Origin of the sequence: Roseibium sp. TrichSKD4, from assembly GCF_000148725.1 — a bacterium.
Taxonomy (GTDB): Bacteria; Pseudomonadota; Alphaproteobacteria; order Rhizobiales; family Stappiaceae; genus Roseibium.
Genome location: NZ_GL476314.1, coordinates 57,375 through 170,149 on the forward strand (window position 1 = coordinate 57,375; position 112,775 = coordinate 170,149).

Here is a 112,775-nt window from a genome sequence, read left to right on the forward strand (position 1 = left end):
AGTGTCAGCTTCTGCCTCAGCAACTTCGGTTGATACCGCTGTTTCGGCAAGCCAACATAAGCCTGTAAATGCCCCGGCTGCTTCTAGGGTCAGTGTGACGCCAATTGCGGAGGAGCCGATTGTTGATCTGCTTAACGTGACCACGGAAGATGGAGCTGCTGAAGCCGAACCGCTTGTGACCGCAGCCGCAAAAAAGAGTGGCGAGCCTGCTCAGCCTGTGGTGCAGCTTGCTCAAGCGGCACAGAATAAGCCCATTCCGGTCAAACAAGGTGGTGGCCTGCAGGCTCCATTGGCTGATGATGCGCCTCCAGTAAGCCTTGCCGATCTGGATGCCGCTGTGGAAGAGGTGCAGCCATCTGCTGCCAGCACAAAGAAAACGCCTGCGGCTTCCCCTGCCGGAGCTGGCAGCGAAGCGCCTCAGCAGGCTCCAGCATCGCCTAAGCCTAAGATTTTGGCCGCCGCTGCAGCACGCTCTGCAGTGAGCCCGGGTGAAGTTGAGTTCGATGCTGAATTTGATCCGGAAGCCGCCCTGCGCCTGACAGGCACAACGGGTGAAAGCACATCAACGGTGCGGCTTGAGAATGTTGTGCGCCCCAATCAGACGCTTTCCAGCCATGTGGCCATGCAAGTGGCCGGAGAAATGGCGCGGAATATTCAAAACGGCCAGACGAAATTCCAGATGCGATTTGATCCGCCTGAATTGGGCCGTGTGGACGTGAAGATGAAGGTGTCTTCCGACGGTAGTGTGCAGGCGCACCTGATTGTCGAGCGGCCGGAAACGCTGGACATGTTCATGCGCGATCAGCGTGGATTGGAGCGGGCGCTTGAGGCTGCAGGTCTGACAGCGGATTCTGAGAACATGAAATTCTCCCTGAAAGATCAGGGGAACTCAGGGTCTCAGTTTGCTGACGGACAGCAAGATGGTGATCAGCACAACGGGGCTTCCGGCAAGGGTGAAGCCGATCAGCTTCATGATCACGACGAATTTGGACCAGCGGTGCCGCTCAACTTGGCGGCAGCCAATGGCGGCCTTGATGTTCGTATTTAACAGAGATTTGGACGCGCCTGATCTAGCGGGCTGCAATCGGGATAAAAGAGTATGACACAAGTAACTGGTGCAACATCTGCGGCCTCGTCTGGAACAACATCCGCTTCACAGTCCCTCAGTTCCAACTATGAGCTGTTTTTGTCTCTGCTGACCACGCAAATTCAATATCAGGATCCACTGGATCCGTTGGACTCAGCTGAGTACACAAAACAGCTGGTGCAGTACTCTTCTGTCGAGCAGGCCATTCAGAGCAACCAACACCTTGCCAAAATGGTTGAGGCCATGCAGGCGGGGCAGGCGTCTTCATATGTGAACTATATTGGGTCTGACATTACCGCTTCAGGGGGTACGGCTACTTTGTCCAATGGCAAGGCCAGCTGGAGTTTCGGCGCGGCTAAGGATGCAACTGGCTCCATCGATATCAAGGACAGTGCTGGCAACACGGTCTATAGCAAGGAAGTCAGTGTTTCCGCAGGATCAAATTCCTTCGATTGGGATGGCAGAAACAACTCTGGCGGAACTGCGCCCGACGGGGCCTACACGATTTCCTTCAATTTGAAGGACGGAAGCGGAAGCAAGGTCAATCCGTCCGCCGAGATCAAGGGTGTGGTTGATGGCCTTGATTTATCGACGGATACTCCGGTTCTGAAGATTGGTGATCTGACGGTTCCAGTCTCTGCTGTGCGCACTGTGAAGGCCGTTTCGTCCTAATTTTGCAAGAAAATTCAAAAAATTTTCGAGAACCTGCCAGAATTTTCAAGGGCAGGTTCTCTCTTGGCGTGCCAAATTGCACGTATTGAGTTGCAATCTGCAATAAATAGCTGATGAAGTTAAAATTTGACCCATTTTTATTAATCGTTGCCGGTCTTTGCCTTAGCTAAGGTAAATAAATACAATTTATGCCAATGTTTATAGTTAATGAATTGTATTTGTTGGCTTAGTCAAATTTTAAGTTGCTGTACCTACACTCAGATTTACCTTGGTCATGGTTAGTGTGAGAGTACAATGACCGAACAAATTCGTTCGCGTGTAAAATACGTCATCGGGCCGGATGGAAGTCCGCTCACTATCGCAGATTTGCCGCCCACTTCTACGAAGCGTTGGGTGATCCGCCGAAAGGCGGAGGTTGTTGCAGCCGTTCGGGGTGGCTTATTGTCCCTTGAAGAAGCCTGCAGCCGCTATACGCTTACAGTGGAAGAGTTCCTTTCCTGGCAAAGCTCAATCGAGAAACATGGTCTGGCAGGGCTGAGAGCCACTCGGGTTCAGCAGTACCGCAACTGATCATTTCTTGATCCAAGAATTAAAGACTGGGGAGGCTGGCTGCGCGCCGGCCTTTTTCGGTTTCGGCATGTTTCACGAGGTGTGATGAAACATGTTTCGCTGTAAAGGTTAACGAGGTGGGCAAATTTTCCCCACCCGAATTGCAAATTGCATAAACAAGATCGGCGGAAATCCGCCAACATCCAGTTCTGACCTCATATTCGTTAACGCCTTGTTAACCTTCTGAGCGGCAAATTTTGCCCAGTGGTTAATGCGCCGAAGGTGTTCGCACCCTCTCGAGCGAAATTTTTGGCTAACGAAAGTCGGGCGGAACTTCGTGAACGGGCTCATCGAATTTATAAAAACACTTGGACCAACACGCGTCGCAGCCATGGGTGCAGTTGCCGCGATGCTGGTGGGGATTTTCGCGTTTATCATTCTTCGCGTTACAGCCCCGCAGATGACAACGCTCTATTCGGATCTCACACTTGAAGATTCCGGGGCAATTGTGTCCCGCCTTGAGGGAATGGGTGTTCCGTATGAACTCGGTCGCAACGGTGCGACGGTTATGGTTCCTCGGGAGCGGGTGGCGCGGCTGCGGATGCAGTTGGCTGAAGACGGCCTGCCGACCGGTGGCTCTATCGGTTATGAAATCTTCGACCGGTCTGACACGCTTGGGGCCACCAGCTTTGTTCAGAATATCAACCATCTTCGTGCTCTCGAAGGTGAGTTGGCACGCTCCATTGCAGCGATTGATCGTATTCAGTCCGCTCGAGTTCATCTTGTCATTCCAGAGCGGCAGTTGTTTCAGCGCGACCAGCGTGCACCGACGGGTTCAATTGTCCTGAATGTGCGAGGCACTCTTGGTCAGGGCGAAATCCGCGCGGTGCAACATTTGGTGGCAACGGCTGTTGAAGGTCTACGCCCGGAAAGTGTGTCTGTTGTCGATGAAACCGGTCGGTTGCTCGCATCCGGCGCGGAAAGCGATGAAGAAGGGATTATCGGGAATTCTCTTCAGGAACGGGTGTTCGCCATTGAATCCCGTCTGAAAGGGCAGGTGGAAGAAATCCTCAGTTCCGTTGTTGGTCCGGGTCGCTCACGAGTTCGCGTTGCTGCGGATGTCGATTTTAACCGCACAACGGAAACGATTGAGACGTTTGATCCAGAGGGCCAAGTCGTTCGCTCCACTCAGACCAAGGAAGAAGCCTCTAGCAGCACTGAGCGGACAAATGAGGTCACCGTTGGCAACGAACTGCCAAACGGGGGTGACAACAATGGCGGTGAAGGCTCAAACGAGGAAACAACGGCGACCGAAGAAATCGTGAACTACGAAATCTCACGTTCGACCAAAACGGAAATCGTTGAAGCTGGCCGCGTACAGCGTCTCTCGGTTGCCGTGCTGGTTGACGGAACCTATGGGCCAAACGCGGATGGCGAGGTGGTTTATACACCACGCACCCAGGAGACGCTGGATCGGATTGCGCTCTTGGTTCGCTCAGCAGTCGGGTTTGATGAAGGTCGTGGTGACATTGTTGAGGTGGTCAATCTGCAATTTGCGGCGCCACCTCAAGGTGATCTAACCGAAGAGCCGGGTCTGTTTGAGTTCACCAAAGAAGATATCATGCGTTTTGCAGAGCTCGGCGTGCTTCTTCTGATCTCCTTGCTTCTGCTCCTATTCGTGGTGCGCCCGCTGTTGCGCCGGATTGTGACACCGGAAGAGCCGCAACCTCAGGAGCTGTTGATTGGTCCTGATGGTCAGCTGATTGCTGAAAGTGAAGTGCCGAGCGAAGATGCTGAGGAAGACGACGAGATGCGGATCGAATGGCTTGAGGAAGCCAAGGCTGCGGGCGCTGCCCAAGCCACGTCTATCAGCAAGGTCGGCGAGATGATTGAAGAGCACCCAACCGAAGCTGTAACCATTGTTCGCGGTTGGCTGGATGAGGCGGCATAATGGCTGAAAGTGTGCTTCAAAATCAACTGACGGTTAGTTCGGATCAGGAAGAGCGTGAACTCAAAGGCTCTGAACGGGCTGCGGTTCTTCTGCTTGCGCTTGGCGAGGTTCATGGCAAGGCGATTTGGAATCAACTGGATGAGATCGAAATTCGGCAAATTTCGGCAGCCATGGCTAACCTTGGACCTGTTACGCCGAAGATGCTGGAAGATCTGTTCAAGGACTTCGTTAAACGGATCGCTTCTAAAGGTGCATTGACCGGAAACGTGGATGCGACTGAACGGTTGCTTACGAACTTCCTGCCCGGTGATCGGGTTTCGATCATCATGGAGGAAATTCGTGGCCCGGCTGGCCGGAACATGTGGGAGAAGCTTTCCAATGTGCAGGAGAATGTTCTCGCAAACTATTTGAAGAACGAATATCCGCAGACCGTTGCGGTGGTTCTGTCCAAGATCAAGTCGGATCACGCGGCCCGTGTTCTTGGTATCTTGCCGGAAGAGCTTGCACTGGAAGTTGTTGGTAGAATGCTGCGCATGGATGCGGTTCAGAAGGAAGTTCTGGAGAAGGTGGAGCAGACCCTTCGGGTTGAGTTCATGTCCAACCTCACGAACACCTCGCGCCGTGACAGCCATGAAATGATGGCGGATATCTTCAACAACTTCGACCGGCAGACCGAAGCACGGTTCCTGGCTGCGCTGGAAGAAGACAACCGCGAAGCTGCTGACCGCATCAAGACGTTGATGTTCACATTCGACGATCTGATGAAGCTGGATGCAGCAAGCTGTCAGACCCTTTTGCGGAACGTGGAAAAGGACAAGCTGGCCATCGCCCTCAAAGGGTCGACGGATACAGCGCGCGAATACTTCCTCGGCAACATGTCATCGCGGGCGGCCAAATTGCTGGAGGACGATATGGAAGCGCTTGGTCCTGTGCGGTTACGTGACGTTGATGATGCCCAAACCGGTATGGTGAATATGGCCAAGGATCTGGCGGCCAAGGGTGAAATCATGATTTCCAAGTCGAACGGTGACGACGAGATCATTTATTGATGGAGCTGGAGGGAAACCTCCAAACACACATGGGCACTATGGTTAGTCCTTCAAAATTTTTGTTCAATGTTGATTTCACCGCGCCCCCGGAGCCAGAGGTGGAAGCGCCGCCCGAGCCTGTTGTGCCGATGATGCCGGTGTCTGAGCATGAACAGCTTCTCAAAAAAGCCCGAGAACAGGCCTTTGAAGAAGGCCGCGTTGCGGCTTTGAAAGAGCACCAAAGTGCGCAAGACACGTTGTTGACGGAAGAGGTTGGGCGCTTGATCGGCGCGGTCGAGGGTGTGCTCGCTCAGCTTGATGAAGCACAGACCGAGCAGGAAAGAGACGCCGTCAGTCTGGCGTTCATGGTGGCGCGGAGACTTTGTGCCCATCTGGTTGCGCGCCAGCCAATGACAGAAATGTTGGCACTGATTACCGAATGCCTCGGACCGCTGCGACGCTCTCCTCATGTTGTTGTGCGAGTTAATGAGAGGGACGTTGAGGCGCTGAAAAAGCGTGTTGACCCGATCATGAATGAAAAAGGCTTCGAAGGACGGCTTGTCATTTTGGGAGAACCCGACATTGGTCGTGGAGATTGCCACATTGAATGGGCGGATGGTGGTATCATTCGAGACCGAAAAGCCATTGAGAAAGAAATTGACGGGAGCATCAAATCCTACCTTCAGGCGCGCGCCGATGAACGCAAGGCTGCGCGGGCAGGATCTGGCTCTGACACTCAGAAGGATCAGGCATCATGAGTGATGAACAAGGTGGCGGTATTCCGCTTGATGAACTGGAAGTTCCCGCTGCCCCGTCAGAAGAAGATGGTGCAACAGGAGCCACTCAGGGTGCAGGTGATCTTGAAGCTGTATTCGATGTTCCAGTTCGCATTTCTGCGGTGTTGGGCTCATCCAAGATGCATGTCTCGGATCTGTTGAAACTGGCCTCGGGCACCGTACTGGAGCTGGACCGAAAGGTTGGGGAAGCAATTGATATTTACGTCAATGACCGCCTCGTGGCGCGCGGTGAGGTCGTTCTGGTGGAAGACAAACTCGGTGTGACCATGACCGAGATCATCAAGACCGACCGTTAAGGGGGGGAACTGGAATGCGGCTTTTGATCGTTGGCACGCTTGGCGGCCAACTCAGTACAGCTTCCAAAATTGCCATGCAGCGAGGGGCGCAAGTCACTCATGCTGATACCATTGAAGGAGCATTGCAAGTGCTCCGGTCGGGTCGGGGTGCAGACCTGTTGATGGTGGATGTGGGCCTCGATATCGCAGGCCTTCTCGATAAACTTCAAACTGAACGTGTTCATGTGCCGCTGGTGGCGTGTGGTGTGGAAACGGATGCTCAAGCTGCCGTTTCCGCCATTCGTGCCGGTGCGAAAGAATACATTCCCCTTCCGCCCGACCCTGAACTGATCGCCGCTGTCTTGTCCGCCGTCGCCGAAGAGCGCGGCGATATGATTTATCGCGATGACGCGATGGCGGCAGTTGTGAAACTGGCAGAGCAGGTAGCCCCGTCCGAAGCGTCCGTTTTGATCACCGGGCAATCTGGAACGGGTAAGGAAATCATTGCCCGTCACGTCCACAAGTGCTCCAACCGTGCGTCAAAGCCGTTTATCTCCATCAACTGCGCCGCCATTCCCGAGCATCTTCTGGAATCGGAACTATTTGGTCACGAAAAGGGAGCGTTTACGGGTGCTGTTGCTCGCCGTATTGGCAAATTCGAAGAGGCAGATGGCGGAACTCTGCTGCTAGACGAAATTTCCGAAATGGATGTGCGCTTGCAAGCCAAGCTACTGCGCGCCATTCAGGAGAAGGTCATTGACCGGGTTGGCGGAAACCGCCCTGTTCCAGTTAATATCAGGATCCTGGCAACCTCGAACCGTGATCTTGCAGAGAGTGTTCGCAACGGCAGCTTTCGGGAGGACTTGCTGTTCCGACTGAATGTTGTGAACCTGAAGCTCCTGCCGCTACGGTCCCGCCCGGCGGATATCATGGCGTTGGCGACGTTCTTTGTAGACCATTATTCAAAGGCAAATGGCGTTCCTCCACGCGAGATTTCAGCTGAGGCCCAACAGGCGCTGAAATCAAATGTGTGGCAGGGCAATGTGCGCGAGCTGGAAAACACTATGCATCGTGCGGTGTTGCTGGCTTCGGGAACGGAAATCACCGTTGATGCGATCCGGTTGCCGGATGGGTCTCCAATCAGTGTTGATCGCGGGCCCGCCGCACAAGCCGCACAGGCGGCGGAAGCTGTGTCGCGAACCTTTGTTGGCAGAACGGTTGCGGATGTTGAGCGCGACCTCATTCTGGACACGCTCGATCACTGCCTTGGTAATCGTACCCATGCTGCGAAAATTCTGGGTATCTCAATCCGGACGCTGCGCAACAAACTGAATCAATATACTGATGATGGGGTGAGTGTACCTGGACCCGGTGAAATGCGGTCTGCGTAAACACGGTAAAAAAGGCGCGTCATGACAGACACCTCGGCAAATGAGGGAAAAGCGGTTCAACCGACCAGCGGACAAAGTACTCCTGCTGCGTCTGGTGGTGCTTCCTTGCCGAGTTTTCAGGATATTTTGGACACGTTGAGGCGGGGTGATGTTGGTCTTGCGACCGGCATCATGGTCATTCTGACGCTCTTGATCCTGCCAATGCCGCCGATCATGCTCGACATGTTTCTGGCGCTCTCAATTGTGTTTTCAGTTCTCGTCTTGATGACGTCTCTGTTTATCCAAAAACCTCTGGAATTCTCCTCGTTTCCGACTGTCCTTTTGATTGCGACAATGTTGCGGCTCGGTTTGAACATCGCGTCGACGCGATTGATCCTGTCAAATGGGCACGAAGGCACGGCCGCTGCGGGAAACGTCATTCAGTCCTTCGGAAATCTCGTCATGGGCGGGAATTTCGTGATCGGGATCATTGTCTTCGCGATCCTCGTGATCGTGAACTTTATCGTTATAACAAAGGGTTCAGGCCGGATTGCCGAAGTTGCTGCGCGTTTCACCCTTGATGCGATGCCTGGCAAGCAAATGGCAATTGATGCTGACCTCAGCGCAGGCCTGATTGATGAAAACGAGGCACGCACCCGTCGGAAGAACCTTGAGGATGAAAGTTCCTTCTTTGGTGCGATGGATGGTGCGTCAAAGTTTGTGCGCGGCGATGCCATCGCCGGCCTGTTGATCACCTTCATCAACATTCTTGGCGGCATATTTATTGGCGTCGCCCAGATGGAGCTGAGCTTTGGTGAAGCAGCAAACAACTACACGCTGTTGACCATCGGTGATGGGCTTGTTTCGCAGATCCCGGCTTTGATCGTGTCGACAGCTGCTGGTCTGTTGGTCTCCAAGGCAGGAGTGCAAGGGTCTGCTGATAAGGCACTCGCGTCCCAGTTTACCGGCTATCCCAAGGCACTTGGAATGTCGTCGGCCGTCATGGTGACGCTTGCGCTTTTGCCGGGGATGCCAGCTATCCCGTTTCTCGGCCTTGCAGCCGTTTCCGGCTATCTCGCATATTCTGTCGGGGCGAAGAAGAAGCAAGTGGAAGTGGAAGCTGCGCAGGAAAAAGCCGTCGCAGAGGCTCCAAAACCTCCGCCCGAGCCGCCGATCACCGACGCGCTCAAGATGGACGAGCTTCGTATCGAACTTGGCTATGCCTTGTTGCCGCTGATTAATGGCAAGGATAACTCTGGCGGCGATATCCTGACCGAGCAAATCAAGGCGCTTCGCCGTCAGATTGCCAGTGACCTTGGTGTGATCATGCCGCCGGTGCGGATTCTGGACAACATTCAGCTTGGCGCGAATGACTACGTCATCAAGGTCAAGGAAGTTGAAGGCGGTCGCGGCAGTCTTTATCCAAACCACTTCATGGTCATGGATCCATCAGGCGGTCAGGTGAACCTGCCGGGTACACAGACCACGGAACCGACATTTGGTCTCCCGGCGACATGGGTGGAAGCGGTCTATCGCGAAGATGCTTCGTTAAGAGGCTACACGGTCGTTGATCCGGCGACGGTCTTGGCAACGCATTTGACTGAGACAATCAAGGCGAATGTGTCCGAACTTCTCACCTATGGCGATGTTCAAAAACTGCTGAAAGAGCTGCAAGGCGAACAGGCTAAACTGGTGGACGACATCATCCCGTCGCAAATCACCGTATCCGGTATTCAACGTGTGCTGCAGGCGTTGCTCAACGAGCGCATTTCTGTTCGCGATCTGGGCACCATTTTGGAAGGTGTGTCCGAGGCTGTTGGCATGACACGCAATACGGACATGATTGCAGAGCACGTGCGCAGTCGTCTCGGTCGTCAGATTTGCGCGTCCAACTTGGCACCCGGCGGTTATCTGCCGCTGATTTCTCTGTCTCCCCAATGGGAGCAGGCTTTCATGGAATCGATCGTCGGGGAGGGCGAAGACCGACAGCTTGCGATGCCGCCTTCGAAGCTGCAGGAGTTTGTCGTCAAAGTTCGCGATGCTTTTGAAGAGGCTGCCCAGCAGGGGGAAGTTCCTGTTCTGCTGACGTCCCGGCAAACCCGCCCCTTCGTCCGGTCAATTGTTGAGCGGTTCCGTGCACATACGACCGTTATGAGTCAGAGCGAGGTTCATCCTCGGGTCAAGCTCAAGACCATCGGCGCAGTCTAAATTTCAACTTTGAAATGGTTCTTAGACCAGAATGTTGACACGGGCCATAATAGCTGTGGTGCTGGCGTAAACGCCTTGCGCGTCGGCAGTTGGGCGGGCCTGAAAGATGCGGTTTGAATTTGTGAAGACAGTCTGCGAGACTGCTTGCCGGAGCTGTTGGCCTTCCTGGATCGCACGGCGTCGCTTGGCCGACCACGCCTTATTGTAGTCGGCGAACGTGAGGCGCTCGTCGCGCTGACGGTAGTTCCCCTTCACTGCCATATAGCAACTGTCAAATATTATGGTTAATGGCGGGTTAAGTTCTCTGCAAATTGCAACTGCTTGCCAATGCTTTGGGGCGCTGGTATCGACCATCCCAGTTCAAAGGAGGTTTTATGTCAGCTGTTTCTCTCGACCTGAATGGGTACACCGATATTCCAAACGACAAGATTGCCTTTGTGGTTACCTTTCTGGAAATGTTGGCAAAACCAAGTGAGACGAGGGTGTGTGAAGCGCCAAAAGGTGTCTCATTGGAACGCTGGGAAACACCGTCTCCTGCCGACTATATCCGCCTTTTTCGTCAAATTGGCGATGATTGGCTTTGGTTCGGGCGGTTGGTGCTCGGCGAAGACAAGCTTGCGAATGTCCTTAAAGAGGAGACCCGTGAAATCTATTGTCCGGTGAAGGATGGTAAGCGGCTTGGATTGCTCGAGATTGACTTTGCGGACCCTAAAAATCCGGAACTTGCCTATTTCGGCCTAGTGCCGGAGGCAATTGGAAGCGGGATGGGACGCTGGCTCATTCAACAAGGTATTGATTTTGTGTGGCGGCGTCCAGAAACGCAACGGTTTTGGCTGCATACCTGCACCGGGGACAGTCCGCAGGCCCTCGGCTTTTATCAAAGCAATGGTTTTCGGCCATACAAGCGTTCCGTTGAGGTGGCGGATGACCCCCGTCATCTCGGTGTATTGGAAGATGTACTTGGCCCTCATTTGCCGAAGCTCGCCTGATCGGCTTAGCGCGGGAGAGATGCAGCTGTCGTAATGGCGATAGCCGTTCATTCAACTGCAAGGGTTGCCCACCTAAAGGCCGCATTCTTGAAATATCGTAAATTTTCGTTAACCATTCTCTGAGGATTGGCAGTGGATGACAGCGATATGCTGCTGTGCTGCGATTATCCGGGCATTTAGAATTGGTTAAACTAAATTAAATTTAGCCTTCAACGGAGTCGGGCCCCAAATGTCGGAAGCGCAAGATAATGTCGTTCCTCATACCCGTGTACGGTCCCTGAGAGATGCGATCCGCAAAGTCCAGCTTGGAGAGGCAGAGCGTTCGGATGTTGTTGTGGAGTTGCAGGAAACAGAACGTGCACGTCTGGAAATGCTTGCTGATGAACTGAAGGATGTCTTCAAGGAGATCCCGGAGGATGATGACCAGTTCACTCTGCAGGTTGTTTCTGGATCCACACCACGGTTTTGGGTGGATATGACCAGTCATGTGGTGGTTGGTGGTGATCGTCAGACTTATCGTTTCCTGAAAGACACCCGTCTCGGCCGTGTCGTTGTTCTGGAAACATCTGTTCTGGATGATATGGCGGATTGTGTGACCGAATACATCGCTGAACGAATTCTTGAACGCGAGAAGGCGATTGAGGGTGACTGGTTCAACAATCGTCTGCGGCAGGCCGCGCATGAACAATCCGTTGCCAAGGTTCAGCAATCGTCAAATTGGCCGGGGATCATTTCCGGTTTCCTGTTTGGGGCTGCAGTTGGCATGATCGGGTTGATCGCATTCGCGTGGTTTGCCAATCCGGTCTGACTCATTCAGCGCCAACTCAGCTTTTATAAAATCCGGACAAATCTCGTGACCGGATTTTTTCTATTTGAGAGTCCGAACCTGTAAACCCGCGTTCGGTCATTTGAACGTTCCAGTTTCTGGCTGATCCATCAATTTCAAAAATATTATAACGCGCTGCCGGTTTTTTGCCGCCGGGGGCACTGGTTGCGGAGGGAACCCCAATCACTGGAACCGGACCGTTTGGTCCTTCGATTTCTTTAAAGCTATCGATGTGTGTGTGCCCATGAAGCACAAGTTCCGCGCCAACACGTTTGATCATTGCGCGAACGCGTGAGGCGTCAGACAGACGCTTGTGCCAGTTGGTGGCTTTGGGGAAGGGCGGATGATGGATCATGACAACGCGAAAGAGGCCTTCGTCGCCAAGTTCCTTTAACGTATCGCGCAAGGCGCGGCTTTGCTTGCTACCCACCCGGCCAGTTGCAAACCATGGGCCTGTTGCCCGCGCAGTTGAAACGCCGACGAGCGCAATGTTTTTTCGACGGCGAACGAAGGGGAAGCTGGCTTCATCTGGGTGGTCAGCAGCTAATCCATTGTCCGCGCTCATATATGGGAGCCATGCGTCGCGGGCCTTCTTCAAGGCTCCGGGAACATAAGCGTCGTGATTGCCCGGAACGACGGTGACATGTTCCGGTGACCCAACACCTTCAAGCCACGTTCTGGCGCCAATGATTTCAAGGGGAAGTGCGATATTGACCAAATCCCCGGTGATCGCGACATGATCCGGGGTCTGGTCTTGCATGTCGGCAACCAGTTGTTCGAGATGGTTGCCGCCCATGTTTTTCGAGCGGTGCTGCCACCAATTCAAATATCCGAGGATACGCTTTGAAAAAAGCTGTATCAGTTTTGGATTGGGCAGTGGGCCAAGATGAGGATCAGAAAGATGTGCCAACTTCAACATGATGCGCGCATCATGTGTGTCCGCGGTGATCCGTCAAGCAAAATAGCACGCTGTGGGCCAGTCACATGTTGACGACCCATCAACCGAACAGATCGTTAGATCAGTTTGTTGGGAACGTGGTCAGAGCTGCGGAAACGCGCGGATTGGTCAGGTCAACAGCCGGCTTCCAAGTGTAGTTGTTCGGACGACGACGGTTTGAAAAAAGGGCCTTAAGCATCGGTTTGCTCACTAAAGTAGCCAAAAAGGCTGGTTGATTGTTGACGCTTATGTAGGTCTGGATGCTCAAAAAGAGTAGGTGCTATTTTGGTAAGTCAGGCCTGCGTTTCTTGCATGGGTAAGTAAAGTAAGTAGTATTTAGTAAGTTGTTAATGTGGGTTTACGATGATTTCACTTCTGTCTCATTTTCCGAAATATTTGGTCCGAATTCTCATCGAAACCACAGGACTCTTTCGTCGGGGCATGACGATAGGTGCCCGCGTCATTGTTTTGAATGACAAGGGGCAGGTGCTTCTCGTCCGCCACAGCTATCTGAAGGGCTGGTATTTGCCCGGTGGGGGCATTGATCCGGGTGAAACAGCAGGAGAGGCGGCAGCTCGAGAAGTGCTCGAAGAAGCGGGTGTCCGGGCAACTGAACCGCCAGAACTGTTGGGGCTGTTTTTAAATAAGCGCGGGATGGGCCGTGATCACGTGGCCCTTTATGTTCTCAGAGATTGGGAGCCGACAGATGTGTATTTGCTTCCAAATCGCGAAATCCTCGAGGCTGACTTTTTTGATCATGGTCAGTTGCCGGAAGATGTAACAGACGCAACACGCGCGCGGCTGGACGAATTTTCAAAAGGAAAGCTTCCGACCAGCTCTTATTGGTAGAGCTGGCGGGGAAAACGGTTATGCCGCTGCTGGCAGGCGGCCACGATCATGAGGATGATCCAGATCGAGCTGCGGGCCGACAGGGACAACGCGTGTTGGATTAATGGATTCATGCGAGCCGTAATAATGTTCTTTGATGGTCGCCATTTCGACCGACTCGGCGACCCCCGGTATCTGGTAGAGCTCTCGCAGATAGTTGGAGAGGTTGGGATAATCGTTGATCCGCCGGATGTTGCATTTGAAATGTCCGACATAAACGGCATCGAACCGCACGAGCGTTGTAAAGAGCCGCCAATCAGCTTCGGTCAAGCGCTCGCCTACTAGATACCGCTGATCCTCAAGCCGCTTTTCCAGCTGATCGAGAGTGGAAAACAGCTCGGTTACTGCTTCCTCATAGGCTGATTGCGTCGTTGCAAACCCGGCTTTGTAGACCCCGTTGTTCACCGAATGGTAGATGGTTTCGTTGATCTCATCGATCTGAGGCAGAAGCGCATCCGGGCTCAGGTCCAACGTGGACCCGGTCAACTTATCAAAGGCGCTGTTGAACATGCGGATGATTTCAGCAGATTCGTTGCTGACGATTGTCTCTGTCTTCTTGTCCCACAGGATCGGTACGGTGGCGCGGCCGGTATAAGAAGGATCCGCTTTCACATAAAGATGCCAAGCAAAGTTTGCCCCGTTTACGGGGTCCGGCTCTTTGAAGCTCCAACCGTTTTCCAGCATCAGCGGCTCAACTGCGGTCACCGGGATAATGTCTTCCAGACCTTTCAGCTTCCGGTAGATCAGCGTGCGATGCGCCCAAGGGCAGGCGTAGGACACATAAAGGTGGTAGCGGTCACGCTCGGCTTTGAAGCCGTCATTGCCGCTTGGGCCGGCTTCACCTGTTTTTGTGATCCAGTTTCTGAAGGCGGCGTCCTTGCGAACGAACTTTCCCCCGGTGGACTTTGTGTCATACCATTGATCTGTCCAGACCCCGTCGACCAACAACCCCATGATCCTGCTCCTTTGACCGTATTCCTTGGAGATGTGTATATCAGGCTTACCATTTCAACGGACTGGAAAGACTGTTCATGCAAGGTGAACAGTGCCTTGTGCGGCATGAATGAATTTTGGGACTGGACCGGATTAAAAACGCGTGCTAATCGACTGCGCATTCTGGCCATCAGGATTGGCTTAGTTGAGAGAACTCATGGCATTTGGTCTTACATTGCGACGACGAACCATCCGACGAGATAGCACTCGTCCGATCCGTCGCGGCTGACCACTTCCCAAAAATCAGGAAACAGGGACATTGGCAGGCGCGTTATGAATGATTCACGCCTGGAAGATCCAATGAAGCCGGAAAACTGGTTTATTCGCCTCGAAGTCCCACACGACACCCTTGAAATCGACGCACTTCAAGAAGCTGCCTTCGGGCCGGGCCGTTTTGCGCGGACTGCATTTCGCATTCGCGAAGGTGTTGCGCATAGGCCAGATCTGAGCTTTGTCGGTCTTTCTGGGGCGACACTTGCCGGTTCGGTTCGCTTGACAAACATCCGGATTGGACAGACATCGGCGCTTCTTCTGGGGCCGTTGACTGTCGCACCGGAGTTCAAAAGCCGGGGGCTTGGCAAAGCCTTGATGCGGACGGCTCTTGATGCAGCTGCGGCCGCGGGAGAGACTGCAGTGCTCCTTGTTGGGGATGCAGCCTATTACAAGCCTTTCGGGTTTCAGAATGTACCCATTGGATCAATCATGCTTCCCGGCCCCGTCGATCCTGCGCGTGTGCTGATTGCACCGCTAAACGGCGCAGATAGTCCCAAAGGTATCGTTCAAAAGCCGCGAGTTGACTAGGGTCCTGACCCTAGCGTCCTTCGCGATACCAGGTCGCTGTTATTGCGCCCAGTAGCAAGGCAAGGCCGAGTAATCCAAGGAACAGCGGATACCGATCAACTCCGTTCAAAACCGTGGCGTTGCTTGCCTTAAAGCCGATCCAGCCATTTCCGGAGAAGTTCGTAGCGTTTTGAAGGGCGACGGTGCGTGGAATGGCAAGCGAACTATCGGCTATTTGCAGGCGCTTTGTGGACCCGCTTGTGGCTTTGTTAAGCGGAGCCAGATTGTCACCGGTTGAAAGGACGTCGGTATATTCTTTCGGGTTTTGTGGACCGGCGTGAACCAGGCCGGTCATTGATCCGTCCGTTATGGAGAAAAGCCCGGTTTCAGTGACGGGCATCGCGCCGCGCCATAGCCCCGGATCGGCTTCGGTCATCGTCAAGGTTGAGGTTTCACCTGTAGGGGAGGTGACGGTCACATCACGAATGCTCTCAGCAAGCGTTTGGCGTTCGACAATGAGTTCCGGCCCGCGCATGGCAACGCGCAAGGCTTCTTCTTCCAAATCCGGTTCCTGCATCAACCAATGGCCCAACCGCCGCAGCAGAGGGACATGTGGACCTCCGCCCTCATAGCCGCGGGCCCACAGCCATACATGGTCTGACAACAGCAGAGCGACCCGTCCTTCATCCACCCTGTTTAGAACGAGGAGGGGGGTATCTTGTGGGCCGGACATCAGATGTTTCCAGCATCCACTTCCGTATTGACTGCTCTGAACCAACGGCTCCAGGCCGGTGGCGTTTGGCTTGCTCCGGGCAAACCACGGGTCACCGGGTGCCGCTCACCCAGTTTTGCAGCGTCGCATGGAAAGGTTCTTCCAAATTGCGCCAGTTGGCGGGCAGAAGATTGGAGCAGAGTGTGCGGTATAGCTGCCGCCTTCTGCATAGTCCGGTCCGCTGGCCAAAAGCACTGCCCCGCCATTGCGCACGTAGCGCGCAATGTTGTCGAAATAGAGCATTGGCAACACGCCGCGCCGGACATACCGGTCAAAGATAATCAGATCGAATTCGTCAATCTTGACGGAGAATAGTTCGCGGGTTGGAAACGCGATCAAGGACAGCTCATTGATTGGCGTGCCGTCCTGTTTTTCCGGGGGGCGCAGGATCGTGAAATGAACCAGATCAACCGAAGCATCGGACTTGAGGAGGTTTCGCCAGGTTCGTTCGCCTGCATGGGGCGAGCCAGAGACCAAAAGCACTCTCAGGTTTTCGCGAATCCCATCGATGGTGACAACAACACGATTGTTGAGTTCGGTGAGTTCTCCATCAAGCGGAGCGGCTTCAAATTCAAAGATGTTGTTGCCGCCATGGGTGATCTCTATCGGTATGTCGATGGTGCTTCCAACAGTGGCTGAACGTTCGCTGATGATGTTGCCATCCTGTTTGATCGACAGCCGCACACGAGAAGGGCCGCCCGTGCCTGCCCCTTGATCTTCAATGCGAACCGAAACAAGTTGCTCTGAGCCGACAAGCCCGAAACGGGGCGCCTTGTGAAGCACAAGACGGCGGTCTTTTTCATCTGCCGAACCAGTTATCAGGCTGTGAACAGGCGCGCTGAAGCCAAGGCTCGCGGCTTTTTCGGGAATATCGTGAACCTGCCCATCTGTGATGAGAACCGCGCCGCCGACACGTTCCGGCGGCACATCGGAAAGACCGTTTGCGAGCGTTTGGAACAGCTGCGTGCCGTCCCCGCTGCCGTTGTTTCTGGCTTCCAGAACACGAACATCAAACCCGTCCAGCGCGTTCAGACGGCTTTTCAGTTCACCTGCGGCTGTTTCTGTGGTGGCAAGCCTGTCATCCAGTTTTTGGCTCTGACTTTTGTCGACAACAACGGCTACCACGCTGGAGAGTGGACTACGGTCTTCGTGCTCTATGGCGGGGTTGGCAAGCGCCAGGACAACCAAGACAAGCGTTAAACCTCTGAGCACCCATCCGCGCATGCTCAACAGGCCCAGCAATCCCGTGGCGACAATGGCAAGAAGAATGGCAGCCGAAAGCGCCCAAACAGGGATAAGAGGTGAGAAGGAGATTGACCAGATCATGGATGTCTCCTCATTGTCCAAGCCGTTCCAGCAGCGCAGGAATATGCACCTGATCCGCCTTGTAGTTGCCGGTAAAGCTGTACATCACGATGTTGACCCCAGCCCGGAAGGCGTAATCTCGCTGATTGGGATCGTTGGGAACTGTCGGGAACATGAATGAACCCGATGCGTCGATGGCCCATGCGGCGGCAAAATCATTGCCGGTAATCAGAACCGGAGAGACTCCGTCTCCCGCTCGAACAGGGCGACCGCTGCCTGTTGTTGCGTCGCCGCTACCTTCGACCCACAACGGGCTGGTGGCGTATCGTCCCGGAAAGCTATCCAACAGATAAAAGGCTTTTGTCAGCACATGATCCTGTGGAACCGGTTCCAGAGGCGGGATGTCGAGATCATCCAGGATTTCTCGCAGCTTTAATGTGGCCGGTGTTGTTGAGAACCCGGTAGTGCCTACGGTGATGTGGTCACGCGTATCAAACAGGATTGTTCCACCGTTGCGCATGAAAGTGTCAATTCGCGACATGGTGCGCGCATCAGGGACTTCAAGCGACGGATCAAGTGGCCAGTAGAGAAGGGAGTAAAACGCCAGTTCATCATTGGCAATGTCCACACCAATGGCGTCGCCCGGTTCCAACGCAGTGCGCTCTGACAAAAATTGGGTCAATCCATTGAGGCCTGCCAGACTTGTTTGATCAATCTCGGCAATTCCGGTTTTCACAAAGGCAAGCCGTGTTTGCAGGGTCGATTGCAAGGCCTGATAATCATCTGCTATCGTCTCTTGCGCTAAGGCTTTGTCTGCCATCGGCAGGAGAAGGGTTGCCAGGATAACAACGCTCGCAAGGCTTGAACCCCGCACTTTGAGCCGACTGACAGCTCCGCCCATTGCTAAAACGGCAATTACGTCCAGCATCAACAAGATGAAGGCGAGGGAGAACAGAATGGCGCGCAGATCAACAGGATCAGCGGTTGGATACTCTCTGACATCCACATTGTCTCCGAACGTATCGGTGTTGAGCGCCGCAAGCGTGTCGTCCGGTTTCAAAAGGTTCAAGGCGCGGAAGCCGTCTTCTGTTCCATAAAGACCCGGCGGTGTGGTGCGACTTGCAGCTGAGTCAGCGAAGTCTCGCGCTGCAATCGGAGGAACGTCCGCAGGCGGTGAGGTAAAGTTGCCATATCCATCCAGCAAGCGAAGCGGCGGCAATGTGCCTTGCTCTGTGCCGTCTTCGGTGTTTGTCACAGATACAGCGTTGGAAATGGCCAACATGCGGCGCAGCATTTCCAGAAATGTTCCAGACAGTGGCAAGTTTGACCAGGAGGTATCGGCTGTCACATGGAAAAGCACGATGGTTCCTCGGCCAAAGGGCGTTGCGGTCACCAGCGGTGTACCGTCTTCCAGCATTGCCCAAGTCTTGGACGGAAGTTCGGCCGTTGGTTCAGCCAAAACCTGACGGCTGACAATAACATCCTTGGGAATTGGCAGTCCCGCAAAGGGAGAGTTGTCAGAAAACTCGGTAAGGCGTTGAGGTTGCTTCCACGACAAGCTGCCTCCCAACGAGCGGTCCCCGGAGCGCAAGGTCACGGGTGTCAGGCGGTCCGTGCCGCCTGCTGTTCTCGGGCCTGCAAAACGAACGAGAGTTCCGCCGTCGCGCACCCAGCCCTCAATCGTCTCTAGCGAAAGATCAGGAAGCCGACCGATATCGGCAAGGACCAGAACGGAAATACCGTTGTCCAGCAATTCAGGGACCGCAGTGTCCAAATCGCCTGATTTTGGCTTGCGCAGGTCGGAAAATGGGTTGAGCGCCCGCTCAAGATAAAACAGAGGGGAGAGGAGTGGTTGGGCCAGATCGCCGGATTGTCCAGAAATAATGCCGACCACTCGGCGGCGCCAGCTGTCATCAATCAGCTGGACCGATGCTGCGCTCGATGTGCCCTTGATTTCGAGACGGGCAATTTCGTTCCGCAGTTCGCTTGGAATGGTGAAGCGGGCCTCTGTCTCCAGGGCGTTGTTTTCAAATGATACGGTTGCCTCGCCGAGTGAAAGCCCTTTGATGTCGAGTGCCTGAACAGTGGCGGAGGAAACCGTGTCTTCCGGGTGGCGGGCGACTATAATACTCAAGGCTTCTGACGTGTTTTCCGGGGCCTTGAGCGCTTTGTGCGGGGTCAGTCCGGAATAGACTGTCAAAGGGGCATCGCTGATAATTTTGGCAAGATCGGCCGAGAAAGCACCGGGGGAGGTGCCTTCCGAATTATCGGAAAGGCAAATAACGGCTACGGGGGCGGTCTCATTCGCAGCTTTGCGAAGTCCAATCACTAACTCTGATCGATTGGGAGCATAGGGGCGCGGTTTGATGGCGCGAAGACGTTCCAGGGCGGTAACAGCTGCTTCTGGAGCCAGGTTTTGGGACGGGCCATCAGCTGTCGCAGCGAACAAGACCGGTCGACCCTCACTTTGGGCCGCTTCCAGTATTTGTTCTGCAGTGCGAACTTGATCGTCCCAGTGTTTCGATGATTGCCAGCCATTGTCCATCAGCAGCCAGAAGACATCGTCTCCAGATTGAACTGTTTCCATGGGGCGCCAGATTGGGCTGGAAAGGGCAAGGATTAAGCACGCGGCAAGCAGAAGGCGCAAAAGGGTCAGCCACCAAGGACTTTTTTGCGGTGTTTCTTCGTGCTGCTCAATGTCCAAAAGGAGGCGGGTCGGCGGAAACGCAACTTCCCGCGGGCGCGGCGGTGTCAGCCGCAGCAGCCACCAGATCACGGGCAACAAAAACAATGCGGCAAGAACCCATGGGGCACCAAAGGCAAGTGGGAGGCCTGAAAACATCAATACTCCTCCCCGGTTGCGAGGGCTTCTGCTGAGCCAGAAAGGGCACTGTGCAGGACCAGCAGCGGTTCAGCGGCGGAGCGGTCTGTGTGATGCACCGTGTAGGTCCATCCGGCGCGTCGGGCGATGTCTCTGACGGTAGCCCGATGGGTCTCCAGGTTCTGGTGATAGGATTCGCGCCATTTTTCTGCGCGGCCAGTCGTCAATTTCAGTCCGCTTTCAGGATCGAGAAATTCAACGCGCCCGTCGAAAGGGAAGGTTTCCTCAATGGGGTCGAGCACCTGCACCAAATGGCCTCTGGCTCCTGTGCCCGCCACGTGATGAACCCAAGCTTCAATTTTGTCGACCGGATCCAGAAGATCCGAGATCAGGACAACATCCGAAAACCGCTGAATTCCGGTTGTGTCGGGAAGAGCGGCAGGTTTGCCGAGGTGGGCGAGGGCACTGGCGAGCCATTCAGCAGCTTTTCTATCTGAAAATGCTCGGGTTACCCCTGTCAGGCCAATGCGTTCTCCCGTATCAGCCAACATATCCGCCAGCGCCAGCATCAAGACAATGGAACGGTCCCGCTTGGAGGTGGTCGACAATCGGGACTGGAATGCCATGGAACTGGAAAGGTCAGCCCATAGCCAAACTGTGTGAGCTGCTTCCCATTCCCGTTCGCGGACATAAAGATGATCATCGCGTGCTGAACGCCGCCAGTCGATGCGTTTGGCCGGTTCTCCCATGACGAACGGTCTGAACTGCCAAAAGCTCTCACCGGGGCCGGCTCTGCGCCGACCGTGCCAGCCTGCGATAACAGAGTTTGCGACATGGCTGGCCTCAATCAGAAGGTCCGGCAAGGCTTCGGCAACCGAGCAGGCCTCGCCGATCATGTTGGGCCAGTTGGCCTGATCTCCGATGTCCTTCTGGACCTGTGCCATGGTACCGCGTCTCCCTTTGTGCTTGCGTCAGGCGATCCGGGCTTTCACACGGGAGATGACATTTCGAACGGTGTGACCATCCGCACGGGCGGCGAACGTCAAAGCCATGCGGTGCTGCAGGACGGGTTCTGCTAATGCAAGGACGTCATCTACAGAGGGTGCAAGGCGCCCATCAACAAGAGCTCTGGCGCGTACCGTCAGCATCAAGGCCTGGCTTGCGCGTGGCCCCGGCCCCCAAGCGATCAGTTTGGTTATGTCGTCCCGATCCTGATTTTCCTGCGGGCGGGCAACGCGGACCAGCTGCAATATCGCGTTGACCACGCTCTCGCCTACCGGCATTTGGCGCACAAGCTGCTGGTATTCCGCCAGTTCCGCCGCTTCCATGGCGACCTGAGGTTCTGCCTGATTGGCCCCTGTTGTTTCCAGAAGGATTTTCCGTTCGGCGTCAAGGTCAGGATAATGCACATCAATCTGCATCAGGAACCGGTCCAGCTGGGCTTCTGGAAGCGGATAGGTGCCTTCCTGTTCAAGCGGGTTCTGTGTTGCCAAAACATGGAAGGGGCGGGGAAGATTATGGGCCTGACCAGCGACCGTCACATGGTATTCCTGCATCGCTTGCAAGAGAGCGGACTGTGTGCGTGGACTGGCTCGGTTGATTTCATCAGCCATCAACAGTTGCGAGAAAATCGGACCCTGAATGAAGCGGAAAGACCGGCTGCCATCTTGTCCCTGTTCCATCACTTCAGCGCCAAGAATGTCAGAGGGCATAAGGTCTGGCGTGAACTGAATGCGCCGGGCATCCAGACCAAGGACGGTTCCAAGCGTTTCGACCAGTTTGGTTTTGGCAAGACCCGGAACCCCGACCAATAAACCGTGGCCACCTGCAAGGATTGTGACCAAGGTCTGTTCAACAACCGTTTCCTGACCGAAAATGATCTGCGCGATATCGGCTTTCGCCTGGGTCACACGGGCGACTGCCTTTTCAGCCCTTTCGGCAATGGCAGCTTCATCAAGGTTCCCTGAAGGGGATGGGGTCACTACGCTCATGTGGCACCTCTTTCGTGGGTCTGGACCGGGTCTCTTCCTCTGCTCTCATGTTCCACGCAGACAAAGCTGCCGGACCGACTCTCCCATGGATTTACCGAGTTTGGCATCATCTCATTCACTAGATAAGTCGCAAATTATTGCGAGACAGGGGCAATTGGCGTTTTGCAGACAGGAAATCCTGACTTTGTCGTCATTGACATGGGCTGGCAAGCGGCCCAAATCGAAATGATGAAATTGTGAAGAGTGATCGGCTTGGGTAGGGCAATGGCAGAAACGGAAACTGGACTGAACGACATTCCGCTTGGGCTGGCTGCCCTGATGGAACGTGCTGGTTCTCCTAGAAAATCCTTGCCTCCGGTTGAAAAATGGAACCCGCCCTATTGTGGTGAATTGGACATCCGGATCTCAGCTGATGGAACCTGGAGCTATAATGGCAGCCCGATCAGGCGAGAGCCTTTGGTCCGGCTTTTTGCGTCGGTGCTGCGCCGTGATGAAGATGATCGTCACTATCTGGTGACACCTGTGGAAAGGATCGGAATTTTCGTGGAGGACGCGCCCTTTGTGGCCGTTGAGATGGACATTCAAGGTGAAAACCTGTCGCAAGAGCTGACACTGCGCTCCAATATGGGGGATGTGTTTGCGATCGGTGAAGACAATCCGCTCTGGTTTCAGGTCGAGCCGGAAACGTTGGGACTGAAACCCTACGCCCGGGTGCGGGGCCGCCTAGACGCCCTGTTTGCGCGGCCACTTCTCTATCAATTGGCTGATGTGTTCGAGGAGCATCCAGACGACAACCAGCGGATGGGTGTTTGGAGCGGTGGAAAGTTCTTTGATCTGCCGCAGAACGCTTTATCTAATGAAGATGACAATTGAACCCTGCTGGGCAAAACCAACGCATGACTTCAACTTATCCAAATCCGGAGACTGCTGCACTGGATGCTGAATTTATGAGCCTTCGGGAGCGGCTAGCCGAAAGGGCGCCGCTTTTTGGCGGTCGGGACACTGGAGACCATGTTTTGAACCCCGACATGGGGCCTTATGCCAAGGCAAAGGGAGCGCCCAAAGATGCTGCGGTTCTTATCCCGATCATTCGTGACATGGATGGTGCAGCTGTCCTTTTGACGCAGCGGACGGCGCACCTGTCGGCGCATGCCGGTCAGATTGCTTTTCCAGGTGGTAAGATCGACCCGGAAGATGGAACGCCGGAAAGGGCCGCATTGCGCGAGGCGGAAGAGGAGATCGGGCTTGCTTCTAATGAAGTTCAACTGATCGGCAATCTTGCGCCCTATCTAACAGGGTCCGGATACAAGATCATCCCGGTGGTTGCCGAACTGGAGACGCGTCCTAGATTAAAGGCAAACCCGAATGAGGTGGCGGATATCTTTGAAGTGCCTCTGTCCTTCCTTATGAATCCGGCCAATCATGAAACCCATAGTCGGGTTTGGCAGGGCTATCGGCGGTACTTTTATGCTATGCCGTATCAAGAGCGCTATATATGGGGTGTGACTGCCGGAATCATCCGATCCCTCTATGACACGGTTTATGCCTGATGCTTCGCGTTGTTCTTTCGCATTTTGTTTTGTTTTTGCTGCCCTTTCTTGGCTACGCGCTGTGGCTGTTTTTGAACAAGAAGGCGCAGACTTCCGAGAATTGGCGGAACGGTCCGTTGGCATGGCTGGCGTTGTCTGGTGTCGTGCTTGTGGTTGTAAGCCTTATAACGCTTGCATCCTTCAAACAGGCGCCGGATGGGGCGGAGTATCGTCCTTCCAGGTTGGAGAACGGTGTTTTCATCCCAGGTGGATATGAATGATTGATGGCTGACACGCCCGCCCAAATAGATCTCTCCGGGCAAGACTGGTTACACGCTAACGGTCTGCAGCGACTTTTCGATGCGTTGGAAAAAGCGGGTGCTGAAGCGCGGGCTGTTGGCGGTGCTGTGCGAAACAGCTTGGTGTCAGTGCCTGTAGTTGACGTTGATATTGCAACAACAGCGCGCCCAGAAGATGTTATCGCAGCTGTCAATGCCGCCGGTCTCAAACCAATTCCCACTGGCGTTGATCATGGAACGGTGACTGTTTTGAGCGAGGGTGAAGCCTATGAGGTGACGACCCTGCGGCGGGATGTTGAAACCTTCGGACGACAGGCCAAGGTCGTGTTTGGTTCTGATTGGATCGAGGATGCTAAGCGTCGTGATTTCACCCTGAATGCCATTTACGCTGATCGTGCCGGAACCTTGTTCGACCCGCTTGGCGGCGTTCCAGATTGTTTGGCCGGGCGTGTTCGCTTTATTGGAAATCCAGAGGGGCGCATACGGGAAGATTATCTGCGTATCCTCCGATTTTTCCGCATTCATGCCACATATGGAAAAGGGAAGCTTGATCCGGAAGGTCTTGCGGCTTGTGCGAGGCTGCAAGAAGGATTGCAAACGCTCTCGTCCGAACGCATTGGCGCGGAGATGAAGCGACTGCTGCCAGCTTCTGGTGGCTCGAGCGTCGTTCCCGAGATGGCGCAAAAGGGCATTTTGCATCAAGTCTTGCTGCAGGATGCAGATACCGATGTTTATTGCAGGCTGCATGGATATGCTGCCATCCGTAATACACCAATTCCCTTCACAACCTATCTGGTGGCGCTGATTGGCCTTTCGGAAAGCACACTTCGCAAAGTGGCCGAGCGTTTGCGTCTTTCAAATCGTGAACTGGACCATATGCTTAGCGTTGCGAAAGCCGCTGAGACACAAAGCACCTCCAATCCTCCTATTGATCCCCGTCTTCAGCTGTATCATTTCGGCGCGGTGGCCAGCCTGCAAGCTGCCTTTCTTTCCTTTTCTGCCCATGAGCATGTGTCGTCCGCTGATGGTTTGTCCGACTGCCAAGAAGCTTTTTTGTCTGCACTGGAGAATGAGGAGCTGCCGGTTTTTCCAATACAGGGAAAGGACCTAATTTCCGCTGGTATGGCTCCGGGACCAGAGATCGGAGCAGCACTCAAAAAGCTGGAAAACATCTGGATTGCGGGTGGTTTGAAGCAGGGGCGTAGCGAGCTTCTGAAGTTAGCGGTCACAACTTGAATTAAACTCTGAGTTTTGTGTGATTGCGAGTGCAATTATAAAGTAACCTAAAGGAAGTTGTTACTTTTTTGCTCTCTAATGTCCCGGCATACGTATTTTGTGTTCGGGGCCATATAAAAATGTTGATTCTTTTGATTACAGGTGGCGGTTTTAACAATGCCGATTATTTCAAGAACCTTTCTCGCTTTTTTTCATGCAAGCATATCGAAATGTCTAAGGTCAGTTCATCTGATATTTCCGAAGCTGAACTGTCGGTCGTTGATCTGAAAGGCTCTTCTCCTACTTCCCTCAAGCACCTTCGCGCTGTCACTTCTGCCGACAAGGGTGCCAAAATTGTTTGCCCACTGACCAAGGGTGATCGGTGGGAAATGGTTCAGAGTGGCACGCTTGGTCAAGTGAAGCACTTCGATCGCGCGAAAGGCTTCAAGGCGCTGGTCCTCACGATACGTGAGTTCATTGGCAAACCCGATTGTGATCTGGAGCGATTGCAAAACTCCAGCAAAGAGGTTCAGCAGGCCTTTCATAAGTCAACAGCGCTGTTGGATGATCTCCCTTTTGCGGCAACTGAAGATGGCGCAATTTCAGTTGCCTTGATGAAGCAATCTGCTTCTGCTTTGACCGGTGTCATGCAGGAAGAGGGGATTAGCGCGTGGCTTGGGGCCGTTGAATGTCACCACAGCCATACGTTTCGCCACTCTCTCTATGTTGCTGGTCTGGTGACTTCCTTTGCTCAACATCTGGGATGGAGCTCAGAACATCAGACTATGATTGCTGCAGGTGGTTTGCTGCACGACATCGGCAAGACCAAAATTCCGTTGGCCATTCTCGATAAACCAGGCGCTCTGACCGACGAAGAATTTGACACAATCAAAAAGCACCGGCTCTTTGGTGAAGAAATTCTGCAACGTGCCAACAATATCCCGAATGAGATCAAACGTATGGCCGTTTGTCACCATGAGTATATTGATGGCAGCGGTTATCCCTATGGACTTTCTGGAGATCAGCTGGGACCAACCGTCCGTGTTATGACGATCTGTGATATTTTCGCGGCGATGACCGAGGAGCGATCTTACAAAAGCCCGATGTCTCCACGTGTCGCTTTCGCAAATCTCATTGATATGGGCGGAAAACTGGACCAGTCTCTGGTGAAGAAATTCAAAGACATCGTGATGGATCTGCACTCAAGCCAACCGAACCGGAGTGCTGCTGTAAAACGCTCGCCATTAAAACAAGCTAAGGCAAGCTGAAGATTTCATCACCCGAATAGCGGATCGGGTTTTCTATCAAATTGAATAAGGCTGTTTAGCGGTTTGTTAGCTATTAGCGTGCCGCCGATCGATTTTTATTCGAGTTTTATATTTTTTCTCAGCACCAATAAACAACTTGGTCATCTTTATGTACTGTTCTTGTAAATAATGCATAGGTAGTTTTAAGGGCAGTAACTTATGAAGGCCGCACTCATATCGGACGGCGACTTGTCGCAGAGCGCATTATTCGCGCGACTGCCGGTAATTGTGTCTTGCGAACACGTTGGAATGCAGCTTCTGTCCCCAGATCGCTTTGAAAATGCAACCTTGCTTATTGTTGATTTATCTGGAGCTAGCCGAGAAGGACTGGAAAACCTCAGAACACAGCTGATTAATCTGCGTCATTTGAGATTGCTGTTCATCGTGACCCCGTCGGATCGATGGGAAACGGTTCAAGCTCACTCGTTCGGAAATATTGAGGTTTTTGATCGCAGGCTCGGTTTCAAGGCGCTGGCACAGGTGATTCAGGAGCATCACCGCAAAACGCTGAATGCGTCTATGTCAGTGCAGGTACCTCACGCAACGCGTAAGGCGGTGCTGAAAGGATCGGGTGCTCTAAATGAAATGATGCATGCCTGTCTCTTTTCAGAGCGCATGCCGGTCAAGGTCATTAGATCTGCCAGTTCATCCGTTGTTGAGGCTCTGGAAGCTGACGGGCTCAAAAACTGGATCAAGGCTGTTGAGCAGCATCACAGTGCAACCTACCACCATTCGCTACATGTTGCTGGGTTGGTCGTGGCGTTTTGTGAGCAATTGGGGTGGCAGGAAGCGGCGCGAGAGGCCATGGCCGCCGGAGCGCTGATACATGACATCGGCAAGACGCGAATCCCTCTTGCTATTCTGGACAAGCCCGGAAAGTTGACTGAGTGCGAGTTTGATCTGATCAAAAAACACCCGATTTTCGGCCGGGACATCCTGAATGGCCGACCGGAAATCCCGCCGCAATTGGCGGCGATGGCCGTGCACCATCACGAATATCTGGATGGAAGCGGATATCCTGACGGATTGACCGAGAAAGACCTGAATGAACAGGTCCGTGTGATGACAATCTGCGATATCTTTGCTGCGATGACCGAAGAGCGGGCCTATAAAAAAGCATTTCCGTTGCGAGTTGCTTTGGCTGAATTGGAGAAAATGGGCCGAAAACTCGACCAATCTCTGGTTCTCAAGTTTAGAAGTGTCGTCGTTGACACCGATCTCGGGCGTATCAAGAAAAAGCCCGCCCAGGAAAAGGTCCTGACGGGCCGACACCACAATTGAAAGCGGGCTGATTGAGCCGGACTAAAATGGCCTTACTCAAGGCCATTTACGACCGGTGGCATGGAAGACAAATGGAGGCCACATTGCCACCAGTCTTCAGGCCGAAAATTGTGCCGCGGTCATAGAGCAGATTGTATTCCACATATCGGCCCCGGCGGATCAGTTGCTCTTCGCGTTCCGCGTCTGACCACGGTTTTTCGAAGTTTGCCCGAACAAGCTCCGGATAAATTTTCAGGAATGCACGCCCAACGTCTTGCGTGAATGCAAAGTCCGCATCCCAGCTTCCGCTGTTCAAATAGTCATAGAAAATTCCGCCAATGCCGCGCGCCTCATCACGGTGCTTGAGGTAGAAGTACTCGTCGCACCACTTTTTGTAGGCCGGGTAGTCAGCAACGTCATGCGGCGAGCAAGCGTCTTCCATGGCTTTATGGAAAGCGACAGTGTCCGGGTCCGTTTGGGTCCGCCGGGCATCCAAAACCGGCGTCAGGTCTGCCCCCCCGCCAAACCACTGGCGGGTTGTCACGACCATGCGGGTGTTCATGTGAACGGCAGGCACATGCGGATTGTGCATGTGAGCGATCAAGCTAATGCCGGATGCCCAAAACCGAGGGTCTTCGTTGGCTCCAGGAATTTGCCCCCGGAACTCCGGTGAAAACTCGCCATGGACGGTTGAGATGTGAACGCCGACCTTTTCAAAGACACGCCCGTGCATCAGCGACATGACACCACCGCCACCTTTCGCGCCTGTGCTGTCAGTCCGCTCCCAAGGTGTGCGAACAAAGCGGCCAGCCTCGCGGTCACTCATCGGCCCGCTTCGGTCGGTTATTTCATCCTCAAGCTTTTCAAAGCTGGCACAAATCTGGTTGCGCAGGTCCTCGAACCAGGCTGCAGCGGTCTTTTTCTTGTCTTCGATTTGGTCCGGGATCGGGCCGCCGCGTTGTTCCGGGGAGGGAGCGCTCATGTAGGATCTCTTGCTGGTCTTAATCGTGGTACAGGTTTTTTGAATGCAGCTACTTAGCATTTGCTGCGGTTACAGGAAACGCATCGGTTTGACGCAAGGCTTCACCAAGAACCATTCCGGCAGAAATGGCAACGTTGATAGAGCGCAGACCTTCCGCCATGGGGATGGTCAATCGTGCGTCAACGCCTTCGTGAACGGTTTCTGGAACGCCCGATGATTCACGACCCAGGAGGAGTATGTCGCTGTCTTTAAATATGAAATTCGTGTAACTGTCGCTGCTTTTTGTTGTCAGTAACAGTAGGCGTCGGTTCTCTGATTGGCGCCAATTATCAAAAGTATCGAAATTTAGATGGCGGATCAGGCGGGCTCTTTCCAGATAATCCATGCCCGCCCGCTTCAGGGCACTATTAGAGATTGGAAACCCTGCGGGCTCAATAAGATGAACGTCTACGCCGAGGCAGGCTGCCATTCTCACCATGGTTCCGGTGTTTTGCGGAATGTCGGGTTGGTAAAGCGCAAGATGAGGCATGGCGGTTTTGTTCGTGGGCCTTTGGTCGATTATGGGCGCGAGTGTCTGATTTGCTCACGTATCATGCCGCCTAGCGCTTGTCATAGGGAAGGGTGCGCTTTCAGAATCGGGTCTGCAGCCTTAACGTAAAGTGCAGACGAGCAGTCATTCTTCAATCAGGAACCTTTACTTGAAAATTGTATTTGAGTTTTTTGAGCGCTGGATTGATCCGTTTCGTCAGGTGGAAGACCCTAATCCACCGCGTGGCGGATTTGCCTTTCTCTGGTATTTCGCGCGTCAGGCGCGCTGGCCATTTGCTGTCATGCTCGTTCTTGGAACGCTGACGGCTTTTATCGAGACGACGATATTTTCCTTTATCGGCCAGATCGTTGACCTGCTTGAGACTTCTGATCGATCAACGTTCTTTCAGGACCACGCAGGCACGTTGTTGTTCATGGTCTTTTTCGTGGTGGTGGCGCGGGCGGTTATCAACGGCCTGACAGCTTTGGTTGAGGAACAGGCCGTCGTGCCGGGCTTTTTCAATCTGGTCAGGTGGCAATCCCATTCGCGGGTGATGCGCCAGAGCCTCTCCTATTTTCATGACGATTTTGCCGGCCGCATCTCCCAAAAGGTTTGGCAATCCGGGCAGTCTGCCGGTGATTTCATGGTCACCCTTCTGCAGGTGACCTGGTTCATCATTGTTTACGCTTCCACGTCTTTCGTTCTGCTGTTTCAGCTCGATTGGCGGCTGGGAGCTCTGATTGCTGTCTGGCTACTGTGTTTCAGCGCAGTGGCCTATTTGTTTGTTCCAAAGGTTCGTGGGCGTGCAAAAGAAGTCGCACATGCGGGATCAAGCGTGAATGGCCGCCTCGTCGACACATATTCAAACATCTCGACTGTGAAACTTTTTGGGTCAGCAGAGACGGAAAACGCCGGAGTTCGGGTCAATTATGACGTGTTCCTGCAACGTTTGAAGCAGTTTACACGAACGCTGACCACCATCCGCATTGTCATGTCGATCCTTGGCGGAACCATGATGGTGCTGATTGCTGCAACGGCGCTTCATCTGTGGCAAGGGGAGACCATCACAACCGGTGCTGTGGCCTTCAGCCTTGGCCTTGTGGTGCGTATGAACCTCCTGTTGAACCGGATGATGGGCCAACTCAATAATCTGTTCCGCAGCATGGGGACGCTGCAGGACAGCATGGAATTGATCGTTAAACCGATCACTCTTGAAGATACATCTGATGCCAAGGAGTTGAAGGTCTTTGATGGTGAAATTTGTTTTCAGGATATCCGGTTTCACTACGGCAAAAATGAAGGGGTGATCGAACACCTCAATCTTGCGATTAAACCCGGCGAACGTGTCGGCATCGTTGGGCCGTCTGGAGCGGGCAAGACGACACTGCTCAGCCTGCTACTTCGGTTCTATGATCCGGAGGCTGGACGCGTCCTGATTGATGGGGCTGACATTTCGTCGGTGACACAAGAGTCGCTCCGTCATCACATTGGTATGGTGACGCAGGACACATCCCTTCTGCACCGCTCCATACGCGACAACATCTTGTACGGGCGACCGGAAGCCAGCGAATATGAATTGTATGCAGCGGCAGAAAAAGCTCATGCGCTGGATTTTATTCAGGGGCTGAAAGATCAAAAGGGCCGTGTGGGGTTTGATGCCCATGTTGGCGAACGCGGGGTGAAACTGTCCGGCGGGCAGCGTCAACGGATTGCGATTGCGCGGGTTCTATTGAAGGATGCCCCGATACTGGTTCTGGATGAGGCCACTGCGGCACTCGATTCTGATGTTGAAGCGGCCATCCAGCAGAATCTCGGCACGCTCATGCAGGGAAAAACGGTGATAGCAGTGGCCCATCGCTTGTCCACGATCGCATCGCTTGATCGACTGGTGATTCTCGATCAGGGTGCCATCGTGCAAAGCGGGACGCACAAACATCTTTTGGAGGAAAAGCAGGGGCTCTATGCCCAGTTATGGGCCCGGCAATCAGGTGGGTTTCTCAAAGGTTAGCGAGCAAGCTCAATTGCATTTGATCCACGGCCAACAGGAGGTCGTAAACATGCTGTAACTCCTGAGGATCTCATGCTGCAATATATCGTCTCCTACCTTGCGACAGCGTTTGTCTTTTTGGCAATTGATTATGTTTGGCTGACGCAGGTTGCCACGCGGTTTTATTTTGACCGGATTGGCCACCTCCTGATGGACAAGCCCAACATGGCTGCTGCGGCCGCCTTTTACCTGATCTATGTGGTTGGGATTGTGATTTTCGCAGTCATGCCGGCTTTGAAATCGGGAAGCATCGCAACCGCCTTGGTATTCGGCGCACTCTTTGGGTTCTTCACCTATGCAACCTATGATGTGACGAATTATGCCACCTTGAAGGGGTGGCCTTTGATCGTTGTTATCGTCGATGTTGCCTGGGGTACGGTCCTGTCTGCTGTGTCAGCAAGTTTGGGCTTTGTCCTTACCCGAATGGTGCTTGGAACGTCGTAGCGCCAGTGGATGTGCGTATCGCTCCAGGGAGTTGACAGCTCTAACTATATGAAAATCATAGTCGAAATTACGTAGATATAAATACGGCTTACACTTAATTTACTTCGCTCCGCTAAACACGGCTGAGGTTTGAGATTGTCTGCATCCCATGGATTGCAGACAATCATGTCGGAGCGAGTACAGTGACATTAAGCATCAGTGGCCGGTTTGTGGTCATGGTCGCAACAGCCGCGTTGATTATGATGGGCGGCACAGCATTTGCGTTTTACACCTTTCGCGAAGCATTGATTTACAACCTTGGATCGCCTGATTTGGCTGATCAGTTTGTAAGCACCAATCTGGTTCAAAACATTGATGGTTTGATCCTCAACGGGGCACTCAATGTTGCGGTGGTTGTTGCTCCGATCGGTTTTCTCTTTCTGGTGCTGGCCGTCTATCTCGCATTTGGTTTGGCGCGTCCTTTGAAACGGCTTCAGGGTGGTTTGGATCAATTGTCCGATGGCCAACTCGACGTTGACATCGATGGTGCTGACCGGACGGATGAAATTGGCTCAATTGCACGGTCGGTTACTGAGTTTCGATCCAAGCTGGTCGAGAAAGCCGAACTGGATGCCGCTGAGCGCGCACGCCAGCAAAGCCATGTGGATGAGGAACGCAAGGCCCTCATGGCCGATATTGCCGCTGATTTTGAACGGTCCGTGATTGGGGTGGCCAATGCCTTAATTGAAGCTGGTCAGTCCGTTGGTCTTCATTCTGATCAGTTGCAGGTGGTGGTCGACAGCTCGGTTCAGGCCGTTGAACATGTTCAAACTGCGTCTGGCCGTGCCAGCTCGTCGGTGCAGTCGGTCACCTCTTCTGCAGGACAGCTCGCCGATTCTATTAGCAAGATCAGTCTCGACGTTGATCAGGCAGCTGACATTGCCGGTGCTGCAGTGCAAGAAGCGCGCAAAACCGACGAGGTGGTCGGCAGGTTGAGCGAAACAGGCCGTGCCATCGGCGAAATTGTTGAGCTGATCAGTCAAATCGCCAGCCAGACCAATTTGCTTGCATTAAATGCCACAATTGAGGCTGCGCGCGCAGGAGAGGCAGGCAAGGGCTTTGCTGTTGTTGCTAACGAAGTAAAGGTGCTTGCCGAGCAAACGACCAAGGCAACTGAGGATATTTCGGCCCAAGTGGCTTCTGTTCAAGAGGTTGCCGAACAGTCTGAAACAGCTATCAGCAACATTGCGGCAACGATTGATAGGATCAGTGAGATCTCTGGCGCGATTCGGTCTGCCGTTGAAGTTCAGGCGCAAGCGACCCACGAGATTGATGGCAGTGCCAATGATGCGTTTGATAGTTCTTCTGAGGTAGAAGAAAACATCACCCGCTTGGCTGGTGCCATGGAGGAAAGCCGTGCAGCCTCTGCAGGAATGAAGTCCGCTTCCAACGATCTTGGAAATCTGTCTGAAGATCTGCAATCGCAGGTCCGCCAGTTCCTCCAGAGCATTCGGGCTGCCTGACCAGCAGTCTGGAGGGCTCTAATGTTGCTGTGAAAGCTCACTGTTGCGGAATTGCAACTCTTGGTCGTGCAGTTCGCCAATTCTCAAAATAGCGCTTTAAAAGCCCAAACAGCTCGCGTATGAATTTCTCACGGCTCGCCTGGGCCGTTACGCAGACATTGAGTTTGATGCCAAACGAAAAGGAGGGCGTTACATGACTGTATCTATCAGCACTCACGCGCTGCTTTGCCCTTTCTGGTATCGCATTGCTGTGCTTGGCGCGTCCTAAGCGCCACTTTTTCAAAAATCTCCAAACTATCTGACGTCTGGCGATAAGCCGCGCTGACTTTCACGCGTGCTGCGGTCCTTCAGGGTCGTCTTGCCGACGTCTTCATATCTATTTCCTTCGGAGAAGACAGATGTCTGCCCGTTATCCATATGATCCGTTTGCGCTCCCTGAGCGTCCGGATGTCTATTTGCCACCTGCTTTGCCGCAGAGTGGGCAAAATACGTTTGGCTTCATGAAGCTTGCTAAACTCGCTCTGGCGTTCTTGTTGTCCGTTGGACTGCTTGCCTTGATCATGTTTGTTCCGGTTCTATTGAATGAAATAGGCCGTGTTGACGCCGTGCTTTTGGCGGGTGAATTGCTGCCAGCCTATTCTTTCGCTGGGCGATTGACAGACCTGTTCTTTGGGACGTTCATCGTCGCAACAGCAATCTTGAGCTTCCTTGGAGCTGTTGCGCTTTCCGCTGGACGGGACAGTGATCCCTTTCCGCAGCCGCTTGACCGCAGTCTGAAAAACGACGCGAAGCTTGAGAGCGAGGGCGGCTTACCAGCTGCAAAGGTGAAACATGTATAAGTTGTTTGAAAACCTTATCGACCCCTTCGAGGACACATCGCTTGATGTTCCTCCGAAGGGGTTCTGGGCCTTTTGTTGGTTCTATACCAAACCCGTTTGGCCGATTTTGGCGGCGGTTTCCGTGGTCGCAGCCCTCGTGGCTGTCCTGGAAGTGATGATCTTCACGTTTCTAGGTGACATGGTGACCTGGTTGTCAGAGCAGAATGCAGAAACATTTTTCTCTGACAACGCCTGGCAGTTGGCCTGGATGGGACTTGTCGTTCTTGTGCTTCTGCCGTTTGTGAGCTTCCTGTTCGAGGTGCTTTTCCATCAAGGCCTCATGGGAACATATCCCATGTCGATCAGGTGGCGGGTGCACCGATATCTGCTGCGTCAGTCGGTCTCCTTCTATCAAAACGACTTTGCTGGCTGGATCGCGAACAAGTTGATGCAGACTGCGCTTGGCGTGCGGGAAGTCGTCACGAGGATCGCTGATATTCTCGTATATGTGTCGGTCTATTTCACCGCTGGCCTGTTCGTGGTGGCAGAAGCGAGCCTTGTGTTTGCCATTCCCTTTGTGCTCTGGCTGGCTTGCTACCTGATCGTCATGCGGATCTTCATCCCGCGCTTGAAGGATGTCTCGCGAGATCAGGCGGACGCGCGCTCATTCATGACGGGGCACGTGGTCGATGCCTATACCAATATCTCGACAGTGAAGCTGTTCTCCCACGCTGAGCGCGAGGAGGAATACGCAAAAACATCCATGATGTCGTTCCTCAAGACCGTTTTTGCGCAGATGCGTTTGGTCACGGGCATGTACATCACGCTGACAACCATCAACAGCTTGCTGTTGGCCGGTGTTGGCGGGTTGGCGCTTGTTCTATGGCAGCGCAGTGAGGTGACAACGGGTGAGATTGCTGTTGCCATTGCACTTGTTCTTAGAATCCAGGGCATGTCCCAGTGGATTTTGTGGGAAATGTCCGGCCTTTTTGAAAATGTGGGCACGGTGCAGGATGGTATTGCCACCATATCGCGTGAGCGGGATGTGGTAGACGCTCCTGATGCGAAACCTCTTTCGGTCCAGAAAGGTGAGATCCGGTTCGATGCAATCCGGTTCCACTACGGCAAGGATGCCGGGGTCATTGAAAACCTGGATTTGACCATTCAGCCCGGCGAAAAAATTGGGCTTATTGGACGGTCCGGGGCGGGTAAATCCACGTTGATGAACTTGCTCTTGCGCTTCTACGATCTGGAGGGCGGCAGGGTTCTGATCGATGGTCAGGATATTGCGCTTACTCGCCAAGACGATCTGCGGTCCCAGATTGGAGTGGTTACGCAGGACACGTCGTTGCTGCACAGGTCCATTTTTGAGAACGTTGCTTATGGTCAGCCTGCTGCAACAGAAGCCGAAGTGACGTCTGCCCTGCAGAAAGCGCATGCTTGGGACTTTGTTCAAGGTCTGAGCGATCAGGCGGGTCGCACCGGACTGGAAGCCCATGTTGGAGAACAAGGTGTGAAGCTCTCTGGTGGTCAGCGTCAACGGATTGCGATTGCACGGGTGTTGCTCAAAAACGCGCCTATTCTTGTTTTGGATGAAGCAACGTCCGCGCTCGATTCTGAAATTGAGCTGGCAATTCAGGACAGTCTATTCGACCTTATGGAAGGAAAGACCGTGATAGCGATTGCTCACCGGCTGTCGACAATTGCGGCGATGGATCGGCTCATCGTCATAGACAAAGGCCGAATCATTGAAGAGGGAACGCATCAGCAACTGCTCGATCAAAATGGCCTCTACGCACAACTTTGGTCGCATCAATCTGGCGGGTTCCTGACGCCGGAAGTTGCCGCCTGACAAACGATTTACCAGCCGCAATATTTAGGTGGCGGGTCATTTTTCACACTTGAGTCAGCAAAAACCGGAAATAACCTGCGACATATGCGTATTGGTCCTTTGGTTGCGCTGGACAAGTCGCGCGAAGGGTGCAAAAAGACACTCGCTTCAAGCTGGTGCGTGCACATGCCGCATCTGGCTGCCGTTGAGACCCGCTCTGAACCGCCTATCCTAGTTTTCAATAAGAAAACCGGATCGCGCGGTCTCAAGCGGGCTTTCGGTACAGGTTGAACAGGTTTCGAGAGGACGCGACCTTGGCACATACGGATCAGGCGGAACCGACCCGCCGCGATTTCCTCTATATTGCGACTGGCGCTATGGGCGCCGTCGGAGTGGGCTCAGTAGCATGGCCCTTTATTGATCAAATGAACCCGGATGCATCGGCGCTTGCGCTGGCTTCTATCGAGGTCGATGTTTCGGCTGTCGAGGAAGGTCAGTCGATCACGGTGCAATGGCGTGGTAAACCGGTCTTTATTCGCTATCGTACGGCTGAAGAAATTGATGCCGCGAACAGCGTTGAAATTGAAGACCTTCCGGACCCGCTGGCTCGAAATGCAAATCTGGCAGCCGATGCACCGGCCACAGACGTCAACCGTGGCGCTGAAGGCAAGGAGCAATGGATTGTTCAGGTCGGCATTTGTACGCACCTAGGGTGTGTGCCTCTTGGCGATGCTGGCGAGTTCAACGGCTGGTTCTGCCCATGTCACGGTTCTCACTACGACACAGCCGGTCGTATCCGCAAAGGCCCAGCACCTGAAAACCTGCTGATCCCGCCATTTGCGTTTGTCGACGATTCAACAATCAAGATCGGCTGACGGCCAGGATTTGAGGAGAAACCCATGGCTGGACATTCTGAATATGTTCCGCAAAGCGCTGGTGCGAAGTGGCTTGAAAGTCGCTTGCCGGTTATTTCGCTTGTCCGCGGTTCGTTTGTAGACTTCCCGACGCCGAAGAACCTGAACTACTGGTGGACATTCGGCGGTATCTTGTTCTTCGTGCTGATCTCGCAGATCATCACCGGTATTGTTCTGGTGATGCACTACACGCCGAGCACCGCTGCTGCATTCGACAGCGTTGAGCACATCATGCGTGATGTGAACTTCGGTTGGCTCCTGCGCTATCTGCACTCTAACGGCGCATCGATGTTCTTTATCGCCGTTTACATCCACATTTTCCGTGGTCTCTACTACGGATCATACAAGGCTCCGCGCGAGATTTCCTGGATCCTCGGTGTCATTATCTTCCTCTTGATGATGGCCACCGCGTTCATGGGATACGTTCTGCCTTGGGGTCAGATGTCCTTCTGGGGTGCTACGGTTATCACCAACCTGTTTGGCGCATTGCCGCTGGTCGGTGAGACAATCGTAACTTGGCTGTGGGGCGGTTTTGCGGTTGATAATCCAACCCTGAACCGGTTCTTCTCTCTGCACTATCTTCTGCCGTTCATGATCTTTGGCGTTGTGCTGCTGCACGTTTGGGCATTCCACACGACAGGCAACAACAACCCGACAGGTGTACAGCCGAAGACCAAGCAGGACACGCTGCCGTTCCATCCGTACTACACGGTCAAGGATCTGTTCGCGATCGTCATCTTCATGATCTTCTTCGCGTGGTTCGTCTTCTATTCGCCGAACTACATGGGGCATGCGGATAACTACATCGAGGCAAACCCGCTGGTTACGCCTGCGCACATCGTTCCGGAATGGTACTTCCTGCCGTTCTACGCGATCCTTCGCGCAGTGCCGGACAAGCTGGGCGGTGTTCTCCTGATGTTTGGTGCGATTGCGGTTCTGTTCATCCTTCCGTGGCTGGACACATCCAAGGTTCGCTCCGGTGCTTACCGTCCGCTGTTCAAGCAGTTCTTCTGGATCTTCGCGATCAACGCAGTTGCTCTTGGTTACCTCGGTGCCATGCCAGCTGAAGGTTGGTACGTGATCTTCTCCCAGATCTGCACAGCCTATTACTTCGCGCACTTCCTGATAATCCTGCCGCTGCTGGGCTTCCTTGAGAAACCCGCACCGTTACCGGCCTCCATTTCCGAGGCGGTTCTCAAGGGTGGTTCCGGAACGCCGGCCGGTGCTGTATCTGCACCGGAAACCAAGTAACGCGAGCCGATCAGGAGTTTTGAGAAAAATGAGCACCATGATCAAAATGGTTCGTGCACTCACCGCTGCAGCTGTCATCGCAGTTGCAGCCCCGGCTCTCGCGGCCGGCGGCCACAAGCCGAATATCGAGCAGTACGAATGGTCCTTCGCAGGTCCATTCGGCACCTACGACTGGGCACAACTGCAGCGTGGCTTCAAGGTCTATCAGGAAGTCTGTCAGGCCTGTCACGGAATGCGTTTGATTGCCTTCCGGAATCTGATGGAAGAAGGTGGCCCAAGCTTCACTGAAGATCAGGCCAAAGCGATCGCTGCGGACTACATCATCGTTGATGGTCCGGATGATTACGGCGACATGTTTGAGCGTCCGGCGATCCTCGCCGACCGCTTCCCGTCTCCGTTCCCGAACGAGCAAGCTGCGCGTGCCGCCAATAATGGTGCGTATCCACCGGACTTTTCGCTCATCGCGAAGGCCCGTGCTGCGCACCGTGGTTTCCCGTGGTTCGTGTTCGACATCTTCACGCAATACGCGGAACTGGGTCCAGATTACATCACGTCACTTCTGACTGGCTATGTTGAGCCACCAGAGGGCAAGGAAGTCCCGGAAGGTCAGTACTACAACGATGCGTTCCTGGCTGGTGAGTTCATCTCCATGGCTCCGCCGCTCTCTGATGAGCTGGTCGAGTACACAGACGGAACTCCGATGACGACTGAGCAGTATGCGAAGGACTTGTCAGCGTTCTTCATGTGGGCAGCTGAGCCGCATATGGAAGCACGTAAGCAGATGGGCTTCCGCGTGATGCTCTTTCTGGTGATCTTCGCCGGTTTGCTCTACTTCACCAAGCAGGCAATCTGGCGCGACGTGAAACACTAAGTTTCAGTCCCGCAAGTTATCTAAGGCCGCCGATGAATTTCGGCGGCCTTTTTCGTATGGACGACCAAATCGGTGCCGGAGGTAAAAGCGGTTTGACAGCGTGAGAGATTCGCCTCCATATCTGTGCCGAGTTTTTTGGCGAGGGGCGGATATGACCAAGACAGTTCTCGGTGTAGTGGGCGGATCGGGCATTTACGATTTGCCAGGTTTGGAACAGTCTGAGTGGGTCAGCGTTGAGAGCCCTTGGGGCGAGCCATCAGATCAGGTTCGCATTGGCCGTATTGACGGCGTGAAGGTTGTTTTTCTTCCCCGCCACGGCCGCGGCCATGTGTATTCACCGACCGATATCAACTACCGCGCCAATATCGATGTGTTGAAGCGATGTGGTGTTACCGATCTCGTTTCTGTCTCCGCATGTGGTTCACTTAAAGAAGATTTGGCACCGGGCACGTTTGTACTGGTCGATCAATTCATTGATCGGACTTTCGCCCGCGAAAAGAGCTTCTTTGGTGCTGGTTGTGTTGCGCATGTTTCCATGGCGTTTCCGGTCAGCCCTAAACTGGTGGATACTGTTGAAGCGGCGGCCCGGTCTGAAAACCTGTCCTATCGTCGAGGTGGAACCTATCTCGCCATGGAAGGTCCACAGTTCTCGTCCCTTGCGGAAAGCCATCTTTATCGCGGGTGGGGCTGCGATGTGATCGGCATGACCAATATGCCGGAAGCGAAGCTCGCCCGCGAAGCCGAGATTTGCTACGCCACCGTTGCCATGATCACTGACTATGACAGCTGGCACCCGGATCACGGCGAGGTGGATATTCAATCCATCATTCAAGTCTTGAAAGACAATGCCTCCAACGCGCAGCGCCTTGTCGCGCGCATTGCTCGCGATATTCCGCGAGAGCATGAAGACTGCCCGGTTGGCTCAGACAAGGCCCTTGAATACGCGCTTATGACGGCCCCAGAAGTTCGAGACTCCGAACTGTTTGCCAAACTGGACGCGGTGGCTAGGCGGGTCTTGAAACGCAACTGACCGGCACTGGCAAAACAACTGCCCCTTTGTCTTTTCCTTTGTTATAACCGGCTTCGGCTTGATTTTGCTTCAAGTCTCCGCCCCGCTTGACCAACGCGAGAGAGCTTATGTCAGACCAAACGGTTCAAGACGAACTCATTGCTTCCATCCGCACCATCAAGGATTATCCGAAAGAAGGCATTCTGTTTCGAGATATCACCACATTGCTCGGCAATGCCCGTGCATTCCGGCGTGCGGTAGATGCACTCGTGCAGCCCTGGGCAGGGTCAAAAGTGGATCAGGTTGCCGGTATCGAGGCGCGCGGGTTCATTTTGGGCGGTGCTGTTGCGCACCAACTCTCTGCCGGTTTTGCGCCCATTCGCAAGAAGTGTAAGCTGCCTCATGAGACCGTTCGGATTGCCTATTCTCTTGAGTATGGCATCGATGAAATGGAAATGCACAAGGACGCCATCAGACCGGGTGAGAAGGTCATCGTGGTGGATGATTTGATTGCGACTGGTGGCACCGCAGAAGCTGCCTGCAAATTGTTGAAATCTATCGGCGCTGACATTGTTGCTGCGTGTTTTATCGTAGATCTTCCGGATCTCGGCGGGCGCAAGAAAATTGAAGATCTTGGCGTTCCGGTCCGCACTCTTGTGGAGTTTCCCGGTCACTGACGGTGCGCTGAGATGACTTTGCCAGAAACACAGCCGGTGTTTGATGAGAGCTTTCGGGAGTGCTTTGAAAAGCTGCTTCAGTGGCGTCGGGATGTACGCCATTTTAAAACTGATCCAGTCCCGGAAGATGTTCTGAACCGCGTTTTGTCGCTGGCGGATATGGCACCTTCTGTCGGAAACAGCCAGCCTTGGCGCATTGTTCAGGTAGAAGGCCTTGAACGCAGATCTGCAGTCATGGAAGCGCACACAGCGGCAAATCGTGCCGCGCGCGAAAGCTATGGCGAAACAGAGCAAGGCAAAGCGTATCGCAGCTTGAAACTGGCGGGGCTTCGCGAAGCTCCCGTTCATCTTGCGGTGTTTGTTGACCCGAACCCGGAACAGGGCCACGGGCTTGGCCGTGCGACCATGCCAGAGACGCTGGCCTATTCTGCAGTCGGCATGATCCAGACGCTCTGGCTTGCAGCGCGGATCGAGGGGATCGGTCTTGGGTGGGTCTCCATTCTGGATCCCATAAGGACAAGTTGTATTCTTGATGTTAACCCAAGCTGGAGTTTTATTGCCTATCTTTGTCTTGGATACCCGGAAAAGAACTATGATGCTCCAGAGCTTGAGCGAAAAAGATGGCAGGCAAGGACGCCACTTTCCGACCGGATTTTGAAGCGGTGAGGACACGCGCATGACTATTATCGTTCGATCGACGCAGGATGAGGATCATGATGTGATCCATGACCTGCTGGTGAACAGGTGGACCAGCCCGGAAATGCTGCTGGATGGCGATCTGATTGATGCGTCTCAGCTGCCGGGGTTTGTTGCCTTTGAAGGAGACGAGCTTGTCGGCCTGGTGACCTTGATCATTCGCGACGATGAATGGGAAATCCTGACCCTTGATAGCGTCAATCGCTGGGGTGGCACCGGCTCCAAGCTCCTTGAGGCCGTCATCAATGATGCGCGGACCAAGGGCGTGAATCGTGTGACAGTGCGCACCTCCAATGACAATCTGGATGCGTTTCGCTTCTATCAGCGACGGGGCTTTCGAATGGAGCGTGTCCAACCCGGTGTGATCGATGAAGAGCGCGCCAAAAATCCCGAAATTCCGCTCCGTGGTGATTACGGTATCGAAATTCACGACGAGGTCTTGTTTGGTCGTGAGCTATAGGGTCAGCACCCTTCGGACACTGAACCTAAGCGTTTGCTATTTGAGGGCGGCGCTCAAGAAACACCTTGCTTTTGAATGAGAACACCAGATCGCCTTGCTGGTTAGTACCAAAATTGTCAGCGAAGATAAGACCCCACGCCGGGCGCTTTGACGAATTTCTGGTTGCCGCCACGACAGAATAGTAGCTGATTGTGTCGCCAGCATAGACCGGTTTCATCCATTTCAAGTCTTCAAAGCCGGGTGAGGGGCCATAGCGGGCAGGTTGTCGCCCTTCTTGAAGGGCTTCAGCGTGAAGCCGTGTATGGGTGGTCACAAGCAATTTCATGTAAACGGATGCTGTGTGCCATCCAGATGCGCAGAGCTTGCCAAAATGGGTCTTGAATGCCGCTTCTTCGCTTAAGTGAAAGGGTTGAGGATCGTATTTCGAGGCGAAACGAATGATCTCTTCCTTGGTGAACTGGTGGGAGCCAAGGTCCAACCTGTCCCCAATCGCGTAGTCTTCCAGAAATTTGCTCATGACACCGCACCCCGTTTTTTGAAAAGGATGGGGTTTTCCTGAATCATGACCAAGGCGCCGTCCTGCTTGGTGACCTTAATCTTCAGAGAAACAAGACCAAGATCGGGTTTGGATTTGAGTTCTCGCGCCTGTGTAACCTTGGCAGTCGCCTTCAAAATATCTCCAGGATAGACAGGGGCCTTCCAGCCAAGATCTTCTATTCCGGGAGACCCCTGACAGGTGCTGTTGTTCAAGAGGTTCTTGGCAAGAAGTGCCATCGTCATCGATGCTGTGTGCCAGCCGGACGCAGCCAAGCCTCCCAACATGGAAGCCTGTGCCGCCTTTTCATCCAGATGAAAGGGTTGCGGATCGAACTCTTGGGCGAATTCGATGATTTCATCCTTTGTGACTTCCTTCTGGCCGAGGTCAAACTCTTCACCAGCTGAAAAATCTTCGAAGTGGAGTTTTTCTGACATTCCATTTGGATAGCGCAAGTCAGCTTGTGTGACGAGCGCAAACTTACGGTGTCGCGGCTTCACTTCCGCAAGATTTATCAATGGCGGCCTGTTAGGATCTTTTTGTCGGTGCTGACATTCCAAACAGTTGAAAATCAGAGTGAAATCAGATCATGCCTGCACCAGATCCGAGCTACATGAAACGCTTTTCGCGTGTTATCGATTATATTAGCGACAATCTGGATGGTCCGCTTGACTTGAACACACTGGCGGATGTCGCTGCCCTGTCTCCCTGGCACTGGCACCGGATTTGGCAATCAACCTTTGGGGAATCTGTTGTGGCCACAGTCCGCCGGATGCGCCTCTTTCGCGCGGCGGCTGATTTGGGACGGACAGATCTTTCGCTGGACAAGATTGCAATCCGGGCCGGGTACAGCAGTCAGGCGGCCTTCAACCGGAGTTTCAAGCAAGCTTTCCAACAAACCCCTGCAGCCTATCGGGAACGAAGTGGCCACAGGGTGTTCAAGGATTTGGACCCTATGGCTGCTCTGACAGTGAATGATGGAGGTACTGCCATGTACAGCGTTGAAATTCGTTCAATTCCTTCAGAGACCTTGGGAGGTATTCGCCACAAAGGGCCATATATGGGAATTTCCAAGAAGTTTGAGCAACTGGTCGGCTACTTGGCAGTCAATCGCCTCTTCAGCAAATGTGGGGCAATGAACGGGCTCTATTGCTCCGATCCGACGTCTGTTCCCGAAAACGAATTGGATTCAATTGCCGGCATCGTCGTAGAGGAGGATTTTCCTTTCGATGACATGGTCGAGCGGTTTGAGACGCGCGGGGGTGATTATGCGGTTCTCACGCATAAGGGACCCTATTCTGAATTGGCGTCTGCCTATCAGTGGCTTTATGGGGCCTGGATTACATCATCTGGCCGTGAGCCTGATGATGCCCCGGCGATGGAAATCTATCTCAACAATCCGCGGGAAACACCGCCGAGTGACCTGTTGACGGAAATCTGCATGCCGCTGAAATAGGTGTCAGGGCTTCTGGCCGCTCTGATTTTATCAAAGCGGCCAGTAGATCAGGATAGCCGGCAGGGCGACAGCCATGACCAATAGTTCCAAGGGCAAGCCCATTCGCCAATAGTCTCCAAACTTGTATCCACCCGGCCCCATGATGATCGTATTGTTCTTGTGCCCAATGGGGGTCAGGAAGGCACAGGATGCGGAGACGGCAACCCCCATCAAAAATGCATCCGGGTTCACATTCAATGTGTTGGCGATCTGAACTCCAATGGGCGCTGCAATCAAACATGTGGCCACATTGTTGAGAAAATCAGACAGCGTCATCGTCACCACCATCAGCAGCGCAAGGGTGACCCACGCCGGGGCGGTTTGGGTAACCGTTACGATGCTATCGGCGATGAGCTGCGCATTTCCTGACGCCTCGAAGGCCTGTCCCAGGGGAATGAGCGACCCTAGAAGAACAATCACCTTCCATTCAACCGCTTCATAGACCTCAGAGCCGCTGACGAGCCCGCTGGCCGCATAAAGGATCGTGCAGGCTGCAAGGGCGACGGGTAGATAAACCAGGCCTGCAACAGCTGCCAGAATGGCGAGCGCAAATCCGGCAATTGCCAATCTGGCTTTGTTACGCTGCATGACGTCTGTCTGCTTGCCTTCAAGCGGGAGAACACCCAGCCAGCTCGTTGCAGTGGCAATGCGCTCGCGTGATCCCAAGAGCAGCAGCACGTCGCCGGGTTCGATCTCCATATGGCGAACCCGTTTGTGAACATGGCGTCCCTGTCGGGAGACGCCAAGCAATGTTACGCCATGACCATAAAGGAGGCTGAGACTGAATGCGCTGCGCCCCACAATGCGGGCCCCGTCCGGTACAATGGCCTCGCGAAGGGCCAAACCGCCGCCAGTGATCCCCGCCTTGTGCTTTTCGGACCCTGCAAATTCCAGCTTGGCCGCCCCCATGAAGGCCTCAATGGCTTTGGGGTCACCTTCGACAACCAGATAATCATCCTTGTTGATAGGTTCGCGTCCTGCAAAACCTCGAATGCGCCGCCCATGGCGGATCAGACCAACGATGTTGATGTCCTTGTCATCAGCCAGCGGATAAAGATCGCCAACGGTCATTCCCTCTTCACCGATGGAGGCTTCAGCTATCTTCAATTCAGCAACATAGAGGCTTTCGACGGGATCTTCGTCTTTGCTGCCCGCCTGAAAGCGTTTGGGCAGGAGCCGCCAGCCAACAAAGGCCACAAAAAGAATGCCAACGGTGGCGACCGACAGTCCGACCCAGGCAAAGTCAAACATCTGGAACGGCTCACCCAAGGCGTCCTGCCGGTATTGGGCAATCACGATGTTGGGTGGTGTCCCGATCAGCGTGATCATGCCGCCGAGGATCGTGGCAAAGGAGAGCGGCATGAGGGACAGGCCAACCGAGCGGCTGGCTTTCTTTGCGGCTTCAATGTCCAGCGGCATGAGCAATGCCAATGCAGCCACATTGTTGATGATGGCAGACAGGCCAGCGCCTGCGACTGAGAAGATGCCGATATGGCCCGGCAAACTGCGATCTGCAGAAATCAGCTTGCTTGCAAGGAGTTCAATCGCGCCGGAGTTCATCAGGCCGCGCGACACGATCAGTACCAGCGCAATGATAACTACGGCTGGGTGACCAAAGCCGGTGAAGACATTATCCGTTGGAACCAGCCCGGCAATTGTCCCGACAATGAGCGCTGCAAAAGCCACAAGATCATACCGAACTCGCCCCCAAATCAGCAAAGCGAACACAACGCCAAACAAGGCAAACAGGGCGGATTGCTCAAAGGTCACAGGCGCATTTCTCCAGACGGACGACCAGAATCAATGATGAGGGGTACCGTAGGAGAGATTACAGAATTTTTGGGAACAAATTCGGGAAGGTTGAATCATTATATCCGATACCGGAATACTGAAATCATTTTCCTGCTGTTTATATTGGAATTTCTCAATTTATTTTCCTTCCAGACGAACGAAACCCATTTTCCTCTGGAGACGAAAACAATGAAAGCAATGGTGCTTAGATCATACGGCGATGCAGCTGAATTTGAAGCAACCGAAATGCCAATGCCGGAAGCAAAAGCTGGCCAGATTTTGGTGAAAGTCGCTGCTTCAAGTGTGAACACCGTAGACACAATGATCCGTAATATGGGGAAGGACCTGCCGCTTTCGCCAGAACTTCCTGCCATACTTGGAATGGATTTTGCCGGAACCGTTGAGGCCGTTGGGGAAGGGGTTACGGGTTTTGCGTTAGGTGACGAGGTTTATGGTTGCGCAGGAGGCTTAGCCGATCTGCAAGGCTCACTGGCAGAATTCATGGCTGCTGATGCGAAGCTTGTAGCCCACAAACCCAAATCCCTTACCATGCGCGAAGCTGCAAGCCTTCCCCTTGTTGGTATTACCGCGTTCGAAGGTTTGAAGCGAGCAGGCGTAAAACAGGGGCAAAAGGTGCTCGTGCATGGCGGTACTGGCGGAGTGGGCCATTTGGCCGTTCAGCTCGCCAGGCAATTTGGCGCAGATGTTTACACCACAGTGTCGGGAGCACAGCAGGCGGAGGTTGTTGCTGGTTATGGAGCGACAGCAATAAACTACACGCAGGAAAGTGTGACAGACTACGTTTCGCAGCACACAGGTGGAGCTGGTTTCGACGTGGTTTACGATACCGTAGGCGGCGCCAACATGACGAACTCATTTGAAGCTGCTGCTTTAAATGGTCATGTCAGCACGACGGTTTCCTTGCTTGAACTGGATCTGACACCAGCGCACTTCAAAGGCCTTTCGATCCATGTCGTCTTTATGCTGATCCCGATGTTGTATGATCACAAACGAGAAATACACGGCCAAATCCTGGCAGAGATTGCTGCGATCGTGGATGCGGGCGGGTTAAAGTCCCTACTGGATGAGAAACAGTTCACTATTGATAGTGTTGGCGAAGCCTATGCAAGGCTTGGAAGCGGTCAGGCGATGGGCAAGGTTGTCGTAGAAAACTAGAACCGGTTTTCTGCCGCATGGACTTGCGGGACGCCGAGATTACAACGCGCGAAGCGGTTGTTTGCTTTGCGAGGGTGCTATTGGGTTAAGGTCAAATGACCTTAACCCTGAGCGGTGGTAACCCGTCGATTTCGCCAACCATCACATCACCTTTTTGCACTGGTCCCACACCAGCTGGTGTGCCGGACAGGATAACGTCGCCAGCGGCCAGTTCGAAATATTCGGAGAGCGTGGAAATGATCTCCGGAACCTTCCAGATCATCTGGTTCAGATCGCCATTTTGTGACCCGGTGCCGTTGACCATAAGGCTGATCTTGCCTGCCGAAAAAGAACCGGTTTCCGTTGCCGGGACGATTTCTCCAATCGGTGCAGATTTCTCAAACGCCTTGGCGACTTCCCACGGGCGGCCTGCTTTTTTGGCATCAGCCTGAAGATCGCGGCGGGTCATGTCCAGACTGACGGCATAACCGAAGACGTGATCAAGCGCGGTCTCTACCGAAATGTTCGTGCCGCCGGATTTCAGCGCGACGGCCAATTCGATCTCGTGATGAACGTCCGAACTCTGGGGCGGGTAGGGGAACTCGCCAGAAGGGGTCAGGTTGTTCGGGTTCTTTTGAAAAAAGAACGGTGGCTCCTTGTCCGGGTCGTGTCCCATTTCAATGGCGTGGGCTGCGTAGTTCCGGCCAATGCAGTAGACACGTCGAACTGGAAAAACATCATCTGTATCTTTTACCGGCAGAGTGACTTGGAGAGGTGCGGGAAAAACTGTGTTCACAACTAAACTCCGCTGAATATGAGTATGTGAAAGTGAAAAGACCGGCTGTTCAGCCGGTCTCTCAAATGTCAGGTGTTGAATTTGAAGAGCATCACATCGCCGTCTTTGACGATGTATTCCTTGCCTTCATCACGGGCCTTGCCAGCTTCCTTGGCCGCGGTTTCTCCGCCAAGGCCGACATAATCGTCATACCCAATGGTCTGGGCGCGAATGAAACCGCGTTCAAAGTCAGTGTGAATGACGCCAGCTGCGCCCGGTGCCTTCGTGCCTTCGGTAATCGTCCAGGCGCGGGTTTCCTTTGGACCCGCGGTGAAATAGGTGATTAGCCCAAGGAGATCGTAGCCAGCGCGGATCAGACGGTCGAGGCCCGGTTCTTCAAGGCCGATTGTATCGAGGAAGTCTTTTTGCTCTTCTGCATCGAGCTGCGAGATTTCCGCTTCAATGGCAGCTGAAATCACAACCGCTCCAGCGCCTTCCTCGGCAGCTTTCGCCTGAACCTTTGCGGACAGGGCATTGCCCTCAGAAGCAGACTCTTCTTCAACGTTGCAAACGTAAAGGACCGGTTTGGAGGACAAGAGGTTCAATCCGTCGAGCATTTTTTGCTCTTCAGCGTCTGCCACCTCCAACATCCGTGCCAGCTTGCCATCTTGAAGCAATTCAAGCGCACCTTCCATGATGGGAAGAACCGCTTTTGCTTCCTTGTCGCCCGTAGTTGCTTTCTTCTTGAGTGGCGCGATGCGGCGCTCAAGGCTTTCCATGTCGGCGACCATCAGTTCAGTCTCAACCGTATCGGCGTCGGCAATCGGGTCAACCTTGCCTTCAACGTGCGTGATGTCGCCATCTTCAAAGCAGCGCAGCACGTGGACAATGGCGTCGACTTCTCGAATATTGGCCAGAAACTGGTTGCCGAGGCCCTCGCCCTTAGAAGCACCGCGGACCAGACCGGCAATATCCACGAAGGTGATGCGGGTCGGGATGATCTCTTTGGAACCGGCGATCCCGGCGATCGCATTCAGCCGGGTGTCTGGTACGGCAACTTCCCCGGTGTTCGGCTCAATTGTGCAGAACGGGTAGTTGGCGGCTTGCGCCGCCGCCGTCTTGGTGAGCGCGTTGAAGAGCGTGGACTTACCGACATTCGGCAGGCCAACAATGCCGCACTGAAATCCCATGTGTGGTCGCTTTCGGGTCTGATCTCTTGATGTGTTGCCGCTATGTGCCGGATGGGCGCGGTCAGGTCAAGAGAGCAGGTGCGGTGAGGGCGCATTCGCGCGCTGTTTTGGCCGATTGAATGAAGCAGGCAGCAACACCACCTGCTCGAACGTGTGAGACTGCTGTCGTTTATTGCAGGCCTGCAAGGTCCAGAAACCCTTGCGGGCACCCTTTTGAGACAGGACTGGCTGCACGCATCAGGTCGCCCAAATCAGCGGTCGGAGAGATGGTACCTTTCAGGTGAACCCAAAGTTCTCCAATCAGCACTCGGCCCTGATCTGAGGTGCACTTGACTTGAACAGCTTCTCCGGCCCCCACCCCTAACGCCTCATCGAAGCGTGAGCGGATGTCATCGGCTGTAACGGTCTGTCCTATGTGGTCCTGCAAGAACCGTCCGACAGTCGATGAATTGACGGCATCCGTGATCAAAAGCGTATCGGCATAGTATTCTTCCGCGCCGCCTTCGCCGCGATAACAGGTGCCGTGTTTGATCCATTCGTGCCGGTCCAGATGACTTTGGGTGCCAGGCATGGCAACGTTGAGTGCATTGCGAAGGTCATCGGAAAGGTCCACCTCTGGCAAGTCACCCCACGTTTCCGGTTTGTCTATCTGTTTGATGCTGTTTGGGACGCCGCAGTAAAAATTCCCGTTGGGCTGAGGCCACAAGCCATGCACGGAGAGCTGCCGGGTCGCATGAACAAGATTTCCCGCATTAAGGGCTTCGCACTCATCCTTGTTGGGACGAATTTCGCAAAATGACGGTTGCCAGCTTAGCGTCATCAAATTTTCGGTCGATTCTGCGCCCGGAGATGGCTGAACGGGGTTTGAGCCGGGGGGCACCGGGGCGGTTTCTGTCTCGGCTGCTACAACATGGACACCACAAGATGTATGCACCCATCTGGCATTTGTGACTGGAGCACCGTCGATACGGATTTGAAAATAGTCGCCGCCCGGTTTGTTGATTGCGATCATGTCATAGGCGCGGCGGATGGATGTCGTTATGCCGCCGGGATTGGTGAAGCGGTTCTTGGATTGATAGGCCTCGCATTCTTGCTCAGCGATAAAATACCCTTCCAGCTTTTCTGCCGCCCACGTTGGGGCAGGGGCAAACAGCAAAGCAGATGCAATGGCAGCAGGGCCAAAGGAAAAACGAAACATCAGGCAATTCCTCAAATTGAAAAAACAACGTGGGAAGAATTGCTGGATGATGTGTCGAAAGTATGAAGCCTAGGCTGTGTGAACGAACGCAAGAGATTAGGCGTTCTTATCACTACTGCAATCCAGCGCGATCCAGAATGCCGCCATTGCAGCTTTTGCGCGCTGGTCGTGCCGCTTGAATCAAGTCTGCAATCGGTGTGTCTCTGGAAATTGTGCCATAAAGCCGGACCCAGATTTCGGTGATGAGTTTGCGCTGACCGTCGCGCGCGCATTTGATTTCGACCCGTTTGCCAGCGCCTTTGCCGAAAGCTGCATCGAAGGCTGCGCGGATGTCGTTGGCGCTTACTTTGTGACCGACATTGTCCCGGAAAAAGCGGCCTACCCGCGATGAATTGATTTCATCGAGCAGATAAAGCGAGTCGTCAAAATATTCTTCGGCTCCGCCACCGGCCTTATAACAGGAACCGTGTTTGAGCCATTCGTGTTTGTGCAGATGGCTTTGATAGCCCGGCATAGCTGCTTCTAGTGCGCGTTCGGTGCGTCGGGTGAGCTTTGGGTCAGGCAAGCGCCGCCAATTTGACGGTGTATCTTGGACCTTGAGAGACTGGGAGATGCCGCAGTACTCATTCGCCCGGGGTTGGGGCCACAACCCATGCAATGTGAGCTCGCGGGCTGCCTGTTTGAGGCGTCCCTTGTTGAGTTGCCGACATTCATTGATGTGCGGTAGGTCTTCGCAAAATGAAGACTGCCAGTTGAGTGCCAGAACGTTGTTTTTTGATTCTAGGCTCTTGGATGTGGCCTTGGGTTTTTCCGAGGAGGGCTTGGGTGTTGCAGATTTAGCTGCAGTCCCCGTTAGTTGGCCGCATGCCAGTGCCACCCAGCGTTGACTGCTTTTCGGTGCGTTCGGAATCTTGATTAGCAGTTTGTCGCCACCAACCCGGTTCAGGCCAAGCGTCTCATAGCTGCGGCCTCTTTCGAGCATGATGTTGCCCGGGTTAGTCTTCTTCTTTGTCGAAAGCAGAGCAGGGCAGGATTTCGAGGCTGTAAAGGCTCCCGCCACCGGCTCAAGGGCGAGGCTTGTCTGTGGAAAGAGCACTAAAGCAGCAATCGCGGAGAGCAACAGATATGTTGAAGACGGAATAAGGGTCGTCATGGCCCACCTTACGCAACGTATAAATTCGCCGCTTTCTTAGCAGGGCTGGGATTGGTTTTCAGCTAGGGTCAGGACCCATTAATTTGATTGGAATGGGGTGACAAAAAGCCATGAGCTGCAAGGAAAAGCGCGACGAGCGGACTTCTTGTCCGGTTGAGCGGTTTGACGCAGCAGGTCGAAGCTGTTTTTACGTCCCTGCGGGATAGGGTGAATTTGGCCGGCAACGTCGTTGCAAATCTTTGAAAACCGGACGGTTTCCTTCAGCCTTGCGCCTCGTATCCGAACAAATTCATCCCTACCATTCCATCCAAATTAATGGGTCCTGACCCTAGAAAAAAAGATTACTCGCTCTTGTCGCCGAAGAGCTTCTTCAGCATGTCAGCCATGGGGCCGGTTTTGGGAAGGTTCGGTGAGTTCTGCTGGCGTGCCTGGTGAATGTGGCTTATTTGCTTTGGCTTGTTGGGAACCGAACCTTTTGACGGGCGCTGAGCTTTTTCCGGTTGGAGTGCTAAGGTCAGTTTGTTGGCGAATTGACTGTCCTGGCCGGCTGCAAGCATGTCTGCATTGTCCGCGATTTCGCGCAAGAGAGGTTCCAGCCAATCGCTGTCCGCCTTGGCGAAATCGCCTAAAACATAGTTCGAGACCAGTTTTTTGTCGCCAGGGTGTCCTATGCCAAGACGTAGACGGCGATAGTCTTGCCCGATATGGGCAGAGATGGAGCGCAATCCATTGTGGCCGCCGTGCCCTCCGCCAGCCTTCATGCGAAACTTGGCAGGTGGAAGATCCAACTCGTCATAGATGACAGCAATATCCTCCGGCTCGATCTTGTAAAACCGCATGGCTTCGCCAACCGCCCGACCGGATTCGTTCATATAGGTCGACGGTTTCATCAAGAGAGCTTTTTCGCTGCCCAGTCGGCCTTCGGAAACTTCTGCCTGAAAGCGCGCCCGCCAAGGCGCAAAAGATGAATGAACCCGGTGGATTTCGTTCACTGCCATAAAACCGATGTTGTGTCGGTTGCCTGCGTAATTAGAACCCGGGTTTCCAAGTCCGACAATCAGTTTCATGATGTGTCTCGAAGGCTGTTTTTGTTGCACATGATCAGAGCGAAAAGGCTCTCAAAACGAAAAAGCAGCCAAAGTGGCTGCTTGGGGTGCGAGAGGCGACCGCGCCTCCCGCCAAATCTTACAGAACCAAGCTTATTCGCTTGCTTCCTCTTCACTGCCTTCGCCTTCAGCGTCGTCTTCTTGAACACCGCCGCCAGGAGCAGCGAGTGTTGCAACTGTGAAGTCACGATCGGTGATGGTTGGCTGTGCGCCTTCCGGCAGATCCGTTGCAGAGATATGCAGCGTGTCACCAATGTCGACTTTCGCCAAGTCGAAGACCAGTGTTTCCGGAATTGCGTTTGCAGGAACCTGCAGCTCGACAGTGTGACGGACAACGTTCAGCATGCCGCCTTTTTTCAGGCCTGGGCAGGTTTCTTCGTTGATGAAGGTCACCGGAATGTCGACGGTCAGGGTTGTGTTCTTGGAAACACGCAGGAAGTCAACGTGCAGAACATCATCACGAACCGGATGCAGCTGGTAATCCTTTGCGATCACCTGATGCTTTTCGCCATCAATGTCGATGGTTCCGATGTGTGTCAGGAAGCCGCCCTTGTGCAGGGTGAGGGTGGTTTCTTTCACCGGAATGGTGATCGGCTGTGCGGGTTTCTTATCGCCGTAGATCACGGCTGGAAGAAGGCCTTCGCGACGCAGTGCCCGAGCGGCCCCCTTGCCCACGCGGTCCCGTGCCGACGCCTTCAGCTCATAGCTGGTAGCCATGGCAAAACTCCTATAGATGTTTTGGAACAGGCTGGCGAAGCTTGGAGTGGATTGCTCGACTTCGGTATCAGCCCATCGACGCCTCCTCCAGGGGTGCAGGCGCTGCGCGCGTATAACGGATATCCTGCCCTGACGCAAGCTAGTCGCTGTGTATTTGGCAAATAACTGCCGATTAGCCTTTCAAACGCCGACTTGTATCTTCTTTGAAGTTTGCGTTTGTCTTCTTTTCAAACGCTTGGCGCCAAACGCCGGCGAGCTCGGGCAGAGCTGCCAGTTGCGCGGCGATCTCAGGATCAAGGCGCGGATTGAAACGGGCTGCTATAACTTCGTGTAGCGGCCAGTTTGGGCATGGGCGGTCGGTTAGGTCGAGTTGGTCGCCTGTTTCTGCCACACCTTCTTCAAGGACACGGAAATACCATCCTGTCTTCAGGGTTTTCTGAAATGACGGGGCCATAGTTTGGATGCCGGTATGCAAGTTCAGCTTCCAGCAAGGTTGGCGTCCATGGGAAATCTGAATCAGGGCTGTTCCACACCGAAAAATATCCCCGAGATGGGTGTTCTTTTCGTTCAGGGCTTTTGCGCTGATGTTTTCGCCGAACTTGCCGGGGGCAAAGTCAAAATCAGTATCCGGATAGGTGTCGCGCCAGTGTTGATAGTGATCTGCGCAATAAAAATGCAGCGCTTTGTCTGGCCCGCCGTGGACCGACAGGTCCGCTTGTTGGTCTGAAGCAAAGCCATTTGTGGTGATGGAAATCGGGCCTGTGACAGCGGATTTGCGGATGGCAGACGGTGCGCGGTCCGGCCACCGGTCTTCTGGTTGTCCTGAATAAAGGCCAGCAATGCTTGAGGATAAGTCCACCATAAAAATCTCGCTAATGATGCTGCAATAACAAAAAGGGCGATCCGTGAAACCCGGATCGCCCTTAAATAATGATCAATCGCCGAGCCTGATTACAAGAACAGGCTGGAGACCGATTTTTCAAGAGCAGTCCGGTTGATAGCTTCCCCAATCAGCGGTGCGATCGAGATCGCACGGATGTTTGGAGCTGCGGTCACCGCTGCTGTCGGTTCAATCGAATTCGTGATCACCAGTTCCTTGAGCTTGGAAGAGGTCACCCGCGCAACCGCGCCGCCTGAGAGAACACCATGCGTGATGTAGGCTGTAACTGACTTTGCCCCTTTCGCCAGCAGTGCTTCGGCAGCGTTGCAAAGTGTTCCGCCACTGTCGACAATGTCGTCAACGAGAATGCAGTCGAAGCCGTTCACATCACCGATGATGTTCATGACTTCCGATTCTCCAGGCTTGTCGCGACGCTTGTCGACGATGGAGAGCGGGGCTTCGATCCGTTTCGCCAAAGCGCGGGCGCGAACAACACCACCGACGTCCGGAGAAACGACCATAACGTTATCAGTTGCGTAGCGCTCCTTGATGTCACGGGTCATGACAGGCGCTGCAAACAGGTTGTCCGTCGGAATGTCGAAGAAGCCCTGAATCTGACCGGCATGAAGGTCCATGGTCAGGATGCGGTCGGCACCGGCTTCGGTAATCAGATTGGCAACCAGTTTTGCGGAAATTGGAGTACGTCCTGAGGCACGGCGGTCTTGCCGAGCATACCCGAAATAGGGAAGAACAGCGGTAATCCGACGTGCGGAAGATCTGCGCAATGCATCAATGATGATGAGCAGTTCCATTAGGTGGTCGTTGGCTGGATAGCTGGTCGGTTGGACGACAAAAACGTCTTCACCGCGAACGTTTTCCTGAATCTCCACAAAGATTTCCTGATCCGCAAACCGACGGACCTGACACTTGGCCAGGGGTGCATCAAGATATTTGGAGATTTCCTCAGCGAGGGCTCTGTTCGAATTGCCCGCGACGATTTTCATAAGCCGCAAGTCCTTTTGGCGCGACACCGGATGTTTTGTGCACTGGGTGCATAAAAAATATCCGGTCAGGGTCGAATACAAGGGGCTCCAACAGTCACGCTAAGCAGACTGTCGGTAGCGGCGGCGTTGTAACAACAGGGCTGGAAAAGAACAACAGCGCGCGGGCTGGGAATGCAAAGAATCTTAATTTTCTTCGCAAGCCTGCATGTTGCCGTCTAAGATATCAGGCCTTCTTCAACCAGGCGTCGATTTCTACTGTCGTCCGGCGGGCAATCCGCTGAAGGGTAGCAGCATCAACAACAGACCATGGATCGCCGGACACACCGCCAATGGTTTCAAGTCCTTGAAGGCGCTTCACGCGGCGACCATTGGCATCCACAATATCGAATACATAGAAAACGGTTGTGGAGGATGTGTCGCCTGTCGCAGAGAGGTAGCCGTTCACCCGATAGGTTGCCTTGGCATTCAAGCGGCGAACGAGATTAAGTCCCACGCTTCCAGCCGCGTTGCCAATTTCAGACGAAAGCTCATCGGCCTTGTTAGCCGGCATTCCCGTAAATGGTTCGAAGGCGAACGTTACTGATTCTGGTGCAACAACAGGAGCTGGGCTCAATGCAGGTTGAGTTGTTTGTGTGATGCCAGCCGGTGGGCGCGGATCGGATTGGCATGCCGATGCAACCAGACCCAGAACAACGGCTGTCAGAATTTTCAGCAGAGGGAGGGACTGGGGTAGAGGAGAAGAAGCCATGAAGGTCTCGCGAAAGGAAGTTGTCTTTTTGCTTTCCTGCCGAACCGGCAAATCAGTTGGCCTACATCTAGCCCGCCTTTATCGGAAGGTCGAGAGGGTGTCTCGTCAAGGCCTCAGGCGCGCCCTCGGTTACAAGATAGGTTTGACCGATAGACATGGCTGTTTCATTGACCGAATCCATTAAGATCATGTGAAGAAACAGAACCATGTTTTTTGCAATCTCGGTCGGATTGTTCTTGTAGGCCATAGGCCTGTCCACCCATGTGGGCGCAAAACGCGCACCCAATGAGTAACCACAAGCATTTAGCCGGTGGGGCATCATACCTCGTTCATCCAAGGTCCGTGCGTGAGCTTCAAAAAGGTCGCCCATGGTGTTGCCGGGGCGCAGGACGGTTTCGACCTCTGATAGGGCAGCGCGGCAAGCGTCATACATTTCATGATGGCGCGGTGTTGGAGTGCCGACCACAATTGTCCGCATGGTGGCGCAGTGATAGTGACGATAAACGCCAGCCCATTCCAGCGTGATCTGGTCGTTCGTCTGAAGCGTTCGGCGGCTGCTTTGATAGCGGCACAACAGGGCGTCTTGTCCAGAGCCGATGACAAATTCATTGGCGGGATAGTCGCCACCGCCTTCCAACACTGCGGACTGCATAGCGGCCAGAATGGTGTCCTCCTTTGCGCCCGGGCGTATTTCTTCCCAACCGGCCTCATAGGCTTGGTCAGCGAGTTCTGCTGCTTTGCGGATGACGACCAGTTCTTCGTCGCTCTTGATGGCGCGCAGAAGCGGAATGATACGTGACGCGTCGGACAAATCAGCAAAGCTGTTCAGCTCCTGCTGAATTTCCAGCGCAATGTTGCCGGTCATCCCGTGGGTTTCGTATTCGACCCCAATTCGTGCTCCAAGAAGGTCGAGGTCAAATAACAAATCCTTGAGTTGCCCGATCGGGCTGGATTCCCCCCAGACGATCCAGGCGCGAATGTCAGTCAGATTGGAGGTCCGCATCGCCTGACGATGGTCGGCAGGCCTTGTCAGCAGTACCTTCGATCCGTCGGATTTGACGACAAGGCATTGAACGAAGCTGTAGCCAAAGGTGTCATACCCTGTGAGCCAGTACATGCTTTCCTGAGCAAACAGGAGCATGGCATCCAGCTTCTCCTCCTGCATGCGTTTCAAGAGGCTGGCCGACCGATTGTCGAATTCTTGCTGGGTAAAATACAGGGCCATGGTTAGTCACCTGAAAGCATGATGGCAGAAATTTGCCGCCCGTAGTCGGGCTCTTTGCGGTGTGTTGTGCGGCGGTAGGAGAAGAACTGCTCTTCATCCGCATAGGTGCAAAGCGCCAGTGCATGCACGTCGCCAATATCTGCCTGTTTCAGCCTGTCGATAATGAAAGCTGGAAGATCGAACATGTGATGATCTGTGGTTCTGGACGCAATAAAATAGTGCTTCCAGTCGCGGTCTTGCTCTGAAAAGCGATCATAGAATTCCGGGCCGACTTCATAAGCAGACTGTGAAATGGTCGGGCCGAGAACGGCCGATATGTTTTCGCGCCGTGCTCCCAAGGCCTCCATGGCAGCGACTGTGTTTTCCAGAACGCCGCCAATTGCGCCTTTCCATCCGGCATGAGCCGCACCGACCACGCCAGCTTGGCTATCTGCAAAGAGGACAGGTCCACAATCTGCGGTCAAAACACCAATTGCCAGACCGGGTTGATTGGTTACCAGAGCATCGCCGTTCTTATCGGCACCCTCAGCGAAGGGGGCGGAGAGGGAGATCACGTTTGGCGAGTGGATCTGGTAAGGCGTTGCGAGCCAGTCCGCCTCGGCACCAAGCGCGCTGGCGGCTCTTTTGCGATTTTCCAGAACGCTATCACGGTTATCCTTTGACCCAAGGCCAACATTCAGGCCTTCATAAATGCCTGATGACACTCCGCCTTTACGGGTGAAAAAGCCATGCGTCAGTCCAGGGGAAACGAGAGCGCTGGATGTGATCATGAGTCTTTCCGGAGGTTGGTGCAAAGTTTAGATAGGGTGCCACAGCAGATCGAATGGGGGCAAGGCTAATGGCTTGTGGGTGATCGCCAAAACCTTGAACAAGTCACCCATCTGGTCCGGGGCTGCAAGGCGTTCCACCGCGTCCCGAATGCACTCCTGCGTTTTCGGGTCTTTGCCATATCCCAATGCACCAGCTCTTTCGAGCAAACCAAGCTTGACAAGGAAGTCGCCTTGGGTCAGCGGGGCGTGGACGTGTGCGCCAGCTTGGGCTGCAGAGCGCGCGAGTGCTTCAAAATTCACGTGAGCGGTGATGTCAGCTGCACCGGGGTGTGCAAACACATCGTCATATGCGTGTTTGTAAAGTGCCTGAAGTGTGTCTCCGAGCGCCGATTTGGTGTACCCGTAGTCAATGAAGAGTGCCAAACCGCCAAATCGCGTTATTCGCTCTGCAATCTGCGAAGCGATTGCGTTTGCAGCAGGTTGGGTTTCCAACACCGCATCGCGGTGAGCGTGAGCGGCATAAGCGGGCAGCGCTGATTGCTCCAGCTGGGCAACACCGATACCGAACGAGAGGTTACCCTCATCATTGAGGCCCACCATCCGTTCGCTCCAGCCTAATTCGGTTTTGATGAACTGACGTATTGGCAAAGCGTCGAAGAACTCGTTTGCGATCACGATGAGTGGGCCATCTGGAACCTCAGAGAACATGTCCCGAAAGGTGGGAGCCAGTGGCGCGTGCTTGAGTGTGTCTGCTTGTTTTTCTCTGAGGCGAGGGCTCATTTCGACGAGGTTTAGTTGCGCGTTCTCCATAAAACCTGGTTGAAGCGCGGCCATGCGAAGGAAATCCGCCATCAAGGTGCCACCCCCCGGCCCCAGCTCGACAAGCTGAAATGGCTCGCCAAGCTGCAGAATATCGCTGGCCTGTAGGCAAAAGGCACCTAAAAGTTCGCCAAACATCTGGCTGACTTCAGGGGCTGTGGTGAAATCTCCCATCTCACCAAAGGGCTCCTTCGTGGTGTAGTAGCCGTGATCCGGGTCAGCAAGGCACGCGGACATGTAGTCTACGACAGACAGTGGCCCTGTGGCCACAATCCGCTTCTTCAGCTTGGCGAGGAGCGGTGTCGTCATGCCGCGGCTTTTGCACGTTTTGCAGACCAGACCATGACCGCAAGGCCTATCAGCATCATCGGCAATGACAGCAGGATTCCCATGGTGAGAAAATTACCAAAATAGCCGATATGAGCGTCTGGGACGCGGTATAGCTCTGCAATCGACCTTCCCAGACCATACCCGAAGGCAAACGCGCTGCGATAAAACCGGGTTTCTTTAACAGCTCAAACCGATGGCTCAGAAGCCGAATAACCAGAAAGAGCGAAACACCCTCTAGCGCTGCTTCATAGAGCTGGCTTGGATGGCGCGGTTCCGGTCCGGCGCCTGGAATCACGAATGCCCACGGTACATCGGTTGTCCGTCCCCATAGTTCAGCGTTGATGAAGTTTGCTATGCGTCCGAAGAAAAGGCCGATGGGGGCAGCGCACCCGGCCAAATCAAACAATGTCCAGATGGAAATCCCGCGAGTGTAGGCAAATAGACCCATGGCAATCACGGTTCCCAGAAAACCTCCGTGGAACGACATGCCACCGGTCCACACGGCCAGGATTTCGCCGGGATTGGCCAGAAAATGAACGGGGTTATAAAAGAGAACATAACCGAGGCGACCGCCAACGATGATGCCGAGTGTACCCCACAAAACAAAGTCGTCGAGGTCTTGCTCGCTTGGGCGTTTTCCTTCGCCCCATAACCGATCATTCAGCACAAGAAGACGCATATAACGCCATGCAAGCAGGATGCCGGCGATATAGGCGAGCGCGTACCAGCGAATGGCGACGGGGCCGATTTCCACCAGAACGGGATCAATGGCCGGAAACGGGAGGGCAAGTAGAGGGGTCAAGATCAAGTCCCAGATCAAAATGCCAGTGAGGCAGGTGCCTGAAAGGCGGGAGCGTTGCCAGACGCTTGCCCAAGTCAGCGTCTGTCGTCAAGGGTTGGCGCGATTATGCGGTTGGCAAAGTCGACCGTGTCTTGAACTTGTTGCCAAAGCCACATAGGTGTCTATCAGACTTTTCGGCGTTTGAAGGAGTGTTCCATGACGCAAGGCCCAAACCGGTTTCTGGATGATTTTGCTAAACTCATGACTGATGCTGCCGGTGTGGCGCAAGGTGCCCGCCGTGAAGTGGAAACTGCGTTTCGCGCGCAAGCCGAGCGGTTCCTCTCCGACATGGATTTGGTTTCACGGGAAGAGCATGAAGTGGTCAAGGAAATGGCTGTTCGCGCTCTTGATCGTGTAGAAGAACTGGAAGCCCGACTCGCGGAACTTGAGAAAAAGTCTGATTGATCAGGCAAATCACGGAATTTTGCCGTGGTTTTGAACAGGTGGTTGGTTTTCGCGGTAACCTGCGGAGATCATTATCGTTTTTTGACTTTTTGCTAAGCGCCGTCCACAGTTTTCCGAGTACCTCAATCCACTGATTGGTATCGCATAATTCTGTCATGCTCTTATACTCTTGTGTAACGGGGATTCGTTCGGAGCACCGAAGAAGTCGCGTTCAGTTAAAGGTCGCTCCACCACCTTGGAACCCGCCCGAGGGCCGTGATCGGACGCTGACCGGCATGGCTTTCCGGCTCGAAAGGGAGACGGCCATGAGCCTTATCGAACTTGAATTCGAGCGACCTGATAATCCCGTCGATGCAATCGAGACAGTTGCCGCCTTGAACGACTGGACCTTTGAACGGTCAGGCGATGACGAGATCACGATTTCCATTGCGGGAAGCTGGTGCGACTATCACGTTTCCTTTTCGTGGATGGAGGAAGTCGAAGCCCTTCATCTTGCCGTGGCCTTTGACCTCAAGGTGCTTGAACCGCGGAAAAATGAAATTGTCCGTCTCCTTGCATTGGTCAACGAACAGCTCTGGATGGGCCACTTTGACCTCTGGCATACGGAAGGTGTTGTGATGTTCCGCCAGTCTCTGTTGCTGGCTGCGGGCGCTGAGGCAAATTCCGGCCAAATTGAAGGCATGCTGACCAACGCTCTGGAGAATTGTGAACGCTACTATCAGGCCTTCCAGTTTGTTATCTGGGCTGGTAAGTCTGCGGACGAAGCCGTCGAGATATCCTTGTTTGAAACTGCTGGAGAAGCATGACTTTCTCAAATGAACGCCCCTTCCTACTTGTTGGGGCTGGAAAAATGGGCGGCGCAATGCTGTCCGGTTGGATGGCTGAGGGAGTGGATCCCTCGGCCATTATCGTGAGTGATCCGGGGCCGCCGGATGAAGTGCGCGAGGTGCTGACAAAGCATGGCATAAAGCTGGTTGATCGACCGCCAGAGGATGTTCAGCCGGGTCTGGTGATGATCGCAGTGAAGCCGCAGCTGATGGATGTGGTCTTGCCGGGACTTAAGTCTGTTGTTGCATCTGATACGCTTGTTTTGTCAGTGGCAGCTGGAACTCCGGTTTCCGTGTTTGAAAACGCATTTGGCCGTGTTCCCCTCGTTCGGGCGATGCCAAACACACCAGCCATGGTCAAACGAGGTATAACAGCCGCTTTCCCAACGGCAGCGGTATCCGAAGCGCAAAAAGAAACGGTTACTCAGCTTCTTTCTTCCATCGGCCAGGTGGTTTGGCTGGAGAGTGAAGAGCAGGTAGATTTTGTGACCGGGGTAAGTGGGTCTGGTCCGGCCTATGTTTTCTGGATGGCGGAATGCTTGGCCAAAGCCGGTGAAGACGTGGGATTGCCAGCAGGCATGGCGCGTCAATTGGCTATTGCGACGGTAACAGGCGCCGGTGAGCTGATGCATCAGTCAGACATTGATCCTTCCACCTTGCGTCAGAATGTGACGTCTCCCAACGGGACGACGGCTGCAGCCCTTAATGTCTTGATGGCTGACGATGGATTGGAACCTCTGGTGACAGCGGCTGTGCAGGCGGCCGTGAAAAGGGCTGGTGAATTGGCGGGTAAATAACCATCTGTTGCCGTCATTTGGTCGCAGTTCCTTCTCTTTTCGCCCATATGCTCCTATGTTTACTGGGAATATCCGGAGACAGATATGGCGACCATTAAAACTCAGCAGAAGATCCTTGATACATTTCTGACGCTTCTGGCAGAGCACAGCTATTCTGACGTGAAGCCCATCATGTTGGCGAAAGCTGCGGGTGTGAAGATGTCGGTTCTGCGGGAATGCTATCCTTCCAAGCGCGCCTTGATTGAGGCCTTTGCGATGCGGATTGACCGAGCGGTGCTGGACGAACAGGCTGACGATATGGATGATCAGCCTGCGCGGGACCGGCTGTTTGATGTTCTCATGACGCGGATTGACCATCTCCAGCCTCACAAAGAGGCTCTGAGGTCTCTCATGAAAGCGGTGCGCCGTGATCCGGGGCTCGCTTTGGAACTCAACCCAGTTGCTGTGCGATCGCAGGTCTGGATGCTGGAAGCTGCCGGAATTGACGCGTCAGGACTTCGCGGTCGAATTATCGCGCAGGGCGTTGCCGTTGCGTTTGCCCGCGTCCTTGATGTTTGGATGGACGAAGAAGACGAGGGCATGCCGCGCACCATGTCAGCTCTAGATCAGGAGCTGGATCGCGGTGAGGGAGCAGTTCGGATGCTGGACCGTGCTGGCAAACTTACCTCAATGTTGTCCTCAGCTGGTGGAATGCTGAAACGCAAACGCAAGACATCCTCTCAGGACTGGGAGGATGATGAGTGGTCTAGTCCCTCGGACAAAGACCCGGAAACGGACCCGAACGCCACAACCGTCCACTGACCTCCTTGCAACTCATTTGAAAGTGGCCCAGTTTGCTTGGCTCGATAAATGAGTAGGGTGATGGTGTGAGTGATCAAATTTCCTTCGATGATTTTTTGAAAGTCGATGTTCGCGTGGGGCAAATTGTGGAGGCTGAGGAGTTTCCCGAAGCGCGTAAACCCGCCTTTAAGATGAAAATCGATTTCGGTCCTGAGATCGGTATTAAAAAGACTTCTGCCCAAATCACAAAAAATTATACGCTTGAGGACCTTGTTGGAAAACGGGTTATGGCTGTGGTCAATTTTCCGCCACGCCAGATCGGGCCAGTTATGTCTGAGGTTCTAACGCTCGGTGTCCCTGATGAGGAGGGTGAAGTTGTTCTGATTTCCCCGGACAAATCGGTTCCGATTGGCGGGCGACTTTACTAAAAATACCTCAGGTTGGAACGCGAACGCGTGCTCTTAGACCTCCCAGTGGACTGTCTTCCAAATAGATGTCTCCGCCGTGGGAGCGGGCGATATCGCGAGCAATTGCCAACCCAAGGCCGCTGCCTGATACGTTCTGATTTCTGGATTGATCCAGCCGTTGGAAAGCGCGCAGCGCTGTCTCGCGTTCCCCCGTCGGGATGCCAGGACCGTTGTCATCCACGATGACGGTCAACCAGCCCCCGTCATGTTCACCGGTGACCTCAATCTGGGTCGCGAACTTCGCTGCATTGGTCACAAGGTTGGCGATGCAGCGCTTGAAGGCTATGCGACGCAGATTAACGATTGGATCGCCGGAGTAGGTTGCTTTCACATTGTGGCCAGTGATTTCCGCTTCTTCTTCAATTTCTTCCAGCAACAGGGCAGCGTCGGTTTCTTCTGCGACTTCATCGGCATCGCCGCGCGCAAATGAGAGATAATCTTCAAGCATATGGGTCATCTCATCCACATCCTTGCGCATGGCATCGCTCTCCGGCGTGTCGCCAAAAAGCGCGAGCTGCAAACGAAATCGGGTCAATATGGTTCTGAGATCGTGACTGACACCTGCCAGCATTGTGGTGCGTTGTTCCATTTGCCGTTCGATCCGGCGGCGCATTTCAATGAAGGCATGTGCTGCCTTCCGCACTTCGCGGGCGCCGCTGGCGCTGAACCCTTCGACCGGGCGTCCAAGGCCGAAACTTTCTGCAGCTGCTGCAAGGCGCACAATTGGCCGGATTTGGTTGCGCAAGAACAGCATCGCAATGATGATCAGAACCATTGATGTGGAGAACATCCAGACCAAGAAAATATGCGAGTTTGAGGCAAATGTCTGGCTGCGACGGGCAAAGACCCGCAAGACTGCGTTTTCAAGCTGGATCCTGATTTCAACGTATCGCGACTGACCAACCGTATCGATCCAGAACGGCTTGCCGATTTGCTGACTGATGGCTTGGCTGAGGCCTTGGTCAATCACGTCGAAATAAGGTTTTGGCGCTGGCGGTGGGAGTGGTTCAGGTGGCATCAGGCTCATGGACAGACCCAAAGCCTTTGAACTCATGGTTTCAATCAGCTGATTGTCTTCGTCTTGCGGAAAATTCTCAAGAACAAAGACGATCGCCGCGATATCACGAACCACGGCGTCCGACATCCGCTGAGACACCAGTTCATAGTGTCGTTCCATGAACACGATTACCAAGACGGACTGCAAAAGCAGGATCGGAACGACAATGATCAAAAGGGCCCGCGTGTAGAGACCCTTTGGCATGTATCGATAGATAAACCGTGTGGTTTTCCGATAAGCCCACACCAAAGGCCTCACAGGAAACGATGTGGTTACTCGGTCGGTGAGGGCGGACCAACTGATCATTCGCTCTCTGTGCTTGCTTTCATCTGTCCGTTGTTCAGTCACAGGCTAGCCTGTAGCCTATGCCCCGAACGGTTTGTAGATATACCGGATTACCGGGGTCATCTTCGATTTTACGGCGGAGGCGATTGATCTGCACATCCACGGTCCGTTCTCCCAATCCACTGTCATCGCCAACAATCTTATGGCGGGGAACGGTGGCTCCTGGTTGTTCGGCGAATATGGAGAGGATTTGTTTTTCTCGGTCTGTCAGGCGAATGGGGGCATCGCCATTTTTTAATTCTCCGCGTCCCGGGTTGAAGACGAACGGTCCAAATTTGATCTCTGTTGCAACATGGGTGACCCGCGGCCCGCCGCGCCGCAAAATCGCGGAAAGCCGAAGTAAAAGTTCTTTTGGTTCAAAAGGCTTGGCCAGATAATCATCTGCTCCGACTTCCAAACCAGCGATCCGGTCTGACGCGTCCGATCGAGCGGTCAGCATCAGGATTGGAACATCCGAGTGATCGCGCAGCCAACTTGCCAAATCCAGCCCGGTCTCGCCGGGCATCATGACATCGAGGATCAAGAGGTCAAAAGACAAGCCGCTCAAGCACGTTCTTGCTTCCTGTGCATTTGCAGCGGTTGTCACACGGTAACCGTTCTCTGCGAGCAATCGTCCCAGGAGGTCGCGGATACGCTGGTCGTCATCCACGAGCAGAAGGTGGCTGGCATTATCGTCTGGCAAATGTGCGTTCATGGGGCGCTGGATGTCTTGTCTGAACTGGTTCCGGTTTCGTCGTGGCGAACGTTGATCAGATTGGCAACTTCGCTGCGTGCTTCTGGATCAATCATTTGAAACAAAAACTGTTTCACCGCGTCAGTTGAGTCATTTGGCAAGTCATTTATGGCGCGATCAAGGCGTTCCGTCTGCAAGAGCGCCAGACGTCGGGCCAAATCGTGTCCCTTGCTTGTTGTATGCAACAGGCGCTGGCGCCGGTCGACGGCTCCAGGGCGTTGTTCAATGAAGTCCTCATCCACCAACTGCTTCAAAACGCGGCCAAGACTTTGCTTTGTGATTTTCAGGATGCCAAGCAAGTCCGTGACCATGATGCCGGGATGCCGATCCACAAAGTGAAGAACGCGGTGGTGGGCGCGCCCGAAACCATATTGTGCCAGCACGTCATCCGGATCGGATGTGAACTCCCGATAGGCAAAGAACAAGAGCTCGATGAGGTCGTATGGAACAGGTCCGGACACGCCTTTTGGTGGTGTGCTGCCACCAGCCTCCGTGCTCGCATGTTTGTGAGCAGGTTGAGAAACGAAATTTATGTCAGCCATATTGACTTATTTCTGATCGATTGTTACTGATAAGGCGTCTTGAGCGAAATGATCGGTCTTCTTGGTCTGTTTTTGCGCATTTGCGTTGCCGCGAATCCTTTCTGGCCCATTCGTTCAGACAAGATACCGGGACTTGTCTCACCGTGCAAAGCGCGGACGCGGGTTGGTGGCTTGGCTGCCGACGGTGATGCTTGCTTCCGACATGAAACAACAATTCGTTCCGCAAAGAACGGGCAGGAGAGATTTCGATGAGCGGCTTGCCTTTTGACCAGCTTGAGGGTGAGATTTGGTACGATGGCGCTTATGTGCCTTGGGCAGAGGCCAAGCTCCATGTGCTTAGTCATGGCTTGCATTACGGCAGCAGCGTGTTTGAAGGTGAGCGCGCCTATGGCGGGCAGATTTTTAAGTCCGAAGAGCACACGCAGCGCCTTTTGGCCTCCGCTCGGGAAGTCGGCTTTGATATTCCCTGGAGCGAAGAGCAAATCAACACGGCCAAGGAAGACCTGCTGAAGCGGATGAACCTTGTTGACGCTTATATTCGTCCCGTTGCTTGGCGCGGCAGCGAGATGATGGGTATTTCGGCTCAGAAAAACACCATTCATCTGGCGATCGCGGCATGGGAGTGGCCAAGCTACTTCGATCCGGAGCAACGCTTAAAGGGCCTGCGTCTGGATATGGCACAATATCGCCGCCCAGACCCGGCAACTGCACCGTTTAAGGCGAAAGCAGCGGGCCTTTACATGATCTGCACGATCTCCAAACACGAGGCTGAGCGCAAAGGTTATGCCGATGCAATGATGCTGGACTATCGGGGGCAGGTTGCCGAGGCGACGGGCGCAAATGTGTTCTTCATCAAGGATGGGCAGATCCATACGCCGAAGCCGGATTGTTTCCTCGATGGCATTACGCGTCGAACCGTCATTGATCTTGCCAAAGCGCGCGGTCTTGAGGTCATTGAACGCGCAATTATGCCGGAGGAGCTGGAAGATTTTGAACAGTGCTTCCTGACAGGTACGGCCGCCGAGGTGACACCTGTCGCAGAAATCGGTCCGTATTCGTTTGAAGTTGGCGGGATCACCAAATCCCTTATGGCTGATTATGACGCGGCGGTTCGTCCGCAAAGCACAGCACCGGCGGCTGCTGTCGCTTAAGAGGCATACGTGCGGTAAATGATTGAAAAGGCGGGCTTTGACCCGCCTTTTTTTGTTTGCGTTACTGTGCTTTCGGGGTGTCGTGATGCGGCTGGAACAGCTTTCCGCGCTCTGCAAAGAGGATGGCGAGGAATCCACCAGCGCCATAAAGCGTATAAGCGAGGGCGAGTGGAACAGTCGTTCCATCAAACATTTGCCCCATGGTGAACCCCAGAATGGCTCCGCCAAGTGTTGTGGCGAAACCGATCACCGAGGACGCAGTTCCGGCAATGTCCCCCAAGGGCTCCATCGCCATGGCGTTGAAATTCGGACCAATGAAGCCGAAGCTTGCCATGATACCGGCGCTTAGCAGAACAGTTGACCACAGCATTTCAAGACCTAATAGAGCGAGCAGAAGCATCACACCGCCAAGCAGAGTGAACGCAATTGTTGCGATTTGCGAGAGCTGCCGCATGCCCAGTTTTTCAACAAGCCGGGAGTTTGTAAAAGACGCAATGGCCATGGAGACGGCGGCGCAGGCAAAGACCACCGGGAACCAGGCGCCGAGGTCGAAAATGTCGACAAAAATCTGCTGTGACATGGAGATGAAGGCAAATAAGCCGCCGAACACAAAGCTCAAGGCGATCATGTAGCCAAGGCTCGTGCGGGTCGTGACAACCGTCTTGTAGGCGTTGAGGATTGCGCGAACCTCAAGCGCTTGACGATTGTCGGGCGAGAGCGTTTCCGGCAAACGCGCATAGCACCAGAAAAACAGCACCAGCCCGGCAATCAGGAGTGTGGAGAAAATCCAGTGCCAGTCTGCGAACAGCAAAATGACCTGACCAATGGACGGGGCAACAATCGGCACGGCCATGAAGATCATCATGACCAGTGACATGACTTTGCCCATCTGGCGTCCGGAATAACTGTCGCGGACAAGTGAAACGGCGACCACGCGTGTTGCTGCGCAGCCAATGCCTTGAACCAAGCGGGCAAGCAGCAGATGGTCCAGCGTGTTCGCCATCAACGACCCTATACTGGCAAGGGAATACAAGAACAGGCCGCCGAGGAGCACTTTTCTACGTCCGAAGGCGTCAGAGACAGGACCAAAGAAGAGCTGGGCGACGCCGAACCCGATCATATAGGCAATCAAAACCTGCTGGCGGTCGTTTTCGTTGACGATGTTGAACGCCTCACCGATTTCCGGCAGCGAAGGCAACATGATGTCCATCGCCAGCGCGTTGAGCGCCATCAGTGCGGCGACAACGACCACAAATTCTACAAACAGCATTCCAGGATGCGGTTGCTTTTTGGGGCTTTCAGAAGGTGTCAAACCGTCTTGCGGGGCATTCGGCTGTGAAGCCGACCCCGTCTTTTCGGACGCATCAGCGCTCACGAAGGATGTCCTTTCAAAAAAACGATATCAGACCGTCATGACCGACGGCCGCAAATTAATTGTATAAGGGGCTCGCTCAAAGAAAAAAGCGAACGTGTCAGGCTTGTTCCCAACGTGTCAGAGCCTGTTCGTCCAAGTCTTTGGCATCGACCCAGCCGTTATCCTGCCCAGACTTCAAGTGCTCTTTTTTCCAGAATGGCGCACGGGTCTTGAGAAAGTCCATCAGAAAGTTGGCAGCATCAAATGCCGCTTGCCGATGGGGCGAGGCCGCAATGACCAATACGATATTTTCGCCCGGTGCGATCTTTCCAAAGCGGTGAATGACTGTCAGGCCCGTGATTGGCCAGCGTTCTGCTGCCCTTTCTGCAATTCGGGAAATCTCCGCTTCTGCCATGCCGGGATAATGTTCCAGCTCCAGCGCCGACAGCTGCCCGCCTTCATCTCGGCACAGGCCGGTGAAGGTGACAACAGCACCGATATCGAACCGGCCTGCAGTTAGTTTTGCTGTTTCTTCTGTTAGATCGAAATTTTCGGCTTGGACGCGGACGCTGGGTGTGATCGTCATGATCACCCTCCGGTCATGGGCGGGAAAAAGGCAATTTCCTGAGCCTCGGCGATTGGTGTGTCGGCGTCAACGTGTTCCTGATTAATCGCAGCGCGAATGGTATCGGCTTCAGCGAAGGCCGCGGCGTGATTATCGTCAATCGTGGCAAGATAGGCGGTCAAGTCGCCAACGGTTTGAATGCTGTCTGGAAGTACGAGCTGTTCCTCGTCAACGCCGACTTTTTCTCGAACCCATGCGAAATACCGAATAATCACAGCTTACCACTCGTATGTAAGGGGCATCCCATTGAATTGGAGGTTATTCCTCGATCAAATGACCTATGCCCGCCCGGAAGTAATCGTATCCTGTATATAGTGTCAGGACCGCTGCAATCCACAAGGCGGTCAAACCTGCTAGTGTGGTGCCCGGAATTACCGCATCTCCAGCGGGGCCCGCCACGAGAAGCGCGACCGCGATCAGCTGAACTGTGGTTTTCCATTTTGCCAGTTGTGTGACCGGGACGCTGACCTGAAGCCCTGCCAGAAACTCACGCAAACCTGAAACGAGAATTTCGCGGCAAAGGATAATGTTTGCGGCTACCAGCGACCATCCACCAATTGTTCCATCTGCAGCCAGCATGAGAAGACAAACAGAAACCAGAAGCTTGTCGGCGATTGGGTCCAACATGCGTCCAAGCGCGGATTGCTGTTGCCAAGCCCTTGCAAGATAGCCATCCAGAAAGTCCGTAATTGCCGCTATCACAAACAGGACAACAGCGACCCAACGGGCCGTGTGACCTTCGAAGTAAAAGCACGCGGCAACGGCGGGAACCGCCGCGATGCGCCCATAGGTCAGGAGGTTCGGCAGGCTCAGCGCTACGTTTCTTTTCATTTATTCCAATATTTCAGTTGGATGCTGGTCAAGCCACGCGTCTATTTCCACAAACACCTGCGAGAACAGATGTTCACCTTTGTCAGGTCTTTCTAACGCGGCACGGCGATCAAGTGAAGATCGAATCGCCTTGCTGGTCGATCATCACCTTGGCCTTTCTGACCATATGGCTTGCGGCCTCATCTTCAGTGGGCATTGTATCTGCGCGCAGGAAGGCATGAACCTTGCGCTCCTCACTAACCGATTTCTCAATGCGACCAGCCACTTGCCATTGTCCACCCGCCGGTTTTGGTTCGGCGATGATCTCGAACCCTTCGTAAGTTTCCGGTGGGCGGCTGGATGACTTCTTGCCGCCGGCTTCTCCGGAACCGAACAGGCCTTTCAATAGTTTGCCGATCATTTTGCCATCTCTTTTTCTCGCATTCCTGTTTTGGCAGCCGTTGATGCGGCACCTGCTTCCGGCCGCAACTGGCGTTTGCTCCAGTGATGCCGACACAGGGAAACATATGTGTCATTTCCGCCAATGACTACCTGATCACCTTCTTCGGCAAATTGTCCACGGGCATCCAGCCGGGCGACCATCGTGGCTTTTCGTCCACACCAGCAGATCGTCTTGATTTCCTTTAGATTGTCCGCGATTGCAAGCAAAGCCGCGCTGCCGGGAAACAAGTTGCCCTGAAAGTCGGTTCTCAGGCCAAAGCACATGACCGGGATTTTCAACTCATCGGCGACCCGGGCCAGCTGCCACGCTTGGTCCTTGGTCAGAAACTGTGCTTCGTCGACGAAAACAGCATGGATTGGCTTGCAGTTGATCGTGTTCTGCGTGTGCTGAAAAAGGTCATCGCGGGAGGAAAAGATGTCAGCGCCCGAAGCGAGACCTATGCGGGAGGCAATGCGGCCCTTGCCGGCCCGGTCATCAATGGCGGCGATTAACAAAAGGGTGTTCATGCCGCGTTCTACATAGTTGTAGGAGGCTTGCAGGAGCACTGTCGACTTGCCGGCATTCATGGATGAGTAATTGAAGTAGAGCTTGGCCATTTCGCTATTGTCTTTTTTCAGGCGTCAGAATCGCAAATTCAGCGCCATTGTCTTTAACCGGGCCGCTTCGCTCAATGGCGCAAAGCCTATTCCACGATTCTTTGCAGCTCGACTTCGAGCGGCAAGTGGTCTGTGCCGACATCCGGGCCCAATGAAACATCGGTGAACTGAAAATCATCGGAGACAGCCACGTGATCCACGATGGCGCCTAAAATCCAGTGCAGGCGATAATCATAGAAGAAGCGTGTTGTCTGGGGGATGCCGTTGGGAAATGCCGTGTTAAGCCCGGTCTCGTCCAAAAGGGTGAAAAAATGCCAGGACCAAGGTGATGTGTTCCAGTCACCCATAATGATAACCGGACTATCCGAGGCCTGTTGCCGCCGTCGGACGGCATCCGTCAGGAGATCAAGGTAGTTTTGGCGTTCCTGCCACCGGGTAGGGGAACGGGGGCTGTTCGGGTGAACGGCAAAGAGTTGGATTGGTCCCTGTGGTGTTTCAATATCCACGATAACGATCTCGCGGTATCCGGTCAGGTTTCTGACGTCGGACGCAGGGACTTCGATGTATTCCACATTGGTGATCGGGAATTTCGAGAAAATGGATGTTTGGCCAAGCTCGCCGCGAACCAGATGCTCAGGATAGGGTCCAAGCCCTGCAATCTCCGTCAAACCGTCTAGAGCCAATAACCTGTCCTGCTGCCACCAGAATGTTTCCTGGAACAGCAGAATGTCTGCGTTCTGAGCCACCAGATAGTCAGTCAGGGTTTTGTCGTTCAGATAAAGCCGTTCCAGATTGATAGAGATCAGTTTCAAGTCTGGCGTTTCAGCGCTGTTTGGATCCTCCGATAGCGCCATGGTTCTAACGGTTGTCATTAGCGTGAGCAGCACAAGCCCGCCGGCAAGTGTAAGCGTCACGCCTTTAAAGAGACGACCTTTCATCCATCTGGAAAAGATCAGAATACATCCCCAGATCACGCCGCAGAGTGCGCCAAATCCGAGTTGCCGGAGGAAAAACGACATATTGTCGCTAAACCAGTAATCCGGGGCAGCATAGGTGCTGAGGCCCAGCGCACAAAAGGTGAGGGCTCCGAGGAGCGGGGCCCAACCGAAGATCAAGTGTCTCTTCCGCACTCTCTTCAAGTCCCTTATTGCGCGGTGGGGATTGAGGTTCAGGACAGCCGAACTTTTGCGAGCGGCCCGAGCGCTCCACTCAGTTCAGCAAGATGTTCTTGGTGATCCCTTCCAAAACCGATCTTGTCTGCTGTGTTTTGACCAACAGGTTCATGCTCTGCCATTTCACGCTCGATATAGGCAGCATCATGGGCAAGGCCGACATGGGTCAAGAGCTTGCCAATTTCTTCTTCCCGATTGTTGATCAGAGCTTCATAGGACACATGATGAACGGAAACTGGAAGTGTCTGCGACCAGTGATCCATCATGTCTCCATAGGTGCGGTAATGATGACCAAGGCTTTTCTGGTCGATGTTGTAGTGATGGCCGTGCGGCAGTTTCGCCGTGTAAGTCGATGCACAGGCATCCAGCGGTGATCGGAAGGCGTGAATGAAGCTGGCATTCGGGTACAAGAGAGCCAGCAGCCACAGGTGCTGATAGTTGAAGGCATTCACATCAACAATGTGTTTGGCCTTGCGGTCGACGCCTTCCAGAACCTTCAGGTATCCGCTGCCGATTTTCTTGAAATCTTTGCCGCCCATATTGACGGCTGCGCGGAAATAGTTGGGTGAAATGTCTTCGCCCTCTGACAAGCGCATGCCCAATACGCCGAAATAACCGATCTCGCCACCGGTCTTCACATTGGGGTGACGGACCAGAATTGCCTCGATTTCCTGAGTGCCGGAAGACGGCATCCCAACAACAAAGATTGGGCGGTTGCTGGAAGAACTCACCTCACGCCGTTTTGCAAAGTAGTCTTGACCTGCCAATCGCGGTGTTGGGTGTTGTATTGGCGATTAAGCGCTGCTCGGTCGTTGTCGTGATGTGCAAAGGCTGACGCCCAATCACCGCGTTTTTCGGCAAGGTGAGCTGCGGCGCGGGACAGGTTATACCAGTGCTCTTCGTCCGGTTCGCGATCACGATCTTTCAGCAGGTTTTCGATCGTTGTGCCGATCTGCTCTTGGTTCTGCCATCCCTCAACTGATGCGGCTTCAACCAAGGCATCCGGGTTTTGACTGTCTCTTTCGAGCGCCTCGGAAAGCATACTATCGGCTTTTGCGGTGTCGCCCAGTTTGCGATGATGCCGACTGAGAATCGCAAGCAGGCTGACATTTTCAGGCGCATAGGTCAGCGCGGTTTCATAGGACTGGATTGCCAGATCGTGTTTTTCCTGCTCGGCATAAACCTCTCCGAGCGCAATGTGGCTCTGGGAAGATTTTGGTGCCAGCGCTGTTGCCTTGCTAGCCATCTTGTAGGCGGCAGTCTTGTCGCCTAGGCGCAGCAGAACGCTGGAAAATGTCGAGTAGACAAAGGGTTGTTCGGTCGCGACCCGCGTGGATGCATCCAGAAGAGCCAGTGCCGAAATCAGATCGTTTTTTTGAATGGCAACAACTGCCAGAGCATAGTTCACCCGCGCATTGGCCGGGTTCATGGCGCGTAATTGCACCAAAATGGCTTCAGCTTGGTCGAAGTTCTTTTGCTCAATAAGTGAAATGGCGTCGTCAAGAGTAGGGGCGCTCATCGGGAACCTTTGCTTTCAAATCCGAGCGCCTGTCCTATCAGCTTCTAGCCCTCATGAAAATAATTATAGACAAGTTTGGCAACGGCTTCGGAAATGCCCGGAACGGCTGTCAAGTCTTCCAGTCCCGCTTTAGAAACGGCTTTGGCTGTGCCGAAGTGGCGCAGCAGCGCACGTTTTCGGGTGGGACCAATGCCCGCGATTTCATCCAGTGGGTTTTTGGAAATATCCTTCTTCCGCCGCGCCCGATGTGAGCCGATGGCAAACCGGTGCGCTTCATCGCGTAAACGTTGGACGAAGTAGAGAACCGGGTCGCGCTCTGGCAGCATGAAGGAGGGGCGGCCGGTGATGAAGAATTTCTCTCGCCCTGCATCGCGGTCCGGCCCCTTGGCAATTCCGACCAGCGGTACATCGGTGACACCCAGTTCTTCCAATGTTTCGCGCGCAGCGGTCAGCTGACCCTGTCCTCCATCAATCAAAACTAGATCGGGCCATGCTGGAACATCCGTGTTTGGGGTTTCTTCTGCGTCTGAGGCTTGATCTGTATCCGGTTCCGGAAGCGGATCAGGTTTTGCTTCGCGCTCGTGTTCTTTCAAAAGCCTGGAAAAGCGCCGGGTCAGCACCTCACGCATCATCCCGTAGTCATCACCGGGTGTCAGGTCTTCGGACTTGATGTTGAATTTGCGATAATGCGCTTTTGCCAGTCCTTCCGGTCCGGCCACGATCATTCCGCCGACTGCGTTTGTGCCCATGATGTGGGAGTTGTCGTACACTTCGATCCGGCGCGGCGTGGTTTCCAGATCAAATGCTTCGGCCACACCCTTGAGCAACTTGGTCTGGCTGGATGTTTCCGCAAGGCGGCGTCCCAATGCCTCTTTTGCATTTCGTGAGGCATAATCGACGAGCTCTTTTTTCTCGCCGCGTTTTGGAACGGCAATGTCGACCTTTCGCCCCATCCGTTCGCTCAAGGCTTCGGCAAGCAAAGTTAGCTCTTCAACCGAGTGAGACAGCAGGATCTGCTTTGGTGCAGGCTTGTCATCATAAAACTGGGCAAGAAAACTCTCCAGAATGCTCTCTGTATCCATGGATTTGTCGGCTTTTGGAAAATAAGCCCGGTTGCCCCAGTTCTGGCCGGTGCGAAAGAAGAACACCTGAACGCAGCTTTGCCCGCCTTCTTGATAGATCGCGAACACATCAGCTTCATCCACGGTTTGCGGATTGATGCCCTGATGCGCCTGAACGTGGGAGAGGGCTGCCAGACGATCTCTGCAAATGGCGGCACGCTCAAAGTCCAGCGTTTCGGACGCCTGTTCCATCTGTCTGGCTAGATCTTCTTTCACCGCTTGGCTGCGGCCGGACAAAAAAGCCTTGGCTTCGGCGACGAGTGCCTCATACCCTTCCGTGCTGATCTGCCCCGTGCAGGGTCCGGCGCAGCGCTTGATTTGGTACTGTAGGCAGGGCCGGCTTCGGTTCTCATAGTAGCTGTCAGAGCAGTTTCGGATCAAAAACGCCTTTTGCAGCGCATTGATTGTTCGATCGACCGCACCTGCAGATGCAAATGGACCGAAATAATCGCCTTTGCGTTTGCGCGCACCCCGATGCTTGACGATAGCCGCTGCTTCATGGTCACCGCTTATGAGGATGTAAGGAAAAGATTTGTCATCGCGCAAAAGCACATTGAAGCGTGGCCGCAACCGTTTGATCAGATTTGCCTCGAGCAGAAGCGCCTCAGGCTCGGTCTGCGTGACCACAAACTCCATGGAGGCCGTCGAGAGGATCATCCGCATGATGCGGTTCGACTGGCCTTGCAAGCGCGTGTAGCTGGTCACCCGCTTTTTAAGGTTTCGCGCCTTGCCAACGTAAAGCACCTCGCCGTTTTCATCAAACATGCGATAAACGCCGGGGCTATTCGGTAGACGTTTGACCTGATCGGCAATGACGTCAACACCCTTGCGAATGGAGCCTGCGTCCGGGGTGTCGCTTGTTTCAGTGGTCTTGGAATTTGTTGTCGCGTCGGAGGTGCTCATAGCCGCAATTTAGGTTTCTGAACCCAAAAGGGAAAGACACGCAATCGCATCTTCCCCCGGCTTTAAGCGGACAGTTGAGGTGGCTTATTCTCCAACATCCAAAACGTCAGGTGTTTCCCACGCAAGGTGCTGGCCACCGTCGAGCGCGATCATCTGGCCCGTCACGGAGCGTGTGTTCCAGAAATACAGTACCGTTTGGCCAAAGTCGCGGGCATCTGGACCGCGCTTGAGCAGCACAGACCGGCTTTGCTGGGAAAATTCTTCTTCGCTTTGCCGAGTTGCCTTGAAGCTCGGTCCCGGCCCAATGCCATTGACGCGAATACGCGGCGCGAGCGCCTGGGCCAACGTTTGCGTCGCCCGCCAAAGGGCTGTCTTGGATAAACTGTAGGACAAAGCCTGAGGCGTGGGTTTCCAAACGCGCTGATCAATAATGTTGACAATCAGCCCCTCCTGATCGGAGGGAAGGTGAGCCGCCATCGCGTCAGCGAGGAATACCGGGGTGCGCACATGGATCGCATAGTGAGCATCGAATTTGGTGACCTCGAGTTCCCCAATTGCGTCATCTTCATAAATTGACGCGTTATTGACGAGAACCTGCGGTGCGCCAAATGCTGCACTTGCCTTCTGGTAAAGACCAGAAACCTGATCGGAATTGGTGAGGTCCGCTTCTACGAGCGCCACATGCCCCTCAAACGTTTCCGCGTCTGAAACAAGAGCTTTCGCCCGGTCGCTGGCTTCGTTTGTCGTGTGAGCGACAACGTTCCATCCCGCCTGCGCCAACTCCAAGACCATTTCGCGACCGATGCGGCTTGTCCCACCGGTGATCAGAGCAGTTGGTTTTTCAATTGCCATTCAATTTTCCGCCTATTTTTCGTTTGTCAGACTACGCCGGAAAACGCTTTCTGGATCAATGACCTCAAGCAGAAGTGATGCTGAACATGTAGACGACATAAATGTAGGCGCAGTACGCGGCTGTGAGCGCAAATCCGCTTATTTTTCCTAGTGTTACGCGGAACGCTGCCAAGCCGAGTAGAATAAGCGCACACGCCATCATTACCCAGATGTCCAGTTTCAAGATTTCCGCCGGGACTTCAACCGGGACAATCGCTGTCGTGATGCCGATGATGGCTAGCAGATTGAAGATGTTTGAGCCGATTACGTTGCCGATGGCGACGGCGCCTTGTTGACGGATCGCTGCCATGACAGTTGTGGCAAGTTCAGGAAGGGATGTGCCCAGCGCGATCACTGTCAATGCGATCACTGCATCGCTGACCCCCCAGCTTTCCGCTACAGCTGTTGCGCCTTCAATGGTGAAATGAGCCCCAAGCGGCAGGCCAACCAGACCCAGGGCGATGTAAACAAGGGCTATACCCATGGCGTCCGGAACACCTTCAACATCTTCCAGAAGGCCGTCATCCTCGGCAATCTCAGCGGCTTTGGCTTTTTGTTCCTTGCGGTGCTTGAGGGCAGCGATTGCCGAGGCACCCAGGAATACCGCCAGTAAGCCCAAGAGAATCAGGGCTGCCGGTAAGCTCAGCGGAGACATGAAAAAGCAAAGCGCAATAAAGACGGCAGAGACGGCCACCATGAATATGGCTGTGCGGGTCGCCCCGTCTTCACCGCAAGCTGTCGCTGCGATCAGAGCCGGCAAGCCAAGCACAAGCAGTACATTGGCAATGTTGGAGCCGACCACATTGCCGATCGCTATGCCGCCAGAGCCTTCAAGTGCAGCGCCGAGCGAGATGACGAGTTCAGGGGCTGAGGTGCCGAACGCGACGATTGTCAGACCGATAACAAGGTTGGGGATCCCAAGCTTTTGGGCGACGCCCACTGACCCTCTGACGAGTATATCCCCGGCGACAATAAGGACAACGAGACCTCCAACGAGGCTGAGATATTCAAAAAGCATTAGTGTGTCCGATTGGGGTCAGCGTGATGGGCCGTGCAAAGCGTGTTTTAGCGATACATGGGATCGCTGGCCTTATACGCAATAGTTTGTCTCGCGAAAAGGTTCTGACAGCGGGATCTCCTCAATCTTCCTTGCTTGGCATGCCTTAACGACATCTTAATCCTGTCATTAAAATGCCTGCATGTGACACCGAATAATCAAATTCTCTCACTCACTTTGCCACAAATGCACACCATATCTCCGGGCGGGGGAGTGTGGGGATGCCCTTGATGGCCATCCGCACAAGTTTCAAATGCCGTTTGGAGTATAAAGTCATGAAACGACTTGCCTGTGCAGCCATCGCCGCAACTGTTTCGGTTGCTGGTTTGGCCCCATCTTACGCCGCCGATCTTCCGCAAGCAGCACCAACTTACGACACCACATATGAACCGGCGCCATCTGGCAGATTTGACTGGTCTGGTGCCTATGCTGGTGGCAGCCTTGGTTGGGTATGGAGCGGATTTGATACGACATCCTCACCAACCGGGTCCTTCGACCATGACACCAATGGATTTTCGGGTGGTGTTCATGGTGGTTATAATTTCGCGATAACTCCCAACATTGTTGCTGGTGTCGAGCTCGATTTCCAGATGACGGATTTGTATGAGAATACAGTCCGAAATGGCGTCAACGTGAAGACCAGTTCTGCCTGGAACTCGTCCGCAAGAGCTCGTCTTGGCTATGCGATGGATCGCTTTTTGGTTTACGGAACCGCCGGACTTGCCATTGCTGATCTGTCGATCAACGCAAATGGCGCTTCTGAAGATACCACTGCGCTGGGCTGGACAGCCGGTGCCGGTGTTGAGGGGGCGATCAGCAACAACCTGACTGCTCGTGTAGAGTATCTTTATCAGGACTTTGGCCGCGAAAGTTTCACGCTTGGCGGGTCAAAGTATCGGGCTGATCTGGACACATCCACGGTTCGTTTCGGGTTGAGCTACAAATTCTGATGAGATGATTGACGAATGCAGCCCGGCTTTCAAAGCCGGGCTTTTGCTGTTGGGAGAGCAATTCGGCCACAATTTTAGTGGTAAACTAAGCAAAGTGTTCTATTTCTCAGCAAGGTTCAGCAGCGGCATGTGCTCGCTGGTGTTCGGGCAACTGGCCCAGGAGGACGCGATATATGAAGTTCCTGATGCGCGGCATTGTGGGGCTAGTCTTGATTGCTGTGATGCTGGGGTCGGTTGGCTTTGGAGCCTATCGGCTTTTCAATGCGATGACCGCAGAACAAACGGCTCGTGGTCGTGCTCCGGTTGAACGCAGCTATTCCGTCAATGTATCGCTCCTTGAGCCGCAGACCGTCCAACCGGTGACGACAGCGTATGGCGAGATCGAAAGCTGGCGAACGCTTCAATTGCGTGCCAGTTCTGATGGGCGAATAGTCAATATCGCAAAGAAGTTTCGGGATGGTGCTGCAGTGGCAGCTGGAGATCTGCTGGTTCGGATTGATCCGGCTGATGCGGAGTTTGCGGTTCTGGATTCTGAAGCTGCCTTGTCAGATGCGCAGGCGCAAAAAGCCGAGGCCGAAGAGGCCGTCGTTGTGGCTGAGCAGGAGCTGGTGGCTGCCCGGCGTCAGTTGGAATTGCGCAAACAGGCGCTGGAACGACAGAAACAGCTGAAGAAAAAGGGCTATTCGACTGCGGTTCAGGTTGAAGCCGAGCAACTGTCTGTGGCCGCACTGGAGCAGGCACTCAACAATCGGCTTCAGTCTGTCATCACGGCCCGCAAACGTATTGAGCGCATGGACCTCTCGGTCGAGCGTGCGCAAATTGCTGTCAAGAACGCACAGCGGGTTCTCGCCGAAACCTCTATAGAAGCGCCGTTTGATGGGTATTTGGACCAGGTGGATGCGGTCCTTGGTCGCCGGGTGAACCCGAGCGATACACTGGGCGTTTTGATTGATCCCGAGGCCTTGGAAGCGCGGTTTTTCCTCTCTACCCAGCAGTTTTCGAGATTTTTGGACGATGCGGGCAAGCTGGTTGATGCTGACGTTACGGTTGAACTTGAGCTTGGAGATCGCACCATTGAGATCAAAGGCCAATTGGACCGCGTTGCAGCTGTTGTTGGTGAGGGAGAAGCCGGGCGCGCTGTCTTTGCGTCGCTGGATGTCAGTCAGGATGCTGTTTTGCGCCCTGGCGACTTCGTAACCGTCCGCCTGCGGGAACGGCCTTTGTCAAATGTTGCCGAGATTCCGGCGACTGCGGCAACAGAAGACGGACGTATCTTGATCGTCGATAGCAACAATCGATTGGCAGAAGTCTCGGTTCGCATTCTTCGGCGGATGAAAGATACGCTTGTTGTTGACGAGGTGCCGTTTGGCAGCAGTTATGTCCGCGAGCGCCTGCCGCATCTCGGACCCGGACTCAAGGTTGAACCGCGCGGTGCGCCGGGTGCAGCAACCGAGCCTGCAAAGAACGACGACAATCTTGTGTCTCTTGAGCCATCCCGGCGCGCAGAACTGCAGAAACTGGTCGAAGCCAGTGGCATGCCAGAAGATAGAAAGGCGCGTCTGCAGGCAGCTCTCAAGCAGCCTCGTGTACCCAAGGACCTGATTGAACGCCTTGAACAACGGCAAGATCGGAGAGGTTAGGAATGCGCTCCCCCGGCGGTCCTCGTTTTGCTTCCTTCCTTGATTACATGGTCCGCCATCGGACAGCGGCTAATCTTCTGCTGGCCGTTATGCTGTTGGCGGGCATTGCTGCAAGCACTCAAATTCGGACGCAGTATTTCCCTGATTTTGTGATTGAGCGTGTGAGCGTCAACGTCTCTTGGCCGGGAGCGGGGCCAGAGGATATGGACCGCGCGGTCACGGAAGTTCTGGGCGCACGCCTTTTTGCCATCAATGGAGTGGAAGAGGCGAGTGCGGTGGCGCGTGAAGGACGGGCATCCATTGATCTTGAGTTCGAAGATGGCTGGGACATGGGGCAGGCGACCGATGAGGTGAAAGCTGCCGTTGATCAGGTGCGCTCATCGCTGCCGGAAGGGATTGAAGAACCAACGGTTACGCGAACGGTCTATCGGGATCGTGTCACAAATATCGTTTTGTTCGGACCGGTTTCCATTGATCAGCTTTCCCAGTTTGCGGAAGACCTGCAAAGTCGCCTGTTTCAGCAGGGCATTACAAGGGTCAGCATTCAGGGCACAGCTGATCCGGTTCTGCGTGTGAATGTCGAAGAAGCAGACCTCATTCGCCACGATATCTCTTTGCGCGAGATTGCAGATGCGCTGCAAGGGGATATTGACACAGTCCCTGCGGGTGATGTGACCGGAGGTGGCGCGCGTCTTCGCACCGGCGTAACGCGCCGCAGTGAGGCAGACCTTTCCGATGTTTTGATCCGCTCTCCGGGGCAAGGTGAAAAGCTCTATCTCAGGGACATTGGTACCATCGATACCGAAGGTGTCGAAACCGGTCGTGCCTATTATCACAAGGGGCAGCCTGCCATTCTGGTTCGTGTGGACCGAAGCGCGGAAGGCGATACAATCCGTATCCAAAGGGACGTTGAACGGGTCGTGGCCTCGTTTCAGGACACTTTGCCCAAAGGTGTCGTGGTTCAACTGACACAAACCCGGTCCCAGAACATTATCGATCGTCTGGATATCCTGATCACCAACGGCATCTGGGGCCTTGCCCTAGTGCTCGGGTTTTTGTTCCTGTTTTTATCGGCGCGAACTGCCTTTTGGGTGGCTGCCGGCATTCCGGTCGCCATGGCTGCAACCATCGGGATGATGTATGTCTTCGGGGTCACCCTCAACATGGTGTCTCTGTTTGCTTTGATCATCTGTCTCGGCATTGTGGTGGATGATGCCATAGTTGTCGGGGAACACGCAGATTCGCTCGCAAGGCAGGGGTTATCTCCGGCCGACGCAGCCAGCCTTGCCGCAAGACGGATGACTGCTCCGGTCTTCAGCGCGTCCATAACAACCCTGATCGCATTTTCTGCGCTGGTTGCCATCGGTGGGAGATTTGGGTCGCTTATCGCCGATATTCCGTTCACCGTTGCAGTGGTGCTGGTCGCCAGCCTTGTAGAATCCTTCCTGATCCTGCCAGCCCATATGCGCCATGCATTGACCGCCAGTAAGAAGAAACGTTGGTTTGACTGGCCAAACCGGCAGTTTAACCGAGGCTTTCGCTGGTTTCGGGAAACGCTGTTTCGGCCGTTTGTTCGCGCCTTGTTGTCAGCCCGATATGCAGCTCTCGGCATTGCGGTTATGGGGCTTTTGCTATCGTTGAGCCTGTTCCTTGATGGCAGTGTGCGCTGGCGCTTTTTTAACGCGCCGGAGCGGAGTGTGATTTCCGCCAACATTGCCATGATGCCCGGTGCGACAAGAGCTGACACCAAGGCCATGATCGCTGAAATGGAACGGGCTCTGTATGTGGTGGATGCCCGGTATGCAAAGGACTATGGCCGGGCTCCAGTCAAGTTTGCACTTGCAACTGTGGGCGGCACCGCCGGACGGGGATTGCGGAGTGCAGACAGCAAGGACATTGACCAACTTGGTGGCCTCTCCATTGAGCTGATTGATCCCGATCTCCGGACCTATTCAGCCTTCAAGTTCATCGGGGATTGGCGCAAGGAAATCAAAAAGCCGCCCCTTCTGGAAACGCTTGCTCTTCGGGGTGAGCGGTCAGGTCCGGGCGGTGATGCCATTGATGTGCGCCTCTATGGACCAACGACCGAGCAATTGAAGGCGGCGTCTGAAAGCCTCAAGCAGTCCTTGGCCGCAATGCCCGGTGTCAGCGCGCTGGAAGACACCATGGCGTTTGATAAGCCGGAACTCACGCTGGCGCTGACAGCCAAAGGGGAAGCGCTGGGCTTTTCAACGGAGACTGTGGCGCGCACGTTGCGGGATCGCCTTGAGGGCATTGAAGTCGCGGAATTCCCGGTGGGCCGACGAACAGCGACGGTCAAAGTGACGCTCCCAGATGAAGAAACCCACGCCTTGTTCATTCATGACACGCGCTTGAAAAGTCCGGCTGGCACTTACGTTTCTCTAAGCGAAATTGTCACCATTGAAAGCAATTACGGATTTGCGTCTATCGTCCGGGAAAACGGGCTTAGAACCTTGCGTGTGACGGGTGATGTTTCGGAAGATGATCCGGTTGCAGCCGATCAGGTGAAAACGGCACTTAGTGATGTTTTGTTGCCTCAGCTGGCAGCTGAGTTTGATGTTCAAAGCGAGCAAGGCGGGTTGGCCGAGCAGGAGAAATCCTTCCTGTCTGAGGCTTCTATCGGTTTTTGCCTTTGTCTTGCCGGTATTTATCTGACCTTGTGCTGGATCTTTGCGTCGTGGACACGCCCGTTGGTCATCATGATCATTATCCCGTTTGGGGCCATCGGTATGATTTGGGGGCACTATTTACATAGCATCCCGCTTTCCATGTTCTCGGTGGTTGGGTTCATTGGCATGGCAGGGATCATCATCAATGATTCCATCGTGTTGGTCACGGCAATTGACGAACACGCAGAAAAGCGCCCCTTCAGAGAAGCAGTCATCAATGGGGTTTGCGACCGTTTACGCGCTGTTGTGTTGACCAGCGCAACGACGGTGTTTGGTCTTCTGCCACTCTTGTTTGAAACCAGCAGGCAAGCACAATTCCTGTTGCCCACGGTGGTGACACTGGCCTATGGCCTGGGCGTTGGACTGTTCATCGTTCTCTTGCTGACGCCTGCGCTTTTGACGGTCCAGCAAGATTTCGGTCGGTTTGTGAGTTCTGGGCGCCGCTTGTTCAATCATGGTGTGCGGCGCCGCAAGCCGTTTGCAGGCACTTGAAGCTTCGCCAGTGCTCCACTGAGGAGCGTTCTACCGAAGAGGGGCCGGATCACCCGTCACCGGAGTAGCAGGCTGTTTTGTCTTGGCAAATACCGGCACATTTGCTTCGACACCGTCCACCCAGCTTGCCAGATTGGGATAATTGGCGCGCCACTCTCCGGCAAAGCGAAGGTCGAGATAGCCAAGTGCACAGGCAAGGGCAATTGTGCCTGCATCCAGATCGGCTTCACTGGCAACAGCTTGCGGCACGTTTTCTTCCAGATAGGTCAACCCACGCTCAACCTTGGCAGCTTGGTAGGACAGCCAATCGTCGAACCGCTTGTCTTCCGGGCGGAAGCGCTTTTCATAAACTTGCAGAATACCGGCATCCATCAATCCGTTGGCCAAGGCCTGAAGACGCAAGACCGGGAACCGAGCCTCGCCGAGGGGCAGGATTTTGCCGCCACCGGCGAGATGGTCCAGATATTCAACGATCACGCGGCTGTCATAGAGAACGTCGCCGTTTTCCAGCACAAGCGCGGGTATTTTGCCAAGTGGGTTTTGCCCGCGCAGACTATCTGCCGGATCTGCGGTGTTCGCGTCTTCGATCTTGATTTGATCGGACAGGCCGAGAACGGAGGCAGCAATTTTAACTTTCCGCCCAAATGGGGAGGGGGCGGACGAGCGTAGAACGAGCATCATGCTTTCCTGATGTATTGATTTTATAAGGGGTTTGGTCGGCCGTTACCGGCTTCACAGATTTTGATCAGCGAGGGCGCACAGTGCTGCAGTGGTTGCCGTAGACACGCCATTTGTCGGCTGCTGCGACACAGCTTTCAACATCCCACCTAATGCCAACAAATGCGGCATCTTGTTCGACCATATAATACACCGTGCGCGTGCGTCCGTCCGAAAGGGTTGCGCGTGCGCGGCAGTATCGTCGGGCGACGGCGCTCGGTCCGTTTGCGTCGAGGCGGCTTTGTTTGACGTTGGAAAGCCCGGCGATGTGCAGCCCGTTTTGATAGGCTTGCTGCGCCCGTTTCATCGACCCAGCCACGGCAGACATAACATTTGAAGCATCACAATGCGGCAGGTGATAACCGCCTGCTGAATACGATCCTGCGAGTGCTGTTGTGCCTGTTATGGCCAGCGCGAACAGTCCGATTGCCAACCTGAAACCCATCATTGATGGCACCCTTTCTTGGTGAATTTGCCAAGACCGAGAGTGTTTCACGGATTTTCAAAGGTCAAGCCAAAGAGGGCAAGAAATGGCTCAGGGTCATTCTGCGATAATGCGTTCGACCTGCCAGCTGGCACCTTTGCCGTGTTTTAATGTGTCGCAAAGCCAGGGCAGCAGGGTCTTGAGTTCGCTTTCAAGAACAAAAGGCGGTTTGAGGATCGTCATACCCGAGCCGCGCATGGGTGTATCGGGACTAGACTGTCCAACATTCAGCTCCATCGCCAGAACGTCTTTGATGCCAGCATCTTCAAACGCCTTGTGCATACGGGATACGGCTTTCCGATCCTTCAAGGGGTACCACAAGGCAAACGTTCCGGAGGCCCATATTCGATGTCCTGTGATGACCGCCTTTGTCATGCGGTCAAACTCGTCAGTCACCTCAAAAGCCGGGTCGATCAGCACGAGGCCGCGCTTTTCCTTGGGCGGAAGGAAGCTGCCCATCGCCATCCACCCGTCCAGATGAATGGTTTTGACCTGATGGTCACCCGCAAAAAGGGTAGAGAGCGTCTCGAAGTCGGCCGGATGTAATTCGGTAAGCGTCAGTCGATCAATTTTGCGCAAGAGCGACCGGCTGAGTGCTGGAGACCCCGGATAAGCGACAAGATTGCCGTCCGGATTGAGCGAGCGGATTGTCTCAAGCCACGGGCTGAGAAGGTCGGCAACATCTTTCGGAGGGCGTCCTGCGAGAACTTTTGCGATGCCTTCTCGCCACTCCCCGGTTTTCTGCGTTTCTTCAGACGTTAAATCGTAACGGCCTATCCCGGCATGGGTATCAAGAATGCGAAAGGGCTTATCCTTGCGCTGCAGATATACAATCAAACGGGCCAGAACAGCATGCTTGAGCACGTCACCGATGTTGCCGACATGATAGGCGTGGCGGTAATTCATGCTTGTGCACCGGTCGTTGGCGGATGCTCCAAAAAGAGAACGGCCTTTTCGCCGTGGTCCTGACGGCCAATTTCCTGAAATCCCAGACGCTTGTGAAATTTGACTGAACCGGGGTTGGACGGGCGCTCATTGACTTCGCAAAGGAAGCTGCGATCTGTGCCATTTAAAGCGTCGAACAGGGCATGGTAGAGCCTTTCACCGATCCGGTGCCCGCGTGCATCCTCCGCAACGCAGATCCTGTCAATATAGGCAAAACGGGCTCGGCGCTCTGAAATCCAAAGATAGTTTGCGCTGGTGTAGGGGAGGTCTTCACCGAGGCATAAGATGAAACCGACTGGCGTGTCATTTTTCAAAGCCACAACGCACGCAAGAGCGGAGGCGACCAACTCGTTCAATTCATCAAGCGAGATGAGGTTGGTGGCCGGAACAGCCGCCGTGTTAATGGCAAGAACGGTTTCAGCGTCTTGTGCAGCAAAGGGGCGAATGACAATTTCGTCTGACAAGGTGAACACTCACAGGTTTTGCGGAACAGAGTCGGGATCAGGACAACAGAGCCTCTTTAATGACCCGAGAGTGCCTTAGCCCTGGATGTTCAAGAACGCAAATCGCAATCAGTTTATTTTGGCAGGTTTGCAGAGTTTGAAGGGGCAAAAAAGAAACAGCACGCGATTTTTCACGTGCTGTTTCAGATTTGTGATCAATTGCAAAGTGCCGGGTTATTCCGTCTCTGCTTCAGCTGTCTGATCTTCGGAAAGTTCCTGAAGGTTGACTGCCTTGGGCCCTTTTCCGCGCCGATCTGGCTCGGTTTCAAACGAAACCCGCTGCCCGCTGTCCAATGTGGTCATACCCGAGCGCTCAACTGCGGAAATATGCACAAAGACGTCAGCATCACCTTCATCGGGTGTGATGAAGCCAAAACCCTTATCGGACTTGAAGAACTTCACGATGCCGTTTTGGCGTGGGCCGCGCTCAACCGGTGGGCGGCTGTCTTGGCCAAACCGACGAGGACGGTCGCCGCCGCCTTCTTCCCGATTGCCGCCGTATCCGCCCTCACGTCCGCCGCCACCGTAACCGCCGCGTCCGCCACCGCCGCCGTCGCGGCCACCATAACCGCCACGACCACCGCCGCCATCGCGACCACCGCCGCCATCGCGACCGCCGCCGTAACCGCCATAGCCGCCATCGCGACCGCCGCCGTAGCCGCCATCGCGACCGCCGCCGTAACCGCCATCGCGTCCACCGCCATAGCCGCCATCGCGACCGCCGCCGTAACCGCCATCGCGTCCACCACCATAGCCGCCGTCACGACCGCCGCCGTAACCGCCATCGCGTCCGCCGCCATAGCCACCGTCACGACCACCGCCGTAACCGCCATCGCGTCCGCCACCATAGCCACCGTCACGGCCTCCACCGTAACCGCCGCCCTGATCGCCGTATCGTTTGTCTCCGCGGTCGCCGTAGCCACCGCCATAATCACCACCGCCGAAATCGCCGCCAAAGTCGCTGCCGAAGTCTTGCGGACCGCCGAAGTCGCGCTTACCTCCGCGCCGACCACGCGAACGCCGGTCCGAATCCCCATCGTGCATTAGTAAATCACCTTAATTTTGTGCCGCCCTAAAGGCACTCTACCCATTGATAATGCTCACAATTGCTTGTGTGCCACTCCCGTTGAACGAGCAAAATTGCTGTTCGTCAACACCACAGGATTGGGTTGAAACAAGGATGCCGCATCCCTATCCAGTCCGCTGCGTCACCATCATATGTCCGAGATGTGTAGAATCGCAAGAAAATCCTGTCAAAAACAACTATTCGGAGTGTTGCAGAGGAGGCCAGGTAGCGTCCCATGTTGCCAGAGGGGCTGGTTCGCCATTGCACGTAGAGCGTGTGGCTTCAGCGACCAGAGCGAACGCTGTACCCGTCCATTGCCAACGATTCCAAAGACCACATTCCCCTAGGCCAGATGCCTTGAAGAAACTTTCCAGCTGCATGGTTTTGGGCGACCAACGGGCGTTGTAGACTAGATCAATTGCAACTGGGCCGACGTCAGACATTCGGGCAAATCCCAACTGTCGTACCTTGCCGTCTGAATTGGCCAATAGCGCAATATAGGCAGCATTGTAGGCCGTTGGGGCTCCGCAGGGGAGAAGATAAAGGGTCGATTTGCCATCGAGGCTTGCTGCAACAGCACCTAACCCAGCAAAAAGCGCTGGATCAATGTCGGAACAAAAACGACCGTTGTTCCAGCTTTCCACCACTGTTGGCGGCAGTTGAGACGGACTGGAGACGCTGATGGCGTTGGGTGCATCCTTGGCGTGGTCGTCACCTGTGAGGGCGAGCGCCGATTGCGAAGTGCTGCGATCCTGTTGTTCATCCAACCAAATCAGAGAGCTGGTCAGGCCTATCAAGGAGACTTTGACTTCAAATGCGTCGGGGTCGCCCGGCAGGTGAACCGAAAGGGTGCTTCCCTTCTTCATGGCATTTATGAGCGTTCTGGTCGCCGGCCTTGTCGGATACCAGAAGCCTTCTCCGCCAATGGGCACAAATCCGTCCGGGGTTGTGATTGAGGACTGAACTTCGCGCAGTTGCTCAACCGGCAGTTCTTCGATGAGCGTTCCGTCGACGGAGAGACGGATATTTCCATCTGGCTTGAGCACCAGATTGGTCGTCAGGCGGATCATTGGCTCAGCTTGGGCGGGCCAGTCGCGGACCAAACGTAAATCCAGCCATGCGGCTTGTTCACGGACATAAGTGGAGCCAAGGCATAGTCCGGTATTCAGGCAATCAACCGACCAGTCTGAAAATGTGGGCCGTTCACGCTGCTCACCAGCAATGCCAGACCCATGAGCAAGCAGGATCGTGCATATTGCGAGAAATAAGCTGGATCGAAAGCGTTTCATCCAGTTCTGATGTCCGTGTGTCCGCGATGGGTGTTCAAGGTGTTCAACTTCTTGTACGAAATGCAGTGACGAAGGTGAAGTCGCTGATCTGCAATAAGCAGTTCATATTTGTTCATTTATTTCACTTCACCAACTAGAGGAATGCAATCTTGACGAATTCCGGCCATGAAATGAAATCCGGGGCAACTACTGAGCCAAAACAACCGCCGGTGAGCATTGTGGTTATTCCGGTGACCCCGTTTCAGCAAAACTGCAGCTTGATTTGGTCACCTGAAACCAAAAAGGGTGCGGTGGTTGATCCGGGCGGGGACGTTGAAACGATCGTCAAGGTCATCAAGGAATATGGCGTTGAGGTTGAGAAAATTATTCTGACCCATGGCCATATTGACCACATCGGTGGTGCTGCAGATCTCGCGGCACAGCTGGGCGTCAAGGTTATTGGCCCTCATAAAGCTGATGAACCACTCATTGAACGAGTGGCCGATCAGGCAAAGCAATTTGGCCTGCCGGACGTAAAACCTGTTCGGCCCGATGAATGGCTCGATGAAGGCGATATGGTTGAGTTCGCGGGGCGAAATTTTGAGGTCTTGCATTGCCCGGGGCATGCGCCGGGGCATGTGGTGTTTTTCGACCGTGATCTCCGATTTGCCTTTTCAGGGGATGTCCTGTTTGCCGGTTCCATCGGTCGGACCGATCTCCCACTTGGTGACCACGATACGCTGATCCGTTCCATCAAGGAAAAAATGCTGCCACTCGGAGATGATGTCTCATTTCTCCCCGGCCACGGCGAAGCGTCAACGATTGGCCATGAGCGCCAGACCAATCCGTTCTTTAAATAACAGAAACTGCGAGGTCCTAGAGCAGGGCCTCAAGTTCGTCCAGGCGATCATTGACCAGCCAGCCATAATAGTTTTCGCGAGGCCACTGGCGGCCACTGCGCCTGAATTTGGCAGCTCGCGACCACGGGCTACCGAGGTTGTAAAGCGTTGCTGTCAGGCCCGGGTTCGTGGAAATGTCCACTTTCGCCACCTTTTTGTACGCTTCAATCGCGTCCTGGATGACAGCTGCCATGTAATGCAACGACAAGTTCGGGTCCATGGTGGCACGATAGACGTCTGCCGCATCCGTTACATCCAGCCTGCGCTTGCCGCTTTGGCGGGCAACACGGTCGGACATCTTCAATACAGTCAAGGGGCTGAGTTGGCCGAGGCCGAAGCTCTGTCCGGCAAAAAGGGGCTGGAAGAACGTTTCGTTGAAATTGGTTTTGGGATACCGAACACCGTCAACGCGGTGGCCCTTAAATTGGCCGTTCCAGATGCGCTCATAGCATGACCACAGGCTGTCGCTGGATGTTGATTTGCCCTTTTTTCGGCAACGGTCAAACTGTTCCCGTTTGACGAATTCTTCGACATGCTCACCGTCATGCTCAAAGCTGAGATCAATGCCGGCATAGGTGAGCGCCTTAACGTAATAGGACTGAGCGCTGTCCAGGCTGTCATAATTGTAGGTATGTTCTCCAACGATCGCACCGATCATGTGGATTGGATCTATTTTATATCGCTTGGAAACACGCTTGATCGACCCGAGAAGGCGGCGGTCGCGTTTAAGAACAGAGACGACCTTCTTGAACTTTGCGTCATAGGTTGAGTTGCTGGCGGCTGTTCTTCGTGCAGATGCGGACGGAATACGCGGTTGGGAACGGTATCTGTTCCCCTCAGGCACTTCCCGAGCGCTTGCAGCATTGGCGCTTTCGGCAAAGCCGAGAGATGCAGGGCCTTCGATTCCCAGCAGCAGAGCGAGAGCCAATACTGCTAAGCTAGTATTTCGGATAGTCCGCCAAATGATCCGGCTGTTTGATAGGTTTGGGCATAATACTTTCAAACGACACATGCTTTCGATCCAATGGTCCTGTGCGCTAACGTCGCTTGGTCGGCCCCCCGCCGAATTTGCCCGAAATCAACAGGCGACGTCTATAGTTTCAATGCGCATTACACATCACGAACACGGATGAATTGCAAGAATGCTTCTTCCGTTTGGGCAGCAGATGCACAAACATTTGCCACTGGGCAAAGTGCCATGTCGTCTTTTGAGTAAGTAAGAACGGAATCACCTCTTTGTCCGCATAGGGCCAGCGTTCAGGCGAACGATACTTGGCACGTTCATTTGGTTCAGGAATGTGTTGTGCTTCATGAACCCGCACATCTCCCGCTGGATCAACACATGCCAGAGCGCTTCACCTGCTTCGGCAAGCCGTACCTGTTGGACCTCTGCTGTTTCGTGTTCGCTCACGGTCAGTTTTTCCAATGCCAGCTCCAGCTTTTTGTTTAGCCGGGTGAGTGTCCCTATCTTCTCAGAGAGTATGTCCTGCTCAAGCGCCGCGCTGAGCGGGTCTTGTGTATCTTTCTCGAAAGTACGAGGTGGGCGCACTGACATGGGAAGCGGGCACTCCGTTAGTTTGTCCCGGGGCAAAGAGATCGTCTCATGATCTGTCAGCGCGTTTCAAGCGTTTGGCGTGCTCTTAGAACCCAAACAAACGCTGCAGCTTTGAGCAGGCACGGCCCGCCTGCGTAAGCAAGACTCAACGCCACAGCGGTCTCGCCGGTGGCAATCGTTCCGGGTTGGTACCCAAACAAGCCAAGGAACGGAAGGGCGACACCTGTTGCCAATGCCAGAGCTGATTTGGAAATGAAAGTGAGGACGGAGAACAACCGCGATGTATCAGCCTGCTGCCGAGAGCCCGCGATATGATCCGCCAAAATTGCCGGGGGGATGGCGAGATCCGCTCCAAGCGCCAAGCCAGAGAGCAGACAGATGATGCCATAAGCCATTCCATCGCCGGGGCCGAGCAGGGACGCCCATATGAAAGTGGCACAAGCAAGCGCCATTGAGCTGCCCCACGCTGTTATTTTTCCATAACGTGTCGCGAACTTGTCCCAGATCACCATGGAAAGAGCTCCGGACAAGAAATAGAGCAATAGGAACAAGCCTGTCAGGCTTTCTACGCCCAATCGGTCACGAATGAAGAAAAGGACCAGAACAGCGGGAATCGCACTGGCAAAAGTGTTGAGCAGATTGAGCGCAAAGAATTGCCGTCGCCACGGGGTGTTGAGAAGAGTGGCCCAGTTGATAGATTTTTCGGACTTCTGGGTCGCGCTCATGAGCGGAGCTGTCTTTAGCCATAGCATCAACAGCAAACCGCCGAGCGCCAGCAAAGGGAGAAATAGCGATGCAAGCAGATGAAACGATGTGGCCGGATCAATCGTATGTCCGAGCAGACTCGGTGTAATCGCTGCGCATAGCAAACCCAACAGTCCAAAGGCTTCACGTACCCCGGTTATGCGGGTCCGGTTGCTTTGATGTGTTGTCCATAATCCGCCCAATGCCTGCAGGTTAATGGCAACGACCGAAAAACCGGTGGTGCAAAGAAAAATGGAAAAGGCGAACCACAGTAGGGGGGCTGCTGCAAGTGGGTGAAACACCATCCAGAAACCGCTGCCGAGCAGGATCATACCGCTCAAAAGGATAGCTCCCCGATTTTCGGAATATGCGTCACTCAAACTACCAATCAGCGGGTCCTGAAGTGCATCGATGACACGTAAAGCCAAGAGAACCAGACCGAGTGCAGACAAGGGAACGGCCAGTGTTGTTGCATAGAAATCCGGAACGTGCAGATAAAGCGGCAAGCCCGCAAAGGCCAATGGAAAAGCCATGAAGCCATACGCAGAAAGGGAGCGCCACTGCAGCTCTGATGCCGTTACTTGCCGGGCCTTGTCGTGAAGCGCGCCTTCTTGAGATGTCACGAACCGGCTCCAACCAATCTTGCTCGCAGCTTCGGGTTCTTAGTGTTGGTGCCGAGCCAAATGTCAAAGAAGGCACCGGTGAAGGCTGGGTCCGAAATCTCGCCAATCCGCCTGCCATTTGAATAGAACACGGTGGTGCGGCTGTTCTTGCGAATTCCCGTGATGGTTTGTCCCTTGGAGACATTTGGGAAAATCCGGTTCATTTGCTCGCGCCACGTCTGACGCCGGTTTGGCGTGCCTGCTCCAAGACGGGTTAGCTCTTTGATCGTTTGATCCGAAATGGCGGTCCCCTTGAAATTGCGCAAATAGGTCAGCCGAAGCGCGAAGGGGTTGCTGCGCTGATAGATGCCACCGGGGGCAAAAAGCTCCGCATTAAAGATCCGAAAACCGAGGAAGGTCATCTGCCCTTCACCTACCAGCCGGGCATCTGGCACAGAGCTTCGGATTGCACCAGACGGAGAAGACGCAAAAACGCTGGCGGAGGTGGCTGCAACAGCAGTTATCAGGATAAAAAATGTTCTGAAACGTGCGAGCGCCGTCTTCATCGTAACCTCCAGATTTTGTGTCTACCGGGTACGGTTTCGCTGCTCTTTTGGATCGAACTGCGCCATCCGATCACGCGTTTGTGTTTTTGCTTGCGTGCCGGAATGACGAGCGATAAAAGCGCCCTCTCTTTGTGCGAACAGCATCTATGCTGACAAATCCATTGTTTCGCAAAACTGGTCGGTGAGGCTGGCCAGAGCAATGTCGGGCGTGAGTGAAGTATGAGTGACAGCGACCTGAAAACCCGAAAATCCATTCGGCAAAAACTGGAGCGCCCAAAGCGCTATCAGGTGATTTTGCTAAATGATGATTTCACACCGGCAGAGTTCGTTGTGTTTGTCCTGAAAGGCGAGTTCCGGCTCGATGTCTTGCAGGCTGAACACGTGATGGAAACTGCCCATAAAAAAGGTGCGAATGTTGTCTCGACCTATCCGCGTGATGTTGCAGAGACAAAGGTGTCACGCGCCACAGAAACAGCGGTCCGAATGGGCTATCCGCTTAAGTTCATTGTTGAGCCGGAAGAGTAATCTTATCGTTTTGTAAGTACCCGATTGAAAAAGGCCCGGTCATGATGCCGGGCCTTTTCAGTGAAGCGGTCAGTCTCAGTCCGTGGGATCGTCCCGAAGCTTGACGATCTTGTCATCGTCCAGCTCAGTCTCAACCAAATTGTCCGAAGGTTCTTCTTCTGAAGGGTGTGTTTCGGTCAGCCCCAATTCTTCCGCGGGTCCAAAATTGTCGGTCAAACCCATAAGCTCAGCAGGGCCTCGACCTTCCATGGCGCGCTGGTAATTGGCAATGACGCCCTTGAGCTGAGCGATTTGGTCGTTGGCTGTGTCGACCTGAATTTTATAGCGTTGCAGCGTCTTGTTCTCATCGACCAACTCTTCCAGCTGATTTGTATACCTCTGATTCTGGTTGCGCTCGTGATTGAGATCCGTGAGCGTTGAGTTGTACCGCAGGTTCAGCTCACGCAGTTTGGCGTTTGCTGTCATCAGTTCGTCGCGGTCTTTCTCGTGGTTTTTCTGAGCACCATCCAGAAGATGCTCGATTTCCTGCATGCGTTTGATCAGATCACGGTTGCGTTCCTTGATCTGCCCATTTTCGCGGGTGATCTCTTGCATGGACTGCGCCTCAATCCGGCGCTGGGATGACAGGTTCTCGATTTCGGCGTTCAGCGCATAGACTTCGTTGTCATGCTTGCGCTGCTCTTCCTCCAATCGCGATTTGGAGTAGGCGAGTTCCTGATTGGCCACATCCAGATGCGATTTGAGGTCGATGTTGTTGTTGCGGAAGTCAACAACCTGCCGCTTGACCGCTTCCAACTCGCTCGTTGCGGAGTTATTCTTGCGCACTTCTTCTTCGAGAAGTGCTGCGCTTTCAGACAGGTTCTGTTGCAGCTCTTTCTCGCGCTTGGTGATGTCGTCGAGATTGGCTTGCAGGCTTTCCGAATGGTCTTCCAGTGTTTTGAACTTGGCCTTGAAGTCTACCAGTTCGCCACTGAGTTCGGAAATTTGCGAGTTGGCTTCAACGAGTTCAGCGCTCTGCGCACGAAAGTCCTCGTTCACCTTCTTGTTGTTGTCGCGGATGGTGATCAGCTCGTTGCGCGCTGTTTCCAGTGCCGTACGGGTTTCGGTCAAGCGCTTGCGTAGCGAATGAACTTCTGCCTGAGCTTCCTCCAGATGTGCGGACAGAGTGCTGATCTTGTGGTTGGCATCCAACAAGTCTGTCGAGATCTTCGCGTTTTCAGACTTCAGCCGGATTTCAGTCTCCACATGAGCGCGTGAGGTCTCGATGAACTCCGACATCAGCATCAGGCTGTTGCGGTTTTCAGAGGCCATGGCGCTCATCTGGTCAAAGGCTTGTGACAGTCCCCCAAGCCGGGATTTCAACCCGTCCAGATGATGCATTTTTTCCTGCATCTTGATTGCGAAGGGAGACAGATGTTCAACATTGGAGGGCTGTGGCTCTGGCACTGCGTTGTCCTCCAAAGGGGGCGCTGCCTTATGGGCGTCCGGCACCGTGTTTGCTTCCGATTCCTGGGTTCGCGGTGTCATCGAAAAAATACCCATGCGCTACTCCTGAACTGATTGCCGCCGCTCAAATCGCGCTGGCCTTCCACGCGATATGGGAGAACGTTAATGAAATCTTAACGCCTGAATCAACAACTTTTTGTATATATTGATATTTTACTACTATTTTAGCGTGTTTTTGTAAATCTGACTTGAGGGTTTTGGCGAGGAGAATTTCCGCAGCGTCAATTTATCCACAGACTGTGCGGAATTCGGGGGTGAATTGGGTAGACGTGGTCGAGTGAATTACCGGGCTGCCACGTATTCGGACTTCACCTTCCCGAACAGCGCTGCACTCCTGTAGGTAAGGATGGTGAGGAGTGTGTAGGCTCCGGATCAAGTCCCGGGCGGTGCGGGCTGGTATCTCGGCCGTCTTAGCATCTCAGTTGTCGTCACTGGATTTGGTAGAGCCTGCCCACGACTTGATCGATGGGTGATTCCTTCTGGTAAGTTTCAAACTGCTGCACAAGCGGACAGGAAACGGATTGGATCCCGAATCACGCTGCCGCTTGTCCGGGATGACGGTATGAGTATTGTTTGGGGATTGTGTCCCACCCTCTGGGCGTCGTCCCCGACTTGATCGGGGACCTATTGAAACCGGAGGAGACTGGGGGAAGCACGGTGCTTGCAGAACGACCGGTTTTCTATCCGTCCCTTGTACAGATCCGAGGGGCATAGTGGATCCCGGCTCGGTGGCCGGGATGACTTTATGAGTATCTTTCGAGACCCTGCCACGAACTCAATGGTCATCACCGGACTTGATCCGGTGATCCATCCCGCGATTTTCCAATCTACCGCGCAAGTGGAAAGGGAGCGGAGCGGTATCAGGATCAAGTCATGGTATCACCTGATCTGCAGCGCTGAACTGAGGTCTCACTGCCCCGGTCGTCCACTCTTTTTCGGGCGTCCCCGTCGCTTCTTCTCGTCCGTTGGATCTTCGTAAGAACCAGCGCCGATTTTGCCTCGGACAACAGGTTTGGCGTCGTCGGCGGGGTCGATTAGTTTCTTCGGCAACGGCCCCTTGCTAAGCGGAACTTCGGTTCGACCGACAGTCATTTCGTCCAGGCTTGGTTTGTGAACTTTTGATCCAGCCGCCTTGGCCCGGTCCTTCGCCGTTTCGCGTTTCTTGCCGCTCGCACCGGCCTTGGTTCCACCAGCGCCGAATTTCTTGTCGCCCTGATAGCCGCCTGTCTTTTCGTCGACCGAGGATTGACGGGCGAGCGGATCGTCGGCGACAGCGAGTTCGGTTTCCTGCAGGCGTTTGATCTCGTCGCGCAGGCGTGCGGCTGTTTCGAAATCCAAATCTGCAGCGGCATCGCGCATCTGCTTTTCCAGATCTTCGATATGGGCCTTGAGGTTGTGGCCAACCAAATTGCCGTCTTCGGCAAAGCCAGCCTCGACTGTGACGTGGTCTTGCTCGTAGACGCTTTCCAGAATGTCGCCGATGGAACGTTTGACGGATTCCGGCGTGATGCCGTGTTCTTCGTTGTAGGCGAGTTGTTTTTCGCGGCGGCGGTTGGTTTCCTTGATGGCGCGGTCCATCGAGCCGGTCATGTTGTCGGCATAGAGGATCACGCGGCCATCGACGTTCCGCGCCGCACGGCCAATGGTCTGGATGAGGGAGGTCTCGGAGCGCAAGAAACCTTCCTTGTCCGCATCCAGGATCGCTACCAGTCCACATTCGGGAATATCGAGGCCTCGCGCAGCAGTTGATGCCGACGAGCACATCGAAAGCGCCGAGCGCAGATCGCGCAGATTTCGATCCGTTCAGCGTGTCGATGTCAGAGTGCATGTAGCGCACACGCACGCGTTTTCGTGCAGGTATTCAGTCAGGTCTTCCGCCATGCGTTTGGTCAGCGTAGTGACCAGCGTGCGATAGCCCTTGGCTGCGGTTTCGCGCACTTCGCCCAGCAAATCATCAACCTGTGATCCGGCGGGGCGGATATCGACCGGCGGGTCGATCAGACCGGTGGGGCGGATGACCTGTTCGGCAAACACGCCGCCACTTTGCTCCATCTCCCAGCTGCCGGGCGTGGCCGACACGGCGATGGATTGTGGGCGCATGGCGTTCCACTCTTCAAAGCGCAGCGGTCGGTTGTCCATGCAGGAGGGCAGGCGGAAGCCATATTCGGCCAGCGTAGCCTTGCGGCGGAAGTCGCCCCGGTACATCGCTCCGATTTGCGGAATGGTGACATGGCTCTCGTCGGCAAAGACGAGGGCGTTGTCCGGAAGGTACTCAAACAGGGTGGGGGGCGGTTCGCCAGGATTCCGGCCCGTCAGATAGCGCGAATAGTTCTCGATGCCAGCGCAGGAGCCGGTTGCCTCCAGCATTTCCAGATCAAAGATGGTGCGCTGTTCCAGTCGCTGCGCTTCCAACAGGCGGCCATGGGCGTTCAGTTCTTCCAGCCGATGTTTTAGTTCGGCCTTGATTGATTTGGTGGCCTGATTGAGCGTGGGCTTCGGCGTCACATAGTGGGAGTTGGCGTAAATCTTGACCGACTTCAGCTCGCCTGACTTCTTGCCCGTCAGCGGATCGAACTCGGTGATGGATTCGATTTCGTCGCCGAACAGGGACACACGCCAGGCGCGGTCCTCATAGTGAGCCGGGAACAGCTCGATCGTATCGCCGCGCACTCGGAAGGTGCCGCGCTGGAAGGCGGCGTCGTTGCGCTTGTATTGCAGGGCTACCAGATCAGCGATGAGCTGACGTTGGTCGATGCGCTCACCCACCTCGATCGCGAAAGTCATCGCCGTGTAGGTTTCCACCGAGCCTATACCGTAGATACAAGACACAGAGGCGACGATGATCACATCATCGCGCTCCAGCAGCGCACGGGTCGCCGAGTGGCGCATCCGGTCGATCTGCTCGTTGACCGAGGATTCCTTCTCGATATAGGTGTCCGTGCGCGGAACGTAGGCTTCCGGCTGATAATAGTCGTAGTAGGAGACGAAATACTCGACGGCGTTGTCCGGAAAAAACGACTTGAACTCACCATAGAGTTGGGCGGCCAGCGTTTTGTTCGGCGCGAGGATCAAAGCCGGGCGCTGCGTGCGGGAAATCACCTGCGCCATCGTATAAGTTTTGCCCGAGCCAGTTACGCCCAGCAGAACCTGCGTCTGGTCGCCGTTATCGATGCCTTCCACCAGATCTGCGATGGCAGTGGGCTGATCGCCTTTTGGTTCATAGTCACTGGCCAGCTTGATCGGCACGCCGCCTTCAGACTTTTCCGGGCGTTCTGGTCGGTGCGGCACCCACAGTTCGCCGTTTTTGTGCAGCGGATTGCCGCTTTCAATCAGCGCCGACAGGGCTTCAACGGTGGCCGTTGCGCCTTGATTGCCGCCCAAATCGCCAAAGCGGCCATCAGCGGCGGATTTCTTCTTTTTATTGTCTTTCTTGTGCTGTTTCAGCTTTTCTTCCAGCTGTTCCGCCTCTTCCAGCGACATGTCCAGTCCGGCAACCGGGTTCAAGCCACCCGCTGCCCGTTCACGGGCACTATCCGCCTTGCCCATGCTGGTGCCACGGGCAGATTTGGCCGGTTTTTCAATTTTGCCTTTGGCCTTGGCGCCCTTCGGGGAGAGTTTGGCTTTACGGCCTTCTTCAACCTGCGCTGCGACCGCTCCATCGCCGCCAGCTCGCTCGCGCTCTTTGGAAGACGTTCGGGCCGTGCGTTTGGATGAGCCGGGAGCGCCCGGTGCCAGATCTGCCAATTTCGTGGGATCTTTGATTTTTGATCTGGTTTTGGGAGCTGGTTTCTCCGCTTCCTCTGCAATCTCCGCCGCCCAATCAGAAATAGACCCGCCAAGAGGCGTGCCGCTTAAGGGCTTCTGTGGCGCTTCGCCAAACCCGTCTGGCGGAGTTTCACTGTCAGGATTTTTCGGAGTGCGGGACGTCTTGCTCATGCTCAGCAATATGGTCCCCTCTGCTCCTAAAGAAAAGAGGGGCAGAGCGCGCAAATGGTACGTTCCTGACAGGAGATGTCAGGAGGATTACAGCTTGAACTTAGTATCTCGATGATAGGCTAAATAATGCGGGTGCGGGCGGTGCTCAGGATTCGTAGGAACTTTTGCTTTGAGGTTTTTGTTTAGGAGATGAGAAACATCGTAATTCAAGTGCCTCGAAATGAGTATGTCGTAATGGTCCGACAAAGAGAGCAGTCCGCGATCAAACATCCAATGGACGGTGCCTGACAGTGCTATTCCATTTTGAACCGAGTCGTTTCCGCCATCTTCTACAGGCTTTATGTGGCACGCCTCTACTTCCGGGCGGCCTTTACCATTGATAAGTCTCAGACCCGTGAACGCACAAGTTCGATCGTATAGTTTCCGAATTTGCTGTCGGAACTTTTTATCCCGAAATGGGCGATTTAGTATTTGGGCTATTATTGGCCGTTCTCCGGGGGCGTCGAACAGCGGAGCTTGAGCGTTGTCTGAAGCGTACAGCACGGTATCCATGTATTGCGGAGGATCTACCCTATCCGGCCAGTCTTCATCGTCCGACAACCCTGCCTCTATGATTTTAACAAATGTTGCTCTATCAATTACACGAACGGATTGGACACGATACCCTGGATTTATCTCACCTTTTTCGTTGATGAAGCCAGGTTCAAAACCACCATTTTGTGCGCAGCTAACGGGCTGATCAAAGTTCAAATAGTTTTCAATGTCTGCGTAGTAAAAACCATGTCTCACGGAATCTGAGCGGATTCCTTTTAGATATCCAAGGCCGATGTAATAACGGCCTTTTCTTCCAGTTACAGGGCCATCGTAGATTATCCAATCATTAACAGCTTTCTCTAGTCTGCTTAAGTAACTCTTTGGAAAATGGTATCGTATTGCTGGGTCGTCATCATAAATGCTGTCGGGTTTGTGATATAGTATCGCGTTTGGTATGTTTTTTCGTCGATGTGATAAAGGTTTATTCGGAAATACGTTAGTGTGGCCGTTCTTTTGTCTGACCTTCAGTCGCTCATTAGGTTCTTAGGATTAGCATAAATAAATTTATACTCTTACAACATTGATGGCTAGTTGCTGGAGGCCAAAATTTAAGTGAGCTTCTGGCTAGTCTCACCTATCCCACCTTCTTTGTCCGTTCTTGCACTGACGCTTCGGTGGCTGCGGCGTTGAAGGTGTGTGCGGCGAGGGCGCAGTTGCCGCCGTCTTGTCGGGCTTGGGTGAGAGCTTTGGCGGCCTGTTCCATCAGGGTTTCGGCTGACTGACCATCTGACGGCGAACTTGCCCAGCCGATGCTCGTACTGATGCCAACCAGTGCGTCGGTTTGGGTGGTTTTCGACAGGGTCTTGCGCAATAGTTCGGCGCAGAGCGGTGTTATTGAACTGCTCGATCCGCCGTCTCGAAGCAGGACCGCAAACTCATATAGGCCGGTGTGCCCGACGACTGTGCCGCGTGGTAGGGTTTCGATCAATTTGTCGGCGACAAAGGCGATCTGTTCGGTGGGCGGATTTGGGGCAATCGGCTCATAAAGGTGGTGCGTGAAATCAATTCCCATGACCATCAGGGTGCAGGGCGAGCGGTCAGCATTTTGAACCAGCGGGGCGATCAGGTCGATAAACTCCGCGCGCGATGTGGGTTGAGCCAGCGTTTCGCGGAGACCAACCACCACATCCAGATTGTCAGGATCAGTCAGCGCCTTGTTCATTTGGGGGGCGCCGCCGCCATGGAGGAAGCCGGAGGCGTAGGATGACGCAAAGGCCGCGGTTGAGCGTTGTGGACGCATTTCCTTGCGATCTGTATTCGATTTCAACGCTGTTGGTCCAACTGGCTTCGTCATGGTCTGTCGCCCTTGTCACTTTGAGTATCGGCCAAATCCGATCTGTAGTGTTTGATTGAATAATGCACGTTTAAATTGAATTTTGAGTTAGGTTTGACGTAAATTCCGGCCTTCTTTTGAGTTAAGTTACCGTTGCGTAAATCAATTGGTTTGAATGGTCTGAATGTCCTCGCTAATGGCAAAAAGAGGCCCCGATGAGTGTCATCGAGGCCAGGGCAGAGTGGACAGTGGAGTTTGGAGGAGAACGCGGTGTCAGGCAGCGCGAACGCTGGAGACAAACTGGGTCACTTGTTCGCGGAGTTCCGTTGCCTTCTGATTGAGGCCATCCGCCGCCTGATTGAGCTCGCCGCTTGAGATGCCGGTTTGTTCGACGGCTTCACTGATGTCGCTCAGCCCTTGCGCGATTTCGCTGCCGATGTTAGAAGAGGTGCCGCTGCTGTCAGCGATCGACTGGGTTGCCATCTGCTGCTGGGCGCGGCTTCGGCGGTTTGGATGTGCTGTGCGAATTCCATGATCATGGAGGAAATCTGCTGAACAGCATCCACGGAGGATTTGAAGCAGTCTGGATTTCCTCAATTTGGGTCTTGATCTCATCCGTCGCCTTGGAGGTTTGCTCAGCCAGTTGTTTCACCTCTGCAGCGACCACTGCGAACCCTTTGCCAGATTCACCTGCACGGGCGGTTTCAATCGTTGCGTTGAGGGCGAGCAGGTTTGTCTGTTCGGCAATATCCTGAATGAGATTGGTGACATCTGCAACTTTGGAGACCATGTCCCCAAGTTCTTCCACAGAGCTGGATGTGTTTTCCGCTTCCTTGGAGGTTTTCTCCGTCATTGAGGAGGTCATCTCGATCTGGGCGGCCATTTCGCGTGCGCCGGTGGAGAGCTGCTCAACGGCAGTGGTTACTGTGTGAGACTGGCCATTGGAATTTTTAAATGAAGCTGTGATCTTTTTCATTTCTGTGTCGGTCAACTCGGCGACCTGATGCATGCCGTCGGCGTTCGTTGCCATGTTGCTGGCAGCTGCGAACACGTTGTCGACTATGGCTCCGACCGTTTGTTCGAAGTCTCCGGCGAGGCGGTCCAATTCCTCCTTACGGCGTTGTGCTTGTCGCTTCTCTTCTTCGCGTTGGTGCTCTTCAAGTTCGTGTGCGCGGTTCAGGCCTTTCTTGAAGACGTCCAAAGCCGTGGCCATCTTGCCAATTTCGTCATTGCGGCCCGCGTAGGGGGTGTTTGACGAGAGGTCCCCATTGGACACATTCAACATAGCCTTGGCCAAAGAGTTGACCGGGTTGAGCACGCGAGAGAACAGGACATAGCCCACACAGGCACAACAGGCGACAATTGAAACGAGAACCATTCCGAACACTGCAGACATTAAAGTCCGCATGCCCAAAAGGGTTGATAGCAAACTGTCTCTGGCAGTGTTTTTCTCTGTAACAATTTGGCTTTTGAGGGTTGCAAGAGCCTCATAGGATGGTGTGTCGTCCACCCGAACTTGTTGGTCGATTTCCCTGACAGTTGCCCCGGTACTTGCCAAGTGATCAATCTTGTCAAAGCTGGCTTCATAAGCTGTGATCATTTGCTCAAGGCTCTTGATCGCTTGCGCTTCCTCTTTGGTGGAGATCAAAGGCTTGTATTTGTTGATGTGAGCGCGGCCTTCCTCCACGCTTTCAGCAAAGCCGACCTTGTTGAACTCGCTCCGCAAAATCAGGTAGTCTTTGAAATGCTGGATCATTCCGCCATAGCCGAGCGCATCTTGAAGTGCGATTATGCTAACTGCCTTGATCGAAGTGTTTTTGACGAGGTAGCGGTTTTGAGTTTCTTGCGCTAAAATTTTGATCGCCTCAATTGCGGTATCATCGTCCACATAAAAGAAACGGGACACCACTTGAGGTGACGCTCCTGTGGCAAGCATTTTGATGTTTTGAGTCAGTGCAGCATCATATTCATCGAGCATCAAGTGAATATCGGAAAGTGCCTTCAGCTCCGCTTCACTTGGGCTTACTTGCGCATAGACCTCCAGCGCCATACGGGAGGCGCCGATGGCATTGCGAACCTTGCTGACCAATCTGGCATCGCGGCGCAGAACGTAATTCTTGTAGTTGTGTATCATCCCTCCGTATCCGAGCTCTGTGGTTAGAAAACCAAGAGCTTGAGCACGTGGGCTGCTTTTGTCGGCAAAGACACGCCATTGCGTATCCACTTCCGCTCGTTTGTAAACGCCAACGACGAGAAGTCCCATGATAAGCAGGCCAAACAGAACCATGGTGCTGATCAGGCCGATGCCAATGGTGCGTAGTGACATGCGAAGCAACCCTGAAGAAGAGAAATATCTGATGGCCTATAAGTATTCTAAACGTATTAATGCAGATTTAAGCAATAAATATATAAATTGTTACATGAATATATTGTATTGATAAAATACTTCATCTAGGTTATTCTGATTTTATCTTGCTGTGAGGGTCCGTGTTAGAAGAATGGTCTGAAATTCCGGCGAGTGTGGCTCAAGCATTCGCAAGCCGTTTTGAACTTAGTCAGTGGGTGGGAGAGGTTGAGCACTGCAACAGGTTGAACAGTTTAAGCAATTCTGTTTTTGAGCTTGTCAGCAGCAAGGGGAAATATGTTTTGCGTTTGCCGAGTTCCTATGCCCAAACGCTGGTCGACCGACATGCTGAATTGACCAATCTAACCGCTGCCGCGTCTGACGGCTTAACGGTTCAGCCGCTTTACTTTGAGCCTGAAACCGGCGTCATGCTGTCTCCGTTTGTCGAGGTCTCTGGCCAAACACCTGAGCCGAAGCAGCTGGGAGCCGTTCTGGCCCGACTTCACTCTCTTCAGAGTGGATTTGAGATTAATCGGGATTTGGCAGGCTGGGTTTATCGACTTCTGGAAGCCGAAAAACTCTCGCGGTTGCAGCGAAACCGGGTTGCAGCAACGTTCGAGAGTTTAAAAGGTGCAGAGCATTGGCGGGAAAGCCGGATTGTTCCGTGCCATTGGGATGTGACCGCAGACAATTGTCTCGTAACTGAAAATGGTGTGTTGCTAATCGACTGGGAGTATTCTGCCAAAGGTCCGCGGGCCTGGGACTTGGCATATGCGAGTTTGGAGTTGGGGTACTCGGCAGAGCAGGAAGCTGAGTTTATTGCGGCGTATGCTGTAGGGTCCGAGAAGCAATCAAATATTTCTGACGAGGTGGCGGAGATGAAAGTGTCGTGTGATCTCGTGTCGGCCCTTTGGGCGTTTGGGCAACAAACAGATCCAGCTCTCAATCAAGATCTGAAAGAGTTTGGACAGACCCGGCTTGAGCGGGCAGAGCGGCATTTGGATGCTCTCAATCTGTGACCAACTTGGTCGCACATTGAGCATATCGGTCATTCATCTTTTGGCGCAGTTCGCTGTTGTCTGGAGCGGCGACCAAAGGGTCCCAAAGTTGATCGTCAATGAGTGCGTCCACGGTGCAGCGGCATATATTTGTGCAAGGTTGGTTTGCTCCTTCGGTAACAGAGCAAACTGCAGCACAGCTTTCGACAAAACGGGACTTTGCAGGATCTGGCAGCAATCCCACATTGGCAGGTATCCAGAGAAGTCCGAACAAGAGCGGTTGGTGAAGGATGTAAATCGCCAGGGAGTGGCGCCCGAGCCATTGAAGGTATGGTCTGGTCCGGACGTTTTGGAGGCGGTTCTGAATTTTCGGATAGAGCGGGCTTTGAACGAACGCCAACCCTGCAAGCACAAAGCCTGCCCACGGGGCGAGCGGCACATAGTCCACGCTGCCAAAGTCAGGTCGCCCAAGTCCGGTCCAGAGCCAGAGCTGCCCATCAAAATACGGAAAGCTTCCCCAAGTCGGCAATGTTCCAATGCCAACGGCGGCAAGAAGCGTTAGACGCCAGTCTGCCCCCAGAAATGGCAATGCCAACAGGCCGGATAAAAACAGGCAATGTAGAATTCCAAATCGAACAAACGTGCTGGAGAATACGAAATAGGTCGCGGTGCTGACCCCAACCGCTGCGATCAGGAGCAATATTTTGGAGCGCAATAGCGGGCGCCACCGGATCGTGTCGCCATGTGCCAGCGAAAGCGTTACGCCTGAAAGAAACAGAAATGATCCGGCAATTGCCGCTGCAAAGGCGCGCCAGCCCCTGCCGTTTGCCACAGGCCAGTCGACCAGATGAAACCAGGTCAAGTCCCAAGAGAAATGATAGACCGCCATGGCAACAACAGCGAGGCCGCGCAATTGATCAAGTGCGCCGAGCCTTGCGTTTGCCATCGTGTATCCAGAAGTTTCTTGAAATTTCGGGCGTTTAACCCGCAAAAGCCATGATAAACACTGATAATAAACCGGCAGCGATTAATGCGCCGAAAACCAAAGGCCAAGGGGACGGACGTGCTGCCGTCAAGCTGTCGTGATTTGAGTCATTGTGTACCATACTTCGAAAGCCCCCGTACTAATGACAGTGCGGTGAGCCTGTCTGAAAAATCGGGGCAGGAAAAGCAGGTAAATGGAATATTAACAGGCTTTTCCAGAGGAAGTTTTGTTACAAAATAAAAACCTATAGTTGTTCACAGGTCCAGTGCACCCAAACCTGCTTCAAGGTAGTCCGCCAACAAGGCCATTCCGAGAAGATAGGTTGATGTCGCGCCAACGGCTCGTTCTTTTGCTTGATCAACCGTTTGGCTGAAGTCTGACGCTTCGGTATCACCACGCCCGGTCCAGGCGATTGCTACCAACTCCGCAGCTTCATCGACATTGAGATCGTTAATCAGCTCCCGGAGTTCTTCCTTGGAGAGGTTTTCGCTTTCCTCTTCCGCCAAGCCATCGTGATGATGCGTGTCGCTCAGAGTATCAGCGTCAAACTCTATCTCGTGGTCACTGCCGTCCTGAAAGGTGTCATCAAGTGTTTCAGTTGCTGCACGAGCTTTTTGTATCAAAAGACGGACTGTTTCGGCAGATAGAGTGAGATCGACGGCCATGAATGCCTCCATGATTACGCTGGCATGATTGTCCCAAAAGCAGGGCATGCACTCAAAACTGGTTGGTTCGCCGGACGCTATCACGGTCAATGTGCTGAAATCATGAGGTGAATTACGGATAGAGACGGTTTTATGAGGCGCCTTTTGGGTCCTCGCTGGCAATTTCAGGTGCCAAAGAGGGCTGGACCGCATTTGCAGGTGCCAGAACCGCCGCAATCATGATGGTCGCTGCCAATCCAAGGCCGAGGCAAATGGATATGATGAGTGCGCGAGCGCTTTCTGTTTTCTGTGGCTTGGTCCTGGCAAGACCTTCGGATGAAGGGACCTTGGTCATGCTGCACCTCTCAGTGGCTGAGCAAAGGGCTTGGCGAGCGTACGCAAGTCCTCAGTCAATTGTTGAGCAAGGCCGAGTGTATAAATCAGCATCATCAGGAAGCCGCTGCATAAGCCCGCGAGCAGAATGCGTTGAGACACCGGCAGGTCAAAAGCTGCTGTCAGCGTTGCAATTAACAGGGCGGCGCTCACGAGACGCAGCAAAGTTCCGGTCCGAAATCCAGTGCGGGGTCGCTTTGAGGTGTTTTTCATTTCTATGCTCCGTCACTTGTCTGAATGTGAAAGTGACGAGAAATTCGGTCGATCTACTGACGGGAAATAGGCTGTTTACGTGTCATTTGGTGGCAAGAATGGGGCATCCATTTCGCCCAATCTATGTAAAACTCAAGAGTAATCTGGCTTTTTTAACAAAGTGAATTCTGACCTTTGTAATATATCAAGTTACCGTCAAAAGTTTGAGGGCTTCATAATATGTTTCCTTTTTGGAGACAGTCTACTTGGGTGCATATTTCTCCATCATCTTGACCGAGCCACAGATGAAATCCAACGCCGCTAAACTTCGGACCCGGCCAAAACTAAAAATGAAAAAGCCTGCACAATCAGTAGGCGCAGACAAAGCTATTGAAGAGAATGCGGTTGAAAGTAAGTGGCCGGCACTTTCTCTTTCGGGGCTGCAGTTCTTTGTTTTCGACAATGCAAAAAAGCATCTTCTCTGGTTTGAGAGCGGAAGCCAAAGCTTCAATAGCAAGGTCACCGGATTGCAGCAGGCACCGTTGGTCGACGCCTTGCGTCTCCTTATTGCAGAAGATCGCAAAGCGATTTTGCGGGTGGTCCAATCTGCGTTTCACGATGGCAAGGCTGGTCCTGTAGAAGTCGGTGGAGGCCCTGATCACCGCCTACCTGGTGTGTCGTTGATCGCCTACCGATACATCACTGAAGACGGGCATCAATTCGCTGTCGGCTTCCCGTCTCTTGAAGATGGCGATGAAGACGGAGGGAAGATCGTCCTGGGGCTGGCGCCGATCCTCCAGCACTTTGTTCGAAATTCCAGTCGCATGGTGCTTTTGGTCGACAATTTTGGATATGTACGGTTCGCTAGCGACGGCTTTTTGTCTGGCTTTCAGATTTCTGATCCCAAAATGATTATTGGGCGGAATATAGCTCACATCCTGCCTCGGGTTGGCCGGACCATAGTGTCTTTGAGCCTTGCCGCCTTGACACGGCGTGCCAATGCATCGGGAAAGGGCAAGTTCCTCCTGGCGAATGGCGATAGTCTGGAGCTTGCATTTGACGCGATGTATTTCCGCCTAGGTGGCAGTGTTGGCGGCGTTTTGTTTTCTGCAGGCCGTGTTGCCGGAGAGGTCGACTACACGGGTGTCTTCAACCATTGCAGTGCCCCGATGATGGTTGTTGACGGTAAAACCCGAATGATCCTGTCCGCCAATCGTGCAGCAATGAAGGCGTATCACTTGACTGCGGAGACCATTGACTCTCAAACGATTACGGAACGATTGCTTCATGCTCGCAGTTTCGCAGCGCTTCTGGATGCTGCTCGCAAGAAGAATGAAGTTCCGCAGTCAGTGGTCGTGAACGGCTATGATGGAAAATCAAAGAAAAAGCGATTGAAAGCTGTTTTGCTCGACGACAGTGACCAACCGAAGCTGTTGATCGAAGCTCGATCTTGAGCTGACCCCATTCAAATTTTAAACGCAAACACCCTGCCGGGGGTGCCTTCCCGACAGGGTGCGATTACTGCGCGGCTGCTGACTTAGTTCGCGCTGAAAAACCCCTTAACTGATTGAAGAGTATGGATACCCATTGGGTTTTGGATGTGTGAATATGCCGGTTAGTTGATCCGAAGCACGCATTTTCTGGCATATTCTCATGAGACCTTCAAAACGCAACAAACGGTGTGGCGATCTGTTCAAGGAACGCCTGGCCGCAATCATCGATATGAACCATTCGTTGGTGCGGCTGTCTGGTCTGATGCCTTGGGATGAATTTGATGCGGAGTTCGGCAGGCATTATCGCCCCTTGGGACGACCGGCCAAACCAACGCGTCTGATGGCCGGGCTGCACTTTCTCAAGCACATGTACGATCTTTCCGATGAAGAGACGGTTGAGCGTTGGGTTGAAAACCCCTACTGGCAGTCTTTCTGCGGTTTTGAGTTTTTCCAGCACCAATTCCCCATTGATCCCTCAACCATGACCCGCTGGCGCAAACGGATTGGTCCTGAGGGAATGGAAAAGCTTCTTTCTGCTACGGTAGGTGTTGCGATTGAGAGCGGGACGATCAAGAAGAGCAGCCTTGAGCGGGTCTTGGTTGATACGACCGTTCAACCCAAAGCCATTGCCCATCCCACCGATAGCCGTCTTTATCACAAGGCCTTGCAGCTTCTGGTGCGCCAGGCCAAGAGGGCCGGCATCATCTTGCGTCGCAGCCATACCAGAGTTGCCAAAAAGGCGGCCTTGATGGCGGGCCGTTATGCCCATGCCAAACAGTTCAAGCGGATGCGCCGGGAACTCAAAAAGCTGAAGACCTATCTGGGCCGGGTCTATCGCGACATCTCCCGCAAGATCGCAGGCAACGAAGGTCTTGAGCACCGGTTCTCCCGTCTGCTGGGACTGGTGGAGCGGCTTCTGGCCCAGACCCCCAAGGACAAAAACAAGATTTATTCCATGCATGCGCCGGAAGTGGCCTGTATTGCCAAGGGCAAGGCGCGAACACCTTACGAGTTCGGGGCCAAGGTTGGCATTGCCACGACCAATCGGGAAGGATTGGTTCTTGCGGCGAGGGCTTTTGAGGGCAATCCCTATGATGGGCACACCTTGAATGACACCATCAGTCAGGCTGAGAAAGTCTGCGGCACCAAAGCTGAGCGTGTCTATGTGGACCGTGGCTATCGGGGGCATGATTATGAGGGCGACGCCAAGGTCATGATCTCCGGCCAGAAGCGCGGGCTGACGGCACAGATGAAGCGTGAGCTGAAACGACGATCAGCGATCGAGGCCACCATCGGCCACATGAAAACAGATGGACGACTTGACCGGAACTTCCTCAATGGCAAAAATGGCGATGCCATCAACGCCCTGCTGGCCGCAGCCGGTCATAACCTGCGTCTGATCCTCAATGCACTGATCATTTTGCTGCTCTGGATCACAAACCCCATCCCCAAACCGGTCAAATCGAATATTTGCGTATTGCTTCGGCCACGCGCAACATCAATGGCTTAGACGTTGTTCAGGGCGGACGACTTAAAGATTGCGCAGGAATTCCTGAATTGCAGTGTTTTTGGTCTTGATGTCCTCCACGTCGTGAACAAGACCTTCAACCTGTTTTGCAGTTTCAGTCGTGTTGTCACTGGCCTGCGAAACGCCGACAATGGCGCGGGCGACTTCTTCGGCCGCGGCTTGCTGTTCCGTCATGGTGGCTGCAACTGCCGAGGACTGTTCATCCAACGAAGTAATTACGCCCATGATGGATTGGATTGCGTTTTGAGCTTCACTCGTTTCTTCTTGCATCGCCTCGATTTGCTCGCGAATTTGATCGGTGCCGCGTGCGGTTTGCTCTGACAGCCCTTTCACCTCCGCCGCCACAACCGCGAAGCCTTTTCCTGCGTCACCGGCTCTGGCCGCCTCGATCGTTGCGTTCAGCGCTAGTAGTTTTGTTTGGTCGGCAATAGCTTGAATGGTTCCCATGACCGAACCAATCTGCTCAGATGCTGCTTTCAGGGTGCCAATTTGATCAGAGGCAGCCTGAGCGCGTGTTAGTGCATCGCGAGACATGTCCGCTGCTTGTTGCATGCGCTTAGAGATCTCAGAAATTGAAGCTGTCATCTCTTCAGCCGCAGAGGTTACAGATGTCGCCTGAGACCGAGCGCTTTCAGCGGAAGTCAGCATAATCTCGGAATTTCTTGAGAGATTATCGCCGATTTGGTTCATGTCGTAAATGACTTCGGTGACCTTCTCGGTCACGTTCACTTGGTCGGTGACAATTGCCCATGAGAGCATTGGCCCCAGATAGCTTCCGTCATGGTCCATAATGGCGTTTACCGTAAGGCGCAAAGTCTCCGGGCCAACAGAAATATTGGCCTTCCAAGGCAGGCGGGATGGGTCTGCAAGAATCTGGCGTTGGTGAGCCGGGTTCTTGTGGAACACGTCGATGCATTGACCTAGTAGTTTTTCAGGATCGACAGGGAGGTGCGGGCCGAGAGGCTTGAGGGTGTCGATGCTGGTCTGGTTGACGTAGTTGATCTCGAATGTTTCCGGATCGCAAGTCATCACGTTGATCGGCAGCTTGTCGATCATTTGCAAAAGGCGCTTCGTATCGCGGTCGGCCTTCACCTTTTCAGTGGCAACCGCCCATTGAAGACCAACTTTTGTATATCGTCCTTTTTGATCATGGATCGGGAAGACGTGAAGGTCCAAATACTCGCCGCCCAGTTCGATCATGGTTCTGTAGGGCAGATTGCTCTCGTTTCTCAGCAGTTCTCGCTGTTTGCTGGGAACCTTGTGAAACACATCGATGGATGTCCCGATGATATCGGCAATCTTGACGGGCAGTAGGTGTTCAAGTTTGCCGAGCATGGTCCGCGATTCACGATTGACATAGTCAATCCTGAATTCCTCCAAGTCGCAGGTCATGATTGCTGTTGGAAGCACTTCCAGCAGCCTCTCGGACTGGCTATCCACCCCCTTCAAGAGGTTACCACTCGAAAACATCCGGCTCATGTAAAAACCTTCCCGTCACTCATAAGGTCGTACATTAAAGGGTCCCAAGGTAACCAGCACGTGATGCATGCATTAAGCGTGTTCAGGTCATGTATGGGCAATTTCGTACGTAGAGTTACTTCTTCGAATTAAAAAAAAGTGAAGTAAGAGCTCTGTTTCTTTCTGGAATCTGCAGCATAATTACGCTGTATTAGTTATTTTCCTATGGGCTAAAAATAATTTAGATGGTTTTTGCAGCTTGGTATGAGCAGGTGTCCAATAACTGTTCGATCGTTCTATGCCGCTGAAAAAAATGGAAAACTTTGCGTAAATGACCTATGACAGGTTGGCGGACTAAATATTTGAAGACCCTGCACTTTAGAGGAAGGATTTTCTGTACTTTGGTCACGCTCGCGTGGTTTTTGGGGGCATTAGCACAGAGCGCTGGCCAAATTTGGCTTTCACGCTTTCATCCTCTTGTCATTATTTGCGGTTGGTTCTACGGTCCGCGCGCTGTTTTATCCCGTTTCCCATGGAGGACACTATGGGCTTTCTCGCCGACGCATTGGACCGTGTAAAACCATCTGCGACGATTGCTGTTACTAATAAGGCCCGCGAGCTGAAGGCGGCCGGCCGTGACGTGATTGGCCTCGGAGCTGGTGAGCCGGACTTTGATACCCCTGAAAACATCAAGCAGGCGGCGATTGCGGCTATCAATGGTGGCAAGACAAAATACACCGCCGTTGACGGAATTCCTGAGCTGAAGCAGGCGATTGTCGAAAAGTTCAAGCGGGAAAACGGGCTTAGCTACGAAACGAACCAGATCACGGTTGGGACCGGTGGCAAGCAAATTCTCTATAATGCTCTTGTTGCAACACTGAACCCGGGCGATGAAGTCATCATCCCGACCCCCTACTGGGTGAGCTATCCGGATATGGTTCTGCTTGCCGGCGGAGAGCCGGTTGTTGTGGAAGCGGACAAATCGACCTTCAAGATCACGCCAGAAAGCTTGGATGCTGCGATCACATCCCGGACCAAGTGGATCATCTTTAACTCTCCGTCCAACCCGTCCGGTGCGGCTTACACGGAAAGTGAGTTGAAGGCTCTGACCGATGTCTTGAAGAAACACGAACATGTCTGGGTAATGACCGACGACATGTATGAGCATCTTGTCTATGACGATTTCAATTTCACGACGCCTGCTCAGGTGGAGCCTGCTCTTTATGACCGGACATTGACCGTTAACGGCGTCTCAAAAGCATACGCCATGACAGGCTGGCGGATTGGTTATGCCGGCGGTCCCGCTCACTTGATCAAGGCCATGGCTAAGGTCCAGTCACAGTCTACATCCAACCCTTGTTCCATTGCCCAGTGGGCAGCTGTTGAAGCACTGAGCGGAACTCAGGATTTCATTCCTGCCAACAATGAAGTGTTCAAGGCGCGTCGCGATCTAGTTGTGTCGATGTTGAACCAGGCGAATGGAATTTCCTGCCCGGTTCCTGAAGGGGCGTTTTACGTCTTCCCATCTTGCGCCGGCACCATCGGCAAGACAGCGCCATCTGGCAACGTGATCAAGAATGATGCGGATTTCGTCACCGAACTTCTGGAAACGGAAGGTGTTGCGGTCGTGCAAGGGTCGGCCTTTGGCCTTGGACCGAACTTCCGCATTTCCTACGCCACTTCAACAGAGGCGCTGGAAGAAGCTTGTACTCGTATCCAGCGGTTCTGCGGCAATCTGAAATAACGTGTTCGCAAGCGGGATTTGAAGAGGGCGGCCTATTGGTCGCCCTTTTTCTTATGCTGAATACCGTTGCTTACCATTCATCCATGTTTCCAGAACACGAATATCCTTGATGGTGTCCGGGTCGACTTTTCGGGGGTCTTTGTTGAGGATCACAAAGTCAGCGAGTTTTCCGGTTTCCAAACTCCCGACTTCATGCTCTGAGTTCAGCTGCCAGGCCGCTTCAATCGTCAGGGCGCGGATGGCGCTTTCGACGGATATGCGTTCCTGCGGTGCGAGAACAAAGTCAGGGTCTTTCCATGTCTTCCGGGTGACAGCCATTTCGATCATGTGCAATGGATCAGGGTCGGTGACGGTAAAGTCCGAGTGCAGTGTGTAACCAATTCCCTGATCTTCGCCCGGTCCAGCAGCTCCACCTTTTCCTCCCCAAACACTTCATCGCGCATCGCAACGCCCCAGAAGTGGACATGGCCGATCAGAAAGCTGGCCGAGATGCCAAGGTCTTTCATGCGGACGATCTGTTCGTCATGAAGAATCGAGCAATGCTCAATGCGCGGGCGAACTTTGGCAACGTCGGTGCCCGCGTCCTTAACAGCCTGTACAGCATCGAGAACGTTATCAATTCCGGCATCTCCGTTGCCGTGGATCGCGAGCTGCCAGCCTTGACCCGCACGTTTTACTGCGAGACGCTTTAGTTCTTCAGGAGACGTGTAGGCCAAACCATAATTGTCTGTTCCCAGATACGGTTCTCTTTGCAGGCCTGTGAAGCCCTGGTTCGATCCGTCCGCGACAAGTTTGTAGCCCGCGATGCGGACGA

General features: G+C 53.9%; 106 protein-coding genes and 6 pseudogenes (1 of these 112 only partly in view). 48 read left to right on the forward strand and 64 right to left on the reverse strand.

All coding sequences use genetic code 11. The features are described 5' to 3' along the window. From TRICHSKD4_RS12295 to flhA, 9 genes are all read left to right on the forward strand, one after another. Positions 1 to 1,048 (forward strand): flagellar hook-length control protein FliK (locus tag TRICHSKD4_RS12295; protein WP_139052094.1); only part of this gene is annotated, 1,048 nt, incomplete at its 5' end. 51 nt (positions 1,049 to 1,099) lie between these two features. Beyond that, entirely contained in the window at positions 1,100 to 1,759 is a 660-nt protein-coding gene (locus TRICHSKD4_RS12300; protein WP_009759333.1) for a flagellar hook assembly protein FlgD, read from the forward strand. A 294-nt stretch (positions 1,760 to 2,053) separates the two neighbouring features. Continuing rightward, a complete protein-coding gene (locus TRICHSKD4_RS12305) occupies positions 2,054 to 2,329 on the forward strand; it encodes a DUF1153 domain-containing protein (RefSeq protein WP_009759334.1) in 276 nt (91 codons plus the stop codon). 316 nt (positions 2,330 to 2,645) lie between these two features. Beyond that, complete coding sequence (fliF, locus tag TRICHSKD4_RS12310) at positions 2,646 to 4,259, forward strand: flagellar basal-body MS-ring/collar protein FliF (protein WP_009759335.1); 1,614 nt, start codon at positions 2,646 to 2,648, stop codon at positions 4,257 to 4,259. Continuing rightward, positions 4,259 to 5,308: a flagellar motor switch protein FliG gene (gene fliG, locus TRICHSKD4_RS12315; protein WP_009759336.1), complete on the forward strand. Its 1,050-nt coding sequence runs from the start codon at positions 4,259 to 4,261 to the stop codon at positions 5,306 to 5,308. The genes fliF and fliG overlap by 1 nt, the downstream gene beginning before the upstream one ends. A 98-nt stretch (positions 5,309 to 5,406) precedes the next feature. Further along, positions 5,407 to 6,045 carry a FliH/SctL family protein gene (locus TRICHSKD4_RS12320; RefSeq protein WP_208993080.1) on the forward strand — a complete coding sequence of 213 codons (639 nt, stop codon included), beginning with the start codon at positions 5,407 to 5,409 and terminating at the stop codon, positions 6,043 to 6,045. Continuing rightward, entirely contained in the window at positions 6,042 to 6,380 is a 339-nt protein-coding gene (fliN, locus tag TRICHSKD4_RS12325; RefSeq protein ID WP_009759338.1) for a flagellar motor switch protein FliN, read from the forward strand. Before TRICHSKD4_RS12320 ends, fliN begins: the two co-directional genes overlap by 4 nt. Before the next feature lie 14 nt (positions 6,381 to 6,394). After that, positions 6,395 to 7,750, forward strand: coding sequence for a sigma-54 dependent transcriptional regulator (locus TRICHSKD4_RS12330; RefSeq protein WP_009759339.1), 1,356 nt, complete (start codon positions 6,395 to 6,397; stop codon positions 7,748 to 7,750). Positions 7,751 to 7,771: 21 nt separating this feature from the next. After that, on the forward strand, positions 7,772 to 9,937 hold the full coding sequence (gene flhA, locus TRICHSKD4_RS12335) for a flagellar biosynthesis protein FlhA (RefSeq protein ID WP_009759340.1): 2,166 nt from the start codon (positions 7,772 to 7,774) through the stop codon (positions 9,935 to 9,937). A 21-nt stretch (positions 9,938 to 9,958) separates the two neighbouring features. On the opposite strand, the gene TRICHSKD4_RS12340 is transcribed toward flhA, so the two are convergent. Then, entirely contained in the window at positions 9,959 to 10,198 is a 240-nt protein-coding gene (locus tag TRICHSKD4_RS12340) for a hypothetical protein (protein WP_009759341.1), read from the reverse strand. A 113-nt stretch (positions 10,199 to 10,311) separates the two neighbouring features. Between TRICHSKD4_RS12340 and TRICHSKD4_RS12345 the strand changes: the two genes are divergently transcribed. Next, on the forward strand, positions 10,312 to 10,926 hold the full coding sequence (locus tag TRICHSKD4_RS12345; protein WP_009759342.1) for an N-acetyltransferase: 615 nt from the start codon (positions 10,312 to 10,314) through the stop codon (positions 10,924 to 10,926). 229 nt (positions 10,927 to 11,155) lie between these two features. Beyond that, positions 11,156 to 11,734, forward strand: a complete 579-nt coding sequence (locus tag TRICHSKD4_RS12350) for a hypothetical protein (RefSeq protein ID WP_009759343.1) — start codon at positions 11,156 to 11,158, stop codon at positions 11,732 to 11,734. 16 nt (positions 11,735 to 11,750) lie between these two features. Here the strand turns inward: TRICHSKD4_RS12350 and TRICHSKD4_RS12355 are convergent, their stop codons facing one another. Next, positions 11,751 to 12,671, reverse strand: a complete 921-nt coding sequence (locus tag TRICHSKD4_RS12355) for a metallophosphoesterase (protein WP_009759344.1) — start codon at positions 12,669 to 12,671, stop codon at positions 11,751 to 11,753. A gap of 459 nt (positions 12,672 to 13,130) precedes the next feature. Between TRICHSKD4_RS12355 and TRICHSKD4_RS12360 the strand changes: the two genes are divergently transcribed. Next, entirely contained in the window at positions 13,131 to 13,538 is a 408-nt protein-coding gene (locus TRICHSKD4_RS12360; RefSeq protein ID WP_009759346.1) for an NUDIX domain-containing protein, read from the forward strand. Positions 13,539 to 13,556: 18 nt separating this feature from the next. Here TRICHSKD4_RS12360 and TRICHSKD4_RS12365 read toward each other — a convergent pair whose 3' ends face one another. Continuing rightward, the gene (locus TRICHSKD4_RS12365; protein WP_009759347.1) at positions 13,557 to 14,531 is read right to left on the reverse strand and encodes a glutathione S-transferase family protein; all 975 of its coding nucleotides are present in this window, start codon (positions 14,529 to 14,531) and stop codon (positions 13,557 to 13,559) included. 339 nt (positions 14,532 to 14,870) lie between these two features. On the opposite strand from TRICHSKD4_RS12365, the gene TRICHSKD4_RS12370 reads away from it, so the two are divergent. Next, the gene (locus TRICHSKD4_RS12370; protein ID WP_009759348.1) at positions 14,871 to 15,371 is read left to right on the forward strand and encodes a GNAT family N-acetyltransferase; all 501 of its coding nucleotides are present in this window, start codon (positions 14,871 to 14,873) and stop codon (positions 15,369 to 15,371) included. Between the two features lie 10 nt (positions 15,372 to 15,381). Here TRICHSKD4_RS12370 and TRICHSKD4_RS12375 read toward each other — a convergent pair. From TRICHSKD4_RS12375 to TRICHSKD4_RS12390, 4 genes and pseudogenes are all read right to left on the reverse strand, one after another. Next, a pseudogene (locus TRICHSKD4_RS12375) lies at positions 15,382 to 17,448 on the reverse strand (hypothetical protein). A gap of 10 nt (positions 17,449 to 17,458) precedes the next feature. Further along, positions 17,459 to 20,269 carry a DUF4159 domain-containing protein gene (locus TRICHSKD4_RS12380; RefSeq protein ID WP_009759351.1) on the reverse strand — a complete coding sequence of 937 codons (2,811 nt, stop codon included), beginning with the start codon at positions 20,267 to 20,269 and terminating at the stop codon, positions 17,459 to 17,461. Beyond that, positions 20,269 to 21,192, reverse strand: coding sequence for a DUF58 domain-containing protein (locus tag TRICHSKD4_RS12385; RefSeq protein WP_009759352.1), 924 nt, complete (start codon positions 21,190 to 21,192; stop codon positions 20,269 to 20,271). Before TRICHSKD4_RS12385 ends, TRICHSKD4_RS12380 begins: the two co-directional genes overlap by 1 nt. A 27-nt stretch (positions 21,193 to 21,219) precedes the next feature. Further along, positions 21,220 to 22,239, reverse strand: coding sequence for a MoxR family ATPase (locus TRICHSKD4_RS12390; RefSeq protein WP_040616801.1), 1,020 nt, complete (start codon positions 22,237 to 22,239; stop codon positions 21,220 to 21,222). A 264-nt stretch (positions 22,240 to 22,503) separates the two neighbouring features. Here TRICHSKD4_RS12390 and TRICHSKD4_RS12395 point away from each other — a divergent pair, with 264 nt between their 5' ends. The 6 genes from TRICHSKD4_RS12395 to TRICHSKD4_RS28150 all read left to right on the forward strand — a co-directional run bounded on the left by TRICHSKD4_RS12395 (position 22,504) and on the right by TRICHSKD4_RS28150 (position 27,870). Beyond that, positions 22,504 to 23,112: a DUF1285 domain-containing protein gene (locus tag TRICHSKD4_RS12395; RefSeq protein ID WP_040616802.1), complete on the forward strand. Its 609-nt coding sequence runs from the start codon at positions 22,504 to 22,506 to the stop codon at positions 23,110 to 23,112. Between the two features lie 74 nt (positions 23,113 to 23,186). Next, positions 23,187 to 23,789, forward strand: coding sequence for a CoA pyrophosphatase (locus TRICHSKD4_RS12400; RefSeq protein WP_040616847.1), 603 nt, complete (start codon positions 23,187 to 23,189; stop codon positions 23,787 to 23,789). Further along, entirely contained in the window at positions 23,789 to 24,049 is a 261-nt protein-coding gene (locus tag TRICHSKD4_RS12405) for a DUF6111 family protein (RefSeq protein ID WP_009759356.1), read from the forward strand. The genes TRICHSKD4_RS12400 and TRICHSKD4_RS12405 overlap by 1 nt, the downstream gene beginning before the upstream one ends. Positions 24,050 to 24,052: 3 nt before the next feature. Next, a complete protein-coding gene (locus TRICHSKD4_RS12410) occupies positions 24,053 to 25,303 on the forward strand; it encodes a CCA tRNA nucleotidyltransferase (protein ID WP_009759357.1) in 1,251 nt (416 codons plus the stop codon). A 68-nt stretch (positions 25,304 to 25,371) separates the two neighbouring features. Further along, a complete protein-coding gene (locus tag TRICHSKD4_RS28145) occupies positions 25,372 to 26,550 on the forward strand; it encodes an HD-GYP domain-containing protein (RefSeq protein ID WP_139052095.1) in 1,179 nt (392 codons plus the stop codon). A 288-nt stretch (positions 26,551 to 26,838) separates the two neighbouring features. Further along, positions 26,839 to 27,870 carry an HD-GYP domain-containing protein gene (locus tag TRICHSKD4_RS28150; protein ID WP_168157017.1) on the forward strand — a complete coding sequence of 344 codons (1,032 nt, stop codon included), beginning with the start codon at positions 26,839 to 26,841 and terminating at the stop codon, positions 27,868 to 27,870. Between the two features lie 36 nt (positions 27,871 to 27,906). Here TRICHSKD4_RS28150 and hemF read toward each other — a convergent pair. Both hemF and TRICHSKD4_RS12430 read right to left on the reverse strand, forming a co-directional pair. Further along, positions 27,907 to 28,831, reverse strand: a pseudogene (hemF, locus tag TRICHSKD4_RS12425) (oxygen-dependent coproporphyrinogen oxidase). A 49-nt stretch (positions 28,832 to 28,880) separates the two neighbouring features. After that, on the reverse strand, positions 28,881 to 29,360 hold the full coding sequence (locus tag TRICHSKD4_RS12430) for a tRNA (cytidine(34)-2'-O)-methyltransferase (RefSeq protein WP_009759361.1): 480 nt from the start codon (positions 29,358 to 29,360) through the stop codon (positions 28,881 to 28,883). 169 nt (positions 29,361 to 29,529) lie between these two features. On the opposite strand from TRICHSKD4_RS12430, the gene TRICHSKD4_RS12435 reads away from it, so the two are divergent. The 12 genes from TRICHSKD4_RS12435 (at position 29,530) to TRICHSKD4_RS12495 (ending at position 41,880) form a co-directional block, all read left to right on the forward strand. After that, positions 29,530 to 31,368, forward strand: a complete 1,839-nt coding sequence (locus TRICHSKD4_RS12435; protein ID WP_009759362.1) for an ABC transporter ATP-binding protein — start codon at positions 29,530 to 29,532, stop codon at positions 31,366 to 31,368. 72 nt (positions 31,369 to 31,440) lie between these two features. After that, positions 31,441 to 31,851: a DUF2177 family protein gene (locus TRICHSKD4_RS12440; protein WP_009759363.1), complete on the forward strand. Its 411-nt coding sequence runs from the start codon at positions 31,441 to 31,443 to the stop codon at positions 31,849 to 31,851. 182 nt (positions 31,852 to 32,033) lie between these two features. Then, entirely contained in the window at positions 32,034 to 33,353 is a 1,320-nt protein-coding gene (locus TRICHSKD4_RS12445) for a methyl-accepting chemotaxis protein (RefSeq protein WP_009759364.1), read from the forward strand. 398 nt (positions 33,354 to 33,751) lie between these two features. After that, a complete protein-coding gene (locus TRICHSKD4_RS12450; protein ID WP_009759366.1) occupies positions 33,752 to 34,192 on the forward strand; it encodes a hypothetical protein in 441 nt (146 codons plus the stop codon). After that, a complete protein-coding gene (locus TRICHSKD4_RS12455) occupies positions 34,185 to 36,023 on the forward strand; it encodes an ABC transporter ATP-binding protein (RefSeq protein WP_009759367.1) in 1,839 nt (612 codons plus the stop codon). Before TRICHSKD4_RS12450 ends, TRICHSKD4_RS12455 begins: the two co-directional genes overlap by 8 nt. A 293-nt stretch (positions 36,024 to 36,316) precedes the next feature. Continuing rightward, the gene (petA, locus tag TRICHSKD4_RS12465) at positions 36,317 to 36,877 is read left to right on the forward strand and encodes a ubiquinol-cytochrome c reductase iron-sulfur subunit (protein WP_009759369.1); all 561 of its coding nucleotides are present in this window, start codon (positions 36,317 to 36,319) and stop codon (positions 36,875 to 36,877) included. A gap of 24 nt (positions 36,878 to 36,901) precedes the next feature. Next, positions 36,902 to 38,167 (forward strand): cytochrome b/b6, encoded by a 1,266-nt coding sequence (locus TRICHSKD4_RS12470; protein WP_009759370.1) that lies wholly within the window; start codon positions 36,902 to 36,904, stop codon positions 38,165 to 38,167. A gap of 28 nt (positions 38,168 to 38,195) precedes the next feature. Then, complete coding sequence (locus TRICHSKD4_RS12475) at positions 38,196 to 39,038, forward strand: cytochrome c1 (protein ID WP_040616803.1); 843 nt, start codon at positions 38,196 to 38,198, stop codon at positions 39,036 to 39,038. 151 nt (positions 39,039 to 39,189) lie between these two features. Continuing rightward, complete coding sequence (locus TRICHSKD4_RS12480) at positions 39,190 to 40,068, forward strand: S-methyl-5'-thioadenosine phosphorylase (RefSeq protein ID WP_009759372.1); 879 nt, start codon at positions 39,190 to 39,192, stop codon at positions 40,066 to 40,068. 107 nt (positions 40,069 to 40,175) lie between these two features. Continuing rightward, positions 40,176 to 40,724 (forward strand): adenine phosphoribosyltransferase, encoded by a 549-nt coding sequence (locus TRICHSKD4_RS12485; protein ID WP_009759373.1) that lies wholly within the window; start codon positions 40,176 to 40,178, stop codon positions 40,722 to 40,724. 12 nt (positions 40,725 to 40,736) lie between these two features. After that, positions 40,737 to 41,390, forward strand: coding sequence for a 5,6-dimethylbenzimidazole synthase (gene bluB, locus TRICHSKD4_RS12490; protein WP_040616804.1), 654 nt, complete (start codon positions 40,737 to 40,739; stop codon positions 41,388 to 41,390). A 10-nt stretch (positions 41,391 to 41,400) separates the two neighbouring features. Further along, positions 41,401 to 41,880 carry a GNAT family N-acetyltransferase gene (locus tag TRICHSKD4_RS12495; protein WP_009759375.1) on the forward strand — a complete coding sequence of 160 codons (480 nt, stop codon included), beginning with the start codon at positions 41,401 to 41,403 and terminating at the stop codon, positions 41,878 to 41,880. A 25-nt stretch (positions 41,881 to 41,905) separates the two neighbouring features. On the opposite strand, the gene TRICHSKD4_RS12500 is transcribed toward TRICHSKD4_RS12495, so the two are convergent. Further along, on the reverse strand, positions 41,906 to 42,397 hold the full coding sequence (locus tag TRICHSKD4_RS12500; RefSeq protein WP_009759376.1) for a MaoC family dehydratase: 492 nt from the start codon (positions 42,395 to 42,397) through the stop codon (positions 41,906 to 41,908). Continuing rightward, positions 42,394 to 42,852: a MaoC family dehydratase gene (locus TRICHSKD4_RS12505; RefSeq protein WP_040616849.1), complete on the reverse strand. Its 459-nt coding sequence runs from the start codon at positions 42,850 to 42,852 to the stop codon at positions 42,394 to 42,396. Before TRICHSKD4_RS12505 ends, TRICHSKD4_RS12500 begins: the two co-directional genes overlap by 4 nt. A 152-nt stretch (positions 42,853 to 43,004) precedes the next feature. On the opposite strand from TRICHSKD4_RS12505, the gene TRICHSKD4_RS12510 reads away from it, so the two are divergent. Continuing rightward, positions 43,005 to 43,871, forward strand: a complete 867-nt coding sequence (locus tag TRICHSKD4_RS12510; RefSeq protein ID WP_009759378.1) for a GyrI-like domain-containing protein — start codon at positions 43,005 to 43,007, stop codon at positions 43,869 to 43,871. 30 nt (positions 43,872 to 43,901) lie between these two features. On the opposite strand, the gene TRICHSKD4_RS12515 is transcribed toward TRICHSKD4_RS12510, so the two are convergent. Further along, on the reverse strand, positions 43,902 to 45,680 hold the full coding sequence (locus tag TRICHSKD4_RS12515) for an SLC13 family permease (protein ID WP_009759379.1): 1,779 nt from the start codon (positions 45,678 to 45,680) through the stop codon (positions 43,902 to 43,904). Positions 45,681 to 45,713: 33 nt separating this feature from the next. Here TRICHSKD4_RS12515 and TRICHSKD4_RS12520 point away from each other — a divergent pair, with 33 nt between their 5' ends. Beyond that, the gene (locus TRICHSKD4_RS12520; protein WP_371256766.1) at positions 45,714 to 46,877 is read left to right on the forward strand and encodes a zinc-dependent alcohol dehydrogenase family protein; all 1,164 of its coding nucleotides are present in this window, start codon (positions 45,714 to 45,716) and stop codon (positions 46,875 to 46,877) included. A gap of 91 nt (positions 46,878 to 46,968) precedes the next feature. Here TRICHSKD4_RS12520 and TRICHSKD4_RS12525 read toward each other — a convergent pair whose 3' ends face one another. The 13 genes and pseudogenes from TRICHSKD4_RS12525 to lgt all read right to left on the reverse strand — a co-directional run bounded on the left by TRICHSKD4_RS12525 (position 46,969) and on the right by lgt (position 59,579). Then, on the reverse strand, positions 46,969 to 47,652 hold the full coding sequence (locus tag TRICHSKD4_RS12525; protein ID WP_009759381.1) for a fumarylacetoacetate hydrolase family protein: 684 nt from the start codon (positions 47,650 to 47,652) through the stop codon (positions 46,969 to 46,971). Between the two features lie 68 nt (positions 47,653 to 47,720). Continuing rightward, positions 47,721 to 48,821, reverse strand: coding sequence for a redox-regulated ATPase YchF (gene ychF, locus TRICHSKD4_RS12530; protein WP_009759382.1), 1,101 nt, complete (start codon positions 48,819 to 48,821; stop codon positions 47,721 to 47,723). A 169-nt stretch (positions 48,822 to 48,990) separates the two neighbouring features. After that, entirely contained in the window at positions 48,991 to 50,019 is a 1,029-nt protein-coding gene (locus TRICHSKD4_RS12535) for a ribonuclease T (protein WP_009759384.1), read from the reverse strand. Between the two features lie 112 nt (positions 50,020 to 50,131). Beyond that, positions 50,132 to 51,172 (reverse strand): ribonuclease T(2), encoded by a 1,041-nt coding sequence (locus TRICHSKD4_RS12540; protein ID WP_009759385.1) that lies wholly within the window; start codon positions 51,170 to 51,172, stop codon positions 50,132 to 50,134. Between the two features lie 341 nt (positions 51,173 to 51,513). Beyond that, complete coding sequence (gene pth, locus TRICHSKD4_RS12545; protein ID WP_009759386.1) at positions 51,514 to 52,239, reverse strand: aminoacyl-tRNA hydrolase; 726 nt, start codon at positions 52,237 to 52,239, stop codon at positions 51,514 to 51,516. 132 nt (positions 52,240 to 52,371) lie between these two features. Next, the gene (locus TRICHSKD4_RS12550) at positions 52,372 to 52,995 is read right to left on the reverse strand and encodes a 50S ribosomal protein L25/general stress protein Ctc (RefSeq protein ID WP_009759387.1); all 624 of its coding nucleotides are present in this window, start codon (positions 52,993 to 52,995) and stop codon (positions 52,372 to 52,374) included. Between the two features lie 172 nt (positions 52,996 to 53,167). Next, entirely contained in the window at positions 53,168 to 53,857 is a 690-nt protein-coding gene (locus TRICHSKD4_RS12555) for an MOSC domain-containing protein (protein WP_009759389.1), read from the reverse strand. Between the two features lie 89 nt (positions 53,858 to 53,946). Then, positions 53,947 to 54,879 carry a ribose-phosphate pyrophosphokinase gene (locus tag TRICHSKD4_RS12560; protein ID WP_040616851.1) on the reverse strand — a complete coding sequence of 311 codons (933 nt, stop codon included), beginning with the start codon at positions 54,877 to 54,879 and terminating at the stop codon, positions 53,947 to 53,949. 223 nt (positions 54,880 to 55,102) lie between these two features. Beyond that, positions 55,103 to 55,627: a hypothetical protein gene (locus TRICHSKD4_RS12565; protein WP_050763424.1), complete on the reverse strand. Its 525-nt coding sequence runs from the start codon at positions 55,625 to 55,627 to the stop codon at positions 55,103 to 55,105. A 67-nt stretch (positions 55,628 to 55,694) separates the two neighbouring features. Next, positions 55,695 to 56,852 carry a Xaa-Pro peptidase family protein gene (locus TRICHSKD4_RS12570; RefSeq protein WP_009759392.1) on the reverse strand — a complete coding sequence of 386 codons (1,158 nt, stop codon included), beginning with the start codon at positions 56,850 to 56,852 and terminating at the stop codon, positions 55,695 to 55,697. Between the two features lie 2 nt (positions 56,853 to 56,854). Further along, entirely contained in the window at positions 56,855 to 57,622 is a 768-nt protein-coding gene (gene pgeF / locus TRICHSKD4_RS12575; RefSeq protein WP_009759393.1) for a peptidoglycan editing factor PgeF, read from the reverse strand. 27 nt (positions 57,623 to 57,649) lie between these two features. Then, complete coding sequence (locus TRICHSKD4_RS12580) at positions 57,650 to 58,750, reverse strand: class I SAM-dependent methyltransferase (RefSeq protein ID WP_009759394.1); 1,101 nt, start codon at positions 58,748 to 58,750, stop codon at positions 57,650 to 57,652. Then, positions 58,747 to 59,579 (reverse strand): annotated as a pseudogene (gene lgt, locus TRICHSKD4_RS12585) (prolipoprotein diacylglyceryl transferase). Before lgt ends, TRICHSKD4_RS12580 begins: the two are co-directional and overlap by 4 nt. Positions 59,580 to 59,768: 189 nt before the next feature. Here lgt and TRICHSKD4_RS12590 point away from each other — a divergent pair. The 5 genes from TRICHSKD4_RS12590 to TRICHSKD4_RS12610 all read left to right on the forward strand — a co-directional run bounded on the left by TRICHSKD4_RS12590 (position 59,769) and on the right by TRICHSKD4_RS12610 (position 62,849). Beyond that, a complete protein-coding gene (locus TRICHSKD4_RS12590; RefSeq protein ID WP_009759396.1) occupies positions 59,769 to 60,017 on the forward strand; it encodes an accessory factor UbiK family protein in 249 nt (82 codons plus the stop codon). Positions 60,018 to 60,322: 305 nt separating this feature from the next. Beyond that, the gene (locus tag TRICHSKD4_RS12595; protein ID WP_009759397.1) at positions 60,323 to 60,823 is read left to right on the forward strand and encodes a YbjN domain-containing protein; all 501 of its coding nucleotides are present in this window, start codon (positions 60,323 to 60,325) and stop codon (positions 60,821 to 60,823) included. Further along, positions 60,820 to 61,641, forward strand: coding sequence for a pyrroline-5-carboxylate reductase (gene proC / locus TRICHSKD4_RS12600; protein WP_009759398.1), 822 nt, complete (start codon positions 60,820 to 60,822; stop codon positions 61,639 to 61,641). Before TRICHSKD4_RS12595 ends, proC begins: the two co-directional genes overlap by 4 nt. 84 nt (positions 61,642 to 61,725) lie before the next feature. Continuing rightward, positions 61,726 to 62,442, forward strand: a complete 717-nt coding sequence (locus tag TRICHSKD4_RS12605) for a TetR/AcrR family transcriptional regulator (RefSeq protein ID WP_009759399.1) — start codon at positions 61,726 to 61,728, stop codon at positions 62,440 to 62,442. A 65-nt stretch (positions 62,443 to 62,507) separates the two neighbouring features. After that, positions 62,508 to 62,849, forward strand: coding sequence for a tRNA-binding protein (locus tag TRICHSKD4_RS12610; RefSeq protein ID WP_009759400.1), 342 nt, complete (start codon positions 62,508 to 62,510; stop codon positions 62,847 to 62,849). Positions 62,850 to 62,856: 7 nt separating this feature from the next. Here the strand turns inward: TRICHSKD4_RS12610 and TRICHSKD4_RS12615 are convergent, their stop codons facing one another. Genes TRICHSKD4_RS12615 through TRICHSKD4_RS12625 form a run of 3 tightly spaced genes read right to left on the reverse strand, consistent with a single transcriptional unit; the run spans position 62,857 to position 65,565 of the window. Beyond that, on the reverse strand, positions 62,857 to 64,251 hold the full coding sequence (locus TRICHSKD4_RS12615; RefSeq protein ID WP_040616854.1) for an ATP-binding protein: 1,395 nt from the start codon (positions 64,249 to 64,251) through the stop codon (positions 62,857 to 62,859). 34 nt (positions 64,252 to 64,285) lie between these two features. Beyond that, complete coding sequence (locus tag TRICHSKD4_RS12620; RefSeq protein ID WP_009759402.1) at positions 64,286 to 64,984, reverse strand: response regulator; 699 nt, start codon at positions 64,982 to 64,984, stop codon at positions 64,286 to 64,288. Next, on the reverse strand, positions 64,981 to 65,565 hold the full coding sequence (locus tag TRICHSKD4_RS12625; protein ID WP_009759403.1) for a MarR family winged helix-turn-helix transcriptional regulator: 585 nt from the start codon (positions 65,563 to 65,565) through the stop codon (positions 64,981 to 64,983). The genes TRICHSKD4_RS12620 and TRICHSKD4_RS12625 overlap by 4 nt, the downstream gene beginning before the upstream one ends. 248 nt (positions 65,566 to 65,813) lie before the next feature. On the opposite strand from TRICHSKD4_RS12625, the gene TRICHSKD4_RS12635 reads away from it, so the two are divergent. Next, positions 65,814 to 66,716 carry a branched-chain amino acid aminotransferase gene (locus TRICHSKD4_RS12635; RefSeq protein ID WP_009759405.1) on the forward strand — a complete coding sequence of 301 codons (903 nt, stop codon included), beginning with the start codon at positions 65,814 to 65,816 and terminating at the stop codon, positions 66,714 to 66,716. Between the two features lie 61 nt (positions 66,717 to 66,777). Here TRICHSKD4_RS12635 and TRICHSKD4_RS12640 read toward each other — a convergent pair whose 3' ends face one another. The 12 genes from TRICHSKD4_RS12640 to TRICHSKD4_RS12695 form a co-directional block, all read right to left on the reverse strand. Further along, a complete protein-coding gene (locus TRICHSKD4_RS12640) occupies positions 66,778 to 68,091 on the reverse strand; it encodes a multidrug effflux MFS transporter (RefSeq protein ID WP_009759406.1) in 1,314 nt (437 codons plus the stop codon). Positions 68,092 to 68,188: 97 nt separating this feature from the next. Continuing rightward, positions 68,189 to 68,656 carry a molybdenum cofactor biosynthesis protein MoaE gene (locus TRICHSKD4_RS12645; RefSeq protein WP_009759407.1) on the reverse strand — a complete coding sequence of 156 codons (468 nt, stop codon included), beginning with the start codon at positions 68,654 to 68,656 and terminating at the stop codon, positions 68,189 to 68,191. 2 nt (positions 68,657 to 68,658) lie between these two features. Next, entirely contained in the window at positions 68,659 to 68,910 is a 252-nt protein-coding gene (gene moaD, locus TRICHSKD4_RS12650) for a molybdopterin converting factor subunit 1 (RefSeq protein ID WP_009759408.1), read from the reverse strand. A gap of 43 nt (positions 68,911 to 68,953) precedes the next feature. Further along, on the reverse strand, positions 68,954 to 69,526 hold the full coding sequence (pgsA, locus tag TRICHSKD4_RS12655) for a CDP-diacylglycerol--glycerol-3-phosphate 3-phosphatidyltransferase (protein ID WP_009759409.1): 573 nt from the start codon (positions 69,524 to 69,526) through the stop codon (positions 68,954 to 68,956). Between the two features lie 109 nt (positions 69,527 to 69,635). Then, complete coding sequence (locus tag TRICHSKD4_RS12660; RefSeq protein ID WP_009759410.1) at positions 69,636 to 69,926, reverse strand: HlyU family transcriptional regulator; 291 nt, start codon at positions 69,924 to 69,926, stop codon at positions 69,636 to 69,638. Then, positions 69,923 to 70,564: a thymidine kinase gene (locus tag TRICHSKD4_RS12665; protein WP_009759411.1), complete on the reverse strand. Its 642-nt coding sequence runs from the start codon at positions 70,562 to 70,564 to the stop codon at positions 69,923 to 69,925. Before TRICHSKD4_RS12665 ends, TRICHSKD4_RS12660 begins: the two co-directional genes overlap by 4 nt. A gap of 86 nt (positions 70,565 to 70,650) precedes the next feature. After that, the gene (locus tag TRICHSKD4_RS12670) at positions 70,651 to 71,694 is read right to left on the reverse strand and encodes an endonuclease/exonuclease/phosphatase family protein (RefSeq protein WP_139052096.1); all 1,044 of its coding nucleotides are present in this window, start codon (positions 71,692 to 71,694) and stop codon (positions 70,651 to 70,653) included. A gap of 38 nt (positions 71,695 to 71,732) precedes the next feature. Then, on the reverse strand, positions 71,733 to 72,467 hold the full coding sequence (locus TRICHSKD4_RS12675; RefSeq protein ID WP_040616806.1) for a sulfotransferase: 735 nt from the start codon (positions 72,465 to 72,467) through the stop codon (positions 71,733 to 71,735). Continuing rightward, positions 72,464 to 73,255 carry a lipopolysaccharide assembly protein LapB gene (locus TRICHSKD4_RS12680; protein ID WP_009759414.1) on the reverse strand — a complete coding sequence of 264 codons (792 nt, stop codon included), beginning with the start codon at positions 73,253 to 73,255 and terminating at the stop codon, positions 72,464 to 72,466. The genes TRICHSKD4_RS12675 and TRICHSKD4_RS12680 overlap by 4 nt, the downstream gene beginning before the upstream one ends. Before the next feature lie 44 nt (positions 73,256 to 73,299). Continuing rightward, positions 73,300 to 75,279, reverse strand: coding sequence for an excinuclease ABC subunit UvrC (uvrC, locus tag TRICHSKD4_RS12685; RefSeq protein WP_009759415.1), 1,980 nt, complete (start codon positions 75,277 to 75,279; stop codon positions 73,300 to 73,302). A gap of 84 nt (positions 75,280 to 75,363) precedes the next feature. Then, complete coding sequence (locus tag TRICHSKD4_RS12690; protein ID WP_009759416.1) at positions 75,364 to 76,131, reverse strand: SDR family oxidoreductase; 768 nt, start codon at positions 76,129 to 76,131, stop codon at positions 75,364 to 75,366. Between the two features lie 64 nt (positions 76,132 to 76,195). Continuing rightward, positions 76,196 to 77,188, reverse strand: coding sequence for a calcium/sodium antiporter (locus TRICHSKD4_RS12695; RefSeq protein WP_009759417.1), 993 nt, complete (start codon positions 77,186 to 77,188; stop codon positions 76,196 to 76,198). 269 nt (positions 77,189 to 77,457) lie between these two features. Here TRICHSKD4_RS12695 and TRICHSKD4_RS12700 point away from each other — a divergent pair, with 269 nt between their 5' ends. The 3 genes from TRICHSKD4_RS12700 (at position 77,458) to TRICHSKD4_RS12710 (ending at position 82,999) form a co-directional block, all read left to right on the forward strand. Then, positions 77,458 to 78,177 carry an outer membrane protein gene (locus TRICHSKD4_RS12700; RefSeq protein WP_208993081.1) on the forward strand — a complete coding sequence of 240 codons (720 nt, stop codon included), beginning with the start codon at positions 77,458 to 77,460 and terminating at the stop codon, positions 78,175 to 78,177. 173 nt (positions 78,178 to 78,350) lie between these two features. Then, positions 78,351 to 79,817 carry an efflux RND transporter periplasmic adaptor subunit gene (locus TRICHSKD4_RS12705; protein WP_009759419.1) on the forward strand — a complete coding sequence of 489 codons (1,467 nt, stop codon included), beginning with the start codon at positions 78,351 to 78,353 and terminating at the stop codon, positions 79,815 to 79,817. A 2-nt stretch (positions 79,818 to 79,819) separates the two neighbouring features. Continuing rightward, the gene (locus TRICHSKD4_RS12710; protein WP_009759420.1) at positions 79,820 to 82,999 is read left to right on the forward strand and encodes an efflux RND transporter permease subunit; all 3,180 of its coding nucleotides are present in this window, start codon (positions 79,820 to 79,822) and stop codon (positions 82,997 to 82,999) included. Between the two features lie 30 nt (positions 83,000 to 83,029). Here the strand turns inward: TRICHSKD4_RS12710 and TRICHSKD4_RS12715 are convergent, their stop codons facing one another. From TRICHSKD4_RS12715 to TRICHSKD4_RS12740, 6 genes are all read right to left on the reverse strand, one after another. After that, complete coding sequence (locus TRICHSKD4_RS12715; RefSeq protein WP_009759421.1) at positions 83,030 to 83,677, reverse strand: glutathione S-transferase family protein; 648 nt, start codon at positions 83,675 to 83,677, stop codon at positions 83,030 to 83,032. A gap of 67 nt (positions 83,678 to 83,744) precedes the next feature. Continuing rightward, a complete protein-coding gene (locus TRICHSKD4_RS12720; RefSeq protein ID WP_009759422.1) occupies positions 83,745 to 84,164 on the reverse strand; it encodes a hypothetical protein in 420 nt (139 codons plus the stop codon). A 93-nt stretch (positions 84,165 to 84,257) separates the two neighbouring features. After that, on the reverse strand, positions 84,258 to 85,106 hold the full coding sequence (locus TRICHSKD4_RS12725; RefSeq protein WP_009759423.1) for a 23S rRNA (adenine(2030)-N(6))-methyltransferase RlmJ: 849 nt from the start codon (positions 85,104 to 85,106) through the stop codon (positions 84,258 to 84,260). Beyond that, positions 85,103 to 85,618, reverse strand: coding sequence for a GNAT family N-acetyltransferase (locus tag TRICHSKD4_RS12730; protein WP_009759424.1), 516 nt, complete (start codon positions 85,616 to 85,618; stop codon positions 85,103 to 85,105). The genes TRICHSKD4_RS12725 and TRICHSKD4_RS12730 overlap by 4 nt, the downstream gene beginning before the upstream one ends. A gap of 204 nt (positions 85,619 to 85,822) precedes the next feature. After that, complete coding sequence (locus TRICHSKD4_RS32100; RefSeq protein ID WP_009759426.1) at positions 85,823 to 86,692, reverse strand: cold-shock protein; 870 nt, start codon at positions 86,690 to 86,692, stop codon at positions 85,823 to 85,825. Positions 86,693 to 86,911: 219 nt separating this feature from the next. Further along, positions 86,912 to 88,003, reverse strand: coding sequence for a DUF1176 domain-containing protein (locus TRICHSKD4_RS12740; protein WP_009759427.1), 1,092 nt, complete (start codon positions 88,001 to 88,003; stop codon positions 86,912 to 86,914). A gap of 170 nt (positions 88,004 to 88,173) precedes the next feature. Here TRICHSKD4_RS12740 and TRICHSKD4_RS12745 point away from each other — a divergent pair, with 170 nt between their 5' ends. Further along, on the forward strand, positions 88,174 to 88,842 hold the full coding sequence (locus TRICHSKD4_RS12745) for an MBL fold metallo-hydrolase (protein ID WP_050763419.1): 669 nt from the start codon (positions 88,174 to 88,176) through the stop codon (positions 88,840 to 88,842). 16 nt (positions 88,843 to 88,858) lie between these two features. Here the strand turns inward: TRICHSKD4_RS12745 and TRICHSKD4_RS12750 are convergent, their stop codons facing one another. From TRICHSKD4_RS12750 to TRICHSKD4_RS12765, 4 genes are all read right to left on the reverse strand, one after another. Beyond that, complete coding sequence (locus tag TRICHSKD4_RS12750) at positions 88,859 to 89,809, reverse strand: DUF1402 family protein (protein ID WP_009759430.1); 951 nt, start codon at positions 89,807 to 89,809, stop codon at positions 88,859 to 88,861. A gap of 300 nt (positions 89,810 to 90,109) precedes the next feature. Beyond that, positions 90,110 to 90,436 (reverse strand): DUF6665 family protein, encoded by a 327-nt coding sequence (locus TRICHSKD4_RS12755; RefSeq protein ID WP_009759432.1) that lies wholly within the window; start codon positions 90,434 to 90,436, stop codon positions 90,110 to 90,112. Positions 90,437 to 90,492: 56 nt separating this feature from the next. Next, positions 90,493 to 91,803, reverse strand: a complete 1,311-nt coding sequence (locus TRICHSKD4_RS12760; protein ID WP_009759433.1) for an MFS transporter — start codon at positions 91,801 to 91,803, stop codon at positions 90,493 to 90,495. Next, positions 91,800 to 92,348 (reverse strand): chalcone isomerase family protein, encoded by a 549-nt coding sequence (locus tag TRICHSKD4_RS12765; protein WP_009759434.1) that lies wholly within the window; start codon positions 92,346 to 92,348, stop codon positions 91,800 to 91,802. The genes TRICHSKD4_RS12760 and TRICHSKD4_RS12765 overlap by 4 nt, the downstream gene beginning before the upstream one ends. Positions 92,349 to 92,567: 219 nt before the next feature. Between TRICHSKD4_RS12765 and TRICHSKD4_RS12770 the strand changes: the two genes are divergently transcribed. After that, positions 92,568 to 92,873 carry an ATP-dependent Clp protease adaptor ClpS gene (locus tag TRICHSKD4_RS12770; RefSeq protein ID WP_009759436.1) on the forward strand — a complete coding sequence of 102 codons (306 nt, stop codon included), beginning with the start codon at positions 92,568 to 92,570 and terminating at the stop codon, positions 92,871 to 92,873. A 75-nt stretch (positions 92,874 to 92,948) separates the two neighbouring features. On the opposite strand, the gene TRICHSKD4_RS12775 is transcribed toward TRICHSKD4_RS12770, so the two are convergent. The 8 genes and pseudogenes from TRICHSKD4_RS12775 to TRICHSKD4_RS32105 all read right to left on the reverse strand — a co-directional run bounded on the left by TRICHSKD4_RS12775 (position 92,949) and on the right by TRICHSKD4_RS32105 (position 102,508). After that, the gene (locus TRICHSKD4_RS12775) at positions 92,949 to 94,415 is read right to left on the reverse strand and encodes a hypothetical protein (RefSeq protein WP_083782781.1); all 1,467 of its coding nucleotides are present in this window, start codon (positions 94,413 to 94,415) and stop codon (positions 92,949 to 92,951) included. Positions 94,416 to 95,288: 873 nt separating this feature from the next. Then, positions 95,289 to 95,489, reverse strand: a pseudogene (locus TRICHSKD4_RS32325) (hypothetical protein); the annotation flags it as partial. Between the two features lie 219 nt (positions 95,490 to 95,708). Next, positions 95,709 to 96,143: pseudogene (locus TRICHSKD4_RS32330) on the reverse strand (helicase-related protein); the annotation flags it as partial. Positions 96,144 to 96,182: 39 nt separating this feature from the next. After that, positions 96,183 to 98,315 (reverse strand): excinuclease ABC subunit UvrB, encoded by a 2,133-nt coding sequence (gene uvrB, locus TRICHSKD4_RS12780; protein WP_371256772.1) that lies wholly within the window; start codon positions 98,313 to 98,315, stop codon positions 96,183 to 96,185. 87 nt (positions 98,316 to 98,402) lie between these two features. Continuing rightward, the gene (locus TRICHSKD4_RS12785; RefSeq protein WP_009759441.1) at positions 98,403 to 99,104 is read right to left on the reverse strand and encodes an HNH endonuclease; all 702 of its coding nucleotides are present in this window, start codon (positions 99,102 to 99,104) and stop codon (positions 98,403 to 98,405) included. Positions 99,105 to 99,483: 379 nt separating this feature from the next. Continuing rightward, entirely contained in the window at positions 99,484 to 100,203 is a 720-nt protein-coding gene (locus tag TRICHSKD4_RS12790) for a diguanylate cyclase domain-containing protein (RefSeq protein ID WP_040616809.1), read from the reverse strand. 252 nt (positions 100,204 to 100,455) lie between these two features. Next, complete coding sequence (locus TRICHSKD4_RS12795; protein WP_009759444.1) at positions 100,456 to 100,665, reverse strand: hypothetical protein; 210 nt, start codon at positions 100,663 to 100,665, stop codon at positions 100,456 to 100,458. 52 nt (positions 100,666 to 100,717) lie between these two features. After that, positions 100,718 to 102,508, reverse strand: a complete 1,791-nt coding sequence (locus TRICHSKD4_RS32105; protein ID WP_009759445.1) for a methyl-accepting chemotaxis protein — start codon at positions 102,506 to 102,508, stop codon at positions 100,718 to 100,720. A gap of 236 nt (positions 102,509 to 102,744) precedes the next feature. Between TRICHSKD4_RS32105 and TRICHSKD4_RS12805 the strand changes: the two genes are divergently transcribed. Beyond that, positions 102,745 to 103,545 (forward strand): choline/ethanolamine kinase family protein, encoded by an 801-nt coding sequence (locus TRICHSKD4_RS12805; protein WP_256377401.1) that lies wholly within the window; start codon positions 102,745 to 102,747, stop codon positions 103,543 to 103,545. Here TRICHSKD4_RS12805 and TRICHSKD4_RS12810 read toward each other — a convergent pair. The 4 genes from TRICHSKD4_RS12810 to TRICHSKD4_RS12825 all read right to left on the reverse strand — a co-directional run bounded on the left by TRICHSKD4_RS12810 (position 103,535) and on the right by TRICHSKD4_RS12825 (position 105,759). Beyond that, positions 103,535 to 104,470 carry a heparan-alpha-glucosaminide N-acetyltransferase gene (locus TRICHSKD4_RS12810; RefSeq protein WP_009759447.1) on the reverse strand — a complete coding sequence of 312 codons (936 nt, stop codon included), beginning with the start codon at positions 104,468 to 104,470 and terminating at the stop codon, positions 103,535 to 103,537. The two genes, TRICHSKD4_RS12805 and TRICHSKD4_RS12810, sit on opposite strands and share 11 nt — an antisense overlap. A gap of 293 nt (positions 104,471 to 104,763) precedes the next feature. Then, on the reverse strand, positions 104,764 to 105,174 hold the full coding sequence (locus TRICHSKD4_RS12815; protein ID WP_040616860.1) for a DUF3775 domain-containing protein: 411 nt from the start codon (positions 105,172 to 105,174) through the stop codon (positions 104,764 to 104,766). A gap of 130 nt (positions 105,175 to 105,304) precedes the next feature. After that, on the reverse strand, positions 105,305 to 105,508 hold the full coding sequence (locus tag TRICHSKD4_RS12820; protein ID WP_009759449.1) for a hypothetical protein: 204 nt from the start codon (positions 105,506 to 105,508) through the stop codon (positions 105,305 to 105,307). Further along, positions 105,505 to 105,759 (reverse strand): hypothetical protein, encoded by a 255-nt coding sequence (locus tag TRICHSKD4_RS12825; protein WP_040616810.1) that lies wholly within the window; start codon positions 105,757 to 105,759, stop codon positions 105,505 to 105,507. The genes TRICHSKD4_RS12820 and TRICHSKD4_RS12825 overlap by 4 nt, the downstream gene beginning before the upstream one ends. 245 nt (positions 105,760 to 106,004) lie before the next feature. Between TRICHSKD4_RS12825 and TRICHSKD4_RS12830 the strand changes: the two genes are divergently transcribed. Beyond that, positions 106,005 to 107,192, forward strand: a complete 1,188-nt coding sequence (locus TRICHSKD4_RS12830) for a PAS domain-containing protein (RefSeq protein ID WP_009759451.1) — start codon at positions 106,005 to 106,007, stop codon at positions 107,190 to 107,192. A 199-nt stretch (positions 107,193 to 107,391) separates the two neighbouring features. After that, entirely contained in the window at positions 107,392 to 108,741 is a 1,350-nt protein-coding gene (locus TRICHSKD4_RS12835) for an IS5 family transposase (protein WP_009465529.1), read from the forward strand. Between the two features lie 21 nt (positions 108,742 to 108,762). Here TRICHSKD4_RS12835 and TRICHSKD4_RS12840 read toward each other — a convergent pair whose 3' ends face one another. After that, entirely contained in the window at positions 108,763 to 110,238 is a 1,476-nt protein-coding gene (locus TRICHSKD4_RS12840) for a methyl-accepting chemotaxis protein (RefSeq protein WP_009759453.1), read from the reverse strand. A 523-nt stretch (positions 110,239 to 110,761) separates the two neighbouring features. Here TRICHSKD4_RS12840 and TRICHSKD4_RS12845 point away from each other — a divergent pair. After that, on the forward strand, positions 110,762 to 111,961 hold the full coding sequence (locus TRICHSKD4_RS12845) for a pyridoxal phosphate-dependent aminotransferase (protein WP_009759454.1): 1,200 nt from the start codon (positions 110,762 to 110,764) through the stop codon (positions 111,959 to 111,961). Positions 111,962 to 112,012: 51 nt separating this feature from the next. Here the strand turns inward: TRICHSKD4_RS12845 and TRICHSKD4_RS12855 are convergent. Further along, a pseudogene (locus TRICHSKD4_RS12855) lies at positions 112,013 to 112,775 on the reverse strand (amidohydrolase) (it continues 1,075 nt past the right edge of the window).

Bases quoted from the DNA above. Each gene is read 5' to 3' on its own strand.
- proC (WP_009759398.1), top strand. From the start codon at position 60,820: ATGACTTTCTCAAATGAACGCCCCTTCCTACTTGTTGGGGCTGGAAAA.
- TRICHSKD4_RS12395 (WP_040616802.1), top strand. From the start codon at position 22,504: ATGGCAGAAACGGAAACTGGACTGAACGACATTCCGCTTGGGCTGGCT.
- TRICHSKD4_RS12300 (WP_009759333.1), top strand. From the start codon at position 1,100: ATGACACAAGTAACTGGTGCAACATCTGCGGCCTCGTCTGGAACAACA.
- TRICHSKD4_RS12385 (WP_009759352.1), bottom strand. From the start codon at position 21,192: ATGGCACAGGTCCAGAAGGACATCGGAGATCAGGCCAACTGGCCCAAC.
- TRICHSKD4_RS12470 (WP_009759370.1), top strand. From the start codon at position 36,902: ATGGCTGGACATTCTGAATATGTTCCGCAAAGCGCTGGTGCGAAGTGG.
- TRICHSKD4_RS12765 (WP_009759434.1), bottom strand. From the start codon at position 92,348: ATGAAGACGGCGCTCGCACGTTTCAGAACATTTTTTATCCTGATAACT.
- TRICHSKD4_RS12810 (WP_009759447.1), bottom strand. From the start codon at position 104,470: ATGGCAAACGCAAGGCTCGGCGCACTTGATCAATTGCGCGGCCTCGCT.
- flhA (WP_009759340.1), top strand. From the start codon at position 7,772: ATGACAGACACCTCGGCAAATGAGGGAAAAGCGGTTCAACCGACCAGC.
- TRICHSKD4_RS12665 (WP_009759411.1), bottom strand. From the start codon at position 70,564: ATGGCCAAGCTCTACTTCAATTACTCATCCATGAATGCCGGCAAGTCG.
- TRICHSKD4_RS12455 (WP_009759367.1), top strand. From the start codon at position 34,185: ATGTATAAGTTGTTTGAAAACCTTATCGACCCCTTCGAGGACACATCG.
- TRICHSKD4_RS12330 (WP_009759339.1), top strand. From the start codon at position 6,395: ATGCGGCTTTTGATCGTTGGCACGCTTGGCGGCCAACTCAGTACAGCT.
- TRICHSKD4_RS12380 (WP_009759351.1), bottom strand. From the start codon at position 20,269: ATGTTTTCAGGCCTCCCACTTGCCTTTGGTGCCCCATGGGTTCTTGCC.
- TRICHSKD4_RS12770 (WP_009759436.1), top strand. From the start codon at position 92,568: ATGAGTGACAGCGACCTGAAAACCCGAAAATCCATTCGGCAAAAACTG.
- TRICHSKD4_RS12440 (WP_009759363.1), top strand. From the start codon at position 31,441: ATGCTGCAATATATCGTCTCCTACCTTGCGACAGCGTTTGTCTTTTTG.
- TRICHSKD4_RS12745 (WP_050763419.1), top strand. From the start codon at position 88,174: ATGAAATCCGGGGCAACTACTGAGCCAAAACAACCGCCGGTGAGCATT.
- TRICHSKD4_RS12555 (WP_009759389.1), bottom strand. From the start codon at position 53,857: ATGGTGGACTTATCCTCAAGCATTGCTGGCCTTTATTCAGGACAACCA.
- TRICHSKD4_RS12845 (WP_009759454.1), top strand. From the start codon at position 110,762: ATGGGCTTTCTCGCCGACGCATTGGACCGTGTAAAACCATCTGCGACG.
- TRICHSKD4_RS12480 (WP_009759372.1), top strand. From the start codon at position 39,190: ATGACCAAGACAGTTCTCGGTGTAGTGGGCGGATCGGGCATTTACGAT.
- TRICHSKD4_RS12570 (WP_009759392.1), bottom strand. From the start codon at position 56,852: ATGGCCCTGTATTTTACCCAGCAAGAATTCGACAATCGGTCGGCCAGC.
- TRICHSKD4_RS12410 (WP_009759357.1), top strand. From the start codon at position 24,053: ATGGCTGACACGCCCGCCCAAATAGATCTCTCCGGGCAAGACTGGTTA.
- TRICHSKD4_RS12475 (WP_040616803.1), top strand. From the start codon at position 38,196: ATGAGCACCATGATCAAAATGGTTCGTGCACTCACCGCTGCAGCTGTC.
- TRICHSKD4_RS12680 (WP_009759414.1), bottom strand. From the start codon at position 73,255: ATGAGCGCCCCTACTCTTGACGACGCCATTTCACTTATTGAGCAAAAG.
- TRICHSKD4_RS12390 (WP_040616801.1), bottom strand. From the start codon at position 22,239: ATGAGCGTAGTGACCCCATCCCCTTCAGGGAACCTTGATGAAGCTGCC.
- TRICHSKD4_RS12365 (WP_009759347.1), bottom strand. From the start codon at position 14,531: ATGGGGTTGTTGGTCGACGGGGTCTGGACAGATCAATGGTATGACACA.
- pgeF (WP_009759393.1), bottom strand. From the start codon at position 57,622: ATGATCACATCCAGCGCTCTCGTTTCCCCTGGACTGACGCATGGCTTT.
- pth (WP_009759386.1), bottom strand. From the start codon at position 52,239: ATGAAACTGATTGTCGGACTTGGAAACCCGGGTTCTAATTACGCAGGC.
- fliG (WP_009759336.1), top strand. From the start codon at position 4,259: ATGGCTGAAAGTGTGCTTCAAAATCAACTGACGGTTAGTTCGGATCAG.
- TRICHSKD4_RS12560 (WP_040616851.1), bottom strand. From the start codon at position 54,879: ATGAAAATCGTCGCGGGCAATTCGAACAGAGCCCTCGCTGAGGAAATC.
- TRICHSKD4_RS12485 (WP_009759373.1), top strand. From the start codon at position 40,176: ATGTCAGACCAAACGGTTCAAGACGAACTCATTGCTTCCATCCGCACC.
- TRICHSKD4_RS12595 (WP_009759397.1), top strand. From the start codon at position 60,323: ATGAGCCTTATCGAACTTGAATTCGAGCGACCTGATAATCCCGTCGAT.
- TRICHSKD4_RS12580 (WP_009759394.1), bottom strand. From the start codon at position 58,750: ATGACGACACCGCTCCTCGCCAAGCTGAAGAAGCGGATTGTGGCCACA.
- uvrB (WP_371256772.1), bottom strand. From the start codon at position 98,315: ATGAGCAAGACGTCCCGCACTCCGAAAAATCCTGACAGTGAAACTCCG.
- TRICHSKD4_RS12450 (WP_009759366.1), top strand. From the start codon at position 33,752: ATGTCTGCCCGTTATCCATATGATCCGTTTGCGCTCCCTGAGCGTCCG.
- TRICHSKD4_RS12775 (WP_083782781.1), bottom strand. From the start codon at position 94,415: ATGGGTATTTTTTCGATGACACCGCGAACCCAGGAATCGGAAGCAAAC.
- TRICHSKD4_RS12820 (WP_009759449.1), bottom strand. From the start codon at position 105,508: ATGACCAAGGTCCCTTCATCCGAAGGTCTTGCCAGGACCAAGCCACAG.
- TRICHSKD4_RS12340 (WP_009759341.1), bottom strand. From the start codon at position 10,198: ATGGCAGTGAAGGGGAACTACCGTCAGCGCGACGAGCGCCTCACGTTC.
- TRICHSKD4_RS12355 (WP_009759344.1), bottom strand. From the start codon at position 12,671: ATGTTGAAGTTGGCACATCTTTCTGATCCTCATCTTGGCCCACTGCCC.
- TRICHSKD4_RS32105 (WP_009759445.1), bottom strand. From the start codon at position 102,508: ATGTCACTACGCACCATTGGCATCGGCCTGATCAGCACCATGGTTCTG.
- TRICHSKD4_RS12345 (WP_009759342.1), top strand. From the start codon at position 10,312: ATGTCAGCTGTTTCTCTCGACCTGAATGGGTACACCGATATTCCAAAC.
- pgsA (WP_009759409.1), bottom strand. From the start codon at position 69,526: ATGAAAAGAAACGTAGCGCTGAGCCTGCCGAACCTCCTGACCTATGGG.
- TRICHSKD4_RS12660 (WP_009759410.1), bottom strand. From the start codon at position 69,926: ATGATCGGCAAACTATTGAAAGGCCTGTTCGGTTCCGGAGAAGCCGGC.
- TRICHSKD4_RS12605 (WP_009759399.1), top strand. From the start codon at position 61,726: ATGGCGACCATTAAAACTCAGCAGAAGATCCTTGATACATTTCTGACG.
- TRICHSKD4_RS12755 (WP_009759432.1), bottom strand. From the start codon at position 90,436: ATGTCAGTGCGCCCACCTCGTACTTTCGAGAAAGATACACAAGACCCG.
- TRICHSKD4_RS28150 (WP_168157017.1), top strand. From the start codon at position 26,839: ATGCAGCTTCTGTCCCCAGATCGCTTTGAAAATGCAACCTTGCTTATT.
- TRICHSKD4_RS12795 (WP_009759444.1), bottom strand. From the start codon at position 100,665: ATGGCAACCCAGTCGATCGCTGACAGCAGCGGCACCTCTTCTAACATC.
- TRICHSKD4_RS12840 (WP_009759453.1), bottom strand. From the start codon at position 110,238: ATGAGCCGGATGTTTTCGAGTGGTAACCTCTTGAAGGGGGTGGATAGC.
- TRICHSKD4_RS12405 (WP_009759356.1), top strand. From the start codon at position 23,789: ATGCTTCGCGTTGTTCTTTCGCATTTTGTTTTGTTTTTGCTGCCCTTT.
- TRICHSKD4_RS12740 (WP_009759427.1), bottom strand. From the start codon at position 88,003: ATGAAACGCTTTCGATCCAGCTTATTTCTCGCAATATGCACGATCCTG.
- TRICHSKD4_RS12430 (WP_009759361.1), bottom strand. From the start codon at position 29,360: ATGCCTCATCTTGCGCTTTACCAACCCGACATTCCGCAAAACACCGGA.
- TRICHSKD4_RS12350 (WP_009759343.1), top strand. From the start codon at position 11,156: ATGTCGGAAGCGCAAGATAATGTCGTTCCTCATACCCGTGTACGGTCC.
- TRICHSKD4_RS12370 (WP_009759348.1), top strand. From the start codon at position 14,871: ATGAAGCCGGAAAACTGGTTTATTCGCCTCGAAGTCCCACACGACACC.
- TRICHSKD4_RS12505 (WP_040616849.1), bottom strand. From the start codon at position 42,852: ATGTCAGAAAAACTCCACTTCGAAGATTTTTCAGCTGGTGAAGAGTTT.
- TRICHSKD4_RS12520 (WP_371256766.1), top strand. From the start codon at position 45,714: ATGATGAGGGGTACCGTAGGAGAGATTACAGAATTTTTGGGAACAAAT.
- TRICHSKD4_RS12625 (WP_009759403.1), bottom strand. From the start codon at position 65,565: ATGGCTGACATAAATTTCGTTTCTCAACCTGCTCACAAACATGCGAGC.
- TRICHSKD4_RS12400 (WP_040616847.1), top strand. From the start codon at position 23,187: ATGAGCCTTCGGGAGCGGCTAGCCGAAAGGGCGCCGCTTTTTGGCGGT.
- TRICHSKD4_RS12510 (WP_009759378.1), top strand. From the start codon at position 43,005: ATGCCTGCACCAGATCCGAGCTACATGAAACGCTTTTCGCGTGTTATC.
- TRICHSKD4_RS32100 (WP_009759426.1), bottom strand. From the start codon at position 86,692: ATGCACGATGGGGATTCGGACCGGCGTTCGCGTGGTCGGCGCGGAGGT.
- TRICHSKD4_RS12815 (WP_040616860.1), bottom strand. From the start codon at position 105,174: ATGGCCGTCGATCTCACTCTATCTGCCGAAACAGTCCGTCTTTTGATA.
- TRICHSKD4_RS12540 (WP_009759385.1), bottom strand. From the start codon at position 51,172: ATGACGACCCTTATTCCGTCTTCAACATATCTGTTGCTCTCCGCGATT.
- TRICHSKD4_RS12710 (WP_009759420.1), top strand. From the start codon at position 79,820: ATGCGCTCCCCCGGCGGTCCTCGTTTTGCTTCCTTCCTTGATTACATG.
- TRICHSKD4_RS12690 (WP_009759416.1), bottom strand. From the start codon at position 76,131: ATGGCAATTGAAAAACCAACTGCTCTGATCACCGGTGGGACAAGCCGC.
- TRICHSKD4_RS12790 (WP_040616809.1), bottom strand. From the start codon at position 100,203: ATGACGAAGCCAGTTGGACCAACAGCGTTGAAATCGAATACAGATCGC.
- uvrC (WP_009759415.1), bottom strand. From the start codon at position 75,279: ATGAGCACCTCCGACGCGACAACAAATTCCAAGACCACTGAAACAAGC.
- TRICHSKD4_RS12715 (WP_009759421.1), bottom strand. From the start codon at position 83,677: ATGCTCGTTCTACGCTCGTCCGCCCCCTCCCCATTTGGGCGGAAAGTT.
- TRICHSKD4_RS12695 (WP_009759417.1), bottom strand. From the start codon at position 77,188: ATGCTTTTTGAATATCTCAGCCTCGTTGGAGGTCTCGTTGTCCTTATT.
- TRICHSKD4_RS12550 (WP_009759387.1), bottom strand. From the start codon at position 52,995: ATGGCTACCAGCTATGAGCTGAAGGCGTCGGCACGGGACCGCGTGGGC.
- ychF (WP_009759382.1), bottom strand. From the start codon at position 48,821: ATGGGATTTCAGTGCGGCATTGTTGGCCTGCCGAATGTCGGTAAGTCC.
- TRICHSKD4_RS12705 (WP_009759419.1), top strand. From the start codon at position 78,351: ATGAAGTTCCTGATGCGCGGCATTGTGGGGCTAGTCTTGATTGCTGTG.
- TRICHSKD4_RS12495 (WP_009759375.1), top strand. From the start codon at position 41,401: ATGACTATTATCGTTCGATCGACGCAGGATGAGGATCATGATGTGATC.
- TRICHSKD4_RS12720 (WP_009759422.1), bottom strand. From the start codon at position 84,164: ATGATGGGTTTCAGGTTGGCAATCGGACTGTTCGCGCTGGCCATAACA.
- TRICHSKD4_RS12620 (WP_009759402.1), bottom strand. From the start codon at position 64,984: ATGAACGCACATTTGCCAGACGATAATGCCAGCCACCTTCTGCTCGTG.
- TRICHSKD4_RS12615 (WP_040616854.1), bottom strand. From the start codon at position 64,251: ATGATCAGTTGGTCCGCCCTCACCGACCGAGTAACCACATCGTTTCCT.
- TRICHSKD4_RS12835 (WP_009465529.1), top strand. From the start codon at position 107,392: ATGAGACCTTCAAAACGCAACAAACGGTGTGGCGATCTGTTCAAGGAA.
- TRICHSKD4_RS12700 (WP_208993081.1), top strand. From the start codon at position 77,458: ATGGCCATCCGCACAAGTTTCAAATGCCGTTTGGAGTATAAAGTCATG.
- TRICHSKD4_RS12825 (WP_040616810.1), bottom strand. From the start codon at position 105,759: ATGAAAAACACCTCAAAGCGACCCCGCACTGGATTTCGGACCGGAACT.
- TRICHSKD4_RS12565 (WP_050763424.1), bottom strand. From the start codon at position 55,627: ATGGCTTCTTCTCCTCTACCCCAGTCCCTCCCTCTGCTGAAAATTCTG.
- TRICHSKD4_RS12500 (WP_009759376.1), bottom strand. From the start codon at position 42,397: ATGAGCAAATTTCTGGAAGACTACGCGATTGGGGACAGGTTGGACCTT.
- bluB (WP_040616804.1), top strand. From the start codon at position 40,737: ATGACTTTGCCAGAAACACAGCCGGTGTTTGATGAGAGCTTTCGGGAG.
- TRICHSKD4_RS12635 (WP_009759405.1), top strand. From the start codon at position 65,814: ATGAGCGGCTTGCCTTTTGACCAGCTTGAGGGTGAGATTTGGTACGAT.
- TRICHSKD4_RS12725 (WP_009759423.1), bottom strand. From the start codon at position 85,106: ATGAATTACCGCCACGCCTATCATGTCGGCAACATCGGTGACGTGCTC.
- TRICHSKD4_RS12645 (WP_009759407.1), bottom strand. From the start codon at position 68,656: ATGACGATCACACCCAGCGTCCGCGTCCAAGCCGAAAATTTCGATCTA.
- TRICHSKD4_RS12360 (WP_009759346.1), top strand. From the start codon at position 13,131: ATGACGATAGGTGCCCGCGTCATTGTTTTGAATGACAAGGGGCAGGTG.
- fliN (WP_009759338.1), top strand. From the start codon at position 6,042: ATGAGTGATGAACAAGGTGGCGGTATTCCGCTTGATGAACTGGAAGTT.
- TRICHSKD4_RS12305 (WP_009759334.1), top strand. From the start codon at position 2,054: ATGACCGAACAAATTCGTTCGCGTGTAAAATACGTCATCGGGCCGGAT.
- TRICHSKD4_RS12590 (WP_009759396.1), top strand. From the start codon at position 59,769: ATGACGCAAGGCCCAAACCGGTTTCTGGATGATTTTGCTAAACTCATG.
- TRICHSKD4_RS12535 (WP_009759384.1), bottom strand. From the start codon at position 50,019: ATGTTTCGTTTTTCCTTTGGCCCTGCTGCCATTGCATCTGCTTTGCTG.